Source organism: Emticicia sp. BO119, assembly GCF_013912375.1.
GTDB lineage: Bacteria > Bacteroidota > Bacteroidia > Cytophagales > Spirosomataceae > Emticicia.
The window spans coordinates 461,372-576,714 of the sequence record NZ_JACETV010000001.1 but is presented as its reverse complement, the minus strand read 5'-3'; the positions used below and the strand labels follow the sequence as shown (position 1 = coordinate 576,714).

General features: G+C 37.3%; 93 protein-coding genes and 1 tRNA gene (1 of these 94 cut by a window edge). 44 read left to right on the top strand and 50 right to left on the bottom strand.

Annotation, left to right across the window (positions count from 1 at the left end; translation table 11 throughout):
* The 3 genes from H1R81_RS02485 to aroC form a co-directional block, all read right to left on the bottom strand.
* On the bottom strand, positions 1-1,417 hold the 5' portion of the coding sequence (locus tag H1R81_RS02485) for a LysM peptidoglycan-binding domain-containing protein (RefSeq protein WP_181839094.1). Its footprint begins 677 nt before the window's first position; 1,417 of the gene's 2,094 nt are visible here — the first part of the coding sequence; it begins with the start codon at positions 1,415-1,417; its stop codon lies beyond the left edge, outside the window.
* A gap of 142 nt (positions 1,418-1,559) precedes the next feature.
* On the bottom strand, positions 1,560-2,198 hold the full coding sequence (locus H1R81_RS02480; RefSeq protein WP_181839093.1) for an O-methyltransferase: 639 nt from the start codon (positions 2,196-2,198) through the stop codon (positions 1,560-1,562).
* Between the two features lie 108 nt (positions 2,199-2,306).
* On the bottom strand, positions 2,307-3,386 hold the full coding sequence (gene aroC, locus H1R81_RS02475) for a chorismate synthase (RefSeq protein ID WP_181839092.1): 1,080 nt from the start codon (positions 3,384-3,386) through the stop codon (positions 2,307-2,309).
* Positions 3,387-3,862: 476 nt separating this feature from the next.
* Between aroC and H1R81_RS02470 the strand changes: the two genes are divergently transcribed.
* Positions 3,863-4,300 carry an SRPBCC domain-containing protein gene (locus tag H1R81_RS02470; protein ID WP_181839091.1) on the top strand — a complete coding sequence of 146 codons (438 nt, stop codon included), beginning with the start codon at positions 3,863-3,865 and terminating at the stop codon, positions 4,298-4,300.
* 672 nt (positions 4,301-4,972) lie between these two features.
* Here the strand turns inward: H1R81_RS02470 and H1R81_RS02465 are convergent.
* From H1R81_RS02465 to H1R81_RS02445, 5 genes are all read right to left on the bottom strand, one after another.
* Entirely contained in the window at positions 4,973-5,338 is a 366-nt protein-coding gene (locus H1R81_RS02465; RefSeq protein ID WP_181839090.1) for a hypothetical protein, read from the bottom strand.
* A gap of 184 nt (positions 5,339-5,522) precedes the next feature.
* Entirely contained in the window at positions 5,523-7,958 is a 2,436-nt protein-coding gene (locus tag H1R81_RS02460) for an outer membrane beta-barrel family protein (RefSeq protein ID WP_181839089.1), read from the bottom strand.
* Positions 7,959-8,173: 215 nt separating this feature from the next.
* Positions 8,174-11,386: a S41 family peptidase gene (locus H1R81_RS02455; protein WP_181839088.1), complete on the bottom strand. Its 3,213-nt coding sequence runs from the start codon at positions 11,384-11,386 to the stop codon at positions 8,174-8,176.
* Between the two features lie 323 nt (positions 11,387-11,709).
* Positions 11,710-12,915, bottom strand: coding sequence for a hypothetical protein (locus H1R81_RS02450; RefSeq protein WP_181839087.1), 1,206 nt, complete (start codon positions 12,913-12,915; stop codon positions 11,710-11,712).
* 6 nt (positions 12,916-12,921) lie between these two features.
* Positions 12,922-13,491 carry an RNA polymerase sigma factor gene (locus H1R81_RS02445; RefSeq protein ID WP_181839086.1) on the bottom strand — a complete coding sequence of 190 codons (570 nt, stop codon included), beginning with the start codon at positions 13,489-13,491 and terminating at the stop codon, positions 12,922-12,924.
* Positions 13,492-13,657: 166 nt separating this feature from the next.
* Here H1R81_RS02445 and H1R81_RS02440 point away from each other — a divergent pair, with 166 nt between their 5' ends.
* From H1R81_RS02440 to H1R81_RS02430, 3 genes are read left to right on the top strand one after another with little or no spacing between them, the layout of a single operon-like run.
* Positions 13,658-14,086, top strand: coding sequence for a ubiquinol-cytochrome c reductase iron-sulfur subunit (locus tag H1R81_RS02440; protein WP_181839085.1), 429 nt, complete (start codon positions 13,658-13,660; stop codon positions 14,084-14,086).
* Between the two features lie 13 nt (positions 14,087-14,099).
* On the top strand, positions 14,100-15,002 hold the full coding sequence (locus tag H1R81_RS02435; protein WP_181839084.1) for a DUF5777 family beta-barrel protein: 903 nt from the start codon (positions 14,100-14,102) through the stop codon (positions 15,000-15,002).
* On the top strand, positions 14,999-15,541 hold the full coding sequence (locus H1R81_RS02430; RefSeq protein WP_181839083.1) for a YceI family protein: 543 nt from the start codon (positions 14,999-15,001) through the stop codon (positions 15,539-15,541). The genes H1R81_RS02435 and H1R81_RS02430 overlap by 4 nt, the downstream gene beginning before the upstream one ends.
* 69 nt (positions 15,542-15,610) lie before the next feature.
* On the opposite strand, the gene H1R81_RS02425 is transcribed toward H1R81_RS02430, so the two are convergent.
* On the bottom strand, positions 15,611-18,031 hold the full coding sequence (locus tag H1R81_RS02425) for a TonB-dependent receptor domain-containing protein (protein WP_181839082.1): 2,421 nt from the start codon (positions 18,029-18,031) through the stop codon (positions 15,611-15,613).
* A 484-nt stretch (positions 18,032-18,515) separates the two neighbouring features.
* Here H1R81_RS02425 and H1R81_RS02420 point away from each other — a divergent pair, with 484 nt between their 5' ends.
* Positions 18,516-19,007 (top strand): hypothetical protein, encoded by a 492-nt coding sequence (locus H1R81_RS02420; RefSeq protein WP_181839081.1) that lies wholly within the window; start codon positions 18,516-18,518, stop codon positions 19,005-19,007.
* A 90-nt stretch (positions 19,008-19,097) separates the two neighbouring features.
* On the opposite strand, the gene H1R81_RS02415 is transcribed toward H1R81_RS02420, so the two are convergent.
* Complete coding sequence (locus tag H1R81_RS02415; RefSeq protein WP_229251037.1) at positions 19,098-19,865, bottom strand: DUF1080 domain-containing protein; 768 nt, start codon at positions 19,863-19,865, stop codon at positions 19,098-19,100.
* Between the two features lie 263 nt (positions 19,866-20,128).
* Between H1R81_RS02415 and H1R81_RS02410 the strand changes: the two genes are divergently transcribed.
* Complete coding sequence (locus tag H1R81_RS02410; protein WP_181839079.1) at positions 20,129-20,566, top strand: response regulator; 438 nt, start codon at positions 20,129-20,131, stop codon at positions 20,564-20,566.
* Between the two features lie 11 nt (positions 20,567-20,577).
* Positions 20,578-22,992 (top strand): PAS domain-containing protein, encoded by a 2,415-nt coding sequence (locus H1R81_RS02405; protein ID WP_181839078.1) that lies wholly within the window; start codon positions 20,578-20,580, stop codon positions 22,990-22,992.
* Between the two features lie 100 nt (positions 22,993-23,092).
* On the opposite strand, the gene H1R81_RS02400 is transcribed toward H1R81_RS02405, so the two are convergent.
* The 13 genes from H1R81_RS02400 to H1R81_RS02340 form a co-directional block, all read right to left on the bottom strand.
* Positions 23,093-23,539: a nuclear transport factor 2 family protein gene (locus tag H1R81_RS02400; protein WP_181839077.1), complete on the bottom strand. Its 447-nt coding sequence runs from the start codon at positions 23,537-23,539 to the stop codon at positions 23,093-23,095.
* 53 nt (positions 23,540-23,592) lie between these two features.
* Positions 23,593-24,690 carry a Gfo/Idh/MocA family protein gene (locus H1R81_RS02395; RefSeq protein ID WP_229251036.1) on the bottom strand — a complete coding sequence of 366 codons (1,098 nt, stop codon included), beginning with the start codon at positions 24,688-24,690 and terminating at the stop codon, positions 23,593-23,595.
* Positions 24,691-24,733: 43 nt separating this feature from the next.
* Positions 24,734-25,243, bottom strand: a complete 510-nt coding sequence (locus tag H1R81_RS02390) for a hypothetical protein (RefSeq protein ID WP_181839076.1) — start codon at positions 25,241-25,243, stop codon at positions 24,734-24,736.
* Positions 25,240-26,610, bottom strand: coding sequence for an alpha/beta hydrolase (locus tag H1R81_RS02385; RefSeq protein ID WP_181839075.1), 1,371 nt, complete (start codon positions 26,608-26,610; stop codon positions 25,240-25,242). The genes H1R81_RS02390 and H1R81_RS02385 overlap by 4 nt, the downstream gene beginning before the upstream one ends.
* Before the next feature lie 9 nt (positions 26,611-26,619).
* On the bottom strand, positions 26,620-27,501 hold the full coding sequence (locus H1R81_RS02380) for a TolB family protein (protein ID WP_181839074.1): 882 nt from the start codon (positions 27,499-27,501) through the stop codon (positions 26,620-26,622).
* Positions 27,498-28,178 carry a DUF4369 domain-containing protein gene (locus tag H1R81_RS02375; RefSeq protein ID WP_181839073.1) on the bottom strand — a complete coding sequence of 227 codons (681 nt, stop codon included), beginning with the start codon at positions 28,176-28,178 and terminating at the stop codon, positions 27,498-27,500. The genes H1R81_RS02380 and H1R81_RS02375 overlap by 4 nt, the downstream gene beginning before the upstream one ends.
* A 95-nt stretch (positions 28,179-28,273) precedes the next feature.
* The gene (locus tag H1R81_RS02370; RefSeq protein WP_181839072.1) at positions 28,274-29,227 is read right to left on the bottom strand and encodes a PHP domain-containing protein; all 954 of its coding nucleotides are present in this window, start codon (positions 29,225-29,227) and stop codon (positions 28,274-28,276) included.
* Between the two features lie 4 nt (positions 29,228-29,231).
* Positions 29,232-30,659, bottom strand: coding sequence for an SUMF1/EgtB/PvdO family nonheme iron enzyme (locus H1R81_RS02365; RefSeq protein ID WP_181839071.1), 1,428 nt, complete (start codon positions 30,657-30,659; stop codon positions 29,232-29,234).
* Between the two features lie 87 nt (positions 30,660-30,746).
* Positions 30,747-31,622 carry a nuclear transport factor 2 family protein gene (locus tag H1R81_RS02360; protein WP_181839070.1) on the bottom strand — a complete coding sequence of 292 codons (876 nt, stop codon included), beginning with the start codon at positions 31,620-31,622 and terminating at the stop codon, positions 30,747-30,749.
* 97 nt (positions 31,623-31,719) lie between these two features.
* Positions 31,720-32,547, bottom strand: a complete 828-nt coding sequence (locus H1R81_RS02355; RefSeq protein ID WP_181839069.1) for a helix-turn-helix domain-containing protein — start codon at positions 32,545-32,547, stop codon at positions 31,720-31,722.
* A gap of 138 nt (positions 32,548-32,685) precedes the next feature.
* Positions 32,686-33,795, bottom strand: a complete 1,110-nt coding sequence (locus tag H1R81_RS02350) for a DUF2911 domain-containing protein (protein ID WP_181839068.1) — start codon at positions 33,793-33,795, stop codon at positions 32,686-32,688.
* A 318-nt stretch (positions 33,796-34,113) separates the two neighbouring features.
* A complete protein-coding gene (locus H1R81_RS02345) occupies positions 34,114-34,752 on the bottom strand; it encodes a response regulator transcription factor (RefSeq protein WP_181839067.1) in 639 nt (212 codons plus the stop codon).
* Positions 34,749-37,853: a two-component regulator propeller domain-containing protein gene (locus tag H1R81_RS02340; RefSeq protein WP_181839066.1), complete on the bottom strand. Its 3,105-nt coding sequence runs from the start codon at positions 37,851-37,853 to the stop codon at positions 34,749-34,751. Before H1R81_RS02340 ends, H1R81_RS02345 begins: the two co-directional genes overlap by 4 nt.
* Positions 37,854-38,217: 364 nt before the next feature.
* Between H1R81_RS02340 and H1R81_RS02335 the strand changes: the two genes are divergently transcribed.
* From H1R81_RS02335 to H1R81_RS02325, 3 genes are all read left to right on the top strand, one after another.
* Positions 38,218-40,674 (top strand): ABC transporter permease, encoded by a 2,457-nt coding sequence (locus H1R81_RS02335; RefSeq protein WP_181839065.1) that lies wholly within the window; start codon positions 38,218-38,220, stop codon positions 40,672-40,674.
* 495 nt (positions 40,675-41,169) lie between these two features.
* Positions 41,170-41,550 (top strand): response regulator, encoded by a 381-nt coding sequence (locus tag H1R81_RS02330; protein WP_181839064.1) that lies wholly within the window; start codon positions 41,170-41,172, stop codon positions 41,548-41,550.
* A 4-nt stretch (positions 41,551-41,554) separates the two neighbouring features.
* Positions 41,555-45,244: a PAS domain S-box protein gene (locus tag H1R81_RS02325; protein WP_181839063.1), complete on the top strand. Its 3,690-nt coding sequence runs from the start codon at positions 41,555-41,557 to the stop codon at positions 45,242-45,244.
* Positions 45,245-45,296: 52 nt separating this feature from the next.
* On the opposite strand, the gene H1R81_RS02320 is transcribed toward H1R81_RS02325, so the two are convergent.
* From H1R81_RS02320 to H1R81_RS02300, 5 genes are all read right to left on the bottom strand, one after another.
* The gene (locus tag H1R81_RS02320; protein WP_181839062.1) at positions 45,297-46,229 is read right to left on the bottom strand and encodes an alkaline phosphatase family protein; all 933 of its coding nucleotides are present in this window, start codon (positions 46,227-46,229) and stop codon (positions 45,297-45,299) included.
* Positions 46,230-46,267: 38 nt separating this feature from the next.
* Positions 46,268-48,460 carry a penicillin acylase family protein gene (locus H1R81_RS02315; protein WP_181839061.1) on the bottom strand — a complete coding sequence of 731 codons (2,193 nt, stop codon included), beginning with the start codon at positions 48,458-48,460 and terminating at the stop codon, positions 46,268-46,270.
* A 126-nt stretch (positions 48,461-48,586) separates the two neighbouring features.
* Entirely contained in the window at positions 48,587-51,163 is a 2,577-nt protein-coding gene (locus H1R81_RS02310) for a phosphocholine-specific phospholipase C (protein WP_181839060.1), read from the bottom strand.
* Positions 51,164-51,306: 143 nt separating this feature from the next.
* Complete coding sequence (locus tag H1R81_RS02305; protein WP_181839059.1) at positions 51,307-52,305, bottom strand: alpha/beta fold hydrolase; 999 nt, start codon at positions 52,303-52,305, stop codon at positions 51,307-51,309.
* 209 nt (positions 52,306-52,514) lie between these two features.
* Entirely contained in the window at positions 52,515-53,603 is a 1,089-nt protein-coding gene (locus H1R81_RS02300) for an arginyl-tRNA--protein arginylyltransferase (protein ID WP_181839058.1), read from the bottom strand.
* 280 nt (positions 53,604-53,883) lie between these two features.
* On the opposite strand from H1R81_RS02300, the gene H1R81_RS02295 reads away from it, so the two are divergent.
* From H1R81_RS02295 to H1R81_RS02280, 4 genes are all read left to right on the top strand, one after another.
* Positions 53,884-54,321, top strand: a complete 438-nt coding sequence (locus H1R81_RS02295) for a VOC family protein (protein ID WP_181839057.1) — start codon at positions 53,884-53,886, stop codon at positions 54,319-54,321.
* 144 nt (positions 54,322-54,465) lie between these two features.
* Complete coding sequence (locus H1R81_RS02290; RefSeq protein ID WP_181839056.1) at positions 54,466-54,873, top strand: DUF1801 domain-containing protein; 408 nt, start codon at positions 54,466-54,468, stop codon at positions 54,871-54,873.
* Positions 54,874-55,281: 408 nt separating this feature from the next.
* Complete coding sequence (locus H1R81_RS02285; protein ID WP_181839055.1) at positions 55,282-55,665, top strand: VOC family protein; 384 nt, start codon at positions 55,282-55,284, stop codon at positions 55,663-55,665.
* 339 nt (positions 55,666-56,004) lie between these two features.
* Positions 56,005-58,173: a hypothetical protein gene (locus H1R81_RS02280; protein WP_181839054.1), complete on the top strand. Its 2,169-nt coding sequence runs from the start codon at positions 56,005-56,007 to the stop codon at positions 58,171-58,173.
* A gap of 61 nt (positions 58,174-58,234) precedes the next feature.
* On the opposite strand, the gene H1R81_RS02275 is transcribed toward H1R81_RS02280, so the two are convergent.
* Positions 58,235-58,951, bottom strand: a complete 717-nt coding sequence (locus H1R81_RS02275; protein WP_181839053.1) for an HXXEE domain-containing protein — start codon at positions 58,949-58,951, stop codon at positions 58,235-58,237.
* A 157-nt stretch (positions 58,952-59,108) separates the two neighbouring features.
* Positions 59,109-61,517, bottom strand: a complete 2,409-nt coding sequence (locus tag H1R81_RS02270) for an outer membrane beta-barrel protein (protein ID WP_181839052.1) — start codon at positions 61,515-61,517, stop codon at positions 59,109-59,111.
* Between the two features lie 437 nt (positions 61,518-61,954).
* Here H1R81_RS02270 and H1R81_RS02265 point away from each other — a divergent pair, with 437 nt between their 5' ends.
* On the top strand, positions 61,955-62,770 hold the full coding sequence (locus H1R81_RS02265; protein WP_220275156.1) for an alpha/beta fold hydrolase: 816 nt from the start codon (positions 61,955-61,957) through the stop codon (positions 62,768-62,770).
* 71 nt (positions 62,771-62,841) lie between these two features.
* Here H1R81_RS02265 and H1R81_RS02260 read toward each other — a convergent pair.
* Positions 62,842-62,915, bottom strand: a tRNA-Asp gene (locus H1R81_RS02260).
* A gap of 100 nt (positions 62,916-63,015) precedes the next feature.
* Here H1R81_RS02260 and H1R81_RS02255 point away from each other — a divergent pair.
* The 5 genes from H1R81_RS02255 (at position 63,016) to H1R81_RS02235 (ending at position 68,365) form a co-directional block, all read left to right on the top strand.
* Positions 63,016-63,537, top strand: a complete 522-nt coding sequence (locus tag H1R81_RS02255) for a DinB family protein (protein WP_181839050.1) — start codon at positions 63,016-63,018, stop codon at positions 63,535-63,537.
* Positions 63,538-63,547: 10 nt separating this feature from the next.
* A complete protein-coding gene (locus tag H1R81_RS02250; RefSeq protein WP_181839049.1) occupies positions 63,548-64,834 on the top strand; it encodes a M20/M25/M40 family metallo-hydrolase in 1,287 nt (428 codons plus the stop codon).
* On the top strand, positions 64,831-65,931 hold the full coding sequence (locus H1R81_RS02245) for a Nif3-like dinuclear metal center hexameric protein (RefSeq protein ID WP_181839048.1): 1,101 nt from the start codon (positions 64,831-64,833) through the stop codon (positions 65,929-65,931). The genes H1R81_RS02250 and H1R81_RS02245 overlap by 4 nt, the downstream gene beginning before the upstream one ends.
* A 102-nt stretch (positions 65,932-66,033) precedes the next feature.
* Complete coding sequence (locus H1R81_RS02240; protein WP_181839047.1) at positions 66,034-66,774, top strand: zinc ribbon domain-containing protein; 741 nt, start codon at positions 66,034-66,036, stop codon at positions 66,772-66,774.
* 133 nt (positions 66,775-66,907) lie between these two features.
* A complete protein-coding gene (locus H1R81_RS02235; protein ID WP_181839046.1) occupies positions 66,908-68,365 on the top strand; it encodes a lipopolysaccharide assembly protein LapB in 1,458 nt (485 codons plus the stop codon).
* Positions 68,366-68,484: 119 nt separating this feature from the next.
* Here H1R81_RS02235 and H1R81_RS02230 read toward each other — a convergent pair whose 3' ends face one another.
* A complete protein-coding gene (locus H1R81_RS02230) occupies positions 68,485-70,260 on the bottom strand; it encodes a DNA polymerase III subunit gamma/tau (RefSeq protein WP_181839045.1) in 1,776 nt (591 codons plus the stop codon).
* Positions 70,261-70,375: 115 nt separating this feature from the next.
* On the opposite strand from H1R81_RS02230, the gene H1R81_RS02225 reads away from it, so the two are divergent.
* Entirely contained in the window at positions 70,376-70,750 is a 375-nt protein-coding gene (locus H1R81_RS02225; RefSeq protein ID WP_181839044.1) for a VOC family protein, read from the top strand.
* A 50-nt stretch (positions 70,751-70,800) separates the two neighbouring features.
* Here the strand turns inward: H1R81_RS02225 and H1R81_RS02220 are convergent, their stop codons facing one another.
* Positions 70,801-72,279 (bottom strand): DUF1501 domain-containing protein, encoded by a 1,479-nt coding sequence (locus H1R81_RS02220; protein ID WP_181839043.1) that lies wholly within the window; start codon positions 72,277-72,279, stop codon positions 70,801-70,803.
* A gap of 119 nt (positions 72,280-72,398) precedes the next feature.
* Between H1R81_RS02220 and tgt the strand changes: the two genes are divergently transcribed.
* Positions 72,399-73,529, top strand: coding sequence for a tRNA guanosine(34) transglycosylase Tgt (tgt, locus tag H1R81_RS02215; RefSeq protein ID WP_181839042.1), 1,131 nt, complete (start codon positions 72,399-72,401; stop codon positions 73,527-73,529).
* Between the two features lie 33 nt (positions 73,530-73,562).
* On the opposite strand, the gene H1R81_RS02210 is transcribed toward tgt, so the two are convergent.
* A complete protein-coding gene (locus tag H1R81_RS02210; protein WP_181839041.1) occupies positions 73,563-74,759 on the bottom strand; it encodes an erythromycin esterase family protein in 1,197 nt (398 codons plus the stop codon).
* Between the two features lie 212 nt (positions 74,760-74,971).
* Here H1R81_RS02210 and H1R81_RS02205 point away from each other — a divergent pair, with 212 nt between their 5' ends.
* On the top strand, positions 74,972-76,858 hold the full coding sequence (locus H1R81_RS02205) for a DUF4139 domain-containing protein (protein ID WP_181839040.1): 1,887 nt from the start codon (positions 74,972-74,974) through the stop codon (positions 76,856-76,858).
* Between the two features lie 251 nt (positions 76,859-77,109).
* On the opposite strand, the gene H1R81_RS02200 is transcribed toward H1R81_RS02205, so the two are convergent.
* Entirely contained in the window at positions 77,110-77,691 is a 582-nt protein-coding gene (locus H1R81_RS02200; RefSeq protein WP_181839039.1) for a DNA-3-methyladenine glycosylase, read from the bottom strand.
* 193 nt (positions 77,692-77,884) lie between these two features.
* On the opposite strand from H1R81_RS02200, the gene H1R81_RS02195 reads away from it, so the two are divergent.
* Both H1R81_RS02195 and H1R81_RS02190 read left to right on the top strand, forming a co-directional pair.
* Positions 77,885-78,778: a phosphodiester glycosidase family protein gene (locus H1R81_RS02195; RefSeq protein ID WP_181839038.1), complete on the top strand. Its 894-nt coding sequence runs from the start codon at positions 77,885-77,887 to the stop codon at positions 78,776-78,778.
* Between the two features lie 199 nt (positions 78,779-78,977).
* Positions 78,978-80,195 carry an NADH-quinone oxidoreductase subunit D gene (locus H1R81_RS02190; protein WP_181839972.1) on the top strand — a complete coding sequence of 406 codons (1,218 nt, stop codon included), beginning with the start codon at positions 78,978-78,980 and terminating at the stop codon, positions 80,193-80,195.
* Here the strand turns inward: H1R81_RS02190 and H1R81_RS02185 are convergent.
* From H1R81_RS02185 to H1R81_RS02175, 3 genes are all read right to left on the bottom strand, one after another.
* On the bottom strand, positions 80,173-81,357 hold the full coding sequence (locus tag H1R81_RS02185; protein WP_181839037.1) for a lycopene cyclase family protein: 1,185 nt from the start codon (positions 81,355-81,357) through the stop codon (positions 80,173-80,175). The genes H1R81_RS02190 and H1R81_RS02185 overlap by 23 nt on opposite strands.
* A gap of 54 nt (positions 81,358-81,411) precedes the next feature.
* Entirely contained in the window at positions 81,412-82,287 is an 876-nt protein-coding gene (gene lipA, locus H1R81_RS02180) for a lipoyl synthase (RefSeq protein WP_181839036.1), read from the bottom strand.
* 92 nt (positions 82,288-82,379) lie between these two features.
* On the bottom strand, positions 82,380-83,189 hold the full coding sequence (locus tag H1R81_RS02175) for a hypothetical protein (RefSeq protein ID WP_181839035.1): 810 nt from the start codon (positions 83,187-83,189) through the stop codon (positions 82,380-82,382).
* Positions 83,190-83,381: 192 nt separating this feature from the next.
* On the opposite strand from H1R81_RS02175, the gene H1R81_RS02170 reads away from it, so the two are divergent.
* Positions 83,382-83,810: an OsmC family protein gene (locus H1R81_RS02170; protein ID WP_181839034.1), complete on the top strand. Its 429-nt coding sequence runs from the start codon at positions 83,382-83,384 to the stop codon at positions 83,808-83,810.
* A gap of 60 nt (positions 83,811-83,870) precedes the next feature.
* Here the strand turns inward: H1R81_RS02170 and ytxJ are convergent, their stop codons facing one another.
* Both ytxJ and H1R81_RS02160 read right to left on the bottom strand, forming a co-directional pair.
* Entirely contained in the window at positions 83,871-84,209 is a 339-nt protein-coding gene (gene ytxJ / locus H1R81_RS02165; RefSeq protein WP_181839033.1) for a bacillithiol system redox-active protein YtxJ, read from the bottom strand.
* A gap of 81 nt (positions 84,210-84,290) precedes the next feature.
* A complete protein-coding gene (locus H1R81_RS02160) occupies positions 84,291-85,100 on the bottom strand; it encodes a hypothetical protein (protein ID WP_181839032.1) in 810 nt (269 codons plus the stop codon).
* Between the two features lie 401 nt (positions 85,101-85,501).
* On the opposite strand from H1R81_RS02160, the gene H1R81_RS02155 reads away from it, so the two are divergent.
* The 3 genes from H1R81_RS02155 to H1R81_RS02145 all read left to right on the top strand — a co-directional run bounded on the left by H1R81_RS02155 (position 85,502) and on the right by H1R81_RS02145 (position 91,159).
* Complete coding sequence (locus tag H1R81_RS02155) at positions 85,502-86,776, top strand: aminotransferase class I/II-fold pyridoxal phosphate-dependent enzyme (protein ID WP_181839031.1); 1,275 nt, start codon at positions 85,502-85,504, stop codon at positions 86,774-86,776.
* Between the two features lie 374 nt (positions 86,777-87,150).
* On the top strand, positions 87,151-88,635 hold the full coding sequence (locus H1R81_RS02150) for a helix-turn-helix domain-containing protein (protein ID WP_181839030.1): 1,485 nt from the start codon (positions 87,151-87,153) through the stop codon (positions 88,633-88,635).
* Positions 88,636-88,696: 61 nt separating this feature from the next.
* Entirely contained in the window at positions 88,697-91,159 is a 2,463-nt protein-coding gene (locus H1R81_RS02145) for an outer membrane beta-barrel family protein (protein WP_181839029.1), read from the top strand.
* Between the two features lie 276 nt (positions 91,160-91,435).
* Here H1R81_RS02145 and H1R81_RS02140 read toward each other — a convergent pair whose 3' ends face one another.
* Positions 91,436-91,855, bottom strand: a complete 420-nt coding sequence (locus H1R81_RS02140) for a response regulator (protein WP_181839028.1) — start codon at positions 91,853-91,855, stop codon at positions 91,436-91,438.
* A gap of 204 nt (positions 91,856-92,059) precedes the next feature.
* Between H1R81_RS02140 and H1R81_RS02135 the strand changes: the two genes are divergently transcribed.
* Positions 92,060-92,692, top strand: coding sequence for a porin family protein (locus H1R81_RS02135; protein ID WP_181839027.1), 633 nt, complete (start codon positions 92,060-92,062; stop codon positions 92,690-92,692).
* A 111-nt stretch (positions 92,693-92,803) separates the two neighbouring features.
* Here the strand turns inward: H1R81_RS02135 and H1R81_RS02130 are convergent, their stop codons facing one another.
* Positions 92,804-93,166 carry a hypothetical protein gene (locus H1R81_RS02130; RefSeq protein WP_181839026.1) on the bottom strand — a complete coding sequence of 121 codons (363 nt, stop codon included), beginning with the start codon at positions 93,164-93,166 and terminating at the stop codon, positions 92,804-92,806.
* A 255-nt stretch (positions 93,167-93,421) separates the two neighbouring features.
* Here H1R81_RS02130 and H1R81_RS02125 point away from each other — a divergent pair, with 255 nt between their 5' ends.
* From H1R81_RS02125 to H1R81_RS02110, 4 genes are all read left to right on the top strand, one after another.
* Positions 93,422-94,099, top strand: coding sequence for a MotA/TolQ/ExbB proton channel family protein (locus tag H1R81_RS02125; protein WP_181839025.1), 678 nt, complete (start codon positions 93,422-93,424; stop codon positions 94,097-94,099).
* Positions 94,100-94,126: 27 nt separating this feature from the next.
* Positions 94,127-94,528, top strand: coding sequence for a biopolymer transporter ExbD (locus H1R81_RS02120; RefSeq protein ID WP_181839024.1), 402 nt, complete (start codon positions 94,127-94,129; stop codon positions 94,526-94,528).
* 293 nt (positions 94,529-94,821) lie between these two features.
* Positions 94,822-96,288 (top strand): CCA tRNA nucleotidyltransferase, encoded by a 1,467-nt coding sequence (locus H1R81_RS02115; RefSeq protein ID WP_181839023.1) that lies wholly within the window; start codon positions 94,822-94,824, stop codon positions 96,286-96,288.
* Positions 96,289-96,294: 6 nt separating this feature from the next.
* Positions 96,295-96,507, top strand: coding sequence for a hypothetical protein (locus tag H1R81_RS02110; RefSeq protein ID WP_181839022.1), 213 nt, complete (start codon positions 96,295-96,297; stop codon positions 96,505-96,507).
* Between the two features lie 67 nt (positions 96,508-96,574).
* Here H1R81_RS02110 and H1R81_RS02105 read toward each other — a convergent pair whose 3' ends face one another.
* Positions 96,575-97,846, bottom strand: coding sequence for a DUF2851 family protein (locus H1R81_RS02105; protein WP_181839021.1), 1,272 nt, complete (start codon positions 97,844-97,846; stop codon positions 96,575-96,577).
* 27 nt (positions 97,847-97,873) lie between these two features.
* Entirely contained in the window at positions 97,874-98,710 is an 837-nt protein-coding gene (pyrF, locus tag H1R81_RS02100; protein WP_181839020.1) for an orotidine-5'-phosphate decarboxylase, read from the bottom strand.
* 190 nt (positions 98,711-98,900) lie between these two features.
* Between pyrF and rfbC the strand changes: the two genes are divergently transcribed.
* Both rfbC and H1R81_RS02090 read left to right on the top strand, forming a co-directional pair.
* Complete coding sequence (rfbC, locus tag H1R81_RS02095) at positions 98,901-99,431, top strand: dTDP-4-dehydrorhamnose 3,5-epimerase (RefSeq protein ID WP_181839019.1); 531 nt, start codon at positions 98,901-98,903, stop codon at positions 99,429-99,431.
* Positions 99,432-99,645: 214 nt separating this feature from the next.
* The gene (locus H1R81_RS02090; RefSeq protein ID WP_181839018.1) at positions 99,646-100,440 is read left to right on the top strand and encodes a tyrosine-protein phosphatase; all 795 of its coding nucleotides are present in this window, start codon (positions 99,646-99,648) and stop codon (positions 100,438-100,440) included.
* A gap of 89 nt (positions 100,441-100,529) precedes the next feature.
* Here H1R81_RS02090 and H1R81_RS02085 read toward each other — a convergent pair whose 3' ends face one another.
* Positions 100,530-101,300 carry a UDP-2,3-diacylglucosamine diphosphatase gene (locus tag H1R81_RS02085; protein WP_220275154.1) on the bottom strand — a complete coding sequence of 257 codons (771 nt, stop codon included), beginning with the start codon at positions 101,298-101,300 and terminating at the stop codon, positions 100,530-100,532.
* 264 nt (positions 101,301-101,564) lie between these two features.
* On the opposite strand from H1R81_RS02085, the gene H1R81_RS02080 reads away from it, so the two are divergent.
* The 3 genes from H1R81_RS02080 to H1R81_RS02070 all read left to right on the top strand — a co-directional run bounded on the left by H1R81_RS02080 (position 101,565) and on the right by H1R81_RS02070 (position 104,560).
* On the top strand, positions 101,565-101,942 hold the full coding sequence (locus H1R81_RS02080; RefSeq protein WP_181839017.1) for a response regulator: 378 nt from the start codon (positions 101,565-101,567) through the stop codon (positions 101,940-101,942).
* 62 nt (positions 101,943-102,004) lie between these two features.
* Entirely contained in the window at positions 102,005-102,787 is a 783-nt protein-coding gene (locus tag H1R81_RS02075) for an MBL fold metallo-hydrolase (RefSeq protein WP_181839016.1), read from the top strand.
* A gap of 24 nt (positions 102,788-102,811) precedes the next feature.
* Complete coding sequence (locus tag H1R81_RS02070; RefSeq protein WP_181839015.1) at positions 102,812-104,560, top strand: VRR-NUC domain-containing protein; 1,749 nt, start codon at positions 102,812-102,814, stop codon at positions 104,558-104,560.
* Between the two features lie 91 nt (positions 104,561-104,651).
* On the opposite strand, the gene H1R81_RS02065 is transcribed toward H1R81_RS02070, so the two are convergent.
* The 3 genes from H1R81_RS02065 to H1R81_RS02055 all read right to left on the bottom strand — a co-directional run bounded on the left by H1R81_RS02065 (position 104,652) and on the right by H1R81_RS02055 (position 108,925).
* On the bottom strand, positions 104,652-105,809 hold the full coding sequence (locus H1R81_RS02065; RefSeq protein ID WP_181839014.1) for a hypothetical protein: 1,158 nt from the start codon (positions 105,807-105,809) through the stop codon (positions 104,652-104,654).
* Entirely contained in the window at positions 105,806-106,777 is a 972-nt protein-coding gene (locus H1R81_RS02060) for a DUF2157 domain-containing protein (protein WP_181839013.1), read from the bottom strand. Before H1R81_RS02060 ends, H1R81_RS02065 begins: the two co-directional genes overlap by 4 nt.
* Before the next feature lie 168 nt (positions 106,778-106,945).
* Positions 106,946-108,925, bottom strand: coding sequence for an alpha-1,4-glucan--maltose-1-phosphate maltosyltransferase (locus H1R81_RS02055; protein ID WP_181839012.1), 1,980 nt, complete (start codon positions 108,923-108,925; stop codon positions 106,946-106,948).
* A gap of 164 nt (positions 108,926-109,089) precedes the next feature.
* On the opposite strand from H1R81_RS02055, the gene H1R81_RS02050 reads away from it, so the two are divergent.
* Together H1R81_RS02050 and H1R81_RS02045 are read left to right on the top strand one after the other, a co-directional pair.
* Complete coding sequence (locus tag H1R81_RS02050) at positions 109,090-109,512, top strand: SPOR domain-containing protein (RefSeq protein ID WP_181839011.1); 423 nt, start codon at positions 109,090-109,092, stop codon at positions 109,510-109,512.
* 200 nt (positions 109,513-109,712) lie between these two features.
* On the top strand, positions 109,713-110,423 hold the full coding sequence (locus tag H1R81_RS02045) for an SPOR domain-containing protein (RefSeq protein WP_181839010.1): 711 nt from the start codon (positions 109,713-109,715) through the stop codon (positions 110,421-110,423).
* Positions 110,424-110,550: 127 nt separating this feature from the next.
* On the opposite strand, the gene pheS is transcribed toward H1R81_RS02045, so the two are convergent.
* Positions 110,551-111,588, bottom strand: a complete 1,038-nt coding sequence (pheS, locus tag H1R81_RS02040) for a phenylalanine--tRNA ligase subunit alpha (RefSeq protein WP_181839009.1) — start codon at positions 111,586-111,588, stop codon at positions 110,551-110,553.
* A gap of 276 nt (positions 111,589-111,864) precedes the next feature.
* On the opposite strand from pheS, the gene H1R81_RS02035 reads away from it, so the two are divergent.
* The 3 genes from H1R81_RS02035 (at position 111,865) to H1R81_RS27575 (ending at position 113,152) form a co-directional block, all read left to right on the top strand.
* Entirely contained in the window at positions 111,865-112,269 is a 405-nt protein-coding gene (locus H1R81_RS02035; protein ID WP_181839008.1) for a LytTR family DNA-binding domain-containing protein, read from the top strand.
* Between the two features lie 423 nt (positions 112,270-112,692).
* Entirely contained in the window at positions 112,693-112,848 is a 156-nt protein-coding gene (locus H1R81_RS02030) for a hypothetical protein (RefSeq protein WP_181839007.1), read from the top strand.
* 169 nt (positions 112,849-113,017) lie between these two features.
* Positions 113,018-113,152: a hypothetical protein gene (locus H1R81_RS27575; protein WP_255462992.1), complete on the top strand. Its 135-nt coding sequence runs from the start codon at positions 113,018-113,020 to the stop codon at positions 113,150-113,152.
* 81 nt (positions 113,153-113,233) lie between these two features.
* Here H1R81_RS27575 and H1R81_RS02025 read toward each other — a convergent pair whose 3' ends face one another.
* Positions 113,234-115,126: an amidophosphoribosyltransferase gene (locus H1R81_RS02025; RefSeq protein WP_181839006.1), complete on the bottom strand. Its 1,893-nt coding sequence runs from the start codon at positions 115,124-115,126 to the stop codon at positions 113,234-113,236.
* Positions 115,127-115,343: the final 217 nt, after the last annotated feature.

Genomic DNA, 115,343 nt, shown 5'->3' with positions numbered 1-115,343 from the left:
GTATTTTTTTAGCATTAGCATCTTTTACTAATGTTTCATTTTCATAATTCTCTACTACAGGCACTTTACGATCGGGCTCCTGTTCTTTTACCCCATTATTATTCTCTATTGGTTCAGTTTTAGGACGTTTTTTCTGCAAATACACTATTTGTCCTTCCTGAATCGGCATTGAGGTTCTCATACGATTGAGATTCAACAGATTTTTGAGTTTAATTCCAAACATCTGAGAAATGCCCCACATAGTTTCACCAGACTGTATCTGATGTTTTTCGATAGGCCCTTTTTTAAGTTTTCTTTGCAGATAATACACCTGCCCTTCTTCAATTGCGTCTCTATCACTCATATCATTGAAAAGTAAAAAATCCTTAATTTTCAACTTCCCTCCTCTTGCCAATGAAGCAACATCATCACCAGGTTTTGCAAGAATCCCTTTCTTTTCGTTAATAGTATAAAAAACAGGGTCTTCTTCGTTATTAACCTGCATTGTAACTCTTTCCAGTACCGGGTAATCTCTGTGTTTAATTTCCTCTTTCTTAGCTTTGTTAACTTTACTTGTCACGAAATCAGGCTGACGACCGATTTTAGATTGAACTTCATCTAATCTGGTTACAGGTACTAAAATAGCCACCGAGTAATCATCAGGAATAACATTGGTTTGTAACCAGGAATTATTCTTTTTCAGGTCGGTAGCATCGACATCAATCATAGAGGCAATCTGGGCTAATGTTTTACCCCTACCTTTGCGATATTCTACAAAACCAAAGGCATTGTCTTTCATACGGTTTACCCTGTATTCAAAAGCAATGCGCGCAGCGATGGTTTTAAGGAGGTACCGGTCAGTACGACCATCAAACTCAACTCTTGAAGCATTGGTCCATTCAGAAGGAACAATTTTGCTGATACCACCTGCTCCTAACATATAAGAGTAAAGAGTCGAGATCCAGTTCTTGTAAATCTGATTATTACGTTTCAGATAAGCCGCCGCCGCTCTGGTTGACGAATAGATATTCTTTCTTTCGTCAATATCACTATCTACTCTAAGTCCCATTTCCTGCGCTGTACTGGCTTTCATTTGCCAGAAGCCCACCGCATTAGAGCTTGAGATAGCATCGGGTAATAAAGAACTTTCAACAACTGCCAGATACTTGAAATCATCAGGCACTTTTTCCAGTTCAAGAATACGTTCTATTACTGGGAAATACCATTGAATTCTTTGGAGTTTATCCAATACATATTTATTCTCTGGAATTAATAAAGAAGAAACCTCTTTTTGAACAAGCTTTTGGGCATCTGCATCCAATTCTACGGTAATACCTGCAAAATCTACTTTTCGAGACACCTCAGGTAAGCCGGGCTTTTGAGCAAAAGCCGCATATAAGCTTACCATAAAAAACGAGAAAGCTAACGTTTTTTTCATGGAATTAGGAAATTATATTGAAAGCACAATTTATATTAAAAGTATTGACCCCATCCCCGACCCTTCCCCAACAGTGGGGAAGGGAGGGAAATTCCCTCTCTCCACTGTTGGGGAGAGGGATTTAGGGAGTGGGGGCTTTTATTTACTTCTTCCGCAACACCATCAATCCGTCACGAATCGGGAGAAGGATATTCTCTACACGCTCATCATCTTGAATCTTCTTATTAAAATCTCTAATCGCGATGGTATCTTTATCTTTGGCTGACGAATTACTAACTTTACCGCTCCATAATACATTATCAGCAATAATATAGCCTCCTGAACGCACCTTGTCAAAAACCAGATCGTAATAATTGGTATAATTCAGTTTATCGGCATCAATAAAAACAAGGTCAAACGAATCACCTATTATTGGGATAATATGCTTCGCATTGCCAATTCTGAAATCTATTTTTTCATTTAGAGGAGATTGGCCGAAGAAATCTCTTACAAAATCCTCTAATTCTTCATTGACATCTATTGTAATAATTTTCCCGTTTTCTGCTAAACCCTCAGCCAGACATAAGGCAGAATAACCCGTGTAAGTACCAATTTCAAGAATAAGCTTTGGCTGAATCATATATGACAACATCGACAGAAAACGCCCCTGCAGGTGTCCAGAAAGCATTCGGGACTGTAAGACCCTTGCATGAGTTTCACGGTTGAGTTTACTCAAAAGATCATTTTCGGGCGTAGTATGTTCTACGCAATATTTGTCAATATCGGAGGGAATAAATTCCATCAGGAAAGCATTTTGATACAAAAATAGAACAATTTTGAAAAAACCAAGTGCACAGGGGTCTTTTTTTGCCCTGATACCTATTAAACGGTCTTTCTGCAAAGATTGTTTTTATAACTTATTAGTCTTGCTTCTTAAGCTAAAATCAGCTAAAACCAGTGCGGCCATTGCTTCTACAATTGGTACGGCACGTGGTAATACACATGGGTCGTGGCGACCTTTGCCCGATACCGTTACTTTTTCGCCAGCATCATTTACACTCTCCTGGTCTTGCATAATAGTTGCCACAGGCTTGAAAGCCACTCTGAAATAAATATCTTCACCATTAGAAATCCCACCCTGAATACCGCCGGAATGATTGGTTTTGGTGTGCACTTTGCCATCTTCACCCATATAGAACTCATCATTGTGCTGCGAGCCATAGAGCTCAACACCTTCAAATCCACTCCCATATTCAAAACCCTTCACGGCATTAATGCCCAACATGGACTTTCCTAACTCAGCATGTAGCTTGTCAAACACAGGCTCTCCCCATCCTGCCGGAACACCTTTAATAACACAGGTGATAATACCCCCTATCGAATCACCTTTTTTACGGGTTTCATCAATAAAATCGAACATCTGTTGTGCAACGGCTTCATCTGGACAACGCACAGCATTATCATCAGTTTTTGACAAATCCAGCTCCCAGTATTCCTTACCCAATTTGATTTTTCCTACTTGTGAAACATACGCTTGTATAGAAATCTGTTGTGTCGACAATAGAATTTTAGCCAAAGCGCCTGCGGCTACACGGGCGGCAGTTTCACGGGCGGAACTACGGCCTCCACCACGATAATCGCGTACTCCATATTTAGCTGTATAAGTATAGTCAGCATGTGAAGGGCGGAACTGATGCGCTATATGTCCGTAGTCCTTAGAACGTTGGTCTTCGTTCTGAATCACCATAGCTATGGGTGTACCTGTGGTTTTTCCCTCAAAAACCCCTGACAATACCTGAAATTCATCGGCTTCTTTACGCTGCGTAGTAATACGCGATTGTCCGGGTTTACGACGGTCTAATTCGTTCTGAATAAATGCTTCGTCAAAATCTACTCCTGCTGGGCAACCATCTATTACTACGCCAATGGCTGTACCATGCGACTCGCCAAATGTTGAAATCTTAAAAATTGTTCCGTACGTACTACTCATGAGAGAAAAACAAAAACTTAGGTTATAATATACTGCATCAAAATTACGACAAAATGTTGGGGTATGGATGAGATATTTTGGGTTTTGATTTCTATTAGCTAATTTACTGACTATTAAAGAATTAATAAATAGCAGGAAATAGATCTATTTTTTATAAGATGATTAAAATAATTGAACAGATATTCCGAAAATAGTATGCAGTTGTGGAAATATAATTAGTCTAAGTGAGATCCCCTGTCCACATGAATGGCTTATGATTTCTGATGTAGATTATGATAAACTTGAAGAAAATATAGATAGTGAAGAACTATCTATCAAAATGACAAGTATCCTAAAATGTAGTAGTTACAAAAGAATACATATTTATTGGAATGGAAATGAGTCTAAACCCATCACCTATATTGAGTATAATACCTAAGCCTTATAAACTTTTCTATAGATAACTCTGTTGATAAACTGCCTATAAATTTAATTCCATGTCTGACAACTTCTCAACCAGTATTACTATAAACTCCAATCCCACTAAAGTTTGGCAAACCTTAACAGATATTGAAATTATACCCCAATGGCTTGACGACCCAGGCATGGAGATAGAAGTACTAACAAACTGGCAAGTCAATACTCCCATCATCATCAAAGGATTCCATCATGTAAAGTTTGAAAATAAAGGGCTTGTATTAGCCTTTGATAAAGAAAGGAAATTGAGTTTTACTCATTTGAGTTCAGTTTCAAAGTTACCGGATATACCAGAAAGCTATTCGATGCTTACATTCATCTTGGAACCAATTGATAACACCACTAAAATGATACTTAACATTGAGAACTTCCCAACAGAAAGTATCCGCAAGCATTTAGAATTTTATTGGCGAACAACCCTTTTTACAATAAAGAATACAGTAGAGAAGTGGATATAAAGAATATTAAAATTGATACCGCCAACAAAACATTTTCGATACATTCGCGTTTAATAATACGTTGAGATTAAGAAAATATTAAATTTTCTGATTTCTCTACGCAGAAATAAAGAACCAGGTTTTATTAACGGAAAATCTATAATAATATACAAAAAAAAACCGACTCAATGCGGCCGGTTTTTGTCTCAATAAACTAAACTAAACTGTATAAATTCTTTCCCGTTGTTGTAAACGGTCATATTTTTTTTGTCTTATCCCTTACAGAAATATGCGGTCTTGGGTCTGATATGACACCTTAAATTCATTCACTAAAATTTGAGCCAACAACGTTTCTATTTCGTTTTTTTAAAAACTCAAATCGCCATTTGGCAAAATCCGGACTTCTCCGTAGAAAATTTTGCACTAAAAATATATACTCCATTCAACCTCACTTAATTTATTTCACGGATTGATTCAAAACCTGAATTTTAGTTTTTTTCTGACCCCTCTCCCCGAAATAACTTGCATCTTCTACACTATCATTTTTATTGACCCTTTTAACTCTTTGTTGTGGCAAAGTAAGCAAGTTTATACTATATAATCCAAACGCACCTCCTCACTTCACTATTAATTGTCCTTTTTTGTCGCTTGTTTAGGCATAAATTACTAAACCCATCCCTTATGAGGACAAAGCTATTTCCAACCACTAACAGTGGTATTAGATTTGGGAATACTCCCAAAAAGTACTGAGGGTAACACATCAGCCGGACGACTGAAAGTAAACGAGGTAGTAAGCGTTTGTCTATACGTGTGTGTGATTTCAGCACTATACGTTAATAACAACGGATTTACCTTTGGATATGTTGCAAAATCAACAAAAAAATTAAAAGAAATTAATCGTATATTAATCTCACATTTAAAATCATTGCCATTTAAAAGATTTGCCACACAATTTTGAAGAAAATAGGTATTTACAACTACTGAGCTATACTCCAGACCTGGACATAAATGGCTCGTTGAGGCATAAGATTGCCAATAAGTTGTAAATAGCTTTTTCATAATATGCTTTTCATAATCAATAAGACAAAAATACTAATCTACTGGGGTTATATAGTAACCCAATTTGGGTGATTGTGATGAACGGCAACCCATTGATTTGTTAAAATTTGTTAAAAAAAATCCTATCGCAATCGGATAGGATTTTAAAACTAACAAACTGTATGTAAGCCTCAAAATAGAGGGATTATCCGTTGGTCTGAATCCTGCGGTTTTCTTCTTCCGAGCCACTATTTCTTCTGCGTGCAGGTGCTACTGTTGATTTACCAAAACGATAGTTAAATGCCACTGTAACCACTCTGCTGTCCAGGCGGCGACGCAGAGTCATATCCATATTCTGGTATTTCACAATCATATTATTTCTTTGGGTTAAGAATGGGTCACTTACACTAAGCTTCAATGTTCCTTTGCGTTGCCAGAGTTGTCTCTGCAAGCCTAATGCTATTTGCGCCTGCGAAAGTATCTTGAATGTTCCGAAAAGGAATGGTGATTGATAATAGCCTGTTAATTCGGCATTCCAGTTTTTACCAATCGTAAATGTGTTGGTGGTATTAACAAAGAAAGTGGTTAGTTGCTGATTGAACTCCCCATTCAGGAACTTACCCCAATACCTGTTGTTATAATTCTCAAAATAAAGGTTGCCATTCCACCACTTAGCATATTTCACCGGAAATGAGATATTATATCCGATGGTTTCTAAGTTATTGAGGTTCTGTTGTGATTGGGCAGCTACTTTAGTAATATCATTCTGAATCAGTACTGTCGAGATAATATCTCTCGTTCGGCTATGGTAAAAGGTAATGTTATACTGCTGCTTAAAGGTATAAGCAAGCTCTGAATTAAATGTAAACTGAGGCTGTAATTGCGGGTTTCCCTCACGATAGACGTAGATATCAAGGAAAAATTTAAAGGGATTCAAATCCTGATAATTGGGGCGTTGGATACGTCTGCCTACATTCAGACTTAACTCATGGTTTTTGTTGATTTCCTGTCGGATAAACACCGTTGGAAACAACTGGAAATATTTGCGGCTAAAAGTTGCGTTAGTTGATAGTTGATTTCCCTCGGCAATTGTCTGTTCTCCTCGTAAACCTAACTGAATACCCGTTTTCTTGAATTTTGTATTAAAATTCAAATACCCTGCATTGATATTCTCGTGGTAGATAAAATGGTTGGTTCGGGTTATATCTACAATCTCTGCACCATCTTGCAACAGATAATACTGGGCATTGCCATCATTGCTTACAAAACTACTTTTGGCTCCTATTTCAAACTTTGTTTCTTTACTTAAAGGATGTACATAATCAATCTTGATAGTCCTGATGTCAATATCAGAAGGCAAATCACCTCTTAAAATATAAGCAGGTGGCAAAGCCTGCCCTGGCAAGTAAGTGGTTTCGGTTGTAGAATTCTGGATAATCCGTTGATTATAACTGGCATAATCAAGGTCGGCAGTCAATTCTTTACCGGTACTGTCAAAAGTATGTTTCAGGTTCAGATTCAGGGTATAATTTCGCCAACGATCTTTATTAGAATTATTTGTTACATTACTATTAGTGATAGTCCCGCTTGGGTCTTTGAAATCACTGGGGGTGCTTGCCCTGACCACAATATTGTTTATCACTCCATTTATATTCGCACCTAAAGTAGTTTTGCGACTTAAAAAATAATCTACTCCTACCTTTAAATTCTGCGAACTGAAATGCGGTAATTGTATGGGTCTTTGGGTTAAGGTAGAAATACTGGCATCACCAGCCACAAACTTCCGGTTAAGTACTGTTCTGTTTTCTCCTCCTCTGTTTACTTGTGTTAGATTACCAAATAAATTCCATTTTTTATCTCTGTAATTTAGATTAAGCCCAGCGTTTTGCTTAAAACGTAACCCTTGTCCGGCACTCAGATTTATGCTACCATTCATACCCAGTCTTTTATCTCGTTTCATACGGATATTAATAATCCCTGCATTACCAGTAGCATCATATTTAGCTGAAGGATTAGTAATCAATTCAATTTTTTCAATCTGATTAGCAGCCATTCCTCTCAGCATATTGGCCAAATCTGTAGTAGAAAGATTGGTTGGTTTGCCATCAATTAATATTAATACCCCTTGCTTTCCCTTAAGAGAAATATTTCCATCGGCATCCACTGTTACACCCGGAGCTTTTTCTAATACTTCTATTACACTGTTTCCTGCAGAAGTGATGCTATTCTCTACATTCAGCACAATTTTGTCAATTTCACGCTCAATAAAAGGTTTGCTTGAACGAACGGTAACTTCGCCCAATGCCTTGGCATCGGTTAATAATTCAATAGAAGACAGTTTAATGTTTTTATTATCGGCGTTTAAACCAAAAACCGGAGATTTGTATTTCTGATAGCCAACCTGAGAAACCTTAACAAAATATCGACCTTCATGAATGTTTTCAAACCCAAAATTCCCTTTATCATCTGTAATGGCAACTTTAACAAGCGATGAATCTTTTTCGTGGTGAAGTGTTACATTGGCAAATTCAACCAATTTTTTGGTATCATCATTTACTTGCCCTTCTATCTTTCCTGATAAGGTTTGGGCATAAACGGGCATAGTAATACCTAACAAGTAAACAGTAAATAGCTTTTTCATAATAATGCTTTTTCATATTCGATAAGGCAAAAATAGAATGCTATCATTTGATTGTTTTACCCCATATTGGGGGATTTAGAAAACATTAAACCTAAATGGGGATGAAAACTTATGAGATACCTTATAAAAAAGCCATTCAAACTGACATTTGAATGGCTTTCAAAAAACTACTACTTTATTCTTTATCCCGTTTTAGGTACAATGGGTGTTTTTCTTTATTTCTTTATTTCTTTCAACAACTCATCAACTGCCGCCCTCAACTGGTCGTCAGTTCCTTTGGCTAACCAATCTGGCTGATTTTCTACAATAATATCAGGTATGGCAGCACCTAATTCCTGATTTTTATCAGTTGCCTTTGTAAACCAGCCACGACCCGGCAGACGAACAAACGATCCATCCATCAAAGACTTGCCACCTGTTGAAATTACCGAACCATTGGTTGGCACACCTACGAGTTTACCAACGCCTAAGGTTTTGTAGGCATGAGAGAAAATCTCGGCATTTGAGTAACTACCCTCATTGCAAAGTGCGATTGATGGCTTTGTCCATGCAGCATATACCAGACGCTCTCCAATCGGATAATAGCTTTTGAACTTCAACTTATCTTTTTCCAGATCTTCACTTGCTCCTCTTGGAATAGTGTAAGCGTGCTGTTTATAGTTCAGAATCGTCATGAGGTAATCGGTAGTTGAACCACCCCCATTGTAGCGTACGTCAATCACAAGCCCCTCCTTGCCGAATCCTGCGGCAGTAAACTCTCTTTCTACTACCTCAAAACTCGGAAAATCCATACTTCTGATGTGGATATAACCCAAACGACCATTAGAATATTTATCAACTAATTTTTTACGATTCTCAACCCATTCTTCATACAAATTATTAGTAATGCTATTTGTTAAACGAATCACTACTTCTCTTGATTTACCATCTGCCCCGCGCACATTGAGCAATACTTTTTCGTTTACCAGTCCATTCAACAAATCATAAAAATTATCATCAGCATTTACCTCCTGGCCATTTACTGCCGTAATTACGTCACCTTCATTCAATTTACTTTTTTCTTTATCGGCAGGTGTACCCGGCACTATGTGAGTAATTTTTACACCACCACTTACAGGTACTAATTCGGTTCCTAAAAGCCCGGTAGTTTCTTTTTGAGTTTCAATACGGTCGGTTACAGTCATACCCATATGGCTTGAGTTCAGTTCGCCCAACAATAAATTAAACATATCTCTGAAATCATTACTTGTACTGGCATTGATACAACGTTCTTTATATTTGTCGTGCAGTTTAACCCAGTCATTTCCATGAAACTTAGGATCATAGAAACCATCTCTGATTGTACGCCACGCTTCTTCAAATACCTGTGTTCTCTCGGCATTATAATCAACTTTCATTTTAGCAAGATAAGGTAATGACTCCGTTGCGTTAGACTTCATATCTATTCTTGCCAAAGCTCCACCCATACGCATATAGTACAAGTACTTTCCCTCCCTGTCCATCGTAACACCGTTAGGATTAGCGCCTCCTTTCGTGATTTCCTTCAGATCTTTACCATCCCATTTAATACTATACAAATCACGACCTCTTGAGTTGCTTGAGGAGGTGGTATAATAGAATGTTTCTCCATCTTTCGAAATTGCCAGGTCACTTTCGTCACCCGGAAAACTTGTAACACGCACAATTCTTTCATGAATTTTATCAAAATCAATCTTAACAGGCTTCGGAGCTTTTTTATCACTTCCTCCTTTGGCAGGTGCAGCAGAAATCTCTGGTGTGTCCCTTTCCTGCCAATCCTGTGTTTCTCTTTCCCAATCTTCTTTTTTCAACCATATAAACCAAACATCGTTGCTACGGCCTGTACTACGCGCCGAAATGAATCCTAATTTTGAGCCATCAGCACTCCAGAACGGTCGACCATCAGTTCGCGGATGCATGGTTACATTCACAGGCTTGGTTGAGTTATCAGCCGCCTGGATAAAAATTTCCTGATTGAAATACAAATCACTCACTGCATAGGCTATCCATTTGCTATCTGGGCTCCAGGCAATACCATTCGGGCTATCCCAGCTATCATTTAATACTTTTTCGTTCGATAATTTACCATCAGCACTAATATCTGCTACAACAAAAGTTCCTCTACCGCGTACATAGGCAATTTTTTTGTTGTCAGGCGATACCACTAAATTGGTTTCATCACCAGTAGTTTTTGTAACCTGAACCAACCCATGTTTCATTGATCTGAATACATTGTGTTGCATAGTATCAATTGACCGTGCCATGTAAATATCAAAATTACCGTTGGCTCTGTCGCTTGTAAACAACAAAGTGGAATCGTTCAACCACGTTGGTTCTACATCTCTATAAGCATTTTCTGAAACATTAATACTTCTTGCTTTTTCCTTATCGGCCTCTTTAATAAATATCTCGCCTCGAATAGAAAAAGCAATCAATTTACCATTTGGCGAAACCGCATAATCATTTGCTCCTGAATTTAAGGTTTTCTGCTCGGTGGCGTCAAGACGGTCATCAGCACTTATTATTACATTCAGTTTTTGGGCCGAACCTTTATCTGTCTTCATTGTATAAAGATTCATGTCTTTTTCAAAAACAATTGAACCACCATCGGCAGACACACTAAAGGCACGGATTGACTCATCTTTAAAATTGGTGAGTTTTTCTGGTGTATTACCCGCTTTCCCATTGGCGTCTAATTTCAGGCGATAAATATTATATGCTCCTGATTCGCTACTCAAAAAATATAAAGTATTACTACTACCCCATTGCGGAAAAACATCGTTGGTTTCAAACCCCGGCAATTGCTGATAGGTTTTGTTTTTTGTATCGTAAATCCAGATATCACGATCAGAGCTTCCTTTATATGCCTGACGGGCAACCGGATTAATATCACCACGAACAAATGCCAAGAAACGCCCATCAGGCGAGAGAACCGGGTCGAACCCAACGGCATCCAGGACTCTTGACTCAGTACCACCTTTCGGATTAATTGCATACACTTCATTGGGTCGCTCAATTTGTCTGAACTCCCGATTAGTCGAGAATAAAATTTTATCCGGCTGAGTCCAGCTTGAAATGTTATCAGAGCCCGAATGAAAGGTAAGTCTTTTAGGCATACTACCCTCGGTTGACATCACAAAAATGTCATTATTGCCAAATCTTGCTCCTGAAAAGGCTATCTGTTTGCCATCCGGGCTAAAAACAGGATTTGACTCATAAGCGTCATGAATTGTAAGGCGGGAAGCTTTGCCACCTGAAGTTGGTACCGTCCAGATGTCTCCCTGAAAAGAAAAAGCGACTAAAGAGCCATCTTTATTAATGGCTGGCTGCCGAAGCAAAAGTTTATTTTGTGCTTGCAGACAAAATACTGTTAAAAAGGTAATTGTTGAGGTTAAAAGCGTTTTTTTCATACCTAATAATAGCTTGTTGATTAATCTTTAAATTTACGATAAAATCGTTTTCAGCTCCTGAAAATCAGATGATTCGGGTATAAATAGAGATAAAACAGTAAAGATATGCTAAAAAAGCTATCATAAAATAGCGTATTTGTGGTAAGATTATATGTATTTAAAGACAACCTGGTCTGTTCGGTATATTTGCATTAATCATAAATCAAGACACAGTGTGACCTTGAAATACCTTAAATGCATCAGGAATAGATTAAAGTTCTAATCTTTTTTTATCTAAAATACCAACCTATTGAAACTTTTGCAGTATTGATTATCTTTTACCTCTATTTATCTCTTTTGAGATTTATCAGGACTCCCCCACTCACCCTGAAATTGGTTTTCGGGCTTAGGAAATCGGTTTCTTTAAAATGATATATATAAGTTGGTGTTAATTGAAAAGCGTACCTTTTCAAACGGTATTGTAGGCCTGAACCAAAAGTCATACTATTCCAAGCACCTTTTTTCTGTTCTGTATCAAATGAAGAGTAATGTTCATCCCCATCCAAATGGCTTTCAAACTTCACATTCTGATACAACTTCAAATCAATACTTGTACCTAACAAAAACTTCACATCAAACCGCTTGTTGATAGGCAGATAATAATTCATATTTAAAGGAATAGTGATTAAAGATGCTTTAATATGAATGTCTTCTATCTGGTCATATTTTGGAGGAAGATGAGGTTTATACAAGTCTGCAAAATCTGCGCTTGTCTTGATATTAAATTCTTTAGGGTTATAATATTCGGATTCTGGATGGCTGAAGATGGAAACGCCAGTATTAAAACTAAGATTTTTACCAAAAAATAATTCAAAAGACGGCCCTAAATCTACTGTATGATTAAATCCGTGCCCGGCACTGAGTCCAAGTCTTGTATCTATTCTGGGCCATTTAAGCGTTTTTTTAGATGGACTTTGCTGAATGGTTTTTGTCGGAATCTTCAGTTTATTAATCTTATCTGCGCTATCCTTTTTCGGAAAATCACTATTGGTCTTCTCCTCCATTGTTGCTTCTTTTACTAATTGCTGATCATTGGCTGGCAGTATTTCTTCTGGTTTTACCTGATTTGAAACAACAACCGACTGCTCAACTGATTTTTCTACCAAAGGCATAGTTTCTTGAGCTGAAGCTAAAGGGCCTTCGGGTTTTTCTTCTGTCCGTTGTATTATATAAATTGTTTTGTTAATGTATATTGTATCCTTATGTACAATTGTTTGTACTTGTTTAGCAGGTTTTAACTGTTGAATCGTAGAAATCTTTTCATTCAATAACCGGAATTGTTTTTCGTAATTAAATTTATCTTTCAGATTAACTAATAGCAGAACTGTTGCGATTGTTGAGTACAAAGGCAATCCATATTTTCGCCAGAAATCAAAATACCAAGGTGCGTATATTCTTTTACGGATATTATCCCACGTATTAGGGCCAACGGGTCGCTGAACCGACTCGAGTTTTTCTTTAATTTTTTTATCAAATAGCTCGTTTGCCATAAAGCTTTATATTTTTGATTGTCTCGACAAATAGGCTTGAATCCATTCCTGCAATTTTGCTCTGGCTTTTACCAGATTAGCCCGAACCGCACTTTCTGTTACGCCTAACATCGTTGCTATTTCGGTATGTGAATACCCATCAACTACAGAAAGTGAAAAAACGGTACGATATACTGGCGTAAGTTTCTGTACAAATTCCATAATTTCATCTACAGTCATTAATTCCAGATATCTCTCGTCATTTTCTACTTCATATGCCTGGCTCAGATCTGTAAATTCTACTCTGGAATGATGCTTACGGAAGTAATCTATGGCCGCATTAACCATGACAGTTCTGAACCAGGCATCAAATACCTGTTTAGAATCATATCGGTCAATGTTATTAAAAACCTTGATAAACCCATCACTGACCATTTCTTCTGCTTCCTCATCGTTGGCAGAATACCGCAAGCATATATTTTTGGCATAATTGGCGTAATAATCAAATAATTCTTTTTGCGCCAGAGGTTTCCTTGCTTTACACCCTCCAATGGTTTTTATTAAATCAAATTGTTTATTTCTTCTTTTAAAAAACACTTCTAATAGGTTAGGTTCATTAAAAAAGATGTTTACTGTTACTTACGAAGATAATCCCTAAAATGCTTCCTTCATAAATATGCTAAGATTAAAAAATTTTAATCTCCCTCAGGAAGCAAAGAAAAAATTGCTGCGTAAGTAAAACTAAATACTAAACATTATTCTCATGAAACTGCAAGAAAAAATCAATCGGAACAAATTTCTAAAACAATTAGGCTTTACTGGGGCCGCACTTTTTGCACTTTATACCACCGAAAGTTGTAAGAATGAAGCAGCAGGAGTTACTCCTCTACCATCAAGTGGCCTTACACTTGACTTAACCGACTCAAGCTATGCCAATCTCAAAAAAACGGGTGGTTATATTATCAAGAGTGGTATAGTAGTGGCTAATTATAATGGTAATTACATTGCTGCTACCCTCACTTGTAGTCATGAAGGCAGGCAACAAATTACTTTCCAAAGCAATCAATGGTATTGTACAGCACACGGAGCCAGGTTTGACGTAACCGGAAAAGGCCTGAATAGCGAAGGCAAAAAAGGCCTCACTATCTATCAGGTTTCACTCTCAGGGAATACACTTACTATTACTGCTTAAAAAAACTGTTTCTATGAAAAAAATAATCTGGATTATCTTTTTAGAAATTATATCGCTTACTGCTGCTGGTCAGGATTTATTAGATGAATTAGACAAAACCGTAAAGCCCCGGAAGAACTATTCTACGGCTACTTTCAAATCGACCCGCATTATTAATGGACACTCTGTAGAAACTGTTGCCAAAAATCATTGGGATTTACGAATATCTCATCGTTTCGGTATGTTAAACGAAGGTGCATATAATTTTTTCGGACTGGATGCTGCCACAATGCGTCTGGGGTTAGAATATGGATTAACTGATAATCTGATGATTGGCATCGGGCGTAGTACGAGTCAGAAAACTTTCGACTATTTTGCCAAATATAAACTACTCAGACAAGCATCCGGGCCGGGAGGTATGCCCTTAAGCGTTACAGCACTTGTCTCTGCTGATGCTATTTCGTTGAGCACGAGCCCTCAGCTTACATTCTATAACAATGTTGAGCGATTTACCTACGTCGGTCAGCTATTAATTGCCCGTAAGTTTAACGAACGGTTATCTCTTCAGATTAGCCCGACTTATCTTCACAGTAATCGGGTAGAAACAAGTAGTGTACCGAATGACGTTGTAGCTATTGGTATTGGAGGCCGTATAAAAATCAGTAAGCGTACCTCATTTAATGCTGAATATTTTTATCGGGTGCCTTTAAGTTCCCAATCCGGGACTATCCAGAATTCACCTTACTATAATTCTCTTTCCATGGGATTTGATATCGAAACAGGCGGACACGTTTTTCAGTTACATTTCACCAATTCTCTGGGTATGATAGAACGTCAGTTTATTACACAGACAGAAGGTCAATGGAGAAAGGGGGATATACACTATGGATTTAATATTTCAAGAACATTCAGTTTTGACAAAAAAAGAAAAATATGAAAAAAGTATTTTTAATCGCAACTCTCAACTTTGTAGCTGCTGTAACTTTTGCACAGAATCAATGGATTTGTCGTAAAGGCGAAACCAGTTTCTTTTCTGAAACACCACTCGAAAATATCGCTGCCGTAAATAAAAATGTAATCTCGTTGATTGATTTTACAAAAGGAGAGATTGCCGTAAAAATGACTATGACTGATTTCAAATTTCAGAATCACCTGATGGAAGAGCATTTTAACGAAAATTATATGGAATCAGAGAAGTATCCGACAGGCTCTTTTTCAGGAAAGTTTCAGGAACCAGTTGATATTTCAAAAAATGGCACCTATGATATTTTTGCAAAAGGACAACTAACCATGCACGGTGTACAAAAAGAAAGGATTATGAAAGGTAAACTGATTGTCAATAATAATGAAATAACCTTGATTTCTGACTTTGACGTGGCCTTAAAAGATTATAAAATTGAAGTGCCGACCTTGGTTATTACAAAGATTGCCGAAGTAATAAGCGTGAAAGATAGATTTGTTTTCAGCAAAAAATAATAAAATTCCCCACTGTCTTTATAATCTTTTATGTGACAGTGGGGAAATCAAACCTTTATTCTTTTGTTATCAGCCTCCTTTTATACGGTTCAGTTCATCTTCTGAACCACTTCTTCGGTTTCGGGCGGCTTTGATTTCATTACTACCAAAACGGTAAGTAAAATTGACCCTCAACTGTTGCGACTCCCACTTAAATCGAAGATTGGTATAAACTCCCGCATATTCTGAATGATACCCTCCTCTACCTGTATGTAGCACATCAGTGAAGCTAACTTTCAGAGTAGCGTTATCTTTCCAGAATTTCTTCTGCACACCCGCATCCATTGTACCCATAGCTCTATTATAATCTATACGACGATACGGTGAATTATACCAGCCGGACAGCTCGATTGTCCAGTTGTTTTTGAGCTTAAAGGTACTTTGTGCATTGGCATTGGCAGCAATGGTACTATTATTAATAACAAGCCCATTTTCAAAGTTACCTCTCCATACATTTGTATAGCCACTAACATTTATATAGATATTCCACCATTTGGTAATATCGGTCGCCAGACTCATATCCAGACTGAATCCCTGGCTATAATTCAGGTTACGGGCTATAAAATAAGTACGGCTTTGATCATATGGAAGCCTTAAACCCACCACAGGGAATCTTGTACGCCAATAGCCTAATGAGGTAGTAAGTTTGCCTTTATAAACATGGGTTAATTTAAAGTTATTGGCATATTCAGGACGCAAAAAAGGATTTCCTTTTGAGTACACCAACTCGTCAACCCGATACTCAAACGGGTTCAGGTTCTGATAGCTTGGTCGGTTAATCCGGCGGCTATAATTCAGATTCAGGTTATGATGTTCAGATACTTTAAATGAGATAGCCCCACTTGGAAAAAGGTTAAAATAGGTTGTATCTACTTTATCCAGATCATTCTGTTTATAGCTTGTCAAATTACCCAACGAGTGCGTGCGCTCAGCTCTCAGGCCCACTTGCAAATCCCATTTTTTGTTCAATGATTTGTTATAATTGATATATGCCGCATACACGCGTTCGGTATAAACAAAGTTGTTGCTTCTATCAAAATCTCTTATTTCAATATCATTCAATACATTAAAGAAGTCGAAGGTATTATCAGATTTCACATCTGACAATTTAATTCCGTAGCCTAATTTACCTTTCTTAAATGGTTGCTCATAATCTACCTTAAATGATTTAATTCTGATATCGATAGGTGTTTTAGTGACAAAGTTGCGGCTGAAGGACGGTCTGTCAGAATTTGGAAACTCATAGGTGTTTGGCTGATAACTGACACCTCTGGAAGTAAAAATGCCGTAATCAGCATCTACATTCAGTTCATGCCCCGTAGTATCGGCATACCGATAGTTAAGATTGAGGTTCAGGTTTTTGTTTTTTTCAGGATTTGAAGTACGTGAATTAAGAATAGCCGAGTCCGGCTGAGCCAGTGCTTTGTTTCCTATCAAGGTCTGGCTTTCACCGCCACCATTATGGTCGGTTGCACGCCCGTTAGCATTAAACCCCAGTGTATGTTTTGAATTAATAAAATAATCCATGCCGATTTTGGCATTATGAGAGGTGTCACGATAAATCCCTTTCCAGGTCTTGTTATAGGCAATATTATTCAAAATCTGGTCATCAAGTGTTTGGTTATGCCATGCACCTTGATTATAGCTGTAATTACCAAAAATGTTAACTTTCTTATCTCTATGATTCAGGTTAACAGATCCATTGAATTTAGGGGTAATACCCCAGTTAGACCCTAAATTAACAGTTCCATTCGTACCTAATTTCTTATTTTTCTTCAATCTGATATTAATAATACCCAAATCGCCTGCGGCATCATATTTAGCCGATGGGTTGGTAATTATCTCAATGGCTTCAATATCAGATGAATTCATACTTTTTAGTATAGAAGCTAAATCTTTTCCGCTCATAGGCGACGGGCGTCCATCAATATAGATGCGCACACCTGCCTTGCCTTTTACTAATATGTTTTCATCTTTATCTACCTGAACACCTGGTGATTTCTGGAGTATTTCCAGCCCGTTGAGGCCTGCCGCATTGATACTACTTTCTACATTAAATACAATTTTGTCGTTTTGTACTTCAATCAGGGGCTTGGCAGCTACTACTTTAACCTCACTCAATTGTTTAGTATCAGAAGATATGGTAAATGGCTGAAAATCCAGGTCTTTATCAACCAATTCAAAAACCGGTGAGTTGAAAGGACTGAATCCTACTGCAGTAATTTTGATAAAATACCTGCCTGCCTTAAGATTATTGATTTTAAAGCCTCCGTTTTCGTCGGCTATATCAGCCTTTATTAATGATGAATCTTTGTTGGCGTGGATTGCAAGCGTAGCAAATGAAACTACTTCATTCTGTTGATTTTTTACCTGACCTTTAACAGAGAAGGTTTGAGCATACAAAAGGTTTGATATGCCCGTAAAGAGTAATACGAGTAATAAATTTTTCATGATAATTGTTATAGCTTTTCAATAATTTTGTAAATGGCAACCAGTATTTTTTACTGTTTTGCTTATAAAGAGACCAGCTTGTTGTCACAAAGATAGGTATTAATGTTTATTTATGAATCCCCCATTTTGCGTTTAACATTTTTTAACTACGAATAATTTCGTAGCAAATATATACCCTCTTTTGATTATTTCAAAATTTATTACGAAAAAATTCGTAGATGACCGATTAGCTTGATAAATGATTGTTTTTTTGGGTTTGCAAAATGGAAACTCCTGCTGAGGGAAAAGGTTACAGCGAGATTTTGTTAAATTCTTTATCATACAATTTTCCGTTTTCGATTATAGACGACTCATAAAGTAATTCATTACAGCGCGATGCCTGCATGGTGATTTTCATAACCAATAAATTGTATCTTTGATTTTTGATAATTGCATGAGAATAGTAAGAAAATAACCATATACAACCCCAAATTCATTTGCTTTTATGACTATCAGAACATTTTGGTCAATATTTTTAAAAATCTTAGGCTTAAGATTAATTGCCTATTGTCTTCAAGCTATTGCCCTTTTGCAGATGTATGCCACTGCTGAGTACAATCAGGGCAATGTTAGTGAATCAGTTTTAATTATTTTAGTAGGCTTTTCAGTCTATTTTTTGGTAATGTTAACATTAATATTCAAAACAAGATGGATAATTAATACATTAAGGCTCGATAAGGATTTTGATGATGAGCCAATTAGTCTGGACATCAGCACCGAAACAGTTTTAAGAATGGCAACCATTATATTAGGCGGACTTATGATTATTGAAGTTTTCCCAAAACTTTTAGATGATATTGCAAGCTTTTTCAATGGCAGTATATTCAAAGAAGCATCCAGGTTTTACATTAATTTAGTACAAATTATATTAGGTTTGAGTCTAATGACACAACATAAACTTATTGTTGAGTATATCACAAAAAAAGCGAATGAGTAGTTTACCCATTCGCTTCAATATCGATTAAAATTAAATATCTTAACTATCAGAAAGGTCTTAACCCTCTGCTCAGAGCCCTCTGCAACATGCTCAAAAATCCGTATCTGCCGTTTTCAAGTCCAATCGTTTAATCCAGATATTACGGTATAATACATCATGCCCTTCAGCCTGTAATTTCAGGCCACCGGGTGTATCTGTGATGCCCTTACCACCATCATTCCCACCATCGATACCTGAGTTCGGGCCACCCCAAACCTGGCTGATTTTCTGGTTAATATGTACTTTTTTACCATTAAAATACATGGTTACCATTGGCTTTTCCACCAGTTTTCCATCTTTGAAACGAGCCGCTCTGAAAGTTATATCATAGGCGTTCCATTTCCCAACCCCATTATAAGCATAATAAGGCGATTTCGTTTCATTGATAACAGCCCCTAAGCCATGCGAAGTAGTATCGCCATCCAATACCTGAATTTCATACCGGTTTTGTAAATATACCCCACTATTACCTCCCGGCTTGCTGATATAAAATTCCACATGTGCCCTGAAATCACGAAAAGTATCCTTTGTAACAATATCAGCTGCACCATACTTACCTCCTGCAGCGGCGGGGTCATTCGTGTTTACTGCTGTGCCTTTTCCTGCTGGGTCATCAACAATAAACCACTTAATTGGTAAAGTAGCTGATAGTCTCGGGCCTTCCCAGTAAATCCATTTTTCATCGAGCATTTTACGGGTGCCATCAAAATACACTTCCGCATCTTTGGGGGCTTTAGCTCCTACTCCCATCTGCGCCTGCGCATAGCTACCTGCAACAATAGAAAGTATTAAAAGTGCGGACAAGCTGTTTTTGCTCATTTGCTTTGACATATAGTTTAAAAGGTTAATTAAATATTTTTTTCGAATGGTAAGAATACAAAATAAAAAAAAGATAATTCAATAAATGTGTGTAATTTTAACGTAACTTTCAGATTATTAGCCCATAAAAGGATAATTGCCCATTTATCTGTAATATTATCCAAAATTCATAATTCGATAATTCTTTTGCTTTTATCCTTATTTCCTTGGATAATAACTATAAAGTATAGATTGATTACCTTACGCCTAACTATTAAAACTGCATGACAAAAAACAACTACCATATTATTCTCGCTGATGATGATGAAGATGACAGGATTTTCTTCAAAGAAGCGCTTTCAGAGACCGTAAGTTCTGCCACAATCAACACTGCTAATGATGGCTTAGAACTGATGAATATGCTATCTGATAAGCTACCTGATGCCATCTTTCTTGATTTGAATATGCCCTTCAAAAACGGACAGGAATGCCTGTATGAAATAAAAACCAATAGACGATATAAGAACATACCAGTAGTAATTTATTCTACCAGTTCTAATGTCGACCAGATTAACTCTACTTTCAAAGCAGGAGCCAATCTGTATATTTCAAAACCTGACTCCTACATAGAACTAAAAATTATCCTAAAGAAGGTTTTTACTCTGAAATGCGAAGAGTACAAACCTCAACCTGATAAAGAAAAATTTGTTTTAAAGTATTAAAATTTTGAAGTATGTCTCTTACCAAAGACAAATCAGACGAAATTCGTTCTGTCAATGAGGTTATTAAACCAGACCTATTACATTTTAATTATTTAAACGGCTATGCCGCCCATCTTCTTAGTAATAAATTAGAAGATTTTACGCGGGAATTGCTATTCATATCCCGAGAAATAAAAATACCCGTATTAAGATTTTTTGAGCATATGCCAGAAGATGAATTGATAAAAATATCCATTGAAGGCACAAGAGAACTCCTTAATTATTTTGCTACCAATACAATTGATGAGTTTATCGAAACATCAATAAAAAAATGGACGGAAAACCAGTTGGTTGTGGTTCAGAGTGATGAAATAGTAGCAAAGGACATTTCAGCAGGAAACTTTGCCCGTAGAAAAGCCTTCCGTCGTTTTTTACCTGACTATACCACCGATTTCAAACTTTATAATCATATTTTAGATGAAATAGACCAATTTGTGCTTACTGTCGAAGAAAAATCATACAATACATTATTTAATATCAAGCAACAAAAAATTAATGAGAATCTCTACTTTATTGAGAAGGTAAATAACACCCTACCCGGTGTGGTATATGTATATGACTTATTAGACCAGAAAGAAATTTATTCAACATCCAAAAGAGAAGAACTGATTGGCTTTACAGGCGAAGAAATCAGAAGTTTTGGAAGCAATATGTTTTCGGCATTGCTTCATCCTGAAGATTTAGATAAAAGGCTCGAACACCTCCGCAATTTTTCTTCTGCCAAAGATGGTGAAATCCGTAGTCTTGAGTATCGGCTCAAAAACAAAAGAGGGGGTTATCATTGGCAAAGAGTTTATGAGACAGTATTCAAACGAAATGAGCAAGGTATCCCATCACAGATTATTGGGATGTCGCTCGATATTAATAAAGAAAAAGATGCCTCACAGAAGCTACAGCTACGTGAACAGCAACTAAGCGAAGCCCAGGAAATAGCAGGTTTAGGCAGCTTTGAGTGGGATTTGCAGGCACATAATTCACTTTATTCAGACCAGTTACTAAAAATATTCGAATTAGAAGAAAGTAAAGATTATCTCACATTTCTACAATTTGTGCATCCAGCCGACCAGACACGGCTTACCGCCGCTATTAATGAGGCCATTACTGGCAATGGTATTTACGAATGTGAATATCGCTATCAGAAAGAAACAGAGAAAATAATATGGTCTCGTGGAATTGTCACTTTCCAAGACGGTAAACCGCTCAAAATGAGAGGAACTGTGATGGATGTAACAGAAAGAAACAAGATTTTACAACAATTAGAACATACCATAGAACTACACAAGCAGGCACAGGCGCTCACGCATATTGGTAACTGGAGTTGGGATATACCCAATAATAAAATAGACTGGAGTGATGAAATGTACAGGATTTACGGGCTTGAGCCCCAATCAGAAGAAATACACTTTGAACGCTTCGTTTCATTAGTTCACCCGGAAGACCGTGAACGACGTATAAGCGAAATTCATAAAGCCCTGGAAACACATATTGCGGAAGATTATGTCATACGGATTGTATGGGATAACGGTACCATAAGAGTATTGCAAGGTAAGGGAGAAGTATTATTAAATGAATTTAATAAACCTTATAAACTGACTGGCACATGCCAGGATGTTACTGAACAATACCGGATTAACCAGCAACTGGAACAAAAAAACATTGAATTACAGAGAAGTAACGAAGAACTTACTTCTTTTAATTATATAGCCAGCCATGATTTGCAGGAGCCTTTGCGAAAAATCAAGTTATTCAGCAATCGAATTTTTGAAAAAGATTTCGAAAAACTTACTCCTACAGCTAAAGAGTTTTTACCCCGAATCATTACTTCGGCAACTCAGATGCAGAAACTTATCAATGATTTACTTGCTTTTTCCCGTGCTACATCAGCTGACAAAATATTTGAGAAAACCAATTTAAATTTACTCTTAGATGAGGTAAAGAATACACTTAAAGATAGTATTGAAGAGAAAAACGTAATCATTTCTCATACAACCTTATCTGAATTGAACTTGATTCCTTTTCAGTTTCAGCAGTTATTAGAAAATATCATAGGCAATGCAATTAAATACAGCAAAACTGATGTTCAGGCAGAAATCAATATTACCTCTAAAACGGTTCAAGGCAAAAATTATGTAAGTCATGGAGCTGACGCCGGTAAAAACTACAATATGCTAAGCATCACTGATAATGGTATCGGTTTCGATCAGCAGTACTCACAAAAAATATTTGAGCTTTTCCAGCGTTTGCATAATAAAAATGAATATTCAGGTACTGGTATTGGATTGGCTATATGTAAAAAAATTATCCAGAACCATCAAGGATTTATTACTGCCAACGGTGAGCCTGGCAAAGGTGCAACTTTTCATATTTTTACGCCATTAAGCAGATAAATGTATTCCTTCAGTAACTAACCCTTGTTTTTTTGACTTATGAAACCTAAAAAATGTTTATTCCTAAAAAGGCAATATTAATGATTCCTTTGAGTTTAATTTACTTAACCAACGGCCCTTCCCATAGCACTTGATCAATCATCCAGCCATCACCTTCTCTCGATAACAATAAATAATCTGTCCCCCACCAGGCAGTAATTTTGGCGGCAGCCGTGTGATTCGAAATATCCAGGACTTTCACTATTCTTGGCGCATCCGGTTTTGGAAATCTTTTCTTTGCACTTACCCCTGCGGCATAGTCTATAGCTTGCTTGTAGGTCATATACCCGTCTTCAGCAAATTTGCCAGTCTGCTTGTTTTTAAAATAGCCAAATTTGGTCAAAGTTGGTCGTAAAGATGCTTTAATCTTTAAAGTGTCCCCTTCGTAGAATCCCTCAATATAATTCATGCACGCTTTTGTCACAAGTTCAGCATCCTGATTTGTCTGTGCCTGAACGTAAATGGAAGCCGTAAGAAACACAGCAAGAATAGTAATTTTCTTTTTCATAATTTTTAGCTTTAAAAAGGTTCAAATAAAATCAGCTTGTAATTTATCTAAAATTACCATTTTAAAATTACTTTATTACCTGTATCGGCAGATTGTTTTATTGCTTCAATAATTTTCAGATCTATCAATCCCTCTTCGCCGGAGGCGGCAGATATTTTATTTTCAATAATACATCTGGCAAAATCATCTAATTGATTTATCTGCTGATAGTCTTTACTCTGAAAATCCATAGGTTTTATCTCTCCATCAAAAAATTGTCCTGCCGTTCCGATAGCATTATACGATGGGTTTAATGCAAACCATTGCCAGCCAGTTGTGGCATGTAACCTGTCAACATAAGATGAGTAGGTAGTTGTACTATTGGATACAGCTCCACTTGGAAATTTCATAGTAAACGTGTATCCTTCATAAATATCTTTAAAAATGGTTTTATCCATAATAAATCCCTGAGCCGAAACTTCCACAGGAAGTTCACCAATAGTTCTTCTGGCTCCCTGAATACAATAAACTCCCAGATCCATAATAGCTCCACCCCCACCCATTGCCTTGTTAAGTCGCCATACTTTCGGATCTGCCATAGAAAACCCAAGACTACTCTCAATCAATCTGATACCTCCGTAAACCTTTTCATTTCCCAATCTCCGCATTTCTAAATGATATGGGTCAAAATAGAGTCTATAACCTATTGATAATTTTACCTTGGCTTTTTTGCAGGCAGCAATTATGTCTTCACACTCCTTCACATTCAATGCCATTGGCTTTTCGCAAATCACGTGTTTGCCCGCTTGCGCAGCTCTTATTGAGTATTCGGCATGCATAGAATTGGGCAAAACAATATAAATTATATCAACGTCCGGATTATTTCTGATATCATCAAAATTAGCATAATAATAGATATTCTTTTTAGGAATATTATACTCTTTTGACCATTTCTCTGCTTTTTCAGGAGTGCCAGTTACAATTGCTGTAAGCTTGCAAAGTTGTGTTTGTTGTAAAGCCGGAGCTAATTGCTTTGTTGCATAGTTTCCTAAGCCTACCAAAGCAACACCCAATGGTTTGGTATCAGTATTACTCAAAAAATCTGACTTCATGGTATGTATGGCTGGTAAGCCTAAAGTCATTGTTTTAATAAAATTTCTTCTTCCTTGCATAGTTATGGTTTCCAGTTTGTTAAATGATTATATTAAGACTCTGCTATTTATCTTTTTGTCTGATTAGAATCTGCTTAAACCGAGTTTCCCAATGAATTTCATCAATTGATTTTTCACTGATTCTTAGTACTGTTCCATCTTTCTGAGGAATAAATCCTTGTCGTGAAAGATAGGTTTCGCCATTAACTGTAAACTGGTTATATATAAACCAATTATCACCAATTTTCTTTGAATTCCATACCTGATATAAACCATTCTCAGAAGCCCATACAAATCCCCATTTATTATTGGTTTTGTCCCAGGTGCGAATAGCAATAGATTTGCCTATATTTTTAAAGTACCATTCTTCAACAAAACTGGCCTCATGAACTCCTTTTTTTACATTAAAAAAACTTAAGGAATCAATGGTTTTATCTTCATTTTGCACATACCATTTACCTGGCCAGAAGTCGAAGTAACGGGCATCGCCTTCTGGTACAAATGTCTTAGTATCCTGTCCAGTACCAGTATTTACAAACAGACATGCAAGAAAGAATATTATTATATTTTTCATTGTTTGATAAATTCAAAGGTATTAATAATGAATTTCGGCATTTCTTTCGGAAAAACGAAACCTATCAAGTCTTCCGTTCCTATAAGTTTACGCCCGTCATTAACCAGATCACCAATAGAATAATAAACACCTCCTCCATCGTGTTTCCTTCCCCAAACCAACTGTTTTTTTTCATTAACAAACAAAAAATCTGAATTTATTTTAAAAGAATTCATAATCGTGGACTGCATCACATATTTATTGTTTAAATGCTTGATTTCAAAATCAATCAACATATCCTCACCATTTGGCACTTTTACCCTGCCTGACCATTTCCCTAAAAAGGGAGTTATTTCATTAGCTGACGGGCTTGCATGGTTTATTGCTTCTGTAACCCTTTCATCTGGACCCGTCGTAATGGCATCGACATCTTTTCTTAATCGCATACTTTTTTCATTTGCTCCATACATTTTATCATGCGTTAAAAGTAAATCCAATGCCTCTTTTTTATCAGATTGCCCGATATGTTGTTTCGCGCTTTCCAGCAAAATGAGGGCAGGCATAGAATAGTTTATCTGGTATTTTGCACTTAACCCAGCATAGTAATTCTTTATCTTTTCAAGTGGCAAGTCCTTGTCTTTAGGCAAATAATCTTCAAATAGTATCTTCAAACCTTCATATACTCCTTTCAAAGGCATGGTTTCATGGCTTTCATTGATTATACTTATTTGCCTGTGGTTATTGCATTGATGCTGAATGTCTGAATCCCATCCATAAATTGCTTTTACCGAAATATATTTCTGGTTGCAGTTATGCGACAGTTTATTAGAAAAGTCAGTTTCTAAAGTTTTTGAAACACTCATAGGCACATCAAGTGCCAGAGTAAACTGAAACATAGTAGGATTTTGAATGGCTAAATAAGTAGCAAAAAGTGCTCCCTGCGAATGCCCGATCAGGATATTCATACCGCTCGATTTCAGTTTTTTAGAAATAAACGGCAGTAATTCTTTACTGATAAAATCATTGAATTTCTGGACTTCTCGCGAGCTGCTAAAATCCTGTGGAGTAGGCATATCTCTGCTTCTGTTTTTATTAACAATACCCACGATATACGCCTCTGGCATCTGCGGAAGCGAAGAACTATAATTCATAAAACAGAGTGTCCCAACTACTGTATTAAATAAAGACTCTGCATCAAAAAGAAAAATGACAGGGTAAGTGCTATTCGATTTTTCTGCTGATTTGGGGCTGTAAATCAAAAGTTCACGATTTTCATTTAAGGTCTTTGAAAAAAAACTTATCCGCTCACCAATTTCAATTTTTGTAGCATCACTTTTTTGTCCGAATGCGAGGTAAGGTAAAATAAGAAGAAGCAAAAATAATCTCATATGATTTGTCTATTTAAACTCATTAATGATAGAGGCATCAATCCAGAAAATATCAAAATTACCGTTTCTGTTGCTTCCAAAAAACAGATACTTCCCATCAGGCGATACTCTTGCAAACCGCTCTGAAAAGGGCGTATTTATTTTTGAACCCATATTGACCGGCTCAGACCATGCACCATTCTTTTTAAATGAAATATAGAGGTCAGTACTGTTTCCGATACTTCCGGTTCTGTTTGATTCAAAAATCATATATTCCTCTTTTGGGTGAATGTATGGCCCATCTTCATAGCTTTTTGTATTAGTTGGCAATGGCGAAGGGTTTATATCTTTAATTCCTGAATAGAGTATATTCCAGTCAGATGAGCGATGAGGGCCAAAGGTAAAGTACATATTTCCGTTTGCGGCAATACTATTCGCATAAATACCTCCGTAGGACTTCAATTTTTCTACCAACTGTGGCTCTCCCCATTTATCACCATTCAGAGAGACATACCAAAGGCGATTTCCTTTAGTTAAAGTATCAGCTTGATTAACCCTTCTGTTCGAGCTAAAAAACAGAGTTTTACCATCCACACTAAAATCAGGAAATGAAAAATCGGACAAACTATCCGAGAAAGCCGGCATTTTTGGTACTGACCACTGCCCGTTTACATAATTCATTTCCAGCATCTTCATGCGGTAAGAGGGCATTTTCATTATAGCCCAAAGCACTTTCCGACCATCAGGCGAAAAAGCAGGCGCCGAATGCTCAATCTGACTCGTGCTCATGATACCGTCAGCAAAAACTTTGGCTATCTGGCTGGGCGGCACTTCATTCAAATAATTGATTGAAGGTTTTTTTTGAGCGAAAAGCAGTTGTGAGAATAAAATAAGTATTAGGACTGGCTTCATTGCTTTAGGCTTTCCTTTTGATATTGATTATAGAATTTCTGTCCGAAATGGCTTCGTTGAATTTCAGGAGACAGCAAATTATACAGGTCATACATTTTAGTAAGGCGTTCTTTTCCGATGTTTCTGATAGAACCTATATAGAACCCACAAGCGTATGAACAGGGATTACTTGCAAATATTGTCCTGATGTTTTCATAGGCTTCGTCCATTTCTTGGCGCTTAACTCTTTTTAAATGATTAATCGACACAGTATCATTAAGTTTAAGCCAGTTTTGCATCTGTCTGACCTCATCATTGGTCAGATGACCCTTTTCAGAGCTTAAAAGTTTTTGATACAAATCGTGTTCAGGAGCTCCTTTAATGATAGCTTTCATTATTTTATTAGTTTCGGGATTCAATTCGATTGAAACAGAAGTACTGCCTTGCTCTATAAAAACAGGGAGACGAAAATTTCTCTTTGAATCCTGAAGATAACAAAGCTGAGGTTCACCAATTTTGCCTTTTAATCTGAAAGCCGTTCCGGTTACATTAGCACTTGCTACTGTATCGTTTTCAGAAGTAATCAATAAAACAGTCTGGCTTTCGATACCATTGACTTTGCCTTTAATCTGAAAACTTATTTGTGAAAAGACTGAAAACGAAAGGCAAACGAAAGTAATAATCTTTAAGAAATTCATAGTTAGCTGGTTTAAGAGAACAAGAAAGTAACTGGCTTTTGGCTTGTAATAGTTACTGATTACAAATCCAAATCTGGATGACTTTGTAATTAAATTTAATAAAAATTGGGTTGAAGCCAGGCATAAGCGCCGTCAGACCGTTCTATCCGGCATCTCACGTATTTGTGTTTTTTCTTCATTTTAAATGTCGGATTATCAGATTCATCTACGCTAAGGACTTTACCATTCTGGCCAATAAAATAGGTTCTGAATCCATATCCGTTACTCTCTATTTCAATTTGTATTTTATGGTCGGCAATTGAATAGTTCCTGATAATCACACCTGTTGTAGCATAAAAATCACCTTTTTCCATAGCTTCAATAATCTTTTTTTGTTCCAGTTTTTCAGCATTTACCATAATCCAGGCGCTACCGGGGTCTTTTGAGTAAGGACGAAAGTTATGTGCATCGTCAGCCGCGACACCATATAAAATCTTGCCTTTGCTGAGTACTCTATCCCATATTTCATCTGTTGATGGCTTGAAACTCCCGCCTTTAAAATCGGCACAACAGACCTCGAAAAACTTCAGATTTTTAATCCGGGAAATTTGTTCAGAAGTGATAGCAGCTTTTAATATGCCATTAGGATGATTGAGAATCCCTAATCCGTTTTTTTGCGAAATATCAGCTAAATTTCCAGCTATGACATTATCCACTGAAGTACCCGAAAGTGGCAGAACATTCTCAGAAACACCTATGCCATTCAAATGAACCGGCGTTTTTTCAAATCTGTCTGTAACCTCAACTCCGGGTATCAACAAGAATTTCTCCTCTGAATTATACTTGCTGGCTAAAGTTTCATCATAGCTGAGTTTATTATGGTCGGTTATAGACATAAAGTCAAACTTTTGACTTACATACCAATTGATTACTGAGTCGATAGAGGTATTTCCATCTGAATTTCTGGTATGAGTATGAATATTACCTTTATACCATTTCTTTGCAGGCTCCTGTGCCAGAACCATATGACCTGTACAGAACAATACAAATATGTAAGTAGCTTTTTTCATTGCATCAATCTTTGGTTCTGGCAAAACGGCTACCATAAGCAAGCGATCTCATACCTCCCGACCATGCCCCAAAAGTACGGTTGGCCAGTGTAGCGTTCGGGTTCAAGTCTCCAATAAGCTGGTCATGGTGGTAATAGCCCCCACCCCGAAATCCAAAGCCGGATGTTTCAGTACAGCCCACCGGCCAGTCTGCATTGGTGGCAAAACCATATTTAAGTATTCCGTCACCATGAGTACCTTTGAATCCCCTACCTGTTGAGTCGCCTATGGTAATTACGCGCTCCCACACACTCCCCGACAAATCCATTACCCAGTAATAGGAAGCACCAAATTCTTCTTTATTGATGTTGCTAAGCGTACTTTCATCAGCACCATTGGCAAATACAAGTTCGTCTTGCTTGTTCACGTGTCTTATTAGTTTTTCTTTTGAGGCAGTATTCCACGGAAATTCCCTATTAATGGGTTTCAAAGGTCCTCTACAGGCTTTTTCGTATTCCAGTTCTGTATAGGGCCGCAGAGCTGCCCAGTCAGCATACGCCATTGCATCATCCCAACTGATAAAATTGGCAGGGCGACCAGGTGATTTCGCCAGATAAACACCATCCTTCTGATAAATAGAGCCCCTGTAATCTTCATAATTTCTACCACCGAAATTTGCCCTCTGGAAAGATGAGGTAACAGAAATACAATTAAGAAAATCGGCATACTGGCCCTGAGAAAGTTCATATTTCATCAGGTAAAATGCCTGAAACCCTTTCGGAAAAGCCTTCGGAATGATTCCGGTCTGGTCACCATTATAGATTTTCGTTTTTGAATGATAGTACAAAGAGCCTGCCTGTGGGCCAATCTTTATATCATTTGTTTCAGAAGCTATATTGAAAAGGCCTTTAAATTCACCATTCTCACCAGATAAAAAGAACGTATAATTCGTTTTCAGCAGAGTAGTATCTGCTTCTCCTAAAGTAAACTTTCCCTGAGGTATGCTTACCATTTCTATACCATACGCGGCAAAGTTCTTTTCGTATAAATTGCCCTCTACATTTTCAAGGGCAATCCAGATTTTCCAGCTGATATTCCCTCTATAGGTTTTGTTCGGCATCAAAAATAACCCCATATGATCTTTTGAAACTTCAAGCACCGGATCAGGGCTGCCTGCCAATTGATTTTTTATCAATCTATGCCCACTACCTTCGACTTTTACATGGCTGTAATTATTGTTATCCGTATAAGGACTTGGAGTAACTTTGAAAAACACCCAGACGGCATCATGATTATTCTCATTTCTCCAGGCGTTTTTCCAGGAAAGTTGTAGTTGCGCATAGAGTTTATTGTTTTCCCTTTGCCATTGCACCTGCTCTATTATTATATCAGAGGCAGTTGCTTGAAAAACCCCGAAGAAAAAAAACAGAGGTAGAATCGTAAGCTTTTTCATAATTTTTTATTGTTATTAAGATGAACACTCGCCATAACTTAAACGGGATTATCTAAATCATGCTGTTACCTGCAAAAACCTTAATGGTTATGACATTCCAATTACATCCAGTACTATTTTCCAGATTTTACCGTCTTCTTTTTTCCATATCCTGATATAATTGGCATTAATTATGCGTCCACTGGGCAGAGTTACGGCCACTTTGCCATAAGTATAGGCCATATCAGCCGCTTCTGAAATTTCAGCATTCAGATGATTAAAAATGAAAGTTTTACTACCATCCTGATATTTTTCAAGCTCGTTTAAACCTGTCACCGGGGCTTCATTAGGTCTGTGAATCCTCCCTTCCATTGAATAGTATTCTGCAATAAATGAGGTAGCCTTCTGATTCAATTCAGCTATGTATTTTTTATCCAGCGCTATCAGAGCTGCTCTCGCTTCAGCCTTACTCACTTTTTCAGATTGCTTTTTTAAGACAGTTTTAGAGCTTGCCACCTCCACACTTTTTTTGAAACTGTTTTTATACGAAGTCCCTAAATCCATCAAATTTTTCCACTCGCCATTGGCTTGTTTTTGCCAGACGGATGAGAACAAACCAGTAGCGGTAGGTAGTGAGTCTGTCTTTGAAGTAAAATATTGCCAGGGTCCATAAGTATATCCAAAATCACCGGAAGATGCTATATCAGCAAATATCGGCCACCAAGCCAATAAATCATTTGATTCGGTATCCGGCGTTGTTTCAAAAAGTTGAATGGCATTTACAGCCTCGCCTTTCTGGAATTTTATGCCATTTGGGGCCATAAACTTCAAAAATGCCTGTCTCATGCTGGTCTGTTGAGCATAGGCCGCAAAGGCTCTTTCAACATTAATCATGGCCTGTAAACCTGATTCTTGCTTAATCTGGGCAGTACTTACAATAGATAACAGACTAAATATTACCAATAGAAATCCCGTGATTTTCATTCAAGTCAATTAATAATCACAAATTAAAGGATTAAAAAAAGTGGAAAATTGTAAAAAATCGAAATTGGGATTTATTGTATAGATTTAGTTTAGTGATTTATAGAGTTTTCATCGACAGCAAGTTAATATCAAACAGTTTAGCCTTATCTTTTAGTAGATTTTTGGGAGTAAAATATGCAAAACTTTTGAATTCCTTAATAAAATGGGACTGATCATAATAGTTGGTTTCAAAACTCAGGTGGGTGAGGCTCAACTGGCTATTTTGTTTAAATTTTAGAAGAAAACTATTTAACCGACAAATTTTAGCATATTCTTTTGGCGTTAGTCCTACCGAAAGTTTGAATTTACTTTCTAAAGTTTTATCTGAAATCCCGAACTTATCTGCCAACATATTGATTTTTATGTCTCCATTTCTTGAAGTTATCTCTCCCAATGCTTTGTTTATTAGGTCATTAGAAGGTATCTTTCTGAGGTTTCTGTACAAAAAATCAAGAATAACACCTATTTTCTCATATATAGTTGATGCTTCTCTGACACGTTCTTCTATTAAATTATCTTTCACTGCAAATACCTGATTAACAGGCACTTGCAAATCGTTCAATTCATTAGCCGGAATATGACTGAACGCCGAAAAGCCGGTAGGTGTAAAACGAATGCCTAAAACATAATTGTTGTTGAATAATTCTAAGGCTACCATCTTTTTCATCTGCCCTATCACTACAGGCCTCGCTACAGAATTATTTGTACCGCCCTCCTCAAGGCTTTTTCTATGGTAGGCAGTACCCAGATTAAATATTAATTCTATCGCGCCGTTCGGAAACCAGTACTTATCTCCGTGCCCTTTTGAATAACTTGTTCTATCCACCCAGATACTGGCAATATAGGGCTGCAAAACTACTGGAATCTGAAATTCTTGATAACTCATCTTATTGAGCAAAAAAATAGCTGTTACATAAAGTAACATGAAATTAAAACCTGTAGCGAATAAATCCAGTTTAAGAATGTTAAAATTTGTTAAACTGATTTATTCGCCGCAGTTCTTTCATAATTTTCAACAATTTCATTACCTTACTAATTGCTTGCCTGATTTTATGTCAGCCAGAATTCCCTCAAAATATGCTTTAGTGTTGTCATCTTTAGCTATGGTTTTACCCTTTTCGGCATATTTTATAGCTTCATTCTCGTTATTGTTGAAATAATACCCTCTCGTCATTCCTAAACAGGTATAAATATCATCAGGATATTTTTCAAAATTCAATTTAAATATCTCTAAGGCTTCCTTGTCTTTTTTCATTCGTAAAAGGCTTTGGCCATAAGTGTTAAGCTGAAGCATAGTAGCCATTGGAAAAGCTTTTTTTAATACTGAATCTGCCTTGGCTTTTTGCTGATTTTTTTCTAACAACCCGGCATAAGTAGAAAGCGTGAGAAAATTAGCTTCACCAAAATAAGTAGTGATCGAACGCTCTGCCCATGATAAGCCTTCTTCGAGATTAATATTGTTTACTAAACAAAAATTTGCGGCTGCGTGCATATTTTGCCAATAACGATAAAAATTACCGTTATTAAACTCCCTTCTGTATGCTTCAAGTCTTTGCTTGGTTAAATCGACAGCTACTTTAAATGGAATCCGGACATACTCCCAGGCGAGAGTAATAGTTGCTTCCTGGTCGCTTTGGTTCGAAAACTCATATTTTAGCCTTTCTACAGACTCTTTTTCGTACACAATTGGCACATCAACCCGTAAAGCATCATCTTTGGGTTCATAATAAAAACTTCCCCATGCGGTATTGGTTTTTGAGAAAATCAATACAGCTTTTTCCTTACCCATTGCTACAAAAAAACCGTATTTACCGGCAGGTAGGCTTTTCCCCTCAATCATTACTTCCGTATCAAATTCAAATGTTGTGTTTTCGTTAGCCCCTGCCCGCCAGGGTGCTGCCTTTGAGGTGCCATAATCATAATCAACAAAACCATAAGGCACTACAGCACCCCATATTTTATTTTCACGACCTTTTACCGCAGGTCGGTCGTAGTTGACAGACACTTTTGTAATTCCTATTATTTCAGAGACAGAAGCCTTTTTATTACCACCTGAGATAGGCTGGGTAATACCTTGTGCATTGGCACTCAAAGCACTAATAGTGCAGAATAATAAAAGTTTTAGTTTTTTCATGATATTTTTTTTAGCAAATGTAGATTTTCAGTACAAAACAGGGCTATTAAAACCTTGCCAAATTGGTGCAAGTTGTTTCAAGATGAATAATAGGCCAAATTTTGCTCTTTTGGTTGTGTTGAGAGCGGAGGAAAGGGCATTTTCAGGTAAAGAAAGAACATTATGAGTAGGTACAGTTTCTTCTGAAAATTTTCAATTGAGGATAAATATCTTATACTTTGGCAAAGATACAATGACAGAGTGTTGCAATTGGCCGTCAACACAAAGTCATTGTCTTTATAGTTTTACAAATCTACTCCTTCTTATTACTTCATACGCTTATATCAGTTTCTCTTTCATAGCTTTCTCAATCGCTTCAGCCTTTGAATGAACCTCCAGTTTCCAGTAAATATTCTTGATGTGGGTTCTTACTGTCTCTTTATCAATAAACAAACCTTCAGCTATATTGCTATAACTTTTTCCTCTTGATAGCAATTCCAACACCTCTGTTTCTCTTGAAGATAACGGAGAATTATGATTTTTCTGAAATGAAGCAACCACCAATCGGGCTATGTTGGTGCTCATCGGTGCACCTCCACTCATAATCTCTCTTATTGCTTCTACCAGACGTTGTGATGGCATGTTTTTGGTCAGATACCCTCCGGCACCTGCACAAAGAGCTTTAAACACCAGATCATCATTTTCATAAACAGTTACTACTATAATCTGCGCGTGCGGATAGATCTTCTTTGCTCGCTCAATACCCTCAATACCATTCATACCTGGCAGTTCAATATCCATTAATACTACATTAGGCTTATCATTCTGCACATTTTTGAGAAAATCCTCACAGTTATTATAAGCACTTACTACTTTGAATCCCTGATTTTCGTTCAAAAGCATGACAAATCCTTCCCGAATAATATTATCATCTTCTACCAGGCAGATTTTGATAAGGTTTGTATTTTGGTAGCTCATTTTTTTATTTTGTTGATGACCAGCTTCACAGTTGTCCCTTCATTATTTTCTGAAATTATTTCTACTTCTGCTCCTATTTTTTCGGCACGGCTACGAATATTCCCCAGTCCATTGCCATTGTTGGGCTTATTTGATTGAATACCGGTACCATTATCCTGCCAACAAATCGTCAGTTTTTTGTTTTCTAATCTAAAATTCAATTTCACCTCACTGGCATTAGCATGCTTCAGAGTATTCATAATTGCTTCTTTAAACAGCATTACCAGATGTCTGCTGGCTCCCATAGGTAATTTTATGAACTCAAAGTCCTCCGAAATACCTTCACACACAAACCTAATATCTCTTTTATCTAATATCTCATCACAAAAATCCTTGATTCTTATGGCAATCTCAAACAAATTATCATGTTCTGGATTAATCGCCCAGATAAAATCCTTGGTTCCCTGATATAATCTACCGGCATTATCACCTATCTTTGATAGCAGAACCAGAGCTTCTTCACTCTCTGATTTTTTCAGTTTATTCTTTATCAATTCAGTCAGTAAAGAAATACGTGTCAGTGAATTACCAAATTCATCATGCATATCTTGCGCCGCAATCTTTCTTACTCTTTCGTTTTCTTCCAGCTTCACGCGTTCAATCTCTACAACACGATTGACTCTGACGCGGTAGAAGGTCATGGCAATTGTACCCATTACAATAAACGAGAGCAGGTAAAACCACCATTTTTGCCAGAATGGAGGAGCAATTGAAATGGGTATAGTAAGAATATCTTTTTCGTTCCAGAAACCTTGATTATTTGCACTTTTAACTCTTAATTGATATTCGCCTGCCTTTAGATTTGTAAAATTTATATACCTGCGATTACCATAGTAAATCCAGTCATTATCAAAGTTTTCTAATTTATAAGCTATCTGATTTTTTTCCGGATTCGTAAAATCGAGTGGTGCAAAGCGGAAAGCAAAGAAATTTTCGTTATAATTCAGCTTTATCTTACCGTCTTTCATAAGAAGGCTATCCAGATTCTGCTCTTTTTCAAACTTCATAAACGAGGTAATCACCGTTTTTGGTAAATGGCGGTTACTCGTCATTTGTAGAGGGTCAAAACTCACAAATACGCCTAAGCCACCGAAGAAAATCTCACCTGATTTTGTTTGAAAGTAGGCTCCTGAGTTAAACTCCCGATTCGATAACCCATCATCTGATGAATAATTCTGAAAAGTTTTTGTTTTCGGATCAAAGCACGAAATTCCGTTATTAGTGCTCATCCATATTCTGCCTTTATCGTCGGCTAAAGTAGAGTAAACAAAACTGTTGGGCAGGCCGTCTTTTTCAGTATAATGAATAAAACTCTCCTTCCCATTCTCAACAACCAGTTTGCTCAATCCTTTTGGACTACCAATCCACATCTGATTATTTTTGTCGAATAATACCGAGAGTATCAGATCATTAATCAGGCCTTTCGGATTATTCGGGTCATTCATATAAGTCTTATAGGTTTCATTTACAGGGTTAAATTTCACCAGACCATTATAAGTACCAATCCACAAATTACCCTTATTGTCATGTTGCAAAGCAGCTACTGATAAAACCACACCATCAGGTGTTTTATCAAATCGTTTCATATCCTTGCCTTGGATACGAAGTAAATAAGCACTTGTCCCAATCCAGAGTGTGTGGTCTTTATCTTCTAAAAAATGCATAATTGCAGGCTCATGTCCTTTTATTTTCGGAATCGGGAAACTAAAGAACTTGTCAACTACCCGATTATACCTGAATACCCCTTCATTACTACCTACCCAGATATCTTTTTTTGAGTCTTCAAAAATAACCTGATGTGTATTCATACGGTTATTAACAGTGCTGAATACATATTTTTTATATTTACTTGTATGAGAATTTATTTTGAAAAGTCCTTCGTAAGTACCCACCCAAATATCGCCATAGCTATCTTTACATATTCCGAAAACCGAAGTAGCTGCTATTGAATTTTCTTTGGCAAGTACTTTATCCCATTGTTTAAAACTGTTCTTGGAATGACTGAACAAATGAACTCCGGCTTCACGTGTACCAATCCACACAATATCTTCATTGGCCTCTTTGCCCTCATAAATCGAAAAAATAGCACTGCTTTTCAAGCCCTTCTTACTAAGGGCGTCTTCTTCTATATGCTCAATCAGTTCAATTGTTTTTCCCCTGACCTGATAACGAAATACACCTTTTGCTATCGTACCTACCCAGATTGTATTAAACCTATCTACCATAATGGCCGATATAAATACATCTGGCTGAATCAGCTGTTCTGAAAAATCCTGCAATTCAGAAGTATTGAGATTAAGTCTGAGCAGCTTTTCCTGTGCAGCCACCCAAATATTATTCTGTTCATCACAAAAAATCCGCTGAATCGGGAAATTCAGTTTTTTGTAGAAATCTTGTGGAGCATTTCTGGCGTGTAAAAACTCCACCTGTTGCTGTTCAGGGAGTTTGTCAGGATTTTTAATCACTATCTTGCTTAGGCCAATCTTAGTGGTTAGCCATATACCCCCTTTTTTGTCTTTTATTACATACCCTACCCCATAGCCCCCTAAACTCTTACGGTTGGTCGAATCATATTCATAATGAATGGCTTTATAAGTCTTACCTTTCGGAATCAATCGCCAAAGGCCATCATAGGTGCTTACCCATAGTGTTTTCTTCTGGTCTTCTACAATACCTGTTATGATATAGGTATAATCAGGCTTGTTTTTACCAAAAAGATCGGCATGGCGTTCAAAATCCTTAGATATCTTGTTAAAACTATTCAGACCATTTTTTGTACCTATCCAGAGTTTTTGCTCAGAATCTTCATACAAAAAAGTTACATCGTCATTCGATAGTGTATTTTTCTCAAAGGGATTATTATAGAAATGCTTCATCACTGAACCGTCATAGCGGTTCAGCCCGTTCTGTGTACCAAACCACATATAACCCTCCTTATCCTGAAGAATCGTACGAACCTCACTCTGGCTCAATCCCTCTTTTAACCCTATCTGATCTAAAGTCGGTACTGCCACCAACCTGAAACTCCATAAAAAGAAAATAATAAATAATCTTGTTAACATACTCCGGAATTGAACTGCTAATGTACGAATTTAATACTTATCCGAATCTCACCCAATTTGGGTGTATTTAAAATGTTCGTTTGGAACTTTGATTTAGCCGATTAATGGATTTTCCTGATTTTGCTAGTAAAATCAGCATAGTAATTTAAAGTATTGATTCTCAATCCGTTTAATCATACAAATCAGGTAAATCACAGTTCAGACAATAATGAATCAATTGTATATTAAAAGCGGACGCTTAGTTGTCCATTTTCGGACAAAAATAAACTTCACTCCATTATAAACAATTGCCTATCAACCTTTTAATTATTTGGCACAAGATTTTCGGTTAGCAAGAATAACCCTCACTTAAATATCTTCACTTATGCTTCGTAATTATATAAAAATCGCCTGGAGAAATCTCTTCAAAAACAAATTATATAGCCTGTTGAATATTGCCGGGCTTACCTTTGGATTGATTTGCTTTTTTCTGATTGGATTGTTTGTTTTCGACGAACTTACCTTTGATGAACAGCATAGTAATGCCGACCGAATATACCGATTGATTGAACATAAGAGCGCGAAAGGTGAGCAGACCATTATTGCAGGTGGTTCCTTTAAAGTTGCAGAAGAATCGAAAAAGGTAATCGTTGCAATAGAAAATTCTACCCGAGTGATTCGAATGGGCAGAGCCAACCTGATTAACCCTGAAAGACCGGAAATTAATTTTCAGGAGGATGTAACGACGGTTGATGAGAATTTCCTCAGAATATTCGATTTCCCATTAATTGAAGGTACCAGAGAAACAGCGTTAACCGAACCAAACACTATTGTCATTACCGAAGAACTGGCATTGAACAGATTCAATACAACTAAAGTACTGGGTAAAACACTCAAGTTTAGTTTTATAGATTCACCTTTAAAAATCACAGGTGTTCTGAAAAATCATAAAAAAAATTCAAGTTTTACTTTTAATAATCTGCTCTCAGAAGCCACGAGTCACTCTGCCAACTATTTTAAAGATATGATGCAGAACGACTGGCTTTCGAGCAATTTCACTGTGTATTTTTTATTGAAACCGCAGTCAGACCCTGAACACGTTGCAGTCAATCTGAAAAACCTGGTACTTAAAAATTTCAAGCCGGAAGCAGGCACTACTTTTTCTTATAATTTACAAAATCTGAAAAATGTTCATTTACGCTCAGAGGGTATTTATGATGGTGCCAGAAATTCAAATGTCGCAGCCATAGCCCAGGGCAACCCTTTATATATAAAAATTTTTATTTACATCGCACTTTTTGTGCTCTTAATTGCGGGTATTAATTATATTAATTTATCTACTGCCAAAGCATCAAACAGAAGCAAAGAAATTGGTGTTCGTAAATCGTTAGGTGCAGAAAAAGGAAGCCTTATCATTCAGTTTTTACTTGAAGCCTTTATTATCACTACCGTTTCTTTTGTTTTGTCGGTTCTGCTTTTACAGGTTATCTTACCAATATTCAATCAGTTTACTAATAAAGAACTCTCGCTTAATTTCAATACAGATTACCGAATCTGGCTTTTAGCTATTGGGGCTTGTATTTTCACCAGCTTGTTTTCAGGCTTTTACCCAGCGTTTTTACTATCCAGTTTCAAGCCTTTGAATTTGCTGAAAGGATTGAAAATGAATAGTAATCTGGCATCCAATCTTCGGAAAGGACTGGTATTTACACAATTTACTATTTCCACAGTTTTGATTATCTGTACTCTGGTGGTTTATGAGCAGGTGAAATACCTGAACAATACCAATCTGGGTTTCAGAAAAGACCATATGGTGGTGATTGATGTGAATAATGGTGCTGCCCGTAAAAACATGATTAGCCTCAAAAGCGAAATGGCAAAAATTAGCGGTGTAAAAAATGTATCGGCTACTTCGAGAGTGCCGGGTGAATGGAAAACTTATAGAAAAGTAAAAGTTTATACCGACAACCGTGTAGAAGCAGAAAAAGCATCTTATTACTTTGCTGCCGATGAAAATTTCATAGAAACATTCAATGTTAAACTCTTAAATGGTAGAAATTTTGAGCAGGTAGCAGATTCAGGTGCGGTAATTCTCAACGAAACTGCAGCAACGGCTTTGAATATTCAGGAAGCTAATAATCAGTTGATTACTATTCCGTCTATCGCCCAATCAGAGATATTCAACACCTTAAATAATCCGATAAAAATGCATGTAGTGGGTATTGTGAAAGATTTCCATTTTCAGTCATTGAAGGCTAAAATTGAACCATTGATATTAGGGTATATTAAAAACCCTATACACGATGTTGATTATTACACAGCCAGAATTGAAAGTACCAATATTCAAAGCACTTTAGATAAGCTTAAGGCCGTGATGGTCAATAACGAAAAAGATGACCCATTTGAATATCATTTTCTGGACGAACAGTTGAAACTATTCTATATGGAAGATGCCCGCAGACAACAAATTCTTATCTGGGCTGCTTTATCGACCATTTTTATTGCCTGCTTAGGTTTATTCGGATTGGCTACCTATGCTGCTGAGCAACGTATTAAGGAAATTGGCGTAAGAAAGGTATTGGGCGCATCAGTATTCAGTCTTACAGCCTTACTTACCAAAGATTTCCTGAAACTGGTTATTGCGTCAATTATTGTTGCCGCACCTATTGCCTGGTGGGGAGCTAATTTATGGTTACAGGAATACGCTTATCATATTAATATAGCCTGGTGGATGCCACTGGCAGGGGGTTTATTAGCCATTATAATAGCAATCTTTACAGTTAGTTACAACACAATCAAGGCTGCATTGTTGAACCCTATAAAATCATTGAAAACAGAATAGCAGAGAGCATCTGATATAGGGTGAGCATATCCCAAAAAGAAATTTACGAAATCTTATTTGACATCAAACATCCCTGATTTCTGAATCTTCGCACAGTAAAGTCCACTCCTAATAGTGGAGAGAGGTTGTTAACTTCTTTCTCATTGTTGGAGTGGACGCTGTTTGAAAGGTCGGGATCCAGTTTTTACCAGATTATATCAGGTAAAACCCTTCTCCTGACTTTATTCTAATTCAAATAACTGATACTTTTATACTTTATCATAGAGTTTCAAAATTTCTTTCCTATTTCCTCAATTCAAGATTTGCTTTTTCATTCTCCTCATATACAGTAGAAATAAATAACAATCATTATTTGCTCAATTGATCAATACTTTTTGGCTTTTTTCGTTTTTATTTTTACTTTTATGAAAATGTCTTGCGGTGTTATTAACCTATATCCGAAGAATCACACCAAAACATAATTAAGTTAAGCATAGGTTTCGATACATTAGCAATATGACTTTCAGTAATATTTTATTAATTGATGACGATGACGACGATCAGGAAATTTTCCTGACAGCTATTCAACAAATTTCTTCTTCTGTACAATACAATTATTATCATAGTGCGCGTGAAGCATTGTCGAAATTAGCTTTAGGTGTAAGTTTACCAGAAGTAATTTTTCTTGACCTTAATATGCCTTTAATGACAGGCCAGGAGTTTTTATTCCATATCAAACAAAATCAATCTCTTTCTCATATACCTATAATTATTTTCTCTACTGCTTCAGATTCAGCTACAAAAGAATTAACAAAAGATTTAGGTGCTTACGATTTTATAACAAAACCTGGTGACTTTAACGAATTAATTGACTTATTAAAGCCCTTAATCCAATAGCCCCATGAGCACCTCAAGCAATAATCTCAACGACTTTCCCTTTTTTAAAGGGGGGGGTGAGATGGGTGCTTTGATGAGAACCAAAGATTGGGCGAATACAATATTAAGTACACCAGATCAATGGCCAGTTCAGTTAAAACAATTGATTGCTACCATACTCGACTGCCCATCGCCGATGTTAATTTGCTGGAGCAGTTCGTATTTGCAGTTTTATAATGATGCTTTCAGGCCGATTCTGGGAACTAATAAACATCCTGAAGCATTGGGTATTGGTGCCCGAAAGACCTATCCTGAAATCTGGGGAACTATTGAACCTTTATTCAAAGAAGTAATGCAGGGAAACCCTGTTTTCTTTCGGGATTTCAGATTAGAAATGGAAAGAGATGGAAACACAGAAGAAGTATTTTTCGATTTTTCCTATAGCCCTGTTAAAGATGAAAACGGCCTGATTCAAGGCATATTGGTTGTTTGTCAGGAAACTACACCTAAAGTAAAATCACTTAAACGTCTTTCAGAAAGTGAAGAACTTTTCAGGACAATTGCCGAACAAAGCGATATACTTATTGCTTTGGGTGATACTGATGGGAATCCTATTTATTTTAATAAAGCATGGCATAATCTTACGGGGAGTCCAACAGAAGAATTAATTAATAATGGTTGGGCAAATGTGATACATCCTGATGATCTGAATAGATTCAGTCAAAAAGCTGCAAAATTCTTCAAATTGCAGAAATCATTCAAAGACGAGTTTAGGATTCTGGGGAAAGAAGGTAAATATCATTTGATTTTATCGCAAAATACACCACGTTTCAACAAGGATGGAGTATTTGAAGGTTATCTTGGCTCTTGTACACTAATAACCGAACGTGCCCAACATGAAAGGGATTTAGAAAGAGCTTTTGAACAACTGAGACTATCGAAAGAAGCGGCTCAATTAGGTACTTTTGATTTAGACCTTGAAAAAGGCACATTAGAGTGGGACGAACGCTGCCGTATTCTTTTTGGTATAAGCCACAAGGAGAAAGTAACCTACGAAAAAGATTTTGTAACCGGGCTGCATTCTGATGACCGTGAACGGGTTCTGAATGTGATTGACAAATCGTTTGTCAAATCAATCAGCAATGGCGACTACGATGTTGAATACCGCACTGTTGGTTTTGAAGACGGAGTAATCAGATGGGTAAAAGCCAAAGGAAAAGTATTTTTCGATGCCGCTGATAAACCAATCCGGTTCATAGGGTCTGTTATAGATATTACCGACCAGAAAAATGCCACGCATAATCTTGAAGAAAGCGAAGCACGTTTTCGTGCTCTGGTTGAAGAAGCCCCAATTGCTACCTGCCTTTTTGTAGGAAAAGACCAGGTAATTGAGGTAGCTAATGAAAAAATGCTTGGCTTTTGGGGAAAAGGTCGCTCAGTATTTGGTAAACCATTAGCAGAGGCAGTACCAGAATTGGTCGGACAACCCTTTCTGGAAATTTTAGATACTATTTTTACAACTGGTGTAGCATACACAGCTACTGGAATGCGAGCCGACCTTATGGTAGATGGTGTGTTAGGCACCTATTATTTCGATTTTACCTATAAACCACTTTTCAATACTAAAGGAGAGGTATATGCCATTATGGATATGGCCGTAGATGTAACTGAGCAGGTATTGGCACAGCAACGTATTGAAGAAACACAACGCGAATTGCTTTCGTCTTTTGAAGAATCTCCCGTTTCTATTGCTATTATCAGTGAAGATAACCTCACCTTCAGGAATGTCAATTCAGCTTATGCAGCATTGGTCGACCGGAAACCAGAAGATTTAATAAATAAACCATTATTAGTAGCATTACCCGAGTTGACTGGCCAGGGCTTTGACAATTTGCTTAGAAGTGTTATTGAGACTGGAGTACCTTTTATTGCCAATAGTGTAAAAGTAGATTTAGTAAAGAACGGCAAACCAGAATCCATTTACGTTGATTTTACCTATCAACCACGCTATGAAGGAACAGACCAGATTGTTGGTGTGCTGGTGGTAGCTGTTGAAGTAACCGAACAAGTGAATGCCCGTCGTAAAATAGAAGAAAGTGAAACCAAACTCCGCAGCATTATTTCATCTGCTCCTGCCGGAATCGGCCTTTATGTCGGGTCTGATTTCATTATAGAAAATCCGAATCAGACATTTATTGATCTGATGGGTAAGGGTTCTGATATCGTTGGGAAACCCTTAAAAGAGGTAATGCCCGAATTAATAACCGAAAATCAACCCTTTTTACAAATATTAGATAAAGTATTTAAAACAGGAAAGGAATATCACTCCTCTGGCTCATTGGCTAAAATAATAAAGAATGGAATCCTGACAGAAGGATACTATAATATTACCTATACCCCAGTATTCAATGCTGATGGTGAGATTTATGCAATATTAGAAATAGCAGTTGAAGTTACTGAACAGATAAAAGCCCAACAGGCGTTAGAAGAAGCTGAAGCAGAATTACGTGTAGCCATAGAATTAGCTGGGTTGGTTACCTGGAAACTGGATATTAAAAATCAGACTTACAAATACTCACCCCGCTTCATGCACTGGCTTGGATTTAATGAAGATACTCAAGACCTTATAGCTGCTTATAATCCTTTGCCAGGCGATTATAGAGAGTCAGTTCCAGCACTTATTAATAAAATAACATCTCCCGGAGGCTCAGGTATTTATGACAACGAACACCCTGTTGTAAATCATAAAACCGGGCAGGTACGCCTGATTCATGCACAAGGTCAGGTATTTTATGATGCGACAGGTAACCCTGCAATTTTAAGTGGAATTGCACAGGATATTACACTGCAACGAGAGATGCAACTCGCCTTGGAAGCAGAAGTAAAACAACGTACCAGGGAATTAGATACCGCCATTGAAAAATTACAGGTTACCATCGAAGAATTAGCTGAGTCTAATACAAAACTGATGCAATCTAATGCTGAACTGGCTCAGTTTGCCTATATCGCTTCACATGACTTGCAGGAACCTTTACGCAAAATCAGTACTTTTTCACAATTATTAGAGCGAAGTTTAGGCCCAAATCCTTCTGATGATTCAAAGAATTTTCTGGCTAAAATAAGAAACTCATCTGTCCGTATGACAGCCCTCATCAGAGACGTACTGATGTACTCGCAACTTGTTAAAGAAAATGACACCTACGAAAAAGTAAATCTTAATGAGATTTTTGAGAATATATTGTCAGACTACGAACTGTTAATTGAGCAGAAAAAAGCAACAATAGATCGAAAGAAATTACCTGTTATAGAAGCAATTCCATTACAAATGAGTCAACTTTTTGCCAATTTACTGAGTAATGCATTGAAATTTGTGCAGAAAGATGTAAGGCCAATAATCAGTATTAATACCCAAAAACTTAGTGAGACCGAAGCAGAATTATTGGGATTATCAGCTAACTACAGCTATTATAATATACAATTTACTGATAACGGCATTGGTATTCCTCCAGAATATATAGAAAAAGTATTCCATATCTTCCAACGATTACACCGAAAATCAGAATATGAGGGTACAGGAATTGGGCTGGCTATATGCAAAAAAATAGCACAGAATCATCACGGAGACATCAGTATAGAAAATAATGTTAAAGGTGGTAGTACATTTAATGTGATTTTACCTGAGAATCAAACCTTGCCCACGAAAGAAATCCAATAAGCAAAAACGTATTAAATGCAGTATTACAATAGAGTTGATGGATATTACCATCCTATCGGAAATACTTCTTTAATCTCTTATTTTTCTTCTTTAGAATCAGTTCAGGCAAAAGCCCCGTCCATGAGTCCGGAATTTCTTTCAAGCCAAAAATATTGGCAATTGCCAGCGATGTATTTTTATTACTGTTCGGAAAATCAACCAACCCTAAATGATTGAATTGTGGGCCTGTGGCACCCCATGGAACCTGCATCTCTGACATAGAAACACCACCATGCCCGGTTGGAATACCACCATGATCTGCAATCAGAATAAAGTGCGTATCATTATAGAGATTATCCGCTTTTAATTGATTCATCAGTTTACCAATCGCTACATCTGCTTCTTCAATGGCAGTTATATATTGCGGCGACAGCCATTTATAGTCATGTCCTGCGTGGTCTATATGCACAGTATATAAAAATACCATTGTTGGCTCTTTCTTGTTTGCTACAATAAAATCAAATGCTTTCTGATAATTATTGGTAAACTCAAAATTCTCTTCAAATGATATTTCATCAAGGTATTTCTGATTGAAAGATTTAATGAGATTAGCCCAGTTATAATAAAATCCTGTTTTTACATGGGGTACCTGATCTTTGAGTAATTTAAATATTGATGGATAAAAACCCTCCTGATCTGCTTCTATCGGTTGTAACTCATGCTTGTCTATTGTCCAGTTATTATTCACCACACCATGTTCTTCAGGGCCTGCACCTGACAAATGGCTGGTCCAGTTTGGCATAGTTACAGACGGCATTACAGGCCGGGTTGTAAGAGACAATACACCATCAGCTATCAGTGCATCAATATTAGGGTGCTTTGCTGTTTTATACCCTTCAGCACCAAAACCATCAAGCCCGATAACAATAACTCTTTGGGCTGAAAGTTTATTTGAGACTAAAGAAAAAAGTAGTAGAAGTAAACCAATTATTTTATTGGATTTCATAGCAATACGGAATATAGAATGGTAATTAAATTAAAAATCTACTCGCCCGGATGATAACTCTTCTCAGCATTTCTCAACACATCTTCTTTATAAAACAGCACCTCTTTAAACTGTCCTTTGGTGTACATTTCGGCCTGGTCTTTAAAATGTGGCGATTTCGGATCTCCGCTCTCTCCTCCTGCCAGTAATGATTTTGCTTTGATTTTAGGCCCGAATTCTACAGCACAGATAAAACTATTGCCACTGATGCCATACCTTTTTTTGGTATTCGGATACACCCTGCTATTATAAGATGGTAACATACCCCATAAGGCAGAGGCATATCCCATCGGGATACTGGGCTGTGAATCATCGTATTTACCTTGCAAATCTCCAGTCAGCCGTTGAAAACGATTAATTTCACCCCAGGGTTTCTGCCATGTGCCATACTTATTTGTTAAATCTTTAACAGCCTGAGCAAAAGGTTTAATGAGTTGTTCGGGTGTGGCCGTCATAGCAAATTTCTTTGTGCGGGTTACCTGGTCATCTTCGCCTTCATCAATATAAATCTTTTGTATTTGCCCACCTAATTTCTGAGCCCATTCTATTGCCATTGTTGTTTCAACAGAATTTTCTCCTGTACGATAATCCCACTTCTTCAATAGCATGATAGGGTCAATTAATTGATAATACAAAGTATCATGCTTCTGTGCACTTATTTCAAATGATTTAACCAAGGCTGGCACTAACACTTCAAATGCAGACAGATAGGTATCATAACCTGCGGCAATTACCTTATCAATCGTAAAACTACTTCCATTTCCTAATACTCTTGCAGCATTTACACCTCTGAAATTCTCTCCATCAGGTGCCATATAGGCTGGATAATCTGACTTTTTGGGGCTATTTTCACCCGCCACTGTAAAAGGCGTAGAATTACAGTTCTGCAACCATCCATTCGCCGGATTATACGAATGGACTGATTCATTTACGCTATGTAAGCCCCTCCACTCCGTTGTGCTCACACTTCCATCAACAGGGTTCGACCAGTTGATTGATTTATCCCTAACAGGCACATAATTGCCATGCCAATAGGCAATGTTTCCTTTATTATCGGCAAAAACTGTATTATTAGAAGTATTGGCTTTTAAATCCATTACTTTCTTGTAGTCTTCAAAACCCTTTGCTTTTGTGCGTTTCCAGCTTTGTATCAGGCTCACCATTGAGCGATTATAAGACCTCAGACTAAGCCATTTATCATCACGTTTGGCTATCACCGGACCATGATGCGTAAAGTAAGTAGTAAATTCTCTGGTTTGTAGTTGTCCGTCTTTCAGATATCTGACCACAATTTTCTTTTCAGTAACGGGTTTTTGTTGCCCATCATATTCATAGAAAAATTTGTTACCTTTTTTGGAAATTTTCTCAGCATAAAGGTCTGATACATCAACCGCGCTTGAAGTATGCATCCAGCCACAATAAGGGTTAAAGCCCTGATAAACAAAGAATTGCCCCCATGTTACAGCACCATATACATTCAGACCTTCTTCACTAACCACTTGTACTTCAGGCCGGAAATAAAACGTGACATGAGGATTAATATATAAAATAGCGTTACCCGAAGCCGTTTTTGATGGAGCGAGTGCAAAACCGTTTGATCCGGTCTGATTCTCTGGATCTTTAGGTTCATCAACATAAGAAACTTTATCGCCAGAATAGAAATTTTTCAGCTCACTTATGGTTGCATCAGCCGTGCTGATAGCTCCTATACTTCCATCAGTCCATAAAAGAGCGTACCACGGTTTAAAAAGCGTAAGCATGGCTGGTTTTACTTCAGGGTGCTTAAAGAGGTAATAATTAATGCCATCGGCATAGGCGTTCATCAGTTTTTTCAACCAAACTTCTGCTTTATTATAATCGGCAATGGCTTCTGTGGTATCAATCAGTAAACGTATTTGTAAATCATTATATAGCTCCGGCTCACCTTTCAATTCAGCCATTCTGCCCAGTTTTTCAATGTAGTTCATTTCTACTCTCTTGAAATCATCTTCACATTGGGCATATAAGAGACCGAATACTGCATCTGCATCGGTTTTTCCATAAACATGAGGTATTCCCCAGTTATCGCGAACGATAGTAACCCGTTGAGCTTGTTGTTCATAACGCCTGATCTCGGCGGCCGTAAAAGAATTAGTAACTTTCTGAGCAAATAAAGAAACAGGCAATAGTAACAAGAAAACAAAAAGCTTCATATCAGTAGTTTGTTTAGATGATTTTTGCCTCCCAAAGTACATAAATAATCTGATTCTGCCAATTCAGGTTTTAGATTATAGACCAAAAGGGCTTGTAGCACGATGTGAAAACATGCTACAATTTAATCAGGCCACTACCCTCCCCATAGCAGGGTCAGTAAAACTTGATTTTCCTGTTTCAACGTGTCCTGCATAGCGTTTTTCAAAGGAGTCATTGCCATTTACTTTTATGCTGAAATCATACCAGCTAAAACTCCTGGTAAGGTCAACTATTATAGTTGCGCTGCCTCCTGCCATAACAGTTTTGTTATGAGTACCATTTTTATAGGATTGATCAATGATTTCAATGCTTACCGGACTCTGTGTATTCAGGTTCTTTATTTTTACTTCAATATTACCTGTTAGTTTTTTAGAACTACCTTTCATACGTTGGTATTCACAACTGATTTCTAATAAAGGGTCATTAGCATTGCCTTTAAATTCTCTCATATACCCGTTAGGGCCATAGGTTATCAGATGATAGTGCTCGTTTTCAAAGTTATCCAATGCCCATTCGTCTGAGAGCTGATCGCCATTAGCTACTGCATAATTCCACGTTCTTATATCTTCCCAACCTGTTTGCTGATTATTCTTATCTCTTACTGCATACTTACCAGGTGCATATACAATGAAAGGAGTTCCACCTGATTGCTTACCAAAAATTTCGTCAGACGATTGTAAACTCATGGCGAAACTCTTTTTATCCGCAGTCAATTTCCCCTCAACATAAGACTGATACGGTATAGGCATTGCTTTTCTGATACCCGGCTCCTGCTTCGGCAAAATACCCAGATCTTTTCCCGAATTTAACTCTACTATCTCGGTCTCGTTTAGCTTCTTGAAATTTGAAGGCAGCCCTTTAAACCTGGCATTGTAAACAGTTTTGATAAAAGGTTCTTTCTCAACAAACGTAGGCAGTTTGATTTTCTCTCCGTTATAAGGCTCAAAGCTTGAGGTAAGATCCCCGCAAATAGTCCTGCGCCATTCGCTGATATTGGTTTCTCTGATATTTTTACCAGTTTTATGGTTCAGGAATTTCTCCAAAAACTGTAAGACAGAGGTATGGTCAAAGACTTCTGAACAAACGTTTCCACCACGGCTCCAGGGTGATGCAATTACCATCGGTACGCGAAAACCTAAACCTATCGGACTTGCACGCGAATCCTTTTCCGGATTAGTACGTTTGCGTTTGAGCTCCTGGGCCAGGCTCACCTGCTCTACTCCGGCATTTATACCACTTGATACTTTTCCCGTATGTACCTGATGCGGATTTGGCGGAACAAAAGGTGGTACATGGTCAAAATAACCATCGTTTTCATCGTAGGTCAAAATAAAAATAGTCTTTTTCCATACCTCCGGATTTTTCGTCAGTATTTCCATTACTTCAGATAAATACCAGGCACCATACCAGGGTGCACCTGGATGGTCGGAAAAATTCTCAGGTGCAACAATCCAGGATACCTGTGGTAATTTCCCAGTACTTACATCTTCCCTGAACTGATACAAAACGTCTCCTTTTGGCACCTGCACCTGACGTTTCACTCCATTATCTTCATACTCCAAAGTAGTCAGTTCATGATAATGCGGGTCTTTTCTATTATTAGTAAAAGCTTTTCTATGTATATTTTTATGAAACTCTGATAACGCCTCAAACTTTTCAGGCTTCCAGTCTTCTAATTCTTTTTTAGCTCTGATCAGATATTCTTCTTTCTGATCTAAATCCTTTTTTGCTTTATCATACTCTGCAGTACCTGCCGTAAGAGTACCAAGTTTTATGTTGGCAGTTGCAATTTGCTCGGGCAAAAGCTTTTCCATTTTTTGCAGATACTGGTAAAATTCAGGATGAAATTTTACATGGTATTGCTCAAACCATTCAATCGGACTATCTGTAAAATTAGCCAACCAGGCATCTTCTTCCCCTTCTAAACCTGTATCAAGACTAATTTCATTCTGATAGATTTTCCATGAAATATCATTCTCTTCCAATCTTTCCGGGAAAGTCTTCCAGCGCGCCCATCTATCATAATCCACATCTTCATTTTTTACATTGGCTTTTGAGTTTTCATTCTGTTCCTCCCTGATAGTCCCCGTCCATAAATATAACCTGTTAGGTGTTGTACCCGTCAGCGAAGAGCAGAAGTTCTGGTCACAAACCGTAAAAGCATCAGCCAAAGCATAATAAAACGGAATATCTTCACGGTCATAATAACCCATCGTCAAAGGCATTTTCTTAAAATCCTTATTACCTGATTGCTTTACATCTAACCATTTATTGTATTTACCTTCATTACGTGCATCTACCTGATTCTCCCATGAATGTGGTAAAGAGCTCATCCAGGTAGCTTTGGTATCTTTTAAATCAAGTCTGAACGGTGCATAGGTTTCTCCGGCGGCATTGGGTTGCAACCATACTTTGTTCTTATTAGGAAGAGAGATAGCCCTTGGGTCGTTGAAGCCACGAACACCTTGTAAAGTACCGTAGGAGTGGTCAAATGAACGGTTTTCCTGCATCAGAATCACTACGTGCTCGGCATCAAGATAAGTACTCCCCGTTTTGGGGTCAATAGATAAGGCTTTCTGAATGACAGGAGGTAACACTCCGGCTAATCCGGTACCGCTCGCTAAAATCGCTGCTTTCTGAATAAATTCTCTTCTTGTCTCCATAAAGGCTGTCGAAGTATTAGGGTGAGTTTAGTATAAAATGAGTTGTAAATATAAAACTAATAATGGCTTCTGTCTCCGAACAAACCCAATTATTAACAATATCTTTACTTTCCTAAATTATACTTCTAAAACTCATTGATGGGCTATTCATTCAGAAAATCTAACAATGGGGTAATAAATTTATCGAATGCCTCAATATGTGGCAGATGCCCAACCCCTTCAATTGGCACTAATTTACTATTGGCAATCTTAGCCTGAGTAAGTTTGCCTAATTCAGGATAATTACCCATAGTGGCTTGTAACTCTTTTGAAACCCTGTCTTTCCCAATAGCAGTTCTGTCTCTTTGACCGATGATTAATAACGTTGGGGTTTTTATTTTATCAAATTCATACGCCACCGGTTGGGTCATAATCATATCAGAAGTAAGCGCCGAATTCCATGCAATGATTGAATAATCTTTATTCAAAGTCCAGCCGGCCAAGGGTGCCAGCCACTCTTCATAAGCAGATTTCCATTGACCATCATAATAATTAGTTTGCTGATATTTTTTTAGTGTTTGGTATGTCTGTTTCAACTCCTTCTGATAGGCTTCATCAATAGTCTGATAAGGCACTTTGAGTTTATAATCTTCCAGACCGATGGGATTCACCAAAATAAATTTTTCAACCATATCTGGGCACATTAATACAAAACGAGTAGCGAGCATCCCTCCCATTGAGTGACCTAAAACGCAAAGTTTTCTAATACCCAAGTCGTCCAAAATCTGTTTGGTGTTCCTGGCTAAATCCTGAAAGGAATATTGGTAATTTAAGGGTTTAGAAGATTTGCCAAAGCCTATCTGGTCAGGAATGATTACTCTATAGCCTGCTTTTGTTAAAACTTCTGTAGTCTGTCTCCAATATGCTCCATTGAAGTTTTTTCCGTGCAGAAGCATTACTACTTTTCCGTTGGCTTTGTCGGGCTTCACATCCATGTAAGCCATTTGCAATTCCTGCTTTTGAGAATTAATAGTAATATACTTAACAGGAAAAGGGTATTTATAATTTTCTAAATTCAGATCGGATACCTTAACCTGTGCATACGTAATCTTTACCAGAAGAAACAATAAATTAATTAGAAAAAGATGAGATTTAGTTTTCATTCTATGCTTTATAATATGTGTGATGATTTACACAAAGCCCAAAATAATGTGCCAGCAGACATTTTTTAAACAGAAATAAATAGAATGAACAATTCAGAACCAAAAATTTGAGAAGTATGTACTTGAGCAAGTTCACTATCATTCGCCAAAATGCACATGACAGATAACAAAAAATCCTGACAAAAATAAAACCTTTACATTTTGGTTTCCTAAGCTTCACGCAAAACCAAATCAAAAATATAAAACTCTCCGACAGAATTTTTTCTTAGCGCAGTAGTAATAACTTTCACCATCACTTCAATAGAAGAAGTAGAATACAATACTTTCGAAAGTTGTAGTAAATGTGTATTAAACCGTGTTTTATCTTTCTGCTCAAACATCGTTTCGTAAATACAGTGGTAGGTTATAAGATGATATTTTTCATCTCTCAGATCGTAGACCACAATCGGATTAGAAGTATTGTTACCAAAGCATAGCAAAAAAACAGGAAAATCGAAAAGCCGCAAACCATTCAGACTATTGATTAAATCGGCATCAAAAAACTCGTAAAACTGAAAAACGCTGTTTACTCTTTCATTCTTAAGTGCATTTTGCAGGTTATACAGTTTAATCATCATTATGTCAAGTGGGATCGCCTCATAGCTGAATTGCTCAATAGGCATCCACATACCAGTTACTAAATCCAGATATTCTAATGACTTTTTTGCTAAATCTAATTTATAATCAAATAACGGATACCCCGGTGCAAAATATCCTAAATAAAAAAAATCAAGCCCTCTTTTCTTCGAAAAATCCATTTTCAGGAACATAAGGTATTTACCAAGACTATGTTTTTTATAATCAGGATCATAAAAGCAGGAAATTCCTGCTGAGGTACTCTCACCTAAATCAAAAAAGCCACAGGCTATAAGTTTTGGGCCATCATAAATACAAATCTCTAAGGTCTCGTAAATATCATTAACACCATGCCCATATAACAATTGCTGCAAATTAGGAGCTGTATCGAACGAAACATGATCCTGATACTTTTCAAAGAGCATTTCTTTTGTATCGTCAATAGAGGCTTCCTGTATCTTTACTTTAAACCTCGAATTAAATTTCTGGAGTTTTAGCTGTGTTTTAGAGGGTTCAAAAGTACGCAAGTCAATACGTAACCAGATGGCACTGTAAAATATCTCTTTAAATTTCAGGAAATTGGTGGTAAAAATAGCCTGCCCCATTCTGAACCACCCATCTTCAAGGTGGACATCTAAGTCTTTGGGTTCGATTGACGAGGGATAATATAATTCGGCTAACATGGGTAGGTATTAATTCAGCCCTTAAACTACTCATAAAGGAATAAAATTCAAAAGGCTCAAAAAAATAACAAAAATTGATATAATAAAATTCTGTTTAAATAGGTCTTTCTGATACCTGATAAGATAACATAAACTTAAACGACATCCAATTTAATTTTGATAATTTTATGCTATTTTTGATTGTAAGAACCAGGCTGCTAAATCAGGTTTATTAACGGCGAACCTATCTAATGTGTTAACAGGCAAGTTTCAATTTTTCACTAATTTAAACAATAAAGAAATGACTACCGTAAATGTTTATCTCACTTTTGAAGGCAATTGCGAAGAGGCCTTTAATTTTTATAAGTCAGTATTTGGTGGTGAATTTGCAAGTGTAAACAGATTTAAAGAAATGCCTCCGCAAGAGGGTATGGAAATGCCCAAAGAGGATGGAGATAAAATAATGCATATCAGCTTACCTATAGGCCCGCAAACTATTTTGATGGCTTCTGATACAGGTGGGCAATGGGCAGGAAAGACCGTTTTTGGCAATAATTTTTCTTTATCTATCAACACTGATAGCAAAAAAGAAGCTGACCGCCTGTATAATGAACTTTCAGTAGATGGGATACAAACAATGCCTATGAACCAGACATTCTGGGGTTCGTATTACGGTATGTTTACAGATAAATTTGGTATTAACTGGATGGTTAGTTTTGATGAAAGAACCACTCATTAAGATTATTATATCAAATTTATCAAAGATGCCGGAGATTATACTTCGGCATCGCTATTTTTAATGATTCCATTAAACATTTCTTAGGTTTCATCATAAACTGAATCTGAAACTGACTATCTTTAAATCCATCAAATCATAACAATCATGAAAGCAAAACTATCTGAAAAAGAACAAGTAACCGAGCATATCCTGAAGCTTGAACCTACATTAGCTAAAGTTACAGAAACTTTACGGCAAATCATTTTAAGCACTGATCAGGAAATATCAGAACGGATTAAATGGAACAATCCAAGCTTCTACTATACCGGGCCGATGCAGGAATTTGACCCCAAGGAATATAAACGCGATATAATAGTGATGAACCTCTTTAAAGGCCGAATCATGCTTGTATTTCCGAGTGGTGCTAAAATTAATGATAAATCAGGGTTGCTTGAGGGCGATTTTAAAGATGGCAGACGCACTGTTGTATTCAGAGACTTAGCTCATGTTTTTGAGAAACAAGGTGAGTTACAAACAATAATCAGAAATTGGTTACAATTGGTTGAGAAATAAGATTTCTACTGTATATAGTTAATATTCCATTTACTTCCTGTTATTATTATCACAATATTCATGTGATGAAACATAACTTAATAGTTATCATCATACTTTGCTTTTTTCAATGCCTTTCTGTCCAGTGCTGTTCTCAGATAAGTATTTTATGTTAGCACGTCTTCCCTACTAATTTTTATTTTACATTTCCCCACTTTTTAAAATAGCCCGCAAATCCCTGGTCAATGTAGTTTAAAAATACTACAGGCTTCTCCATTAATCCATCAAAATAATTAAAAAAAAATCCCAAGGTTTGTCCGATTTTAAAAGGCTCAAACGTCATAGCTGCATAAAACAAAGGAATAGCATTACCCACTCAAATCTATCAAAAATTCGAATACAGTAATTAACAATTAAACTCACAAAACAATGACAGCACAAGAAAACACTTTGAACTGGTTTGAAATTTCAGTTTCAGACATAAGCCGGGCCGTTAAATTCTATGAAAGCATTTTCGGAATCGAGTTACATCAACAAGAAATGATGGGTATGCAAATGGCCTTTTTCCCATCTGAAGATATGAATGGAAAAGTATCAGGCGGATTAGTACAAGGCCCTATGCACAAACCAAGCGCAGACGGTGCTAAAATTTACCTGAACGGAAATCCAGACCTAACAGTTGTTCTTTCGAAAATTGAACCAGCAGGAGGTAAAATTGTTATGCCCAAAACCAAAGTATCTGACGAAATCGGTTATATGGCATTTTTTGTTGATTCTGAAGGGAATACTGTTGCTTTGCATTCAAATAAGTAATGACATGGCAAGAATTGAGACGAATTTTTAAATAACCGAATTGGCCATCTAAGGAGAGCTTCTTTGATAGTAGGGAGGCTCTTTTTTTTATTTTTGACACATATGCAAACCACTAAGCCGTTTAAAATCTTAGAATCTGGATTGATACAAACCACAGATTACTCCTAATAAAGATAGTTTTGAAAGTTTATTGCTTAATCAGGTATCCATATTAAACTCTTCACAGATTTACCTGTAAATAACCGGAGTAAAATCTTCTGTAGAACAGAAAATTTGAGCCATCTTTGCATATGCAATTTTACCGATTGTTTTATTAATAGTAAAATAAAGAATATCGTTATGGGTACAAAAGTTATCTCTCTATTTATAGCATTGGCGTTTCCGGCAATTTTTTGTGGTTTTGTAACAACTTATTCCCCTATTGAAAAAGTTCTGGAGAAAAAAGGCGAGAACAAAATTGTTTACAATAAAAAGAAACATAGCATGACATTATCATGGACAGCTTTCGGTTCTTCAGGGCCTTATATAATCACAAGAGGAGGCAGTCGTCTGGCATCAGATTTTGTATCTGTTGGTTCAACTTCAAAGCTGACATATACTGATAAAAAGCCCAATGCCGATAAGTATGAAAACTACTATAAAATCACCCGTGACACCATAACCATAATACTATCGCTCGAAAATCAGATTTTTGGAAACAATATCTATTTCTACGATAGAAAACACGAAAAAGCCGAAACAGCACGCATAGAAATTAATTCGCAATTTAAAACTTGCGGTCTGGCTGGAGCAAACGGAGAGTGGACAACCAAACGTCAGGCATATTATTTCAAACCCAATATTAATGGCCAGACCTACGATTCAGGTGGATCAGGTTCTGCTTCATCGGCAGATGCTAACTCAATAGAATTAGGATTCTATTCTCATTTAGGCGGTTTAGGCAAATCACCGGGCGATGTAAAACTGGGCTCTGTATTTACAAGACCTCACCTTTCGGGTGGGGCAAACGCTACTTGTACATTCTGGCGTTCAATGGAAAACGTTACCGTTATGAGGGATTTTGCCTGGACGGTTTCCCAATCCACCAGTGCCCGACGAATGCAGATTGAAAGCACTTCCAAATATATTTCAGATGTTGGCAGCAACAACTTCTGGGGTAGCGGCGGTTTTATAGCCGACTCCAGATATACAACAACCAGACCCAACTGGGGTGGACAACAACAATGGTACACCAGAAATACTGTTTTCCCAGAAGGCTCTACAGCGATGGGAGGTTCCTATAATATGGTCTGGCAAGGTTGCATCAATGCTCCTCAGGCAAATGATGTTAACACCACAATTCCTTCAACACCAGTTATCAGAGAAAAACCGTACCTTTTTTTAGATACTGATGGCGAATACAAAGTATTTATTCCTGCATGGCAAAAAGATAGAGTGGGGATTTCCTGGTCAGAAACAGATATGGGCATGGGTAAAATACAGGATTTATTGACCGACTGGTACATTGCCAAAGAAGGCGATACCGATGTAGAAATCAATAATGCCTTGAGAGCCGGCAAAAATATATTCTTCACTCCTGGGCATTATGCATTAAATGCACCTATTCAAGTAAATAGAAAAGATGCCATACTGCTTGGTACAGGTATAGCCTCCGTTACGCTTGAACCTACTGAGAAAAATATCTGGGGCTGTATTTATGTTGATGACAAGGACGGAATTATCGTTGCCGGACTTTTAATGGATTCATTCAATAGTACTACTTATCAAATCAGAGTTGGTAACGAAGACGCCAAAGCAGACCACTCGACAAATCCTATTTTGCTAACTGACATTACTTGCAGAGTAGGTGGTGTTCAGTCAAAAAATATTCAGATACATGCTTCTATGCAACTCAGCAGCAATAATGTGGTGGGCGACCACTTCTGGCTGTGGCGCGCCGATCATGGCTCACAACGTGGTGGAAATCTACGCTGGACAAGAGACCGATGTAAAAATGGATTGATTGTAACCGGCGATGATGTTACGTTGTATGGGCTATTTGCCGAACACTATCAGGAATATGAAGTTTTATGGTTGGGCGAGCGTGGCAGAACCTATTTCTTACAAAACGAACCGCCTTACGATGCCCCAAATCAACCAAGCTGGAGCAGTCAGGGAGGTCGGGTTGATGGTTATGCAGCCTATAAGGTAGCTAATAAAGTAAAGCAACATCAAGGTATTGGCATGGGTTCTTATGCAGTTTTCACCGGAACTGATGGCAAAGTGAATAAAAGCAATGGCTTTGAAATACCCAATAGCCCGAATGTAAAGCTTGAAAAAATGTGCATCACTCGTTTTGCAGGCCCGGGTCAGATTCAGAATGTTATCAATGGTATTGGTGGTAGCACAGCAACGGGTGTAAAACGTGTGGCGTTATACAATAATGGTACGGGCACTCAACCTTACGATGAAACATTTGATTTGCCCAATCGTGAATCGTATCCAGCTTATATTTTGATGGAGAAGTAGATAAGAGAATATGTCGGTTGAGTAGTAGTGGATTTTTATAAGATGATATTTCAAATAAAACTTACCTCTTTATCAATCTTTCAGCAATCAAGGTCAGGAGAAGTAATAATATCGCATTAAATATTTGAATCAAAATCAAAAGAATACTGCTTATTCTTCCGGTTAAAAATGCTACCAATGAACTCATTAAAATGGCGTGCAATATAAGCCCTAAGATAATCAATACTACTATTGATGCATAAGGGAGTTTGCCTTTACCAAAGCAAGCATAGCCTACCCAAACAGATATTGGTAAAAAGAGGATAAGTGCCGTAAAAGCCCCGGGGCCATAGCCTGTACCAATAAGCAAAGGTAGAATATGGATTAAGCCATTTATAAAAATAACACTATAGATGGCAAGACCAGTCAAAGGATGCTGGCGACTCATTATTGCTCCCAAAGGAACAATAATCCAGAATAATGTTATATTGACCGCCAGGTAAAATGCAGGCGGGACACTACAATCTGTAATACCAAGCACTTTTGTGACGGTATTACAGAATTGTTCGGGAAAGGCATGAATATGGCCATTCAGGTCTATACCATACTCCTCGCCATTATGAATCAGATAAGCCGTAAAGCCCAACCATGAAAGCCAGGTTATGTCTTGCCATTTTGAAATTTCATGGTTTGAACGAAAAAGGTTAGTCCTAAAAAGCAGAATTAGCATAATAGCTGCACCTGCTATTCCTATCCATGGGAAATTAAGGTCAAACCAATGATAATTGTCTGGCTGCATTTTGTTTCAATAATTATTAATAGATTCGTTTCAAACAAATTTATTATTAATCTTTATAAGTTTAACAGGAACTATCAGATAAGTAAGAGGAATAAAAAAGCGAAAAGCACACATTCATGAGTACTTTTCGCAGTCTGCAATAATCTACTCTTACTTTTTAAAGCACATCATCGTTACTTACCCCTTTTTTTCTGGAAACGTTTTCTTTTAATTTACCAAAATTCCAGATCATACCTATCCTGAAATTACGTGCCTGAAAGGAGTTTAAATTCTCAGAACGGAAGTTGACATCATTTTGTATGGTTTTTACCGTCACGTATTTTGTAATGAATCGGGCTGCTGCTACGGTAACAGTGATTTTATCTTTAAAAAGTTTAAACGAAGGGGTAATATTATAAAACCATTGACTTGATGTATATCCCTGTAAGCCGATAGGCGGTCTGAAATTCCCGACAAAGGTAGAAATACTGAATTTCGGATTTACCTTAAAATTGTTCGAAACCCCGATAAACCCTGCCAGCCCACTGTTTTGTTGTCTCTTATCAGCACTATTTTTTATATGAGTATAGTTCAGGTTAGAATTGACAGACATATTCCAGGCTTTACTGAAATTAACTGTAATATTTCCGTTCAGATTTAGCTGCGATTCTAAACCAAGATTTTCACTAACGGTTGATGTTACCCCGGTTTCTTTGTTAAAATTGATTATCTGAATGATTTTATTGTTACTATAAGAACCAAGCAATGTAAGTCCTGCAAATACTTTTCCTTTGGCAAAGTTATTCTGGAGTGTAAGGTTATGAATCAATTGCGGCTTAAGTAATGGGTTACCATAGCTGATATTCAGTGTATCGTTATTATTAATAAATGGGTTCAGATTATTAATAAACGGGCGTTGTATCCGTTGTCCATAACTTAAAATAATTTTATACTCTTTCGTAATCTGGGTAGAGGTCTGAACATTCGGTATAAAATTGGTATAACTTTGCCTAACGGCTGTTTCAGTACCTTTAAAATTTCCATCCACTTCTGTATGTTCCATCCTGAGGCCCAAACGAAACGGAAATTTTTTTAGGGTAAAATTATAGCTTCCATAAGCACTATATACTTGTTGCTGATAATTGAAATTATTTGTATTGGTGGGTAATATGGTGTAATCATCTATAGGTCTTGTTTTAATTAAACTTTCGTAGTCAGATGTCGCATTCCTTAGAATCAGCTTTAGGCCGGTTTCAACTTTTTGCTTCCGTTTCAAGGGCAATATATAATCAGATTGTAGGGTTGTCTGTGTATTATGCGCATAATTATTATTGATGATATACCTGTCGATTTCCGGGTTATCCTGATAACTGTCCAGAAAACGATCATTCTTTGAATATTCGGTAAACAGCCTTATTGAAAATTCTTTTTCAGGAATATCCTTGAATTTTTTGATAAAATCCGAACCAACGTTATAATTGGGGCTATTGGTATTATTTTGCAGAGTGAGAAAACTGGTGGTTGTGGTAGTAGGGAAAATTGTTTCTATGCTTGTTGCTGTTGCCAGATTATTGAACCCACCAGTAACAGACCCATAAACGCTGATGGTCTTATATTTATCTAAATCATAGCTGATTTCTGCATTTCCAAAATTCTGAAACAATTGCTGAATGGTAGTGCCATCTAAAATTCTGGTATTATAGGTCTGCGAATTAATTGCCTCAGTTTTTGAATAGGCAAAAAATGGTGGAGCCTGATTGCCTAAGAGACCGATGGCATTATAAAAATAATTAACCGATACCCCAACCTTGCCTTTCTTAAGATTAAAATTAAAATTGCCAAATGTATTATGAATCGAACTCAAGGTGAGCGAGGCACTTCCATTATAGCCAATGATTTGTTTTTGGGTTACAATATTAATCACACCCCCTACTCCTTGAGCATCATATTTTGCCGATGGATTCGTAATCACTTCAATTTTTACAATGCTGGCACCTGGAAAGCTTTTCAATGCCTGAGAAACATTCTGAGAAAACATACCTGTTTCTCTACCATTCAGTAGAATTTTCAGGTTCGACTGCCCATTAACAGTTATATTATCGTTCCCATCAACCGACACAAAAGGTGTTTTTCGCAAAATGTCCAAAGCGTTTTCGGTTTTTGTTGAAGGGTCTGCATCCACATTAAATATAATTTTATCGTCTGTCTGTTCAATCAAAGGTTTACTTGCAGTGACTGTTACTGATCCCAAAGATTTAGCTAAAGAAGTTAAAAGAACAGCCTGAAGGTTTTTTGATTCATTAGTCGATAGAGTTATCGGAATCCTTTTTTCGGCGTAGCCTACATACGTAAAAACGACCACTAATGAGCCAGTATCTGCTGAAACCGAAAATTTCCCGCTTTCATCGGTAAACGTGGCTTTGAGGGGCAGGGCAGCTTTGCTTTTAAAAAGCGCAATAGTTGCAAAAGGCAATGGATTATTAGTAGTACTATCTCTGAGGACACCAGTGATTGTGGATGTTTGAGAAAAACCTGATAAAGGTATAGTAAAATACAAAAACAGTAAAAGGCTTTTTAAGCTTTTCATAATTTTTTCTGAATTTAAAAGTTATAGCTTTTCATTTTTAAAACTCTTCAAATATTGCTTAAACAGTTAAAATTCAGGTATGCAAAAGTTTGTCAAATTCTTTCAAAGCCGTTCAAGTTGTTAAATAAGAATCATACTGTCCGTTTATACATATTTCTATAAAAAACAAGTAAGCAAAATTGGGCAGCAGAGTAGCGCAGGTGTAACAACCTATTCTCTAATTCAGATAATATTAAACTCGCACAAGTTCTTTTCTCCATATAACGAGAATATTTTGTCATAAATCACCTCTATTTCGTCGCTTTCACACACTATCAAATCCTGAAATAAACGCTATCTTTATAGTATCAATACGTTTCAAACTAATCTGAACTGTTATGGAAAATTTATTCAGAACACATAATCTTCTTAAAACAATACTGATAATCACAATAATTATGGAAACAGCCCATCAATCAAATGCACAACAAATCAAACCTGTCGGTAGTGGCTACGCACCGGCTAACGGCACCACCGTTTATTATGAAATTTACGGCGAGGGTAAGCCAGTTATTTTACTCCATGGCGCCTACTATACCATTCAGATGAATTGGGGAGAATTGATACCCGAATTGGCAAAAACAAGAAAGGTAATTGCCCTGGAATTGCAAGGACATGGGCATACACCTTATTCAGACAGAAAATTATCGCGGGCAACCTTAGCAAGTGATGTAGAAAAAGTAATGGATTACCTGAAAATTGACAGTGCTGATATAGTTGGCTATAGTTTTGGAGGTCAGGTAGCCTACAAGTTTGCCATTCAAAATCCTGAACGATTGAGAAAATTAGTCATCATTTCTTCTGTTTATAAAAGTGAAGGATGGTTACCCGAAATAAATGACATCTTTAAAATAATGAAGCCTGATCATTTCGCAGACTCCCCCCTACAAACCGCCTATGAAGCCGTAGCACCAGATAAAACAAAATGGACCCAGTTTCTGGAACAGATGATTGCCTCGGCTGGAGAGCCATTTAATATGGGCGACGAAAATATTGCCAAAATCACTGCACCTGTATTAATCATCTCAGGTGACAATGATGGCATGGATAAAGTCGAACTGGCAAAAACATATAAATTGTTAGGAGGCGGTATTGCTGCCGGTTTTCAACCCATGCCAAAATCTCAACTTGCCATTGTTCCCAATCAGGACCATGTCGGCCTGATGAATCAGACAAAAACCATATTTGGTTATTTGGATAGTTTTTTACAGTAAGCAATGTCATTGAATTTTGATCATTCAATTAGTCCAAAAACAAAAAAAGCACTCAAATTGAGTGCTTTTTGCGGTCCGGACGGGGCTCGAACCCGCGACCCCCTGCGTGACAGGCAGGTATTCTAACCAACTGAACTACCGAACCAGGTCTCCTGAACGTTGCTGAAACTTTATTTCCCTCATCGTTTGGGACTGCAAAGGTAGGGAGATTATATTTGCGTGTCAATACCTGAATCAAAAAAAATATGAAAATTTCTAAACCTGCCAACAACGAGTACAATACTCAATCACCTCAAAATAGTTATATTCAGACAGTTACATCTGAAAATGCCTTACAGGCAATGGCTGAAAATATTTCCATTGTGGATAACTTTTTCAAATCATTATCCTCAGAAAAACATTTTTACCGATACGCCGAGGGAAAATGGACGCCCATTGAAGTTTTGGGGCACATAATCGATTGCGAAAGAATCTTAGCTTATCGTGCCATGTGCATTGCCCGCAACGAAAAACAATCGCTACCGGGTTTTGAAGAGGCCGATTATGTAGCTGCCACCAACTTTAATAAAAAAAGTCTGCGAAGTTTGCTATTACAATACAAAGCACAAAGAAAATCTACTATCTTGTTGTTCAAATCATTCAGTCAACGTGAATTATCTCGTTTGGGTCTGGCCAATAACTGGCCTACTACTGCCAGAGCCTTAGTATGGATTATTGCCGGACATGAGTTACATCATCTGAATATCCTGAAAGAACGGTACTTATAAAATCATCAACATGAAAAAAACTTACTTATTTCTAATCCTGCTGGCTGGATTCAATTCATTTGCACAAAAAATCAGCTCCACAGAGAAAAAAATTATTGAACACATAAAAACCAATGCTACTCAAACTGAAAAGCTTTTAGAGCAGGTCGTTAATATCAATAGCGGCACCCTCAATCACGAAGGAGTAAGGCAAGTCGGAAAGATTTTTAGTAAGGAGTTTGAAGAGATGGGCTTTACTACTGAATGGGTATCATTGCCGGATTCTTTGAATCGTGCCGGACATCTGGTGGCCTACCGAACAGGTAAAAAGGGTAAAAAATTATTTCTGATAGGCCATTTAGATACAGTCTTTGAGAAATCTATGAGTTTTACACCATTTACCCGCCTGAATGATTCTATTGCCACAGGTCAGGGTGTAAACGACATGAAAGGTGGTGACGTAATGATTATAGCAGCTTTAAAAGCCCTACAAGCTCAAAAGCTTTTAGATGATACTTCCATCACTATCTATTTTACTGGCGATGAAGAAAGTTCTGGCAAACCTACCAGCATTAGCCGGAAAGATTTTATTGATCGGGCCAAACAATCAGATATTGCCCTTGCATATGAAACCGCTGTAAGTTTCAATATTGCTGCTACAGCCCGTAGAGGTTCAAGTGGTTGGGAGTTGACTACTACCGGAAAAACAGGGCATTCATCCGGCTTATTCAGTCAGAATATGGGTTACGGCGCAATTTATGAAGCGGCTCGGATATTAGATGAATTCAGGGAGGCATTAAGCAGTGAGAAATATCTTACCTTTAATCCGGGTGTCATTTCAGGAGGCACAGAAGTAAGCTACGACCCTGCATTGGCAAAAGGTGAGGCCATAGGGAAAACCAATATTATTGCTCAGAAAGTAATCGTTCAGGGAGATTTGCGTTTTATTAGTGAAATGCAGAAAGAAAATGCCAGAAACAAAATGCGTGAGATTGTAGCCAGACACCTGAATGGCACGAGTGCAGAAATTAAATTTTCTGATGGTATTCCTGCAATGGAACCAACGCAAGCCAATGCTGATTTACTAAAAGTACTGAATCAGGTAAGTCTGGATTTGAACATGGGTGAAGTAAAAGCAGGAGACCCTGGTTCTCGTGGTGCAGGAGATATTTCTTATATTGCGCAATATGTACCATGTCTTGATGGTTTGGGTGCTTCAGGAAAAGGCGCACACGCACCCGGCGAAATCATTAATCTGAAAGAATTTCCTGGCCTTACACAGCGCACAGCTTTATTAATCTATCGATTGACACAATGAGAATAAAAGATTTAACAGCTTATCTCGAAGAGTTAGCTCCCCTCTCTTATCAGGAATCTTACGATAACGCAGGTCTAATTGTAGGAAACCCAAACGAGATCATCAATGGCGTTTTGATAAGCCTTGATTCAACAGAAGATGTTGTGGAAGAAGCCATTCAACGAGGGTGTAACATCATTGTTGCCCATCACCCTATAGTTTTTAAAAATTTAAAGAAAATCACTGGCAAAAACTACGTAGAGCGCACCATCATTAAGGCCATCAAAAACGATATAGCCATTTATGCCACACATACCAATCTGGATAATGTGATAAATGGCGTAAGTTTCAAAATCGCTCAACTACTAGGCTTGCAACAGGTCAGAATTTTAGCACCTAAGACCGACCTGTTGATGAAGCTCGTCGTTTTTGTTCCTGTTGAAAGCACCGGACAGCTATTAGATGCACTCTATGCAGCAGGCGCTGGAGAAATAGGCAATTATAGCCAATGCAGTTTCAGAGTAGAGGGGAAAGGCACTTTTAAACCAAATGCGAAAGCAAACCCAACTATAGGGCAATCAGGTGGGCCAATGGAAGAGGTTGAAGAAAACCGTGTAGAGGTAATTTTTCCGGCTTATCTTAAAAACATTGTTTTAGCGGCCATGCGTAAGGGTCATGTATATGAAGAGATAGCTCATTATCTCACTGCCTTAGGTAATGAAAATCAGGAGGTGGGCTCTGGAGCAATTGGCATTTTGCTACAAGAAATGGCTGAAACAGATTTCCTGGCTTATTTAAAACAAAAGATGAAAGTTTCGGTTATTCGACATACAGCCCTGCTCGATAAACCTATTAGAAAAGTCGCCGTATGTGGTGGAGCGGGAAGTTTCCTGTTAGGCGATGCTATGCGGTCTGGTGCCGACATCTTTATCACAGCTGATTACAAGTACCACGAGTTTTTTGATGCCGAAAAGCGCATCATCATAGCCGATATAGGTCATTATGAAAGTGAGCAGTTTACAAAAGAATTATTGAAAGATTATATTTGCAAAAAATTCACTAACTTTGCAGTCCATTTGTCGGAAACACCTACAAATCCGGTAAAATATTATTATTAATCAATGGCATATTGAGGTAAAATGATCTGGTTTCATTTACCTCTTGTACCAAAAACATAAAGCTTAAAAATCAAGACGCTCCGCCGTAGCGGTTCATATATTATGGAATTAACAGTTGCACAAAAATTAGAAGCTCTTCTTAATCTTCAATCGATTGATTCTGAATTAGACGAAATTAAAAAGCTACGTGGTGATTTGCCAGACGAAGTACGTGACCTGGAAGATGAAGTAGTTGGCTTTGAAACACGTATTTCGAAATTTAAAAAAGAAGTAGACTCTTTAGATGCTGAAATCAACGGCTATCGCCTCAACAAAAAAGATGCGGAAAAATTGATTCAGAAATATAAAGACCAGCAGATGAACGTTCGTAACAACCGTGAGTATGATGCAATTTCGAAAGAATTAGAGTTGCAGGAATTAGAAATTCAGTTGGCAGACAAACGTATCAAAGAAGCTGATTTTAAAATCAGAAATAAAAATACTGAAATTGCAGACGTGGAGTCGGCGATGAATGCCCGTAAAAAAGACCTTGAAGCCAAACGTAAAGAATTAGATGTATTAGTGGCTGAAAGTCAGGAGGAAGAAAAGGCTTTGGTCACTAACCGTGATAAAGCAGCAACGAACGTGGAAGAGCGTCTGATTAACGCTTACAACCGTATCCGTAATAATGCCGGTAACGGTTTAGCTGTTGTTATGGTGCGCCGTGGTGCTTGTGGTGGTTGTTTCAATATTGTTCCTCCACAACGTCAGGCTGATATCAAAGATAAAAAGAAAATCATCGTTTGTGAGCACTGCGGTCGTATTCTTGCCGATGTTGACGCAATTGAGATTAGCAGAAAATAATCATCCTTATTGCCATGATAAGCCAAATTTTCAGTTATACGAAGATTTGGCTTTTTTGTTTCATTAAAACAAAGATTTAGTGCCATCACCCCATCATATCGCATCTGCATTTGTCTGCTTCATTCTTAAAGCAATGCTATCACTCGTAATTCCGGTAAATACTTTTGCATCTGATGCTGACTTTACGCCTAATCTACAAAAAGCCTACGCCGAAATATTTAAATTAAGAATACAGACCGGCCGGGAACTAATAGCCAGAGAGAGGCCTGGAAATCCGTTTAAAGTATATGCTGAAAACTATGCTGACATGGTAGAATTGCTTAATTCAGAAGATGAAAATGCCTTTGAAAGCCTTACAGACAAAGAAGATGAAAGATTAGGAATTATTGAAAAAACAGATAAGAAATCACCTTACAACCGATTTCTCAGAGCTGAACTGAAAATCCATTGGGCATTACTTAAAATCCGCTTCGGACACGAAGTTAAAGCCGCCTGGAATATTATTCAGGCATATCGGCTATTAGAAGAAAACCAGAGGCTTTTCCCTGAATTTCTACCCAATCTTAAGTCAATTGGTTGTTTACATATTTTAGTCGGGTCAATACCCGAAAACCAGAAATGGGTAACCAATTTTTTAGGATTAAAAGGCAACATTCAACAAGGACTAAAAGAACTGGAGTTGGCCTCTCAGGATAAAATATGGGGTTTAGAATCCAGTTTCTGCCAGTTCTTTATTCAGGCTTATATTTTGCCTTATAACGACAAGGTAAATGAATTACTCATGCAGGCAGTAGAAGCTCATCAAGATAACCTGAATCTTAATTTTTTAGCAACTGCCATCTCCCTTAAAGTAGGACGCACCGAACAGGCCAGTCAATTAATCCTGAAAAGTCCTTATAATGGCTCATACTTGTATTTCCCCGTCTTTGAATTATACAAAGGCGAAATCAACCTCTTTAAAGGCAATTATCAGCAAGCAGGTCTGGCTTATCTGTCATATATCCAAAACTTCAAAGGCAAGGCTTTTTTAAAGGATACCTATTACAAACTATTTCTATGCAGTTGGTTAGCAGGCGATGAAAAAAAAGGTCTGACTTACATCAGCAAGATTCCAACGGTTGGAAGTACCATTGCAGAGTCAGACAAGGCTGCACAGAAATTCTATGAGAATTACCATAAAACATCCACTTTGCCTAATAAATCACTTATTAAAATCCGGCTTTATTTTGATGCAGGCTATTATGAAAAAGCTTTAAATGAGGCCAGAAACCTATCAGAAAATACTTTATATATACCTAAAGATAAAGCAGATCTCAATTATAGATTGGCAAGAGTCTATCACAAAACAGAGCAATTAGACAAAGCTATTGCTTATTACGAAAGGGCTATTTTTTTGACAGATAAATACAAAGATGCCCAGTGGCACTTTGGGGCAAGTGCAGCGCTGCAAACGGGCTACATATATCAGGAAAGGAATCAGAAATTAAAGGCAAAAGCTGAGTTTGAAAAAGCCATTTCTTATAAACGTCATGAATACAAAACTTCCATAGATAACAAAGCCAGAGCAGCTTTGACAGCTATGGGTTTTTGATAGATGTTTTAAACTCAGAGTTTCGTTGAGGAATACAAGGAAATTCGTAACGTATAAGCATGGCATCACACTACGTTTTAAACTTCGGGCACTCTTTAATAAAATTAATTCAGAAAAAATCAAAACACCAGATCCATCCCCAGTTTCTCTTTCAGATCCCATAGAGCTGGGTTTTTATTAGCAAGGAATTCAAATTTTTCCTGAGCAGTATATGGGCGTCTTTCCTGCTGATTCTCAACAATTTCTGACGCAATCTGAATGCTGGAGTTTTGCAATTGCTGACGAAGATACACAGCCAGATCCTGTTTCATTTGTGTCAGCAAATCCATCTGTACCTGATTATCCAACCTTAGTTTAAGGATATGTCCGTCTACCAGATCAAAATCACGTTTCAGCATTACTTCTATCGTAGCGTTATTACGTAAATCCGCAAACAGATGAAGTTCTTTCTTAAGATGTTCTAAAGTAAAGCTTTTATTTGTACCGAAGTTATTGATGGCAGGCTCATTCACCTGATTAGTCTGTGCGCCAACAGAAGGCAACGATAAATCAACATCGGTTGATTTAAACTTTGACGGCGTAAAATTAGGCCTTGGTGTTGAGACAACAGGAGGGTTACTTTTAACTTGTGTACTGGTTACTGGTACAGCTGGGGGTATTTGAGTAACAGTAGGTGTAACACTTACAGGCTGATTAACCGGATTTTGAACCCCAGATTGAGGTGGAATCGGTACAAGAGTTACATTACTGTTTTTTTTTTCGTCAGAAGTACTACCTGATAATTCACTCAGATTCAGAACCTGCTGAATCTGCGAAAGTTTCATTAAGCCAATCTCCACGTATAGCCGCTGGTTTTTGGCTGATTTATAATTAATATCTAAGTGACTACCGACACTCAACGAAGATAAAATATAACCTAAAGGCAGTTTACCTGATTGCTCCAGATAACGTCTTTGCGTTGATTCAGCTACCTGCAAAAGCTTCACAGTTTGCTGGTCTTTGCTCACCATCAGGTTTCTGAAATGCTCGTTCAGCCCAACTACAAACTGATGTCCGTCAAAACCCTTTTCCAATACATCGTTATATAATAATAACGCTCCTGCTATGTCACCGCCGTATAGAAAATCTGTCATTCTGAAATAATAGTCATAGTCCAGAATATGCAGATTATCTAAAACCGATTGATATGTTAATTCATTGCCTGCTGCAAAAGTTACGTTAAGGTCAAACATCGACAAAGCATCACGTAAACCACCATCTGCTTTCTGAGCGATCAGTTCTAATGCCTGATAATCAGCCTTGATACTTTCTTTATTGGCAACGTTGGCCAGGTGGTCGGCCATATCTTTTATATGAATACGGTTGAAATCAAAAATCTGGCAACGGCTCAGAATCGTAGGCAGAATTTTGTATTTCTCTGTGGTAGCCAGAATAAAAATAGCATAGCTGGGGGGTTCCTCCAATGTTTTCAGGAAAGCGTTAAAAGCTGCCTGAGAAAGCATATGAACCTCATCTATGATATAAACCTTGTACTTGCCATATTGTGGCGGAAACCGCACCTGGTCAGTCAGGTTTCTAATGTCTTCTACAGAGTTATTCGAAGCAGCATCCAATTCATGGATATTGAAAGAAGCATTGTTATTAAAACTCTTGCAAGATTCACATTCATTACAAGGCGAAATATCTTCGCCTAAATTCTGGCAGTTGATAGTTTTAGCTAAAATTCTGGCACAAGTAGTTTTTCCCACCCCGCGTGGCCCACAAAACAAAAATGCCTGAGCCAGATGATTGGTTCTGATCGCATTTTGCAAGGTAGTGGTGATATGAGACTGCCCTACCACGGCATCGAAGGTAATAGGACGATACTTACGCGCTGAAACTACAAACTTTTCCATGGTGCAAGTTACAAAAAAACAAAAGGGCGACCAAAAATGATAGCCCTATTCGCAAGATTTATTTAGCTTTGCAGGATTATTTTCCTGTTACTAATTCTTGATTTTTCTCTGTTTTATGAATAATAAACTATCTATCAAGACATTCAACCATGTGGCTTTACAGGTTAGTGATGTAGAACGCAGCGCTGATTTTTACACAAGGGTTCTTGACTTGCAAGAAATCCCAATTCCTGCCTTTGACTATCCCGTCAGGTGGATTAGTTTAGGCGGTAACCGCGAATTACATCTGATTGGCAGAAAAGAAGAGGGTACTTCAACAGGTATCAGAGGAAACCATTTTTGCTTAGAAGTAACAGATATTCTGCAAGCAGAAAAACATCTTCATGATTTAGGCATTTCTTACCAACCCATCAAACTCCGCCCTGATGGCGTAAAGCAACTATTCCTAACCGACCCTGACGGACATTTTATTGAGTTATGTGAGTTGTAATTATTAATTTATTATTCACTAATTCACCATTCGCTAAATCGACATTTTCTCTAACTCAATATCGGTTTTATCACCTTCCCGGCCACATCAGTCAAACGGAAAGGGCGGCCCTGAAAGAAATAAGTCAGTTTTTCGTGGTCAAAACCCAATAGATGCAGGATTGTAGCCTGTAAATCATGCACGTGTGTACGGTCCTTTACAGCATAGTAGCCTAAAGGGTCGGTTTCGCCAAAACTCATACCTTTTTTCAAGCCACCACCAGCCATAAACATTGTAAAAGCATCTAAATGATGGTCACGCCCTTTGAAGGGCAAGGTTTGCCCGTCACGATTTTCCTGCATAGGTGTTCTGCCGAACTCTCCACCCCAAACTACAAGCGTTTCATCAAGTAAGCCCCGCATTTTTAAGTCTTTTATCAAGCCTGTTACAGCACGGTCTGTTATCTGACAAAGGTCCTTAAACCCCCCATCCAAAGCTAATCGCTGATCAGTACCATGTGCATCCCAGCCCCAATGGAACAACTGAACGAATCGAACACCATTTTCAACCAGTCTTCTGGCTAAAAGGCAGTTATTCGCAAACGAAGCCTCCCCTACCTGTGCCCCATACATACTCCTTAACCATTCAGGTTCTTTGCTGATATCCATTACTTCAGGCACAGACATCTGCATTCTGAATGCCATTTCGTACTGGGAAATGCGTGTCAGTATTTCCGGGTCTTGTACTTCTTCATATTGTTGTCTGTTAATCTCATTAATAGCCTCAATGGTCTGCTTCCTGATATCCCTGCTCATTCCATGCGGGTCTGATACATACAGCACTGGGTCTGCTCCGGTTCTACACTGTACGCCCTGATAGATAGATGGTAAGAAACCATTTCCCCACACACTTTTGCCTGCATCGGGGCTTTTTCCACCAGAAGCCAATACGATAAAACCAGGTAGATTCTGATTCTCTGTACCCAAACCATACATCGCCCAGGAGCCCAGACTTGGCCTGCCTAAGCGCGGACTACCCGTATGCATCAATAATTGTGCAGGTGCATGGTTAAACTGGTCGGTGTACATAGCTTTCAGGAAAGTCAGCTCATCCGCTACTTCAGGCAGATAAGGCATAAAGTCTGATATATAAGCCCCCGATTGCCCATGCTGATTGAATTGCGCCAGTGGCCCTAACATTTTAGGCACACCTCTGATAAAGGCAAATTTCTTACCCTCTAAAAACTCCTGAGGACAGTCCTGGCCATCATATTTCTGTAATTCCGGCTTATAATCAAATAATTCCAATTGAGAGGGGGCTCCGGCCATATGGATATAAATGACTCTTTTTACCTTTGGCGCAAAATGTGGCGTTTTTGGCAAAGTAGGGTCGGTCATCGCCTGATTCTCTCCTGATTTATTCGGAAAGCAGCCGCCCATCAGAGAGCTTAAAGCAGCTACCCCTAAGCCAGTGGTACATGTATTTAGAAAATGCCGACGTGTCTGGTACATGTTTTCGGCATGAAGAAACTCTTTTAGTAATTTTTCCATGTGGGCTTGAATAGAATCAAGACAAAGATAATAATTCTAATTCACAAACCATTACAATCTCCTGTATTACAGACATAGATAAAACTGCAATTAATCTGAATCTTTCGTATTTTTGCCCCATGAAATATGAATTACAAAAAACTGATAGCAGTTCTAAGGCAAGAGCCGGAAAAATCACCACCGACCACGGCGAAATACTCACACCTATTTTTATGCCAGTGGGCACGGCAGGAACAGTAAAAGCAGTTCATCAGAGAGAATTAGAAAACGATATTCATGCCCAGATAATTCTGGGTAATACTTACCATTTATACCTGCGCCCGGGTCTGGATATTCTGGAGCGTGCAGGTGGCCTACATAAATTTAATGGCTGGAATCGCCCGATACTGACCGATTCTGGCGGTTATCAGGTATTTTCATTAAAAGATATACGAAAAATCTCAGAAGAGGGGGTAAAATTCCAGTCTCATATTGATGGTTCAAGGCATTTGTTTACGCCTGAGAGTGTAATGGATATTCAGAGGGTAATAGGCGCTGATATTATCATGGCATTTGATGAATGCGCCCCCTACCCTTGCGATTATAGCTATGCCAGAAAATCGATGGAAATGACCCACCGCTGGCTTAAACGCTGTTGCGACCGCTTTGATGCCACAGAAGGTTTATATGGTTATACGCAAAGCCTTTTCCCGATTGTGCAAGGTAGTGTCTATAAAGATTTACGTATCCAGTCTGCTGAATTTATTGCCGAACAAAACCGTGAAGGCAATGCCATTGGCGGTTTAGCTGTCGGAGAGCCAGCCGAAAAAATGTATGAAACCATTGATTATGTCAATGATATTCTGCCGCAAGATAAACCTCGCTATCTGATGGGTGTAGGTACGCCAGAAAATATCCTTGAAAGCATCGCTTTAGGTATCGATATGTTCGATTGTGTGATGCCAACCCGCAATGCCCGCAATGGTATGTTGTTTACAACACAAGGCATTATCAATATCAGAAACGAAAAATGGAAAGATGATTACAGCCCGATTGATGAGAATTTAGGAGGATACACCAGCACATTTTACAGCAAGGCTTATCTGCGCCATCTGGTAAAATGTGATGAAATTTTAGCGGCACAGGTGGCCAGTGTCCATAACCTTACATTCTATTTATGGTTGGTAGGCCAGGCCCGTGAGCATATCTTAGCCGGAGATTTTGCTGAATGGAAGAAAGTAATGGTAAAGAAGGTAATGGAGCGGTTGTAAAATTGAGAAAGGATAATGCCTTAATTGATATAATTAATCTTTCTCTGAACGATATGGTGAAGAATTCCTGATAAAAATCAAGGCATCAAAAGCATCCCCAAGCATCCCTTTGCTGTTTATCAATAAGGAAGATTTGTAGTTAACAGTACCGTAGGAAATAGTATAAAGGGGTTTATTTAAAAACTCCTTCGCCAGACTATCGTGGAATAAAATTCCATACAAGGCTTTCGTATCTGACCCTATTACTGTCCCAATCTTATGCTTGTGTTCGGCAATTTTAGAAAAAGTAGTAGCCCCTGTATAAAATCTGCCTTGTTGTACTTCTGTACCTATACTCAGATATGTTTTCTGGTATCTGCGGCTCAGATATTCTCCAAAACTCAGAAACTTCCCGAAGACTTCGGTATAAATTGTTCTTTTATTGATATGAAAATTGTGTGCTTTTATTATCACCATTTTATCTTTTTTGCATGAGTCAATCAGCCAGTTTATATTCTCAAAAATAAATTTGTCACGTATTTTATACTTCAAATCTGCATCAGACGAAAAGACCACTAATTGGGGCAATGATTTCAGCACATGAATCATCAGGTCTATCTTCAGATTAACAGAATCGACTCCATTCCTGCTTTTTTCAATAACCTTAATTACTTGATTAGCGTCTTCTTCAATAGTTTTAATAGTAATCTTATTAGATTGACCTATCTTTTTTAAGTCATAAATCAGTTTTTCTAAAATTGCCTTCGACTCCCTTAAATAGTAAAACTGACAATGCGCTTTCACAAACGCTACTATTTCTCTGGGGTCATCTATATCTGTTCCTATCACCCATACTTTATCGTTGAAAGGTCTGTTTTTATTAAAATCTCTAATCCAGCTATAAAATTCCAGCATATCTAATTGCCGGTAAGCCATTTCTCTCACTTTTGGTTTGCCTTCAATCATCAGGTCATTTGTCGTTCCTCTTTGGTTCACAACAAAATCATTGATTTTATAAGCATCCAGTAGTGAAACTTCGCCAAGAACTATACAATTGAAATCGTGTCTCTTCACAAGATTAACAGCAATCAGCTTCTGGAATGCCAGTACCTCTCGTGTGCCATGTGTTACTTCACCAATGGCAACAATTTTCTTGTTTCTGGCTTGTTCATAAAGGACAGATAATTCATTATCTGAGTCTCCTTTAATAAGGATACTATCAGATAGTGTTACAAAAGATTTTTCGGGCATTTTCTCAATCTCCCCTTGTTGCGCGTGAAGGGTCAGCGTCAAAAACAGAAAAAAACAAAAACGTGAAATACATTTTATATGGATCATAGAGTGTAATACAGTCAAAATTTTTACCCCTCCAAGCCACCGAATTACAGCATCTTTGCAATAAAATCAAAAATATTTTATGGAAAAATCCTCTCCCCTGCATCAAACAGAAAAAAACAATTCCTATGAAAAAATTCCTCTTACTCTGTTTGATTACACAAGGGCTGTGGGCACAATCAACTGCTATCCAATCAAAAATCGAAAACGTAACTATTTTTCTGAATGGTGCACAAGTCACCCGTTCGGCAAAAGTCTCTTTGCCTGTTGGCAAAACCGAATTACTTTTCAAGGGTATTTCTCCGCAAATCAACAAGCAAAGTATTCAGGTAAAACGCGAAAGTAGATTTACTATTTTATCTTTAACTCATCAATTAGAGAATACCTTAGACAAAGCAATGCAGGAAGAAATTACTAAAATTGAAACTCAACAACAAATAATAAAAGACAAAATAAACATTGAAAGAAACAATCTATTGCTATTCACGAGAGAGGAAGATATGTTACTAAAAAATCAGATACTTGGAGGAACACAGACAGGCATGAAAGTAGCTGATTTGAAAGAAAGTGTTGAATACCAAAGGCAACGAATGCAGGAAGTATTATTGAAGAAGTTAGAGTTCGAAAAAAATATTCAGAAACTGGAAGAAGAAACTAAAAAACTCAATCAGCAACTGACGGAAATCAATGCCAGGAAAGATATGCAGATGTCTGAAATAGTAGTTACCGTATTAGCTAAAGAGAATATCAGCAATGCGCCTCTCTCAATCTCCTATTTTGTAAAAAATGCTGGTTGGACACCGACCTATGATTTCAGAGTCGAGAAGTTAAATCAACCTATTAATATTGCTTATAAAGCCAATATCTTTCAGTATTCAGGTGAAGACTGGAAAGAAGTAAAACTCACACTCTCAACCGCTAACCCTTATAAAAGTGGCACAGCTCCTATCCTACAAAAATGGATATTAGGTGAAAAGAATGATTATAGCAATTATTATAATGAGGTGAACGGAGAGGATAATCAGCCTATAAATGCTAATCAGTCAGAAGTATGGGGAAAGGTAAAGACAAAGTCTGATAAACAAGGGCTACCGGGTGCTACAATAAATTTAAAAGGAACAACTCTTGGAACAAGCACCGATGCGAATGGTAATTATCGACTTACTATTCCACCAACTTTTTATGGCAAAACAGCCACATTAGTTTTTTCATCCATTGGTTATCAACCAATAGAAAAAACCATTTCTTCCAATCGGGTTGATGCTGTTTTAATTGATGATGAAAAGTCTTTAAGTGAAGTTGCTGTTGTGGGTTATAATGTACAAGGAAAAGTAGCGGGCTTATCTGTTAGCGACGATAGAGATTTCAGTAAAAAAACTGTCCCTTTAGATATTACAGAAAGAGACTCACCAACCAGTCAATCTTTTGATATTCTGATTCCTTATACAATTCCTTCTGATGGAAAGGTTTCTACTGTTGAAATTAAAGAAGAAAATATTCCGGCCATTTTTGAGCATTTCTGTATTCCTAAAATTGATACAGATGTATTCCTCCATGCCCATATTTTAGATTGGGAGAAATACAAATTTCTTCCGGGAGAAGCAAGCCTGTTTATCGACAATACATTTTTGGGCAAGTCAAAGTTGAATCTTTTTAATAAAGACACTTTAAGTCTATCGTTCGGCCGTGACAAAAATGTAATTGTAAGTCGCAATAAATTGAAAAGTTATCAGAAAAAACAGGTTATTGGGTCAAACAAAACAGAACAATTTCAATATGAAATTATAGCCCGAAATACGAAGAATGAAGCCATTAATCTGATTATAGAAGACCAGTTTCCAACTACAAATAATAAGGATGTAAGTGTTGAAGACAAAGAAGCCCCTGAAGCAGAAATCAATACCGAAACCGGAAAAATCAGATGGAAAGTCAACCTTGCTCCTACAAATGAATATAAGGTATCCTTAAAATATACCATCAAATCTCCTAAATCAGGGTGGGTTATAGTGGAGTGACAACCATAAAAATGAGGATTAATCGTTTTCTATAGAAGGGAAGTGTCTAAAAAGGTTTTTAAGCCAAATAATATTTGGAAAAGACCCCATCCCAACCCTTCCCCAACAATGGGGAAGGGCTAAAAAGTCCCTCTCCCCACAGTTGGGGAGAGGGATTTAGGGTGTGGGGTTGAGATTAGCCAAATAATATTTTGCGACTCTGGACTTTTTAGGCACCCCCTACCATTTTAAACAAACCGTTCTCATTATTATCACCCCAATTTACTCACAAATTTATTCCCCTTGATATAAAACCGATACAATAAATCAGCTCCTTGGGTAATACCGATGCGCGTGGTAGTAACAATCTCAAAATTCTCGTCTTTAGGTGGAATACAATAAAACTCGTCATCATAAACTGGCAAAAAATTGAACTCGGGAGTAATACCCATCGCCTTTACCAATTTGGCAGGCCCGCTGCATAGGTTTTTCAATTGGGTAGTGCCTCGTCTTTTTTGCATGAGTTCTATACCCTCTACAGGCTCCAAAGCCCTTACAAGCACCGCTTCACCCACATCTTTATCACCACTCACAATATTAAAGCAATGGTACATACCATAAATCAAATAGACATAAGAAATACCTGCGTCTTCAAACATGGCGGCATTTCTGGCACTTTTTTTTCGATAGGCATGACAAGCAGGGTCATTACTTAGATAAGCCTCTGTTTCAACAATGATACCTGAAGTACGCCCCTCCGGGCTTTCATGCACCATCGTACAGCCTAAGAGTTTTTTAGACAGCGTAACCGTATCATATTTTTCGTAAAATTCTTTGGGAAGAATAGTCGTCATCTGTACTTTTGAGAAAATTTAAAACCTAAGAGCCTGTTTAAATATTGTCTTTCTGACCGAAAAGGTAAGATTTTTTAGTTAAACAAGGCGTATTTTGCAGATGTAGCCAGCAGCTACATCGAAAAAATACAACGCAGTATAACTGAAAAAGCTGCCTTTGTAGGTCGAATTATAATTTTTAAACAGGCTCCAAATGTATAACAAAATCCTTTATCTTTTGTTGTTTTCGCAAATTTGCTTTGCCCAACAAACTTATACAAAAGACACCCAAACTATTACTACCACCCAATGGAAAACGCAGGATATTGGCTATCGTATTCTCTGGAAAAACCATCATTTCAATCAGAAAAACTTGTTTGATGGTAATCAGATGATAAATATTCTTGAAACGCCGCTGAAAAACAAAAAGATAAGGTTTGGCTTAGTTGCGGCTGATGAAAAAAAAGCTGATAATACCGCCAAACGATTACTCTTACCCACCAGCAAAATGGCAACGGCAAGTCAGTCAATCGCTGCGGTAAATGCCGGATTTTTTGATACAAAGAACGGTGGTGCCGTTGATTTTCTGAAAATTGATGGTAAAATAATGGACTCGACTCGAGTAATTAATGTACCAAGATTACCTGTTCACGCAATTTCGGCAGTAACAATTCATAAAAATAAAGTACGCATCACCAGAGGCGAACATAAAAGCGGCTGGGAAAAAGCTTTGAAAGAAGATAATGTATTACTGACAGGGCCTTTGCTATTACTAAACGGACAATCAGAAACTTTAGAGAAAAATGCCTTTAACGATAACCGTCACCCTCGTACCTGTGCCTGTATTACCAACGATAAGAAATTGTTACTGATAACAGTTGATGGTCGAAGTAGTGAATCATACGGCATGAGTCTGCACGAATTAACGACTCTGGCTAAAGCCTTGAACTGCAAAGATGCCATTAACTTTGATGGTGGTGGCTCTACAACCATGTACATTGCTGGTCAGCCTGACAACGGGGTTGTTAATTATCCAACCGACAATAAAATATTTGACCATGCCGGAGAACGTTCGGTAAGCAATATTTTTGTATTTTTGAAAAAGTAATTGAGATTAACTAACTTGAGTTAACGAAACAATCAACTTATTCTTTTTTACACAATTACAGAATTATTTAGATATAAAATAGGTTTAATATGCTCGAAGAAGAGACAAGGCAATGCCTTGTCTCTACCACGTTCAATGCTTTAAGAATACTTATTTTATGAAATCTAATTATTGGTGTTATAGCTATAATTAACATTCTATTTTGAAATCAGTCCAATATAAATATCGTCCTGAAAATTTAACAATTTCAGAACCCAACAAGTACAAAGCCGAGAACCTGCAATCGGAAGAGATGATTCTGAATTTAGGCCCTCAGCACCCTTCTACACATGGTGTTTTACGCCTTGAAATAGTAACTGATGGAGAGATTGTAGTAGATGTGATTCCTCACTTAGGGTATCTGCATCGGTGTTTTGAAAAACACGCCCAAAGCCTGCCATTCAATCAGATTATCCCCTATGTAGATAGAATGGACTATCTGGCGGCGATGAACTCAGAACACGCCTATGTGATGGGGGTAGAAAAAATGTTAGGCATAGATAAAGAAATTCCCAAAAGAGTTGAATATATCCGGGTTTTAGTAGCAGAGTTGAATCGCATTGCTTCGCATTTTATAGCCATTGGCACGTATGCACTCGATATTGGAGCATATACCCCTTTCCTCTGGCTTTTCAGAGACCGAGAGCATATCATGCGATTGTTGGAATGGACAACCGGAGCAAGAATGTTATATAATTATATTTGGGTAGGTGGTCTTTTTTATGATTTACCTGTAGGATTTGAAGACCGCTGTAAATCGTTGATTGATTACCTGAAACCTAAATTGGTTGAGTTACAGCAATTAGTGATTGAAAACCATATTTTTATTAACCGCACGGCAAATGTAGCTGTTCTTCCACTACCTGTTGCTATCAATTATGGTTGTACAGGCCCAGTATTAAGGGGGTCGGGCTTGCGTTGGGATTTACGCAAAGTTGATGGATATTCAGTATATCCTGAAATTGATTTTGATATACCTATCGGCAAAGGTGAAATGGGCAAAACAGGTGATTGCTGGGATAGAAATAATGTACGTGTTCTGGAGTGTTTTGAATCTATCAGAATTATAGAACAATGCCTGGAAAAACTGACCAAAGAACACAAACGCACCAAAGAATTTGACCCACAGGCAGTGGTACCTAAAAAAATTCGTCCGCCAAAGATGGATTTCTATGCCCGTGCTGAAAGTACGAAAGGTGAATTAGGTTTCTTTTTCCGTACTGATGGGCGATCTGATGTACCTGTACGGGTAAAAGCCCGCGCCTGCTCGTTCAATAATCTTTCAGTTTTACCTGAAATTGCCCGTGGCGGAATGATAGCCGACTTAATAGCCGCGATAGGCTCAATAGATATTGTTATGGGTGAGGTTGACCGCTAAGTCTTGCCTTTATTTTTCGCATAATCACTGCCCCAACTGCTGCCAGAAATTTGGTTTTGGGCACAGTATTCATCAATTGAAGTTCTTCCCACATAGTTGTATCACCGTCTAAAAAGCGGAAAACTCTTACAGGTGGGTTCTTTCGATACAATTTTGAAAAAATATCAGCCGCAGGGTGTCTTTTTTGCTCAAGCACATTCAATAACACACTGGCATAAAACCTGAATCGGCTTTCAAACCAATTCTTTTTAGCTTTTGGCGAGCCTGTTCGTTCCAGTGTTTCAACCATCTTTTGCAGTTTCCTTTGCGTATTCTGAAAAGTGTATCCTGTAGCCGGATTTGTATAGCCTCCTGCTGTGCCGATTCTTATTATATGTTCACTCGGAAACTCTTCTGTGGCTACATCACTCATAGGTATTACCCCAAACTCTTTTTCTAAAATCTGATAGTCTGGTAATTGTAATTGATGCACCAGATATTTCCTAAGCTCACTATCGTATTCGTCTTGAGCTAACAGGCTTTCACTAAAAAGCGTATATTCAATTAAAGCTGTATTTTTATCAAAAGGTAGAATATAAATAAACCGACAATCACCCTTCTGCTCAATATTGAAATTCATCATAACTGGAAGAACAGGATCAAAAAAAGGCGTTTTAGTTTTAACAACATAACCTTTAAAATGTTGTAACAGGTTATGATTATGTTTGAGTGTAAGATCAAGTTGAAAAGTGCTGTCAAAAACCAATGATGCCTTTAATATCTTTCCGTTTTGTGTTTCTACAATGGCCCCGTCTGACTCTTCCTTTATAGTTTTAACCGAATCGATTATCCATTCCAAACCTGCATATTTTCTCAGTTCAGTTGTAACAAAAGTATAAAAATCAATTCCTCTCAGCAATTTATACTGATAACCACCCATATCAATTACCTGTGCATTACCATTGGCATCAATCAATTGAACCAAACCCCATTTCCGATACAGAATATCCTCAAAGGTATTGGGTCTCTTTTCCCAGAATGCCCAGGTTCGATCGTTGGTGTTTTTGTCTTGTGGTTCAATTATCAGTACAGACTTATTTTTTAACCTACTTTTTTTTAAATAGTAGGCTAACGAAAGTCCGGCCATGCCGCCACCACAAATGATATAGTCGAAATGCTTCATTAAACAAAAACCCCACAATTACTTGTGAGGTTTATATTTTGGTATAGTCAATATTTAAACGTGCACATGTCTTTCGGCATGGTAACTTGAACGAACCAGCGGCCCTGACTCTACATATTTCAATCCTCTTCTCAAACCCTCTTCTTTATACATAGCAAAAGTATCAGGGTGTATAAACTCCAATACCTCGTGGTGCATTTTTGTTGGTTGAAGGTATTGTCCTAATGTCAGAATATCCAGGCCGTTTTCCGCCAGATCATCCATTGCCTTGAAAACTTCGTCTTTGGTTTCGCCCAAACCTAACATAATACCCGATTTTGTTCGTTTACCATATTCTTTAGTTCTACGGGTTTGTTCTAAACTACGTGTATATTTAGCTTGCGGACGAACATTACGGTATAAACGCTCAACGGTCTCCATATTGTGTGAAACAACCTCCTGCCCTGCCGAAATCATCCGGTATAAAGCCTCCCAATTACCTTTAGTATCAGGTATCAATGTTTCAATCGTTGTCTGCGGAGATTGAGTCTTCACAGCTCTTACCGTCTGATACCAGATTTCAGCACCTTTATCTTTCAGTTCGTCGCGGTTCACCGAAGTTATTACCGCATGTTTTACCTGCATCAATTGTATAGCTTCAGCTACTCGACGTGGTTCGTCTGTATCATATTCATTCGGACGTCCTGTAGCCACTGCGCAAAATGTACAACTGCGTGTACATACATTTCCTAAAATCATAAAAGTAGCCGTACCCTCACCCCAGCATTCACCCATATTAGGGCAATTACCCGACTGACAGATCGTGTGCAATTTATGCTCATCGACTAAGCTACGTACTTTCTTGAAATTTTCGCCAATAGGTAACTTAACCCTCAACCAGTCAGGGCGGCGAGTTCGTTGTTCGGTACTTACAACGGGTGTATCTATCATTTTTTTAAAAACTAAGGTGGCGGGCAAAAGCCCCTAAGAAGCTACAAAAGTATAAGTTTTTCATACTTTGTAAAAACAATTTCTCGCACAGATCACGACTTGCTCTTTTTTTGTTTTTTATTACCAAAATAGATCGTAAGGTAACCTGCACTATAGAAACGTGAATTGGTAGTCAATTGGTTCGACATAATTTCAGGAGTTTTACTGAAAATCTCGGTAGTAATACCTAACTCAAAGCCAGTCAGGTTATTACCAAAAGTATTCATGTCGATATTTGCAGCTAATTTTAAATGCAGACCCGGTATCATTTTCATACCTACGAAGAAATCCTGCCAGATACCTGCCGAACCTTGGATGCGATTGAGCTCTTTATGAACATTCGGGTCAAATTGTACTATATCAACCGCTCCGCGACCATTTCGGTCATATTTGATATAATAGGGTTTCTGAATACCCAAAGATGGCCCTGCCGCAGCAATTACACTGATTCCTATACCATCATCACCGTTTTTCTTAAAAAATACTACTTCCCTTCCATATTCAGGACGAAGCGAAAAAAAGTAATTTCTTTTACCATAAATATAACGATTGGCAATACTGGTAGGCTCTGATTTCTCTTTAGGGTTTTTAATATTTACCGCTTCAAATGCAATATACTGATGAACAGGATTCCATTTATAAGTGCCAATAGCTTTAGAATGACGCACAACCAGACCACCCAACAAACCCGAATTGGTATTAGTGGTTAATCCATAAGCAAACATCTTATAATCTTCCTTTTTTTTCTCCGTCTTTTTAGATGCTGCCTGATTCGTCGGGGCTGGAGCTCTGGAAGATTTTCTTTGTGCAAAACCGCTTGTAACCACAAGCAGAAGCAATATACTAAGTACACCTATTTTCACTGGCAAAAAATTTATAATCCTTCTATTACCGATATGAATAGCTAAAGATAGATTTATTTTTATAAATAGCAACATTAAAAATAATTAAATTGTTGGCAAAAAGCCGTTTTTTTTGGAAATACTTATTTTCAACGTAATTTTGAAGGGTATTATTCAATAAAAGCTGATAATTTCTTTAAATATTAAATAAAAATGCCTACTTCAAAAATTATCTATCTTGGTGAGCTTCGTACACAAGCAACTCATTTACAATCTGGTAAAGAAATCATTACTGATGCCCCCACCGACAATCATGGCAAAGGCGAGGCTTTCTCTCCTACTGATCTCACAGCAACCTCAGTAGGTAGTTGTGCCATGACCGTAATGGGTATTGCTGCTCGTCGTGATGAAATTGATTTTACAGGTTCTGAAGTAGAAGTGACCAAAATAATGTCAGCCGAACTACCACGTAGAATTGTAAAAGTAGAGGTAAATTTTAGTATGCAGACACCCGAAGAATTAAGCGAAGAAATAAAAAAGAAGTATATACGCATTGCTCATACATGTCCGGTAGCTTTGAGTCTGCACCCCGATATTGAGCAGGTTTTCAATTTTAAATGGCATATTGCCGAAACCGTTTAAAGTTCAGAGCCAAATCGGCATAAAAAAAGAGGAAAGCCCGAAACTTTCCTCTTTCAACACTTAAGCCACCTGGCTCACAATTTCATCAAATCTGATGTCAAAATGCGATGCATCATACGTGCATTCACCGTTCTGAATCAATAATACTTGCGGTGACTCATGCGCTACATTAAACTCTCTGGCAATTTTATTTGACACGCTTCTGTATCTGATTAAATCTAAATAAAACGGCTCAATATTCTTGGCCTTATCTGTATCCCAGGCTCTTTCAATCCTTCCTAAGGATGTGGCACTGATAGAACAGCTTGTGCTATGTTTAAAAACTAAAACCGGCCGCTCAAAAGATTTTTGTTTGATTGCTTCTACTTGTAATTCGTCATTAATGGTATGCCAATTCATAGTTATTCTACTTTTATTGTAATTCCTAAACCAAAAGAAAAACATAAAAGTTTCTGTAAACAATATCAAAACCAGCCAAACTTAAGACAAATAATTACGATAAATAATAATAAGCTGGTAGCGAAGATTAAGAATTTTAAGGGCTACCATCTTTACGATATGCGTATTTTTAAGGAATTTAACGAATTTGGAAACAATTCCTACGTAATTCGGAACAGAAGATTTATCATTCTGATTCAAGGCAATACTCCACGTTATACAAAAATATGCCAAAGCATTCGTAATGTCCATTAATGAATGAACAAAAGGATTCTGGTTAATAAAATGAAACTCACTATAGAATACATCCTTTATCAGAATAAGCGTCACACCCGTAACCCCTATCCAATAGCTTTTCTTGTTAACCGGACGAAAATAACCTAAAACTACCAATACAAACAGTTCAAAGGCATATAATACTGTAATTAAAAAAACAGTATCTGGAATAACTTTCAGCAAGACAAACCCAAAGAAGAAGAAAACGAACCCGGCCGGAATAGCCAGCTTGAGCAGATTTTTTCGTTCAAGGTTATATACGTGCGTACCTTCTTTCTGAAAAATAATGATATAAACCAGATGCACAACACAAGCCAGAGTTATTTGAGTCAGTTCGCCATTACCTCTGTAATTCAGATAAATCGAAATATCAGAAAAACCTCCCAGAATACAAGCAAAATACATGAGCTTATCTACGCCTCCGGTCTCCCATTTCCGGGCAAAGCCATAGTAAACACCAATAAGCGGCATCAGCATGGTTGTTCCCACAAGCAAAGCTATGCGATTCCCGTTAAGAAACGCGTAGATATTAAATATTACTAATATTCCTAATAATATAGTAATAACTCTTTGCATGGGTAAGAATACAATTATATAAGGTTTGGACAATAAAACACCACTACCAAATTAGTTCCGGGATTCTCCTGACAATGTTAAGATTTAAAACTTGAATATCAAATATTTTAGAAGGTTTTAATCAGAACGTTTTCGATAGAATGCTTCATGGCTTACAATCTATCAAAAGGCGTGCTAAATATATAGGAAAGTTTTTATTTTTTTCAAAAAAAAACCAAAAACTTTCCTAACGGTTGTTCAAAACACTTTTTTTTCGTCCACTTATCCACAATTTCACTCCATTTATCGGTTACGAAAGGTTTTCCTAAATATTGGTACATTTTTTGACAATCTTTATAACCGAAAATAAGTCCCTATTTTATTGAAAAATTAGCCATTACGATAACCTAAAAATCAATTTTATGAAAGATTTGCCAAAACAAATGTTGTATGTGAATGATGTTTTCAGCAACGCCCGTGACCTTGGCCTCATTCAGGTAAAAGCACAACAAGATGAGCAATCAAGCCGTAAGATTTCAATAGACGGTAAATCTTACATCAGCTTTATGTCAAACAACTATCTTGCTTTTGAAAATGACGAAAGAGTAAAAGAGGCAGCTATTGAAGGCATTCGGAAATACGGTATGCAGACCTCCATTTCAAGAATGTATATGTCATTTGACCATTACCTTGAATTAGAAGACAAATTAGAAAAGATTTTTGGTTTACCCACATTTCTTGCATCAAGTACCACACTCGGGCACTTTGCCTACCTCCCTGTTATTATTGGCCGGAACGACGCTGTAATCATGGATCAATTCGTACATGAAAGCGTTCAATTGGCCGTAAGTACATTAAAAGCAGATGGCTACCATGTTGAAATGGTCAAGCATAGCCAGATGGATATGCTGGAACGTAGAATTAAAATGTTGAGCGAAAAGTACGACAATATCTGGTATATGGCCGATAGTGTCTACTCAATGCACGGAGATACCGCTCCGATGAAAGACATAGAAACTTTATTGAATACATACGATAAATTTAAAGCCTATATAGACGATGCCCACGGCATGAGCTGGATTGGTGAACATGGCAAAGGTTATGCGTTGCACAATATTCCACGCCATGAAAAAATGTATGTGATCACCTCATTGAATAAAGGTTTTGGCGCATTCAGTTCAGCATTGGTTTTTCCGAATAAACTCACCAAACAAACGGTCTATAATTGTGGCGGTGCTTTAAGATTCTCTGCCCCAACCTTACATGCAGGAATCACCGCAGCCTCTTGCATTGCAGATATCCATTTGTCAGAAGAAATCTATGAAAGACAAATGCGACTGAATGAATTAATCACTGTATTCAAACAAAAAGCAAAAGAATTAGACTTGCCCGTAATTAATTATGCCCACACTCCTCAATTCTTCTTAGGCCTGGGTAGTGTAGAGTTATTAATCCGTTTCTCGCAATTCCTGATGAGCAAAGATTTCTTATTAAGCCCATCAACAGTCCCTGCTGTTCCTGTTAAACACTCAGGCTTCCGTATATCTTTAAGCCTTTATCAAACTGTGAATGATGTAAAGAACTTACTTGATTTATTAGCAGAATACATAGAGGTGTTAGAGAAGGAAGGCTCATTTAACAAAGAGCAAGTCTTGAAAGGCTTCAAAATGAGCGACAAACAACGCCAGTTGGTATAGATTCGAATTAATTAACCTAAAATAAACATACACCTCTGTTGCGAAAGTAACGGAGGTTTTTTTGTTTCGTCTTAAACTTTGATTTACCTGATTTGAGGATTTCACTGATTTTATTAAACCGAATTATCTAAATCCTAAATGGGAAATTCAATTTGCTATACTAAGATTACTTAAACAAGCATTCAGCGAAATCTGGTCAATCAGTTAAATCATAGTTCAAGACCTCCTTCTTAGTATATTAATAAAAATATCTTTCTTTTATCCAATTCTTTAGGCGTATCATCAATTTTTATCTATCTTTAACAGCAGAAACAACACTTCAACAAACGATTAAGTATTTTTACTTAACCTATATACTTACCAAAGATTATTAAATGAGCCTTAATACTGATAATATCCGACTGGTTTTTGGATTAAAATTAAAGCAACTGCGAATTGACAAAGGCATGTCACTGACCGACCTCGCACAGAAATCAGGTTTGTCCATGTCATACATCAATGAAATTGAAAAGGGGAAAAAATATCCCAAATCTGATAAGATTGTAGCACTGGCCGAAGCGATGGGTGTAGATTACGATAGCTTGGTGTCTTTGAAACTTAACAAAAAACTCGAACCTATCTCCGAACTGCTGAATTCAAATTTTCTTACCGAACTTCCCTTTGAAATTTTTGGTATCTCCCCTGCCGACCTCCTCGAATTACTCTCTGGGGCTCCTACAAAATTAAGCGCATTTATAAGCACCATTATTGAAATCGGGCGTAATTATAATATGACAGTTGAACAGTTCTATTTTGCTGTACTACGGTCTTATCAGGAAATGCACGACAACTATTTCCCAGAAATAGAAGACACCGTTGACCGCTTTTTAGCAGAACATAAAATCGGACCCGAACAACAGATAGATGAATTCTTTTTATCGAACCTCCTGACAGATAAATATGGGTTTACAATTAAATATTTCGATGAAGAGGACTATCCGCATATCATCAATATACGTTCGGTTTTTTTACCAAAAACTACTACACTATTAATCAATAAACGTATCACATCTGACCAACGGGCGTTTACACTTGGCCGTGAGTTAGGATTCTTATACATGAAATTGAAAGACCGTCCTTATACCTCGTCATGGGTAGAAGTGAAATCATTCGAAGAAATACTTAACAATTTTAATGCCTCATACTTTGCCGGAGCTATTCTGATTCGTAGAGAAAAACTCATTGAAAAATTAGAAAAATTATTTAATCAGACAACCTGGAATAATAAAACATTAATCGACCTGGCAGATAGTTTTCAGGCTACACCTGAAACCCTCTACCATCGTATCAGCAATTTATTGCCAAAATATTTTGGCATTGATGGCATCTTCTTCCTACGTTTTGAGGCTCCCAATGGCAAAAAAGACTACCACCTCACCAAAGAGATGCACCTGGCCAGGCGGCACACCCCACACGAAACCCAGCAGGAACATTATTGCCGCCGTTGGATTTCATTGAACATACTTGATGACGTTTCAGACGTATTGCAAAAAGGAGAAGTGAAAGAACCATTGGTGGGGGTACAAATCTCCAACTATGTTGATTCTAAAAGTCAGTATTTTGTGATGTCAATGGCTCGCCCGCTCAATATAATTTCAAACCTCAACATCAGCGTCACGATGGGGTTTGAAATGAGTGATGATTTAAGAAATAAACTCAAATTCCTGGACGACCCTAACATCATGACTCGTGACGTAAATCAGACCTGTGAACGCTGTAGCCTGTTCGACTGCAAAGAGCGTGTAGCAGCACCAGTTATCCTACAGAAAAAACGCCAGATAAAGAGAATGAAAGAGGCATTGAAGGGGATGGAAGGGTGAGTTTTTATAAATTTTAATAACAAAATTATATTCAATAAGTCTTTATCATCCTTTTTGTTCGATGCTCAGGCAAATACTTATTATTTTCTTTTTTATTGATTTTGTGTCGGTTGCATTCGCACAAAACAAAAGCTCTATTAAAGGCAAATTGGTCGATTCGCTGACAACTGAACCTTTAGCATTCGCCAGCATTCGGTTGGAATCTAAAGCACAAAGCACTCTGATAAAAGGCGAACTTGCTGACGATAAAGGTTCTTTTCAATTTGTTGGTTTAAAAGACGATAAATATGTAATAAGAATTGAATATGTAGGCTACAAAACAAAGTATGTAGAAATAAGCTACGAAAAACTTAACTCACAACTTGACCTTGGTTCCATAGCTTTAGCCCCATTATCTCAATCTTTAGAATCAGTCACAGTTTCGGGTATCAAGCCAACTGTGGTGGCAACTCTTGAAAAACAAATCTTTAAAGCTGAACAATTTGAGGTGGCGAAAGGTGGAACCGCTACTGATGTGATAAAGAATATTCCGTCTGTCATGGTGAATGCAGAGGGTGAAATAACTGTGAGAGGTGCTAAAGGTTTCCTGATTCTTGTCAATGGAAAACCTACACAGATTGATGCGATAACTATTCTTTCTCAGATTCCGGCAAACATGATAGAAAAAATTGAGATGATTACTGCCCCTTCTGCCAAATATGACGCTGATGGGAAAGCCGGAATTATCAATATCGTTACAAAAACGGGAACAAATGATGGGTGGTCTTTCACATCAAATATTCAGTATGGGCTACCACGAATCATAGAGTATTTCAACGCCACCGAGCCAACGAGATATGGAGCCGATTTGTTAGCCACTTATCGTAAAGGGAAATGGGAAACATCTGTTTCATTAAACTATCTCAAAAATGATATTGCCGGACGTAGAGTTGGCGATGTAAATACAACCATCAACAATATTTTCACGAGTTTTCCAAGTGATGGTGAGCGAAGTTTTAAAAGAGAAAACTATGGTTTAAGGGTATCAGGTATTTATGCCATATCAAAATCTGATGAGCTATCAGGTGGAATGTATTTAGGAAACCGAGACCAGTATCGTCTTGCCGACATTCTTTATAATAACACAAAAACCAATACACTAACCAATACTATAGTAGGCAGGGCAACTTATTTTAATAGCAATCTGGTACTTAAATCAGGTTCTTTCAATGTTTTTAACCTTGATTACACCCATCGCTTTAAAAATGCCTCAAACATTACTTTTTCGACCCTTTATGAAAGTGCCATGATTGATGGCTATACAAAAAACCGGAATCTGAATGCTAAAAACTATACAGATACCCTTCAATATACACTTAATACGGGTGAAAACCCCTTAAAAGCACTTCGCTTGAAAGTAGATTATGAAAAGACTGTTGGAGTCGGAAAACTATCGTTAGGTTATCAATACCGGAATCAGATTCAGAACGGTAGCTTTGCCTACTATGAAAAGCAGGGAAATAATACTGAAATGGTATTTAATCCGACTTTCTCAGCCAATATTGAAATATCAAATCGTATTCATGGGGTATATGCCCAATATGCGGGTTCTTACAAAAAGATAGAGTTTTCTTCGGGTTTAAGGTACGAAAATGCCTTTCGTGAATTCACAGCTAATCGGGGCAATGCACCTGCCTTACTAAAACTCTCTAATTTATTTCCATCGGCCAATGTTTTATACAATTTTGGTAAAGATTTACGATTAAAGATGGCCTTTAGCCGAAGAGTACAACGCTCTACTAATAATGAGTTGAATCCTTACCCCGAAAGAGAGCATAGTGAAACCCTTGAACAAGGAGACCCAAACATCAGACCCGAATTTATTGGTGTGTATGAAGCAGGTATTACGAAAGACTTCAAAAAAGCATCTTTATACTGGAATCTTTATCGCCAGCAGATTACTGATATCGTTAATCGGGTCAATAGTGTCTATAATGATACCATCCTGAACCGGATTTATACCAATGCTGGCAAAGCCCGATTAATTGGTTCAGAGGTCGGGTTGACACTTTCCCCTATTAAGAAACTCAAATTATTCTTAGGGGGTAATGTTTATAATCTTAGGATTAGGGGTACGTTATTTGATAAATCGGTGGCTGTTAACAGCAATGGCTGGGTATATTCTGTCAATTCTAATATCAGTTACCAGATTAGCTCAACTTTGACTACGCAATTCAATTTAGCCTATTTGTCGGCAAGGAATACCGCACAGGGGGAAGATTCCAGGTTTTATCAGCCTAATTTTTCAGTTAAAAAATCTTTTCTTGAAAACAGGTTTTCTTTGGTGCTCCAATGGCAAAATGCCGCTTTGGGCCGCATGAAGGTAAACGAACAACGAATCACTACTTTTGGTTCTAACTTCTATACAACTACCAATTATATTCAGGAGCGAAACATCATCTTATTAAACCTGACCTACAATTTTAATAAGACAGACAAAAAATCTAAACTACCTAATAGTGAATTTGGGGAGAAGGAGTTTTAGAATTTATGAACTCAAACTCAGTTATGCGCTTAAATCCTCTGTTAGGCTAAATATTCATTTAGTCTTAGTGTCAAACGTTCTTAGAATGCAAACGCAAAAATAGTGTATTTCTCTTCCCCCTTTTAACCAACCTTAACAAATGCAACCCAGAATTATACCGAAAAATAAAAATCCGTGCAATTAGAACCTTGAAAAAATTATTAAAGGTGACCAGCATAGTGGTTACCTTTTTTTATGCTCTAAGTAACTAAGGAAACTTGTTGAGGAATATATTCATCAGGTATTAGGATGCCTGCAAACAGCCCAGTATTCCATCATTATTCTCATATGGCTTTTTATCTTCTCAAAATCATATTCTTTCTTAAAAAAGCCTTGCACAGTAAATTGCATATAAGCCTCATTCACGAGTTTCTGGCTATCAGAAGTAGAATAAAACACAAATGGGATACTTCTTCTACGCATTTCGAGGTTTCCATCTATCTGCCGCTTAAATTCCATTCCATTTTGCAAAGGTAGGTTTATATCACATACAATAATAAATGGCTGATCCTCTGTAGTTTGTAGGTATTGCATGGCATCAATACAATTCTTAAACCAGATAACAGAATTAGGGAGCTTCAACTCAGTTATTACTTCTTCAAGAATATCCTTATCGTCGGCATCATCTTCTATTAATATAATCGGGCGTGCTTTCATACTTGCGAGGATTTTCTTACTATAACCACCAGTATAGAAAATAGTTTATAAATAGGTCTATAGGTCGATTCGTTATTGTTGATTTCAATCATCAGCATTACCTCAGCCACCTCTGGCACAGATATTTTATAACGTATCACAGAGCTTTATAACCTATTGCAGAGCTTTCCAAAAATTATTAATTCACAAACTTCATTTAAAATCATGAAAAAAGCACTTTTAATCACAACGGCATTCGCACTTTTTGCGATTAGTAGTTATGGACAGAACGGCGGCACAAACTCCATACATCTTGGGGCAAAAATGGGTTTAAATTACTCAAATATCTACGACTCAAAAAATGATGAGTATGATGCAAACGGAAAATTCGGTTTCGCAGCGGGTGGATTTCTCGCCATCCCGATCGGCAGATTTTTAGGTATTCAACCTGAAGTAATGTATTCACAAAAGGGTTATAAACAATCCGGCAGTTTTCTGGGCAGCAACTATGACTTTACCCGGACATCTCATTACCTCGATATCCCGCTACTGGTTTCAATCAAACCAACCAGTGTTCTAACATTTCAGTTCGGCCCTCAGTTTTCTTATCTGATGAGACAGAAAACAACCATTAATAGTGGCTTAGGTACTGTTATAAACGATGACGAATTTGACAATGATAATATCCGTAAAAATACTTTAGGCGCGGTTGTCGGAGTCGATTTCAATTTTGATAAAGTTGTATTTGGCACAAGAGCCGGTTGGGATTTACAAAATAACAATGGTGATGGTTCGTCAACCAACCCACGTTATAAAAATGTAGTGGTGCAGGCTACTTTAGGGTTTAGAATTTTCTAATAGTATAGAAATTTAAGATAAACTCAGGTAATAGGTTTATATTTACCAATCTATTACCTGAGTTTATCAATTAAGGAAGCTATCCAGTAGTATGTCAAACCAAAACCCACATTACCACTGTTGTACAATAATCCCCAACTGCATATCAGTCAACGCAAACTCCTTTGCACCCCAGGGGCGAAGTGTAACTTTATTGAGATTAGGATGCAACAAGTGAGGGTGAGATGCCGAAACCTTAGCATAAACCTCTTCAATATTATCAGTTACTATCCTGAATTCAGGGTTATGTTCTTTTGCCAGTGCCGCGTTCTGGAATAAGTTTATTCTTATGCCATTTTTAGCCAGGACACAAAACGGATTTGCTGAATTTAATTCGTTATGCGCAATCGTGAATTCAAGACAATCAACAAATAATGCCATAGCATCATTTATATTGGTATAAAAAATGTTGGGTACAAGTATTGAGAAATTCATATATGTGAAAGTTTAGGCTCTTAGAAAGATTAACTACACAAACGTAAAAAGAAAATTAATACATTTTCTTGTTTGCGTTCGAAATTGATTTGAATCAAGAGACAAGAGATTATGAGTGGTTAAAATTTTGCATCCAATCAATTCCATTATTAACAATAGGATTAAATCTTCTGATATAGATTAAAAAAAAAGCTAACTTGCATACTAAATTCAGCTTTCTTAAAGTTTATAACGAAAACCTATATTCTTTGCCTCATGCTACAACCAATTTTGCTTCAAGTTCCTGACTCTACCTCAACTGCAGCAAATGCCCAATCGATTAATTATCTGAGCCTGTTATTGAAAGGCGGCGTAGTTGTTTATCCTCTATTATTCCTGTTATTTCTGGCAATATTTTTTATTGTAGAGCGATACCTCTTCATTAAAGGAGCTTCTAATATTGATTTCGGCTTCCTGAGAACATTAAAAGACAATATTTTACGTGGTGACCTACGCACAGCTATCACACTTTGTAAAAGTACTAATCTGCCAATTTCACGTATATTGGAAAAAGGTATTACACGTATTGGCCGACCCGTTAAAGATATTGAAAGTGCGATGGAAATCCAGTCGAACCTGGAGATCTCTAAAATGGAAAAAAACATGGGTTACCTTGGTCTCATAGCAGGGGTTGCGCCTATTCTTGGTTTCATTGGTACCATTTCAGGTATTATACGTATCTTCTATGATATTGCAGCTACCGGAAACTTTACTATTGAAATCATCGCCAATGGTTTGTATGAAAAAATGATTTCCTCATTCACTGGCCTTGTAGTAGGTGTAATTGCCTATGCAGGTTATCATGGTATCAACATGATGATTGATAAATTTGGTATTCATTTGCAAGCCACCGTGATGGACTTCCTGGATACACTGAACGAGCCGGCAAGATAATTTTTCATTTATCTGATTTGCAAAATCATGAAATTAAAAAGACAAAGACGATTCGAAGCCGAAGTTTCAACAGCCTCACTGAACGATATTATGTTCTTTCTGCTGTTGTTCTTCCTGATTATATCAACTTTGGGAAATCCGAATGTAATAAAATTGCTTTTACCTAAATCATCTAAATCAACTCACGATGTAAGCAAGCAACCGATTTCGTTGACAATCACCAAAGATAAAGTCTACTATATTAATAGTACGCCTGTGCCATTTCCTCAGTTAGAAGAGAGATTAATTGCAGCTACTGCAAAAATGGAAGAACCAACAGTAGTGTTAAGAGCTGAAAGCTCACTTACAGTACAAGACCTTGTAGATGCTATGTCGTTAGGGGCTAAACTCAGGATACGTATGGTATTAGCTACTGAGCTATCAAAATAGCATGGTGCTTTAAGAAATAAATATTGAATAGCCGATAAAATTATCGGCTATTTTTTTTCATTACTCCATAAAATCTTTATTCCTTAGTAAATTGCAACTTTTCTTACAGAGAAAACTATGTCTTGAACCGTGCCGCGACGGCGAACCGTTTTACCTGATTTTAGGATTACGCTGATTTATTTAGGTAAACTAATGATAGTAAAATCCCGATTTAAATTGATATTAATTAGTCTGCTTCAGTGCAATCATTAAATCAGGTTAATCAAAGTTCAGGACAAAACCACAACGATAACATGAATTTTAAAGAACACATAGCAAACGAACCAATTTTCGATATTATTTCCCATTCTGCTACCGAATTGGGTGTAGAAGCCTATGTCATTGGTGGATATGTAAGAGACCTGATATTGAAAAGACCTAATAAAGATATAGATGTGGTCTGTCTAGGTAGTGGAATTGGTCTTGCAGAAAAAGTAGCAGGTAAATTAGGCGATAACGTGCACGTAAGTTTCTTTAAGAATTTTGGCACAGCACAAATCAGATTAGATGAGTTAGAAATAGAATTTGTAGGTGCCAGAAAAGAATCTTACCGCTACGAATCACGCAAACCATTGGTGGAAGACGGCACGTTGGAAGACGACCAGAACAGACGTGATTTTACCATTAATGCCCTGGGTATCTCATTAAATATTAAAGACTTCGGTCAGCTGATTGACCCTTTTGATGGAGTCGCCGATATTCACAAAAAAATTATCCGTACGCCTCTAAGCCCTGAAATTACTTTTTCTGATGACCCCCTGCGCATGATGCGGGCCATAAGATTTGCTTCACAGTTGGGCTTTGATATTGAAGGAAGTACTTTCGATGCTATTGCAACAATGAAAGACCGCATCAATATTGTTTCACAAGAGCGGATTACTGATGAGCTAAACAAGATCGTATTATCTAAAACACCATCTTATGGCTTTAAACTTATGTTTTATACAGGCTTATTGCAAATCATTTTTCCTGAGTTCTGTGAGTTACAAGGGGTTGAAACCCACGATGGCAAAGGACATAAAGATAATTTCTACCATACTTTGCAAGTATTGGATAACGTGGCAGTCAAATCGAATGATTTGTGGTTGCGTTGGGCTGCTATTCTGCATGATATTGCCAAACCTGCAACCAAACGTTTTCACCCAAAAGCGGGTTGGACTTTCCACGGGCATGAAGAGTTAGGAGCGAAAATGACCCCTGGTATCTTTAAAAAATTAAAGCTACCCTTAGATGCCAAAATGAAAATGGTGAAAAATCTGGTAAGATTGCATTTACGCCCGATAGCACTAGCAAAAGAAGGTGTTTCTGATTCTGCGCTTCGCCGACTTTTATTTGAAGCGGGTCATGATATAGAATACTTGATGATGCTTTGCCGGGCAGATATTACTTCAAAAGATATGAGCAAAGTAAAGCGTTATCTAAGCAACTTTGACAAAGTAGAGGAACTTTTGATAGAATTGGAAGCCAAAGATAAACTTCGTAATTTTCAGCCTGTCATTACTGGTGAAATCATTATGGAAGTATTTGATTTAAAACCTTCGCGTGAAGTGGGAGAAATAAAAGTAGCCATAAGAGAGGCTATTCTTGATGGCATCATTCCGAATGACTTTGACGTAGCCTATGATTTCATGCTCACAGAAGGAGAAAAATTAAATTTTAAACCAGTAAAAAGTAAAGAAACAATAAAGGAATTCGCAAACTCGCTTGAACCTAAATCTTAATATTATATGAATAACGAAGAAAACGCAAAGTTTAAAAGAACCTTGGGAGGAATATTAACAGGTATTGGCTTACTCTTATTACTTTTTGCCTGTGCCGCATTTATGTCGAGCAATAACAGACTAATGGGATTTGATGTAGAAGGTGCAAGAAAAATTGCCCCCGCTGTATTAGGCTTTATTGTGATGGTATCTGGTATTAGCCTGATTAATCGGGCTTGAGTTTATCGTTCTTAGTACAAACAAAATGCCATGTTAGCTGACAAGGCATTTTGTTTAAATCGAAATCCTACTTCCTCAAAATCTCCACGCCCACATTACATTGCAGGCATTTTTTCATGCTGCAAAAATTATTATACAGTTCAATGCTTGCCTGTGCATCAAATGCAGTTTTTATCTCCAATCCGAGATTCTTCCACATATCAACAATATGATTACTTTCTGCCGGAAAAGACTCTAAAAAAGTAATAGCCCTATCCATGTAAGATTGATTATCCATTTTTTGTGAGTAACAAGCCAACAATGGTATAACAGTATTAATTATCAGATTATCAATAGAATCTTTGCCTAATCCATTACTCATTTTAGTGGCTTTTTTACTAAAATGGTAATGTTCTCTCCAGTACTCAGATTGCTTGACCTGTAAGGCTTTACGTAAATCTTCAATTGATTCGGTTTGAGTAAATAAAGAGAAAAAACTCTTTTGAGAGGTAATTAACTTTGCCAGTTGAGCAATTCTGATCGTCGGAAAATTAGCAGGTCGGGTACGAAGCAGTTTCCATTCATACGATTGTAAGATGCTCTCTTTCAACAAAAACTTAGCGGCAAAGAAATCATATTCCTGCATTAATCTCCTTGAGTAATCATCCACCTCAGCCAGAAGTCCTGACTGCCCGAAAAGTATCGCTTCAATTTGTGTCAGATTATCTCTATGTTTTTGAAGCATTTTTAAAGGCAAAGTTTTAGCTAATCTTAAAAATACTTCTGAATTGAGTTTGAAACCGAAATTCTTAGCTAATAACTGATAAGTAGTTTCTTCCCAATCACCCTGGTTGGTCTCTAATAATTCGTCTACAATTTTTGATTTTTGTATCAATCGCTTAGTTAATGCTTTATCTAAAGTAGCAATTTTAGATAAAGCTGATACCTCACTAAATTGCGCAGCACAAGGAATCACACTTCTTTGACTTAGCAAAACCTCATATTTTCTTAATAATGCGCTATCAGTATTAGATTTCAGTTCAAGCGTGGGTACTTCACTTCCATCCTTCCTTAAAATAGGTTTATCATGCGCCCATACTACATGCAGAATCACATTATTATAGGCACCATCATACTGATGATTATGCGCATTCCAATCAGATGATTGAATATGAATCTCTATATTCCCTACCCATTCAATATCTCCGAGCTGAACTCGTGCCTGCAAAAAATCAGGCCCGGCATCAGTATTCAAAATACCCGTTTTCAGAATCCTGACAGGTTCATTGTTAGTAGTAAGTAGCAATGATTTATCAAATTGTTGAAATTGCCACAGATAATGAATAAAGGCTTCTGTCATAATGATACAAACCTATTAACCAAAATATTAGATAAATTCAGTAAGATACTTTTCCATTTCCTGCTGCACCTTCCCTGCTTCTTCATTGGCTCTTTCTGCAAAATCCGGCCCGTCAGAAGCATAAATAATTGCCCGCGATGAGTTCACCAGCAAGCCACATTGCTTGTTCATACCATAACGAGACACCTCTTCAAGACTCCCTCCTTGTGCGCCTATACCTGGTACTAATAAGAAATAATCAGGCACTATTTTACGGATTTCTGCCAATTTATCAGCTTGAGTAGCACCAACTACATACATTAATGAGTCACTATCACCCCATTCCTGAGATTTTGTAAGTACTTGCTCATATAAATCCTTTGTTTCGCCGTTAACTTCAACTTTCAGATGTTGAAAATCTTTACTGCCTATATTAGAAGTAAGAGCCAGCAAAATAACCCATTTCCCTCCGAACGCTAAAAAGGGTTGTACAGAGTCTCTACCCATATAAGGCGCTACCGTAACAGAGTCAAAATCAAAGCCGGAAGAGCTTTTATCAAAAAAAGTACGAGCATAGAGTTCCGAAGTATTTCCGATATCTCCTCTTTTAGCATCAGCTATCGTAAAACACTCTTTAGGTATATAATCCAATGTTTTCTGCAGACTCTCCCATCCTTTCACTCCCATTGCCTCGTAAAAAGCAATATTAGGCTTATAAGCAACGGCATACTCCGCAGTTGCGTCTATTATCTGACGATTAAACTCAAAAATCGGGTCTTTCGTCTGCAAAAGGTGATGTGGTATTTTCTTTATATCAGTATCGAGACCTACACACAGATACGATTTCTTTTTTAATATTTGTTCAAATAGCTCCTGTTTGGTCATGTAGTAATTTTTTTTTGACAAATTTCCTGAATTCTATTGATTTAATAAGAAAGTACCTTGAAATTATTTAATAAATATTACTTTTGCATAAACTATTGCTTAATTGAATTATCATCCGGTAGCCTTTGTTGCTATTGCCAGAACAGCAAAACAATTCTTAGGAAAATCTAAAAAATTGAATTAAAGAATAATGGAGTTTAGAAAGACATCTATCGAGGGACTAATAGAAATTTTTCCTCGTATTTTTGGCGATGAAAGAGGATATTTTTTAGAATCCTATCATAAACAGGCTTTCTCTGATAATGGTATTCCCTTTGATTTTGTTCAGGATAATCAGTCTCTGTCTTCAGCAGGTGTTTTAAGAGGGTTACACTTTCAGAGAGAACCCCACGCTCAAGGAAAATTAGTACGGGTAATTATCGGGAAAGCTCTTGATGTAGCTGTAGATTTGCGGCCGGGTTCTCCTACGTTCGGAAAACACGAAAAATTTCTTTTAGATGCAAAAACTCAGAATATGGTATTTATACCAGCCGGATTTGCGCATGGTTTCCTGGCTTTAGAGCAATGTTTGTTTACTTATAAATGTACCAATTTCTACAATAAGGCCTCAGAAGGCGGCATTATCTGGAACGACCCAGACCTGGCTATCGACTGGGGAATAGAAAACCCGAACATCTCTCAGAAAGATCTGGAATTACCCAGGTTTAATGATATTATTTAAGAAAAAACCGGATAATGGTTTTGTCATAAATAATACCAAAACCTACTTCTTTCTGTTTTTTTTTTTCAAAACTATTGATATTGAACGTTTGCTACCGTTAAGTATTTTTATCTTCACATAAGAGGGCTTTGGCACGGTGTTGGTTTACATTTGTAATCATGGAGAAATCCAATTGATTGAATCCTGAATTAAGCCACAAAACAACAACAAATCAATGTTTGAAACATTGTTCAAGAAACCTCTATCAGGTAAAAATAGTGCTTTTACCCAACACCCACTGACTGTCGACGTTCATGCTCATATTCTTCCACACTTAGATGACGGAGCAGCAAACGTTGAGCAAAGCATTGCTATCATCAAAGGTCTTCAGACCTTAGGATACAAGAAGATTATTGCTACACCTCATGTAATGAGTGGTTTTTATAACAACTCATACGAAGAAATTCTACAATCTTTACAGCTTCTGAAAGGCATTCTGAAACGATATAATATCCCTGTTGAATTAGAAGCTTCGGCAGAGTATTATTTAGAAGATAACTTGTTCAGATCCATCGAACGTGGAGAAGTGTTAACTTTCGGGAATCAGAAGAAGTATCTCCTTTTCGAAGCCTCATTTATTACAAAACCATCATATTTGATTGAATCGGCACGTAGAATTCAGCAGGCCGGATACATCCCTGTATTAGCGCACCCTGAGCGTTATATTTCTCTGAATAATATGGATACCCTTACCCGATTATTATTCAATGGAATTCTCTTTCAGGTAAATATCGGATCCCTGACCGGATATTATTCTAAACAGGCACAAGAAACGGCCGAAATATTGGTAAAGAAAAATATGGTAGCTTTTTTTGGCACGAATTGCCATAACGAAAGCCAACTGAAAAGTATTAAGTCTGCTTTTGAATTGCCCTATTTCCAATATGCAGCCAAAGAAAATGTATTGAACAATACACTAATACAGGCTCAGGCACAATATTGGTCGGCAAAAATATACTCACGAATCTGATACCTTATAAATAGTAATACGGTTTCACAAGCATACCACAAAATGAACAGTGCTTCAATAAGTTGTTCTCTGTATCCATTCATGGTATGCTACTCATTAAATTTCAGCGACTTTAGTACAACATCGTTACCATCAAAAACGGCATAACTATCATACCATATCCAATCACCGAGGTTAATGTATCGGGCGGTTGGAGAAATCGGTATATCAACCTTGGTATGTCTATGACCAAAAATATAATAGTCGTGGTGTTCTTTGGCTTCTATTTCTTTGGCATAGCCAACTAAAAACTCCTTTTCATCGCCCAGGTATTGCTCAGCAGTTCTTTTTTTCCGCCAGCTTAATTTGGACCAGACTCCCCCCAGAAACATTCCTAAATTCGGATGCATGACTCTGTTGAACAAAAACCTGGGGAGTTTTCCTTCAAAAACTACCTGTAAAAATTTATAGCCATAATCACCCTTTCCCAACCCATCCCCATGGCCTACATAAAATTTTTTATCATTAAAAGTATAACTCCGGGGTCTACGTATAGTCTTAATGTTTAGCTCTGTTTCAAAATAATCAGTCATCCACATATCTCTGTTTCCCAAAAAAACTATAATTTCGATACCTGAATCAGACAGTTCTCCTAATTTACCCATAAAGCGTACAAAGCCTTTAGGTACCACCCGTTTATACTCAAACCAGAAATCAAACAAATCTCCCACCAGAAAAATAATTTCAGCATCCTGCTTAATAGCGTCAAGCCAGGCTACAATTCGTTTTTCACGATTAAGGCTTTCTAAATGCGTTGGTGCCCCTAAATGAAAATCAGAAGCAAAATAAATCTTCTTCCCGGGCAATAAGTGTCGGCTCAAATCTATATCTTTAATGTAATAAAAGTATATTTAAATTTTATTATTCTGACCAAAACAGACAGACTATTTAATGCCCAAACGAATACCTTATAAAGGTTCTTTTAGGTCGAATTATAGTTTTTAAACATACTCGATAACAGTTTATTAACTATATTACTGCAAAAATACATATTTTATCAGGCTTTAATAAAATTTGATTTTGTTAAAATTCTTCTTTCCTTATCTTTACATCAAAATAGCAGAGTCCAAACTTTAAAAAAATATATGCCTTTAATGAAACGAGTATTGATTGCCGAAGACAGTTCAGTAATTCAGAACTTAGCAAAGAAAATTTTGGAGTTCCAGAATTTTGAAATCACCGCTGTAAAAAACGGGGAACAAGTAATGCAACTACTTGAAAAAGAAGACTTTGACATTCTGCTTCTCGACATAAATATGCCAATTATGGACGGTATGGAGTGTATCAAAGCTATTCGTGAGTTGGGCGATAAGAAAAAAGCAAACGTTCCGGCTGTGGCTATAACCGGAAATGCCAAAAACTATTCTGAAGACGATTTCAAAAATGCAGGATTCAACGATGCATTAATGAAACCGTTGAATTTTGATAAACTGGTAACAGTAGTAAAGAGTTTAACAGAGTAGTTAATCAGAGAATTTAATAATCCGGTGGCAATCTTTGCAGGTTGCCTACCGTTACCTTCAGTATGCAAGTAACTTTTCTCGGAACAGGTACCTCGGCGGGTGTTCCCGTACTTACTTGCAGATGCGAAGTCTGCAATTCATTAGATTTCAGAGACAAGCGTCTGCGAGTATCTGTCTGGATAGAAGTGAATGGCAAGAGTTTTGTTATTGATACAGGCCCCGACTTCCGGCAGCAGGCTTTAAGAGAAAGAATCGCTCAGCTTGATGCCATCATTTATACGCACGAACATAAAGATCATACCGCAGGCCTCGACGATGTTCGCCCGTATAATTATCTAAATGGTATCCGCCACCTCAATCTTTACGGTCATCCTCGTGTATTAAACCAACTCAAGAAAGAGTTTGCTTATGCTTTCGAAGATATAAAGTATCCGGGTGTACCTCTTTTAAATCTACAGGAAATTGCATTTGATGGCGCAAAACCTATCTATATTGAAGGAGTAGAATTTACTCCTATCCAGGTTCTTCACCATCGTTTACCAGTCTTGGGTTTTCGTGTCGGTGGATTCACCTATATTACCGATGTTAATTTCATTTCCGAAAAAGAAATGGAAAAAATCTACGGTACTGAGGTATTGGTCTTAGGAGCGCTACAACATGAGCCTCACATTTCTCACTTTAATTTAAGTCAGGCTGTAGAAGTTGCGCAAAAAATAAATGCTCCTCTTACTTATTTTACCCATATCAGCCATAAAATGGGTCTTCATACTGAAGTTGACAAGACACTCCCTGATAATATCAGGCTTGCATACGATGGTTTAAAAATCCGCTTACCGAACCCTTGATAAGAAATTCTTGTTTTTATCAATATGGCAGAGCAAAACGAGCTTCCTCCAAAATATTACCTCGAATACTTTAATTATCTACTGGATTTTGTCCAGGAAAAGTATCGGCATATCCTTAATGAAAACGAATGGCGGTTCTTAAGGAAATATTACTGTCTGAGCGAAGATGCTCAATGTTTATTTATCCGCTTCAGCAACCGTAGAGGGTTATTCTTCAAAACTAATAAACTTGCATATGCTGAACTGACAGATATTCCAGCGTTATTGAAGGAGTTGCTCGAAAGGGAATTTATAGAACAGGTAAATGCCGAAAAGCACGAAACCTTTAGTAAAGAACTATTAGGTATTTTTGGTAAAGATGAATTAGCCACGCGGTTTACAAGAATAGTGGCTGCCACACAAGAAAACACACCTAAAGCAGACAGGATCTCCTACAAAAAACTTAAGAAAGATGAACTGGTAGAAACACTACTGAAAGCCTTTAGCTTTGAAGAAATCGTTGAAGCAATTCAGGATTTAGAGCCGGTTATTAAGGTTTGCTTTGAGTTTGAAGTAACTTTTATGAAGTTTCTTTTCTTCGGTAATCGATACCTTGATATGACCGAGTTTGTGGTAAGAGACTTAGGCCTTGTACAATACGAAAGCCATGATGACGATAAATTAGTTGCCCGATTCAATACCCGAAAAGATGCCGAAGACAAATGGTTAATTACCGACCAGAACGACCTTTTTTCTCAATTAAAAGATAGTACTCCACCACTTGAAGTCTATGACTGGTTCATGAATTTCACAGACTCAGTTACTGATCTAAGCGAAATAGCTAAACCTGCTTATGAAAGGCTCATACTGAAAGTCGGAACATTTTTAGAGAAAAACAAACTGTATGATGAAGCCCTGAATACTTTCCGGCTCACAGAGCAAGTTCCATCAAGAGAAAGACAGGTACGAACCCTGCAAAAATTAGGGCACGTCGACGAAGCCATTTCACTTTGCCAGTTAATGATAGAATTTCCAAAAAATGCTGATGAGAAGTTTTACGCCACCGATTTCATCAATCAGATTAATAGTAAAAAACGAGTACATAAAAAAAGTACAACTTCCTGGTTACACCAATCTGAGTCTATTACGATTTCTGAAGAATTTAGACATCAGGTTGAAATGGGTGTTGCCGATTATTATATTAATCAGGGAAAAATGGCAATTTTCTCTGAAAATCATACCTGGCGGGCAATTTTCGGATTAATATTCTGGGATATTGTCTTTGACCCAAGCCTTGTGGCTTTTCACCACCCTTTCCAACGTCGACCTTCGGATTTATATTTACCCGATTTTTATGAAAAACGACAGGATTTAATCATTAGTCATTTAGAAAGTTTCGATAATATCCAGACACTATTAGCTTATATGGGCGAGCGATACGAATCAAAATTCGGCATTGCCAACCCTTTTGTGCCCTGGTTAGAAGAAATGTGGGTAATTGTAAGAAAAGCGGTAGAGGTAATTAATTTTGAATCACTAAAGAAGATTCTGCATGAAATGTCGAAAAACCTGGTCGAAAACCTACGCGGTTTCCCTGACCTTTTCATGTGGGATGATAACGATTATTGCTTTATTGAAGTAAAATCTCCAACCGATAACCTTTCAAATCAACAGTTATTCTGGTTACAGTTTTTCAAAGAAGTAGGCGTAAATTCCAAGGTTTTAAGGGTCTATTGGGAAAAATCTGAAACAGACTTGAATAGTTTAGTCTTGAACTCTGATTTACCTGATTAAATAATTCATCTGAGTTTAATAAAACAGATAATATACATTCCAATTTTTTAAGATATTTCAGTATAATCATAAAATCAGAGCTCAAGAAAATTCAATATTTATCCCCTGCTCCCCCTCCTCCAAAATCCCCTTCGCCAAATTTCATTTTTCCACTTTGTCCATGTGGAGTTAATGCCTGACTTACTAAAAACGCCTCAAAATCACGATACTTACTGGCTTGTGTTTGTCGGTAGGCCAAACCCCATTTAGGAGTACGGAAAAACCATATTCCCCATACAGAAAGGCCTATCAAAGCTGCTCCACCTAAAGTTAAAGCCCATTCAAGAGGCATGATTGAAAAATAAAACCGATAAGTAAAAATAGAGAAAGCAAAGGATGCTATCCCAACCATCACCATCTTTCTATCCTGCCTTTTAAGCCCAAAGAATAGATAAAGAAATGGAATAACCGCTGTGAATATATAAAAAAGAGGGGCAAACGAGATTTGAGTTGAGTCTGTAAGACCATTCAACATAGCATTGCCTTCTCGCACTACCATATAATTGCCCCCCAAGTAAAAGGTTATCAGGCTACCTGTTTCTATACATATCTGTGCATCGGTATAATAAGCCGAACTATCCCTTTTCTTCCACCATCCTATAAACAAAAAACTGATAACTGAAGCTGTCATTATAACAAAAGGCACAACCATTTTACCGATTGGCCACTCTATAGTAAATGTAAACCAGAAACATATCCAGACTAAAAAAACAGCAATGGCCACAAATGGGTCGCCATAGCGTAATAAAAAAGGGATAAAAACAAGCAAGGATAAAAAATAATAGGAATATAACGACCAATGAAAGTTAGTAATAGCAAAAATTGCTGACAGAAATGATCCTATGGCAACATACATCAAGGCATTGTCAGCACCTGAGCGATACAGTTTTCGATTTTTAATGAAGTACTCTAAAACGAAGAGGATCCCAACGCCGTTGGCTAAGCAAACAACCGCTAAACCAATATTTGAATCCATCAGGGAGGAAAACAGCATAACTGAAGAAAAACCAAAAGTTGACGAGATAGCCACATTTGTAAAAATAAATAAGCCAAATTCTATAAAGATATTAGGTTGATAAAACTCAACAGGAAACATTTTTTTTGCTGCTTCATATTGTTCTTCACTGAGAACTTTCTCTTCATACCATTCTTTAATCAGATCCTGATTATCAATATTATCAACCCATATTTCATTATATGCTTTTTTCATTTCTTTAGTCCGATAATTTGTTTGATATTAATCAGAAAAAACACTACCCCTACAGCTGAGCTCATAAAGTAAAGCATATAAAGAGTAAAATCCATTGCATTTGTATATTCCCAATGAAAAATCCAATAAGTAAGGGCAATGTACCCGTAAATGACCCCCATCAGCAGAAACAGATAAGATTGAGTCTTACGTGCATACCAGATACTTCCATAACTCAGCACTGCCATAATTAATAGATAAATCAGTTTCATCTCAAACTGAAATAATCCGGCTAAGATTGCTACAAAGGCAATATTAAATCCAAAAAGAAAATAAGTGAACGAAAAATGCTTCTTCCAGCTCTTATACTCACTTACACCGCCCATCACTATTAAAACCACCCCTAATAAAATAGAAATATGCGTAATATCGGCCGTCGAAAAGTTTTTTTGCTGCCAGAGCTTTATCGGCGCAATATTTACTCCTACCCACGAACCAAAAGCTGTTATAGCCATTGAAAGCACCCCACGGTGATCTAAGCGATAAGCCAGAAAGAAAAACAACACCGCAGGAAGAAAAGCAGCTAAGCCATAACGAGTACCGAAAATATTGTATTGGTATTGCAGATAACCTTCTAAAGTCAGGAACATGACACACGCACCTAAGAGGGCAAAATCATCCAACTTCTCAGTTTCTATTACTTCTTCCCAAGTAAAAGGCTTCCGATGTTTAAAAGCATAATACAGACATCCTAAAAAAGCAGCTACTATTAAACCAATTAAAACATTATGTCCGATAGAATCTATATTCTCGTAGATAACCACCCCCAAGCCTGACCCCAGAAGTGTGATACCCACATACAGCAAAGTGCGTAGTTCCCAATGTATCGAAAAAGGTTTACTTTGTTCATAAGCAGCAATCTTCTCAGATTGTTCTTCCGGAATAATCTCTTTTTTTACTAAGGTCTTCAATAGCTTGGTGTAGTTCATAAAATAGGTTGTTTTATTTCTTTTTTAGTCAGCTGAATTTGGCCTTGAACTTTGATTTAACTGATTTTTTGATTTCACTAAATTAAAATGATGACTATAGTTATCTCAATCAATTTAGTCATAATCATAAAAATCAGTTAATCAGCTAAATCAAAGTTCAAGACTCCCTTAAATATCTTCTATCCTGAACAAATGAAAAGGTAGAATATAAGGGTCTAATTCTACAAAATTATATTCGCCCCGCCAGCTGAAAGTAGCACCGGTTATCAGATCATGTACACGATAGGTTTCCCAATCGTTCTTATGAATCTTCCAGAGTGGCACTTTTACCATTCCACTTTGTTTATTATAGCCGTCAAGATTAACAATACATAAAATTCTGTTTCCATCAGAAGCAGTTTTCAGATAAGCCAGCAAATGGTCGTTATAAATTTCACAGAAATCAATATTGTTCGTCGAATGAAAAGCTGTATTCTCTTTTCTGATTCGGTTTACTTGCGTAATAACATAAGTCAGTTTGTTCCGGTGCTCCCAGTTCCACCATTTTATCTCATACTTCTCCGAAAACCCATACTCCTCTTTATTCGGATAAGGCTCATTGTAGAGATATTCATACGTTGGCCCGAAAATACCATAATTACTCACCAAAGTAGCGGCCATAAAATACCTGCTTAAAAACAAAGGTTCATGTCGGCTCTGCAACATATAAGGATTAATATCATGGGTATTAGGCCAGAAATTAGGTCTGAAGTAATACTTCATTTCACCTTTTGTGAGCTCTTCCATATACTGAATAATCTCATCTTTAAAAGTACGCCAGACATAATAAGTATAAGATTGTGTATAACCTAATTTTGCTAATTGTTGCATTACCTTGGGTTTGGTAAAGGCCTCTGACAAGAAAATCATATCGGGATAATCAATCTTGGTTTCAGTAATAACCCATTCCCAGAAACCGAAAGATTTGGTGTGCGGATTGTCCACCCTGATAATTCTTACCCCCCACTCTGCCCAGGTATAAATCAGATTTTTTAGTTCCTGCCAGAGATTCTTCCAATCGGCAGTTTCAAAACTAACAGGATAAATGTCCTGATATTTTTTTGGTGGATTCTCCGCATACTTAATAGTCCCATCAGGCAGAATTTTAAACCAGTCAGGGTGTTTTTTTACCCATGGATGGTCCGGCGAGCATTGGATGGCCAGATCCATCGCAATCTCCATATCAAACTTCTTGCAAGCTTCTATCAGATGTTTAAAATCTTCTATTGTACCCAATTCAGCATGGATACTCTCATGGCCACCCTCTTCTGACCCAATGCCATAAGGCACCCCGGGTTCGCCTTCTTCATAAGTCACTGAGTTATTTTTTCCTTTTCTATGGGTTTTACCTATTGGGTGAATTGGTGGCAGATACAATACATCAAAACCCATTTCAGCAATACGGGGCAAAAGGTTTTCAACATCTCTGAATGTTCCATGTTTACCATATTCTCTTGAAGCCGAGCGGGGAAACATAGAATACCATGATGAAAACCCGGCTTTCTTTCTGTCTACATAGATTTTAAGTTCCTTATATCTGAACGCCTCTTGCCGCTCAGGATATTTGGTGGCCCAATCTAACATCTGCTGGCTCATAGCAATTTGTATTGCTTCATCATACCGTTCCTCACCTTTGCTATAAGCCCCCTTCATTGCCTTAGCGGCTTCCTGAATCGCTTTCTTATCATTACCTTTAGCTTTTTTAGCCATATCATTCAAAAACAATTCACCCTGCATCAACTCTACGTTCAAGTGCTGTCCATCACGTACTTTTGCATCTACTTCGTGCATCCAGCTTGTAATATGGTCGGCCCAGGCTTCAATTGAATAAATGTAAAAGCCTTGTTTTTCAACAGTAAAATGCCCGATCCAGCGATTATTATCATACAATTGCATAATTGTTTCGCTCCATTCTTTGTCGGTTTCATGCTTGAAGAGTAAACGCGCAGAAAGTTTATCATGGCCGTCTACAAGAATATCGGCTTCAACAGTAATACTCTCGCCAACTATGGCTTTAATGGCAAACCGGCCTCCATCTATTTCAGGAGTTACACGCTCTACTACCGCACGGCATTGTCCATTATCTGGAAAAGGGAAATGATTTTTCATACATTAGTGGTAAACGACCTATTGGTTGTTCTTATACTGTTAAGTGCTTTAAAAAAGCTTTTAAGGTTAAAGAATTTGAGTCAAATTTCTTCTTTTTTTAATATAAAAAAAAGTTTAGCACGAAATTTGAAATTCGTACTATCAATACTATTAATTACAATAACATGAAAAAGAGTATCATATCCACAATTACAATGCTTTGTTTGATCAACTTTGCATTTGCCAATGACGAGTTAAATCCTGATGGAAACGGTGGCAAAACAAAAGGGCGCGCAAAAGACAATGGAAGTTCAAAAGAAATGCTTGCAAATTTTGTTTATGTAAAACAAAAAAGTGATTTAGATGGCTACGGCTTACAATTAGCCTCGTTTTCAAGTTTAGATAATGCTAAAGCATATGCCAGAAATATAATTAAACAAGGCGATGCAGAAAAAAAGCAGGTCTTTATCTATGCTATGAATATAGACGGCAAGACATTCTATAAAGTATATTTTGGTATTACCAAAACTGATGATTCGATTAGAGGTAAACAAAAATATTTTCTTCAAAATGGGCAGTATGCCTTTGTAAGAGAATTTAATAAATAGCAATTTCCCTTATACCTCATTATCAGGCAGTTAGCGGTAGAAAGAAAAAATATCTTTCTATCGCTTTTTTTTAAGTCTTTTTATTTGCTATTTACAACTACGATTGGCATACTATTTGCAAATCTTTTTATTAAAACCACTCCTGGTAACGTGATAAAATAAATTACCAGGGTGCGTCCTACCCATAAACGACCATTAGAATGAAATTACGTGCCCCTTTAACCTTAAAAGGAATTCTGTTCCTATGCTTTGCAGCGAGTCAAACACTTGCGCAAACTTCTGTTAATTTTACTGATGCCCTTAACAAATCACCCAAAAAGGAATCAGGAAGCAACACCAGAAAAATAAAAATAACCAACCTCGAAACAGATAAATCTGTAGTAGTCTCTATTGCCGATGCAAACAAAGGTAAAGGAAACAATAAAGTTGCTTATTTGTCTGATAAAGTTGATTTAAAAGCAAACAAAGGCAAAATCAGGATCAAAGAAGTAGAAGATGATGAAGTGGAAGTTCTATGGGCTACTGCAGAGGTAGCAACACCTATTCAAAACTTTATCCCATTAAAGAAAAATAATCAGGAAAAAGAAATCCGGATTGCCACCACAAAAATCGAAGATTTCGATGTAAATCATATATATGACCTGAACGGCAAGATGCAGGAACCAATCGGATATGGTTTGCAATTAGGTGCATTCGGGCAATTGAAAGCAGCTAAAGATTTTGCCAATCAGCTAACACAAAAAGGAGAAATAGAAAATAATAAGATTTTTATACAAGTAAGTAAAGCAGCCGATAAGCCAATGGTTTATAGGGTTATCTATGGGGTTTATAGTTCAGAATTAAACGCCAGAAATACACAAAAGCAAATCGAAAACTTAGGTTATCCTGCTTTTGTGAAGGGGTTCAATTAAGTTTGTCAGGAAATTTTTAAATGACAATCATTCATAATCTGAGTGATTGAGTGGATCAAAAAAACTCCCCTCAACCGAAGGGAGTTTTTTATATTTACATGAATAATTAATGATGAAACGCTGTTGTTTAAGCACCTTCAAACTGACGCAGAAATCGTACATCATTCTCAAAGAACAATCGTAAATCGTTAATACCGTATCGAAGCATAGTGATTCGTTCTACACCCATACCAAACGCAAAGCCGGTATATTCTTCAGGATCAATACCGCTATTAAGTAACACATTCGGGTCAACCATACCTGAGCCGGCAATTTCTACCCAGCCGCTATGCTTACAGATATTGCAGCCGGAGCCCCCACAAATAAAACAGGTGACATCAATCTCTGCACTTGGCTCCGTGAATGGAAAGTAACTCGGACGAAGGCGAATCTTTGTATCTTTGCCGAACATCTCTTTCGCAAAATGATACAAAGTGTCCTTAAGATCTTTAAAAGACACATTTTTGTCTACGTAAAGGCCCTCAATCTGATGGAACTGACAATGCGCTCTGGCAGAAATAGCCTCATTGCGATACACCCTGCCAATCATAATTGAGCGGATAGGAGGTTTTTTCCGTTCCATTAAACGTACCTGTACGTTTGAGGTATGCGTACGAAGTAATACATCGTCTTTCTGAACAGGCTTTTTCTCCACAAAGAAAGTATCCTGCATTTCACGAGCAGGGTGGTTTTCAGGAAAATTCAAGGCCGTGAAATTATACCAGTCAGTTTCAACCTCTGGGCCATCTTCATGGCTGAAACCCATACGGGCAAAAACCTCTAAAACCTTCTGGCGGGTCAAAGTCAGGGGATGCACCGTTCCCGCAAAGTTAGGCGCAACCGGAAGTGTAAGATCTAACTTCGCAGTTGTAGACAAATCATCTGAGGCATTTTCTACGGCTTCTGAAAAATCTTTAAATTTTTGTTCAGTAAAATTCTTTAACCTGTTTAGTTCCTGTCCTACCGCGCGTTTCTGCTCATTAGCAACTGTCTTGAATTGCTCAAACAAATCATTCAGAATTCCTTTACGACTAATGTACTTCAGACGAAAATTCTCTAAATCTTCTTTGGTGCCTACTGTTGCAGTAGTTACTTCATCTATTACTTCCTTAATTCTATCTAACACGATAACTGCCGTTTAATAAAAATTTTTACAAATATATGTATATTGTTAGAATATAGCATATTTTTACAAAGAACTCCACGTTCTAATATGCAGAATCACCCAGGAAATGCCTACGTAATTTTACGGAAATCCATAGGGGTAATTACTGAATTTAACCTATTATTCAACACATAAACAATTCATTTTCAACACTTTAATTAAAATCACATCTTTCCATAGGGTTGCTTAATCTGCATTTTGCAATTATGTTTGAGTCAGAAAACTCAGCTAAAACTTATGAATAGTATTGATTTTACACAACCAAAAGCAAAAAATGTCTCCAGTCAGACAAAACAGATAACTGCGAATCAGCAAATTAAGGTACACTTTTCAAACAGGTGGATAAAAATTCCTTTGAAAAGCATTGTACGTTTACAGGGTGAGTGTAATTATACCTATGTTTATACAGAAAACAGAGAATTTATTGCTGCAAGAACCCTGAAAAATTTTGAAAAACTTTTAAGTGAAGATACCTTTATCAGAGTTCATAAATCACATATAGTCAATATGATGTTTGTAAAAGGAGTCGATATTCAGAAAAATGCCGGTGAAATAAGGATTGAAGGAGGTAGGCATCTGGAGGTTTCAAGAAGACGATTAAAAGATGTAATAAACAAGCTTGTTTTTTTTCATAGTTCTTGAGAGACTTTTCACGTTTGGTTACGTCTCAATAGAAGCTAAGGAAAAAAACTAACGGTATTATATTTCATAATACTTTTTAGTGGTTAGGTGATGAATAAAGCAACTGCTCTTTGAGTGGTTGCTTTTTATTTTTACGGATATTCTATCTTTCAAAAATATAAGTGTACAGACTCGGAATCGATATGGAAAAACTTCCACATTCTTCATTCATAATGTCATCAATATTACACTTTTATCCTGATTATTCTATCCTACTCAGATGGTATGGTATTTTTTCTTATAAGCAAAAAAGTGTCATTATGACATATCACCGTTTGATAAAAAAAAGTAAAAATTATAGTAAAATATTTAGCGAATATTCGCCATGCAAAGTACCTTTGTTGTCGCAGATTTTATCAACAGAAAACTATAAAAAGTACCAAAATGAAAACCGCAACTATGCAAACAAAAGGAATTCTCCCTATTCAAGAGGGGATCGATTTGAAAGACGTATTACGTTTGATTGGCATGAAAGAACTAACCAATAATGTATTTAGCTTGCCAAACAAAAAGAAGAAAACAAGAGAAGTTTCTGCATGATTCTTGTGGATCATAAAAAGTCCGGTTTTTAAACATACAAAAAAGGGTACAAATCTAAAAAAAAACTGATTTGTACCCTTTTAATAATTTTATACTCCCCTATTTTATGTTTTTTAGTATTGGCAGTCTTTTTGACGTATTTTCTTGAATATTAAAACAGAAAATTCCGATGAAAACAAACCTTACTGCTGTTTCAACTCCTTTACAAACCGAATCTATGCCAAGTATCAGAACTGTTTTAAAACTTATTGGCATGAAAGAAGTTGCAACTAATGTGTTTAGCTTACCTACAAAAACCAAATAGGAGATTGTCGAATGTCGATTGCAGCTTGTCGAGTTTAAAATTTATAATCAGACAAACTGCAATCGAAAACAGACAATTTTCTTAGTAAGCCCTTACCATCTTGCCTTCCATAAAATTCACAAATGCCTGATTTACCACGCGGTTACCACCACGTGTTGGGTAATTCCCGGTAAAATACCAGTCACCAACATGATTCGGACAAGCCTTATGAAGGTTTTCAACAGTCTGATACACCATACATACCTCAGCATTCATTCCTTCAGGTGTTACAATTTCAGCAATTTTGTCTGAAACCTCCTCATCAGTAAATTTACTATACAAATGCTTCACGAAGTTCTCATTAAAGGCATTGTCAGTCTGCAAGGCACCTACACTCTGTGCATATACCTCCTGCTTCATGTATTCAACACCATTCTTCTTCAATAAATCCAACATCGCTCTGAATGCCACAAACTCCTTCATCTTTGACATATCAATACCATAACAATCCGGGTAGCGAATCTGAGGGGCAGAAGAAACAATAATAATTTTCTTAGGTCCCAAACGGTCAAGCATTTTCAGAATACTCTTCTCTAAGGTAGTACCCCTCACAATTGAATCATCAATAACTACGACAGTATCAATACCTTTTCTGATTACCTCGTAGGTCATTTCATATACGTGCGATACCATCTCATCACGCTCATCATCATTGGTAATAAAAGTACGTAGTTTTACGTCTTTCGATACCAGTTTCTCAATTCTCGGTCGGAATGACAACACTCGCTTGATTTCGTCTTGTGAAAGATTCCCATCTGTAATGCGTTTCAATCGCCAGTCGGCCAGATACTCCTCCAAACCTTCTACCATGCCAAAGAAAGCCATTTCAGCAGTATTCGGAATGTAAGAGAATACGGTATTTTCTAAATCATAGTCTATTTTCTCCAGAATCTGTGGAATCAGCAAACGCCCCAATTGTTTGCGCTCATCATAAATCTGAGGGTCTGATCCACGAGAGAAATAGATGCGCTCGAAGCTACATGAGCGTTTCTCTAATGGTTTCATAATCTGAAACTCATTGTACTCTCCATGTTTATCAATTATTAAGGCATGACCTGGTTGGATTTCCTTTATTTCTTCGTAATTGGCGTTGAAAGCGGCCTTTATAGCAGGTTTTTCAGATGCTACAATCACTACTTCGTCATTAGCCCAATAATAAGCCGGACGAATCCCCGCAGGATCCCTGACTACAAATGATGCACCAAAACCTGTAATACCTGCCATAGCATAACCCCCATCAAAATCACGACAGGCACGATATAACACTCTCGGCAAATCCATGTTATCTTCAATAATATCAGAAAGAGCCGGATTCTCATAAATACCTTTAAAACGGTCAAACACGCGCTGGTTTTCTTCATCTAAGAAATGACCGATTTTCTCCATTACTGTTACCGTATCCCCTTTATCCTTCGGATGCTGTCCCAGCTTTACTAATTTCTTAAATAGTTCTTCGGCATTAGTCATGTTGAAGTTACCAGCCATTAACATATTTCTACTGCGCCAGTTGCTTTGGCGAAGCATCGGGTGGCAGTTTTCAATCTCATTTTTACCATGTGTACCATAACGAAGGTGCCCCAACCAGACTTCACCCGAATAAGCCACATTCTCCTGCAACCATTTGGCATCCTTCATCTTATCTGGGTTGTTTCGCATAACTTCACGATACTTTTCATTTATTTTATTAAAAATATCGTTAATCGGGCGATTTTCAACCGAGCGATAACGGCTGATATAGCGACTACCCGGTGGTACATCCAGTTTCACATTACCTACACCAGCCCCGTCCTGACCACGGTTAGACTGTTTTTCCATCAAAACATACAGCCGCTTAATGCCATAAAGGGGTGTGCCGTATTTATCAATATAGTATTGGAGGGGTTTACGAAGACGAACAAGGGCAATGCCACATTCGTGTTTTATTTCGTCGCTCATTATGGAGTATTGGAGATTGTGTTATACAAATAACTTAAGAATAAGTATCACGAACAAAGAATTTCTTACAAATTTTAGAAAATACTTTTGTCATGTTCTGATTATCAAATTCTTAAAAAACTTGCTTTACTTTAATAAACAATTAACGTAAAAAACTGTTACAAACGATATATCCGTTTATGATTTTATAACGCAATTTTACGGCAATAAATTCATC

Coding starts and splice junctions, on each gene's coding strand:
- H1R81_RS02050 (WP_181839011.1), top strand. CDS start 109,090: ATGAAAAAGAGTATCATATCCACAATTACAATGCTTTGTTTGATCAAC.
- H1R81_RS02380 (WP_181839074.1), bottom strand. CDS start 27,501: ATGAAGCCAGTCCTAATACTTATTTTATTCTCACAACTGCTTTTCGCT.
- H1R81_RS02075 (WP_181839016.1), top strand. CDS start 102,005: ATGCAAGTAACTTTTCTCGGAACAGGTACCTCGGCGGGTGTTCCCGTA.
- H1R81_RS02155 (WP_181839031.1), top strand. CDS start 85,502: ATGAAAGATTTGCCAAAACAAATGTTGTATGTGAATGATGTTTTCAGC.
- H1R81_RS02335 (WP_181839065.1), top strand. CDS start 38,218: ATGCTTCGTAATTATATAAAAATCGCCTGGAGAAATCTCTTCAAAAAC.
- H1R81_RS02125 (WP_181839025.1), top strand. CDS start 93,422: ATGCTACAACCAATTTTGCTTCAAGTTCCTGACTCTACCTCAACTGCA.
- H1R81_RS02405 (WP_181839078.1), top strand. CDS start 20,578: ATGTCTCTTACCAAAGACAAATCAGACGAAATTCGTTCTGTCAATGAG.
- H1R81_RS02225 (WP_181839044.1), top strand. CDS start 70,376: ATGAATAATAAACTATCTATCAAGACATTCAACCATGTGGCTTTACAG.
- H1R81_RS02025 (WP_181839006.1), bottom strand. CDS start 115,126: ATGAGCGACGAAATAAAACACGAATGTGGCATTGCCCTTGTTCGTCTT.
- H1R81_RS02045 (WP_181839010.1), top strand. CDS start 109,713: ATGAAATTACGTGCCCCTTTAACCTTAAAAGGAATTCTGTTCCTATGC.
- H1R81_RS02170 (WP_181839034.1), top strand. CDS start 83,382: ATGCCTACTTCAAAAATTATCTATCTTGGTGAGCTTCGTACACAAGCA.
- H1R81_RS02250 (WP_181839049.1), top strand. CDS start 63,548: ATGAAAAAAACTTACTTATTTCTAATCCTGCTGGCTGGATTCAATTCA.
- tgt (WP_181839042.1), top strand. CDS start 72,399: ATGAAATATGAATTACAAAAAACTGATAGCAGTTCTAAGGCAAGAGCC.
- H1R81_RS02480 (WP_181839093.1), bottom strand. CDS start 2,198: ATGGAATTTATTCCCTCCGATATTGACAAATATTGCGTAGAACATACT.
- H1R81_RS02185 (WP_181839037.1), bottom strand. CDS start 81,357: ATGAAGCATTTCGACTATATCATTTGTGGTGGCGGCATGGCCGGACTT.
- H1R81_RS02240 (WP_181839047.1), top strand. CDS start 66,034: ATGGAATTAACAGTTGCACAAAAATTAGAAGCTCTTCTTAATCTTCAA.
- H1R81_RS02330 (WP_181839064.1), top strand. CDS start 41,170: ATGACTTTCAGTAATATTTTATTAATTGATGACGATGACGACGATCAG.
- H1R81_RS02425 (WP_181839082.1), bottom strand. CDS start 18,031: ATGAAAAATTTATTACTCGTATTACTCTTTACGGGCATATCAAACCTT.
- H1R81_RS02385 (WP_181839075.1), bottom strand. CDS start 26,610: ATGAGATTATTTTTGCTTCTTCTTATTTTACCTTACCTCGCATTCGGA.
- H1R81_RS02440 (WP_181839085.1), top strand. CDS start 13,658: ATGAAACTGCAAGAAAAAATCAATCGGAACAAATTTCTAAAACAATTA.
- H1R81_RS02120 (WP_181839024.1), top strand. CDS start 94,127: ATGAAATTAAAAAGACAAAGACGATTCGAAGCCGAAGTTTCAACAGCC.
- H1R81_RS02235 (WP_181839046.1), top strand. CDS start 66,908: ATGCTATCACTCGTAATTCCGGTAAATACTTTTGCATCTGATGCTGAC.
- H1R81_RS02220 (WP_181839043.1), bottom strand. CDS start 72,279: ATGGAAAAATTACTAAAAGAGTTTCTTCATGCCGAAAACATGTACCAG.
- lipA (WP_181839036.1), bottom strand. CDS start 82,287: ATGATAGATACACCCGTTGTAAGTACCGAACAACGAACTCGCCGCCCT.
- H1R81_RS02150 (WP_181839030.1), top strand. CDS start 87,151: ATGAGCCTTAATACTGATAATATCCGACTGGTTTTTGGATTAAAATTA.
- H1R81_RS02350 (WP_181839068.1), bottom strand. CDS start 33,795: ATGAAAAAACTAAAACTTTTATTATTCTGCACTATTAGTGCTTTGAGT.
- H1R81_RS02145 (WP_181839029.1), top strand. CDS start 88,697: ATGCTCAGGCAAATACTTATTATTTTCTTTTTTATTGATTTTGTGTCG.
- H1R81_RS02370 (WP_181839072.1), bottom strand. CDS start 29,227: ATGAAAAAAGCTACTTACATATTTGTATTGTTCTGTACAGGTCATATG.
- H1R81_RS02300 (WP_181839058.1), bottom strand. CDS start 53,603: ATGTTAGCCGAATTATATTATCCCTCGTCAATCGAACCCAAAGACTTA.
- H1R81_RS02325 (WP_181839063.1), top strand. CDS start 41,555: ATGAGCACCTCAAGCAATAATCTCAACGACTTTCCCTTTTTTAAAGGG.
- H1R81_RS02315 (WP_181839061.1), bottom strand. CDS start 48,460: ATGAAGCTTTTTGTTTTCTTGTTACTATTGCCTGTTTCTTTATTTGCT.
- H1R81_RS02080 (WP_181839017.1), top strand. CDS start 101,565: ATGCCTTTAATGAAACGAGTATTGATTGCCGAAGACAGTTCAGTAATT.
- H1R81_RS02360 (WP_181839070.1), bottom strand. CDS start 31,622: ATGAAAATCACGGGATTTCTATTGGTAATATTTAGTCTGTTATCTATT.
- H1R81_RS02255 (WP_181839050.1), top strand. CDS start 63,016: ATGAAAATTTCTAAACCTGCCAACAACGAGTACAATACTCAATCACCT.
- H1R81_RS02070 (WP_181839015.1), top strand. CDS start 102,812: ATGGCAGAGCAAAACGAGCTTCCTCCAAAATATTACCTCGAATACTTT.
- H1R81_RS02395 (WP_229251036.1), bottom strand. CDS start 24,690: ATGCAAGGAAGAAGAAATTTTATTAAAACAATGACTTTAGGCTTACCA.
- H1R81_RS02275 (WP_181839053.1), bottom strand. CDS start 58,951: ATGCAGCCAGACAATTATCATTGGTTTGACCTTAATTTCCCATGGATA.
- H1R81_RS02305 (WP_181839059.1), bottom strand. CDS start 52,305: ATGAAAACTAAATCTCATCTTTTTCTAATTAATTTATTGTTTCTTCTG.
- H1R81_RS02205 (WP_181839040.1), top strand. CDS start 74,972: ATGAAAAAATTCCTCTTACTCTGTTTGATTACACAAGGGCTGTGGGCA.
- H1R81_RS02135 (WP_181839027.1), top strand. CDS start 92,060: ATGAAAAAAGCACTTTTAATCACAACGGCATTCGCACTTTTTGCGATT.
- H1R81_RS02410 (WP_181839079.1), top strand. CDS start 20,129: ATGACAAAAAACAACTACCATATTATTCTCGCTGATGATGATGAAGAT.
- H1R81_RS02065 (WP_181839014.1), bottom strand. CDS start 105,809: ATGAAAAAAGCATATAATGAAATATGGGTTGATAATATTGATAATCAG.
- H1R81_RS02420 (WP_181839081.1), top strand. CDS start 18,516: ATGACTATCAGAACATTTTGGTCAATATTTTTAAAAATCTTAGGCTTA.
- H1R81_RS02435 (WP_181839084.1), top strand. CDS start 14,100: ATGAAAAAAATAATCTGGATTATCTTTTTAGAAATTATATCGCTTACT.
- H1R81_RS02310 (WP_181839060.1), bottom strand. CDS start 51,163: ATGGAGACAAGAAGAGAATTTATTCAGAAAGCAGCGATTTTAGCGAGC.
- pyrF (WP_181839020.1), bottom strand. CDS start 98,710: ATGACCAAACAGGAGCTATTTGAACAAATATTAAAAAAGAAATCGTAT.
- H1R81_RS02320 (WP_181839062.1), bottom strand. CDS start 46,229: ATGAAATCCAATAAAATAATTGGTTTACTTCTACTACTTTTTTCTTTA.
- H1R81_RS02400 (WP_181839077.1), bottom strand. CDS start 23,539: ATGAAAAAGAAAATTACTATTCTTGCTGTGTTTCTTACGGCTTCCATT.
- H1R81_RS02115 (WP_181839023.1), top strand. CDS start 94,822: ATGAATTTTAAAGAACACATAGCAAACGAACCAATTTTCGATATTATT.
- H1R81_RS02210 (WP_181839041.1), bottom strand. CDS start 74,759: ATGCCCGAAAAATCTTTTGTAACACTATCTGATAGTATCCTTATTAAA.
- H1R81_RS02105 (WP_181839021.1), bottom strand. CDS start 97,846: ATGACAGAAGCCTTTATTCATTATCTGTGGCAATTTCAACAATTTGAT.
- aroC (WP_181839092.1), bottom strand. CDS start 3,386: ATGAGTAGTACGTACGGAACAATTTTTAAGATTTCAACATTTGGCGAG.
- H1R81_RS02290 (WP_181839056.1), top strand. CDS start 54,466: ATGAAAGCAAAACTATCTGAAAAAGAACAAGTAACCGAGCATATCCTG.
- rfbC (WP_181839019.1), top strand. CDS start 98,901: ATGGAGTTTAGAAAGACATCTATCGAGGGACTAATAGAAATTTTTCCT.
- H1R81_RS02460 (WP_181839089.1), bottom strand. CDS start 7,958: ATGAAAAAGCTATTTACTGTTTACTTGTTAGGTATTACTATGCCCGTT.
- H1R81_RS02340 (WP_181839066.1), bottom strand. CDS start 37,853: ATGTTAACAAGATTATTTATTATTTTCTTTTTATGGAGTTTCAGGTTG.
- H1R81_RS02195 (WP_181839038.1), top strand. CDS start 77,885: ATGTATAACAAAATCCTTTATCTTTTGTTGTTTTCGCAAATTTGCTTT.
- H1R81_RS02345 (WP_181839067.1), bottom strand. CDS start 34,752: ATGAGCTACCAAAATACAAACCTTATCAAAATCTGCCTGGTAGAAGAT.
- ytxJ (WP_181839033.1), bottom strand. CDS start 84,209: ATGAATTGGCATACCATTAATGACGAATTACAAGTAGAAGCAATCAAA.
- H1R81_RS02455 (WP_181839088.1), bottom strand. CDS start 11,386: ATGAAAAAAACGCTTTTAACCTCAACAATTACCTTTTTAACAGTATTT.
- H1R81_RS02200 (WP_181839039.1), bottom strand. CDS start 77,691: ATGACGACTATTCTTCCCAAAGAATTTTACGAAAAATATGATACGGTT.
- H1R81_RS02375 (WP_181839073.1), bottom strand. CDS start 28,178: ATGAATTTCTTAAAGATTATTACTTTCGTTTGCCTTTCGTTTTCAGTC.
- H1R81_RS02230 (WP_181839045.1), bottom strand. CDS start 70,260: ATGGAAAAGTTTGTAGTTTCAGCGCGTAAGTATCGTCCTATTACCTTC.
- H1R81_RS02245 (WP_181839048.1), top strand. CDS start 64,831: ATGAGAATAAAAGATTTAACAGCTTATCTCGAAGAGTTAGCTCCCCTC.
- H1R81_RS02035 (WP_181839008.1), top strand. CDS start 111,865: ATGAATAGTATTGATTTTACACAACCAAAAGCAAAAAATGTCTCCAGT.
- H1R81_RS02055 (WP_181839012.1), bottom strand. CDS start 108,925: ATGAAAAATCATTTCCCTTTTCCAGATAATGGACAATGCCGTGCGGTA.
- H1R81_RS02295 (WP_181839057.1), top strand. CDS start 53,884: ATGACTACCGTAAATGTTTATCTCACTTTTGAAGGCAATTGCGAAGAG.
- H1R81_RS02415 (WP_229251037.1), bottom strand. CDS start 19,865: ATGAGCAAAAACAGCTTGTCCGCACTTTTAATACTTTCTATTGTTGCA.
- H1R81_RS02465 (WP_181839090.1), bottom strand. CDS start 5,338: ATGAAAAAGCTATTTACAACTTATTGGCAATCTTATGCCTCAACGAGC.
- H1R81_RS02270 (WP_181839052.1), bottom strand. CDS start 61,517: ATGAAAAGCTTAAAAAGCCTTTTACTGTTTTTGTATTTTACTATACCT.
- H1R81_RS02365 (WP_181839071.1), bottom strand. CDS start 30,659: ATGAAAAAGCTTACGATTCTACCTCTGTTTTTTTTCTTCGGGGTTTTT.
- H1R81_RS02355 (WP_181839069.1), bottom strand. CDS start 32,547: ATGAGTTATCAAGAATTTCAGATTCCAGTAGTTTTGCAGCCCTATATT.
- H1R81_RS02280 (WP_181839054.1), top strand. CDS start 56,005: ATGGGTACAAAAGTTATCTCTCTATTTATAGCATTGGCGTTTCCGGCA.
- H1R81_RS02430 (WP_181839083.1), top strand. CDS start 14,999: ATGAAAAAAGTATTTTTAATCGCAACTCTCAACTTTGTAGCTGCTGTA.
- H1R81_RS02285 (WP_181839055.1), top strand. CDS start 55,282: ATGACAGCACAAGAAAACACTTTGAACTGGTTTGAAATTTCAGTTTCA.
- H1R81_RS02030 (WP_181839007.1), top strand. CDS start 112,693: ATGAAAACCGCAACTATGCAAACAAAAGGAATTCTCCCTATTCAAGAG.
- H1R81_RS02060 (WP_181839013.1), bottom strand. CDS start 106,777: ATGAACTACACCAAGCTATTGAAGACCTTAGTAAAAAAAGAGATTATT.
- H1R81_RS02265 (WP_220275156.1), top strand. CDS start 61,955: ATGGAAACAGCCCATCAATCAAATGCACAACAAATCAAACCTGTCGGT.
- H1R81_RS02140 (WP_181839028.1), bottom strand. CDS start 91,855: ATGAAAGCACGCCCGATTATATTAATAGAAGATGATGCCGACGATAAG.
- H1R81_RS27575 (WP_255462992.1), top strand. CDS start 113,018: ATGAAAACAAACCTTACTGCTGTTTCAACTCCTTTACAAACCGAATCT.
- H1R81_RS02130 (WP_181839026.1), bottom strand. CDS start 93,166: ATGAATTTCTCAATACTTGTACCCAACATTTTTTATACCAATATAAAT.
- H1R81_RS02160 (WP_181839032.1), bottom strand. CDS start 85,100: ATGCAAAGAGTTATTACTATATTATTAGGAATATTAGTAATATTTAAT.
- H1R81_RS02450 (WP_181839087.1), bottom strand. CDS start 12,915: ATGGCAAACGAGCTATTTGATAAAAAAATTAAAGAAAAACTCGAGTCG.
- H1R81_RS02110 (WP_181839022.1), top strand. CDS start 96,295: ATGAATAACGAAGAAAACGCAAAGTTTAAAAGAACCTTGGGAGGAATA.
- H1R81_RS02470 (WP_181839091.1), top strand. CDS start 3,863: ATGTCTGACAACTTCTCAACCAGTATTACTATAAACTCCAATCCCACT.
- H1R81_RS02090 (WP_181839018.1), top strand. CDS start 99,646: ATGTTTGAAACATTGTTCAAGAAACCTCTATCAGGTAAAAATAGTGCT.
- H1R81_RS02390 (WP_181839076.1), bottom strand. CDS start 25,243: ATGAAAAATATAATAATATTCTTTCTTGCATGTCTGTTTGTAAATACT.